A 115,343-nucleotide genomic window follows, 5' to 3' on the forward strand; every position below is an offset into this window, starting at 1 on the left:
GCCGGGGTCGAGGTGATCGTGGGCGCCGGCCTGATCACCGACCTGGCCGAGGAAGCGGGCCTCAAGCCCGTGTTCGTGTACTCGCTCGAATCGATCCGGCGCGCGTTCGACGACGCCCTCGAGATGGCGCGCCTGACCCGGCTCGAAAGCGGACGCGGACGGCGCGTGGCCGCCACCGACAGCCGGCGCGCGCGCCGCGGCCTCGCCGACCTGCGCGGCGACTCCTCCGCGATGGAACGGCTGCGCCAGACCGTCGTGCTGTACGCGCGCTCGCCGGCGACGGTGCTGATCCAGGGCGAGACGGGAAGCGGCAAGGAACTCGTCGCCCAGGCCATCCACCGCGAAAGCCCGCGGCGCGGCGCGAACCGGCCGTTCATCGCCGTCAACTGCGGCGCGATCGCCGAGTCGCTGCTGGAATCGGAACTGTTCGGCCACGAGGAAGGCGCGTTCACGGGCGCGCGCCGCGGCGGCCACGCGGGGCTGTTCGAGGCGGCGGACGGCGGCACCCTGTTCCTCGACGAGATCGGCGAAATGCCGCTCGCGCTGCAGACCCGATTGCTGCGCGTGCTCGAGGAGCGCGAAGTGATGCGCGTGGGCGGCACGCGGCCCGTGCCCATCGACGTGCGCGTGATCAGTGCGACCCATTGCGACCTGGAGGCGCGCGTGCGCGAGGGGCGCTTCCGCGCCGACCTGTTCTATCGGCTGGCCGTGCTGCGCCTTGCCCTGCCCCCGCTGCGCGCCCGCCCCGAGGACGTCGCGCAACTGGCCGAGTGGGCACTGAAGAACGCCCTCGCCGCGCTGAGCGCCCGGCCGCATCCGAACCTGGCGGCCGAGATCGCGGCGTGCGCACCGCTGTTGCAGGCGTACGCCTGGCCGGGCAACGTGCGCGAACTGCGCAACCTGATGGAACGCCTGGCGCTGTTCCTCGCCGCCGAGCCGCTGCAGGCGCTGACGCCCGCATTTTTATTGTCGGTGGCGCCCGAGCTGGGCGCCGGCCCTGGCCTGGCGGCCAATGCCGCGCCGGCGTCCGCAGCCCCGGCGCAGGAAACCGTGGCCGACGTCCTGGCGCGCTTCAACGGCCAGCGCGACGCGGCCGCGCGCCACCTGGGCATCAGCCGGACCACCTTGTGGCGCAGGTTAAAAGCCGGCAGCTAATCAGCCTGGGGCCGCCTTAATGCGCCCCAACGCACACGCCAATCGAAAGCCGTAGTATTATTTTTTTAATACGGCCTGGCGCCCGATCGGTGCCAGCTTTTGCACGCGTCGCCCATGAAGCGGCGCACCGCCCGTCCGCACGGAGGCAATATGCAAGACTTGTCGCAAGCTGCACTGTTTTCGCTGATCGGCAACACCCCCATGGTGGAAGTCACCCGCATGGACACGGGTCCCTGCCGCCTGTTCCTCAAGCTCGAATCCCAGAACCCCGGCGGCTCCATCAAGGACCGCGTCGGCCGCGCCATGATCGAGGCGGCGGAACGCGACGGCCGCCTGCGGCCCGGCGGCACCGTCGTCGAGGCCACGGCCGGCAACACGGGCCTCGGCCTCGCGCTCGTCGCCCGGATCAAGGGCTACCGCGTCGTGCTCGTCGTGCCCGACAAGATGGCGTCCGAAAAGATCCTGCACCTGAAAGCGCTCGGCGCCGAGATCCACCTGACGCGCTCCGACGTCGGCAAGGGTCACCCCGAGTACTACCAGGATTACGCGGCGCGGCTCGCGCGCGAGATCCCCGGCGCCTGGTTCGCCGACCAGTTCAACAATCCCGCCAACCCGACCGCGCACGAAACCACCACGGCACCCGAGATCTGGGACCAGATGCGCCACGAGCTGGATGCGATCGTCGTGGGCGTCGGTTCGTCCGGCACGTTGACGGGCCTGTCGCGCTTTTTCGCGCGCGTGCAGCCGGACCTGGAATTCGTGCTGGCCGATCCGCAGGGCTCGATCCTGGCCGACTACATCAAGACCGGCAAGGTCAGCGACGTCTCCGGCTCCTGGGCCGTCGAGGGCATCGGCGAAGACTTCATCCCGTCCATCGCCGACATGTCGCGCGTGAAGACGGCCTACTCCATCAGCGACGAGGAGAGCTTCAACACGGCGCGCGAACTGCTGCGCCAGGAAGGCATCCTGGCCGGTTCGTCGACGGGCACCCTGCTCGCGGCCGCGCTGCGTTACTGCCGCGCGCAGACGACGCCCAAGCGCGTCGTGACCTTCGTCTGCGACACGGGCACGCGCTATCTGACCAAGGTGTACAGCGACGGCTGGATGGTCGACCAGGGCCTGCTGCACCGCCCCCGCATGGGCGACCTGCGCGACCTGATCGGCCGCCGCTTCGACGACGGCGAAGTCATCACCGTGTCCCCGACCGACACCCTGCTCACCGCCTTCAACCGCATGCGCAGCGCCGACCTCGCGCAGATGCCCGTCGTCGACAAGGGCAAGCTCGTGGGCCTGATCGACGAATCCGACCTGCTGCTGCACGTGACGAGCGACAGGGAACACTTCAAGGCGCCGGTCTCCGGCACGATGACGTCCGACCTGCAAACGCTGGCCCCAAGCGCCGGCATGCAACAGCTGCGCGACATCCTCGACCGCGGCCTGACGGCCGTCATCGTCGACGGCGACCGGTTCTACGGGCTGATCACCCGCTTCGACCTTCTCAACCATCTGCGCAGGACTCTCACGTGAGCCATTCAAACGATACCCATCAGCGCCACATCGCCACGCGCGTCATCCACGGCGGCCAGGCGCCCGACCCCACGACGGGCGCCGTGATGCCGCCCATTTACGCGACGTCGACCTTTGCCCAGGAAAGCCCGGGCGTGCACAAGGGCCTGGACTACGGCCGCTCGCACAACCCGACGCGCTGGGCGCTGGAGCGCTGCGTGGCCGACATCGAAAGCGGCGGCGCCGCCTACGCGTTCGCGTCCGGCCTCGCGGCCATCGCGGCCGTGCTCGAACTGCTGCCGGCCGGCTCGCACATCGTGGCCGGCGACGACATGTATGGCGGCACCTACCGGCTGTTCGAGCGCGTGCGCCGCGCGAGCGCCGGCCACGAGTTCACGTACGTCGACCTGACGGACCCGCTCGCGCTCGCGAACGCGCTGCGCCCGGAAACGAAGATGGTGTGGGTCGAGACGCCGACGAACCCGATGCTCAAGCTCGCCGATCTACACGCGATCGCGCAACTGTGCCGCGAGCGCGGCGTGATGACGGTGTGCGACAACACGTTCGCGAGCCCCATCAACCAGCGCCCGCTGGAACTTGGCATCGACATCGTCGTGCACTCGACGACGAAGTACATGAACGGCCACTCGGACGTCATCGGCGGCATTGCCGTCGTGGGCGGCCATGCGCACCAGCAGGCATGGCGCGAGCGCCTCGGCTTCATCCAGAATGCCGTCGGTGCGATCCAGGGCCCGTTCGACAGTTTTCTCGTCCTTCGCGGCATCAAGACGCTGGCCTTGCGCGTGGAACGCAGCAACAGCAACGCGCTCGACCTGGCGCAGTGGCTGCAGGGCCAAGCCAGGGTGCGCCACGTCTACTATCCTGGCCTGACGTCGCACCCGCAGCATGGACTGGCGCGGCGCCAGATGCACGGCTACGGCGGCATCATCTCCATCGACCTCGACACGGACATCGCCGGCGCGCGCCGCTTCCTGGAGCAGTGCGAGATCTTCACGCTGGCCGAGAGCCTGGGCGGCGTCGAGAGCCTGATCGAGCATCCGGCCATCATGACGCATGCGACCATTCCGGCGGATCAGCGGGCCAGGTTGGGGATCGGCGACGGGTTGATCCGGCTGTCGGTCGGCATCGAGCACGTGGAGGACCAGCGGGCGGACCTGGCGCGGGCGCTGGCGGCGATTTAAGACGCGCACTACATGCGTCGTCCCCGCGCAGGGACGAGGCATGTAGAGGCCGCCGGCTATTCAGGCATATGCCGGTGCCGGCAGCGCAAGGCCCCACTCATCCTCGCCCTGCTCGACGGGCACGTGGCGCGACACCTCATTGCCGCGCACCCGGAACGTCGACACCACGTCCGTCAACTCCTCCGCCTGCGCCCGCATCGTGGCCGCCGCGGCCGCGGCCTGCTCGACCATCGCCGCATTCTGCTGCGTCGCCTCGTCCATCTCGGCGATGACGCCGCGCACGCGCGCGATGCCGGCCGCCTGCTCGGCGCTGGCGCCGTCGATCGCATGCAGCAGATCGGCCACCTGCTGCACGCGGTCGAGGATCTCGCGCATCGTGTCGCCCGCCGCGCTGGCGATGCCGGCCCCGGACGCGATGGCGAGCGTCGACTCGCCGATCAGGTGCTTGATTTCTTTCGCCGCCGCCGCGGAATGCTGGGCCAGGTTACGGACTTCTCCCGCGACGACCGCAAAACCGCGGCCCTGCTCGCCCGCACGCGCCGCTTCGACGGCCGCGTTCAGCGCGAGGATATTCGTCTGGAACGCGATCCCGTCGATCATCGCCGTGATGTCGCCGATGCGGGCGGCTGACTGGCGGATCGTCTCCATGCGCTCGACCATCTGCCCGACCGCGCCGGCACCGTCCTTCGCGACGCCGGACGCGGCCAGCGCGAGCTCGTTCGCATCGTGGGCATTCACGTGGTTCTGTTCGACGGCCTCGGTCAGGTCGGCCATCGCCTGCACGGTCGCATGCAGGCTGCGCGCCTGCGCTTCCGTGCGGTGCGACAGGTCGCTGTTGCCGGCCGCGATCTCGGCCGACGCGCCGTCGATCATGCGGGCGCTGTCCAGCACTTTCACGACGGTGGCCGACACGCCGTCCGTCATGTGGTTCAGCGCATCGAACAGGCGCCCGATCTCGTCGCCGCGCGCATGCTCGATGGTGGCGGACAGGTCGCCCGTCGCGACGCGCTCGGCCAGCACGACGGCATCCTGCAGCGGCGTCACGATGCTGCGCGTGAGCAGCCAGCCGGCGGCGCAGCCGACCAGCAACGCGGCCAGGCCGAATGCGGGCAGCAGGACGCGGCTGAGGGCGAATGCCTGTGCGGACGTGGCCGCCAGCGCGTGCGCTGCGCGGGTCTGCCATGCGAGCAGCGCGTCGAGGGCTTGCGTGTAAGCGTCGAAGGTCGTGGTCAGCTCGCCGGACGCCAGTTGCTCGACCTCCTGCGTCTTGCCGAAGTCCTTCGCCTGGAACACCTGCTTGCGGACGCTCACGTAGGCAGCCTTGCGCTGTGCAACGGCGTCGATCAGGGCGCGCTCGTCCGGTACGGCCGGCAGCGCGCCCAGCTTCGCCTCGAGCGCGGCCGCGTTCTTTTCGCCCTGCTGGAGCATGGCCTGGAAGTAGTCGCCCGCCTCCAGGCTGTCGCTGCGGGCGATGGCCACGGCGCGCACGCCGTTCAGGCGCGTGACGCCCAGCAGCTCGGCCGTCAGCTGTTGGCGGGCGAGCTTGTTATTGACGAGGTCGTTCGTGATGGCGTCGGCCGCATGCATGCGCCACAGCGCGACGATGGAAATGATGACGATGGCGAGGGACACCACGGCAAAGGCGCCGATGATCTTGGTGCCGGTGGAGAGCTGGGCGAGTCGCATGGGGTTATGTCCGGAAGGGAGGGATGCGACCGATGATACAAATGCCGTATGACAACAAAATGACGATGTGTGACACCCATGCATTCTTTTGTGACATGGGCATGACGAAAAAAAAGCCCGCACGAGGCGTAATGCCGTTCAGTTAAGCTAGCTTCTTGACCTTCCGGACGGCATAACGCTTTGGCGTTGCCTTGACGGCCCGGTCGCATTTGCGGCCGGGCCGTTCGTCTTTCAGGAGGCTAACCAGCCTTTCCCGCAAGTGTCTCATCGACGCGGGCAATTTTCCATACGATCTCGTGACGCCGGCCCAGTGTAGTTCGAATTGGATCAGGTGGAATGCCCGGATGAAGCTGACCTCGGTCGGCTCGCACTTCACCGCCAGCGCAGCCTTGGCGATCTCGAGCCGGATCAGGTTGTAGGCAATAAGCGTTCCCCAGATTTCCTGATATACGCCATCCGTTGTTTTCGAGCGCAGCGTCAGTGCCGTGCCGAGCATCGTTTGCTTGAGCTCCCGGTAGCTCGTTTCAATCCCCCAGCGCTTGTCGTAACAGGCGGCGATATCGCTTGGCTTGTAGCGACGACGGTCGCGCAGCGAGGTCAGCAGGATGCGTTTGCGGGCCTGTGCGTCGACGACGGTGATCGCGCGCGCTTCCCAGAACTCGGGCAATTCTGCGCACTTGGCCCTGGCCTGGGGCGACACACGCATGCGCACCAACATATCGTCGCTTTCGGCTTCGAGCGCTTCCCACTTGGTGTTCGATTTGGCTGGAATGATGTAGTGCCGTTCGGCGCCGCTGCCTGTCAGGCCGCACAAGATTTCGGCCGAGAGAAAGCCTCGATCGAAGACCGTCAGCGATTCATCCGGAATAGCCTCGATAAGCTGCTTTGCGTACAGCATTTCATTGGTCGAGTATGGGCCGAACGCGGCACTATGCACCAGGTGCGTGGGCAGCGACGTGAGGGTGACACCGCGCACTTGCGGATAGCTGGCGACCGTATCGCTGGCGTAGCTCTGGGCGCCAAAGTGGTTGCGATTTTCCGCAGTGTCGTGCGTGCGCAAGGTCGTCCCGTCCATGGCGAACAGCTGCAGTCCTTTGAACAGGTAAGCCATCCTGTCCTGCGTCACCCAATGCCTTGCCGAGCGCTCGAATAGCCACTTCAAGGGCTCAGGTCCGACGCGCTGGCGCGCTTGGGCCGCAGCGCTTTTGCTGACGAACGGCGTCTGCGCGTCCGGTAGCGCCAAACCAAGATCATCCAGCACTTCGCTGATCGATTTGTGCCGATACAAAGCCAGTGCCACCATCAGCCATACAACCTGCTCGGCAGGCAGGCGACGATGCCGGATACTCGTCGCTTCCGTGCTCATGACGGCCTGCTCGATCCATTCGTATGGCAAATGCTCCCCCAACCTTGCCCAGTCGGGAGCCTCAAGATGATTTGCCAGAAAATGCAGAGTGTCGTCGAACATGGCGACGAAGGTTAACAGCGATGCCCGGCGTTTACAACGATTAAATAAAAATGCCGTTCAGTCTTAACTGAACGGCATTACCGCACGAGGCGGGCTTTTCGTCAGAGCGATCGTTTATTCGATCTCGACGGTCTCGACGGGCTCCGGCGGCGGCGGGACGTCGCCTTCCGGGAACTCGAGGAACACGTCGTCCTTCTCGTTCAGGTCGACCGTGACACGGCCACCGTTCACGAGACGGCCGAACAGCAGTTCGTCGGCCAGCGCCTTGCGGATCATGTCCTGGATCAGGCGCGACATCGGACGGGCACCCATCAGCGGGTCGAAACCTTTCTTCGCGAGGAACTTGCGCAGTTTCTCGGTGAAGACGGCTTCCACCTTCTTCTCGTGCAGCTGCTCTTCCAGCTGCATCAGGAACTTGTCCACGACGCGCAGGATGATGTCCTCGTCCAGCGCGCGGAAGCTGATGATCGCATCCAGGCGGTTGCGGAACTCGGGCGTGAACATGCGCTTGATGTCGGCCATCTCGTCGCCCTGCGCCTTCGAATCCACGAAGCCCACCGAACGCTTGGTCAGGCTTTCCGCACCTGCATTCGTGGTCATGATGATGATCACGTTGCGGAAGTCCGCCTTGCGGCCGTTGTTGTCGGTCAAGGTGCCATGGTCCATCACCTGCAGCAGGATGTTGAAGATGTCCGGATGGGCCTTCTCGATTTCGTCCAGCAGCAGCACCGCATGCGGCTTCTTGGTGATGGCCTCGGTCAGCAGGCCCCCCTGGTCGAAGCCGACGTAGCCCGGCGGCGCACCGATCAGGCGCGACACGGCGTGGCGCTCCATGTACTCGGACATGTCGAAACGCACCAGCTCGATGCCGAGGATGAACGCCAGCTGCTTCGCGACTTCCGTCTTGCCGACGCCGGTCGGACCGGAGAACAGGAACGAACCGATCGGCTTGTCCTGCTTGCCGAGGCCGGCGCGGGCCATCTTGATCGCGGCCGACAACGCTTCGATGGCCGGGTCTTGCCCGAACACGACGTTGCGCAGGTCGCGGTCGATGGTCTGCAGCTTGCTGCGGTCGTCCTGGTTGACGGTCTGCGGAGGAATCCGCGCGATCTTCGCGATGATGTCCTCGATCTCGGTCTTGCCGATGGTCTTCTTCTGCTTCGACTTCGGCAGCACGCGCTGAGCCGCACCCGCTTCGTCGATCACGTCGATCGCCTTGTCCGGCAGGTGACGGTCGTTGATGAAGCGAGCAGCGAGCTCGGCCGCGGTCGACAGCGCCGACGCCGAATACTTCACGCCGTGGTGCTCTTCGAAGCGCGACTTGAGGCCGCGCAGGATCTGCACGGTCTGCTCGACCGACGGCTCGTTCACGTCCACTTTCTGGAAGCGGCGGGACAGCGCGTGATCCTTCTCGAACACGCCGCGGAATTCCGTGAACGTGGTCGCGCCGATGCACTTCAGCTGGCCGTTCGCGAGGGCCGGCTTGAGCAGGTTCGATGCGTCGAGCGTGCCGCCCGATGCGGAACCGGCGCCGATGATCGTGTGGATCTCGTCGATGAACAGGATGCCGTTCGGCGTGTCCTTGAGCTGCTTCAACACCGCCTTCAGGCGCTGCTCGAAGTCGCCGCGGTACTTGGTGCCGGCCAGCAGTGCGCCCATGTCCAGCGAATACACGACGGCATTCTGCAGGATCTCGGGCACGTCTTCCTGGACGATGCGCCATGCCAGGCCTTCGGCGATCGCGGTCTTGCCGACGCCGGCCTCGCCCACGAGCAGCGGATTGTTCTTGCGGCGGCGGCACAGGATCTGGATCACGCGATCCACTTCCTCTTCGCGCCCGATCAGCGGATCGATGCGGCCATCGGCGGCAGCCTTGTTCAGGTTCGTGGTGAACTGATCCAGCGGGCTTTCCTTGGCCTGGCCTTCGACCTGCGCTTCTTCCACGCCTTCCGACGCCTTCTGGCTATCGATCTGCTGGTCCTTGCGCACGCCGTGCGAGATGAAATTGACCACGTCGAGACGGGTCACGCCCTGCTGGTGCAGGTAGTAAACGGCATGCGAGTCCTTCTCGCCGAAGATCGCCACGAGCACGTTCGCGCCGGTGACTTCCTTCTTGCCGTTCGACGCCGACTGGACGTGCATGATCGCGCGCTGGATCACGCGCTGGAAGCCCAGCGTCGGTTGGGTGTCGACTTCGCCGGTACCCGGCACGGTCGGAGTGTTATCGCCGATGAAATTCGTCAAGGTCTTACGCAGGTCTTCGATATTGACCGCGCACGCACGCAGGACTTCAGCGGCCGACGGGTTGTCGAGCAGCGCCAGCAGCAGGTGTTCGACCGTGATGAACTCGTGCCGAGCCTGCCGCGCTTCGACAAAGGCCATGTGTAGAGATACTTCCAATTCCTGCGCAATCATACTTCCTCCATCACGCACTGCAGGGGATGGCCTGCCTTGCGCGCATGCGTTAATACAAACTCCACTTTGGTACACGCTATATCTTTGGAAAACACGCCGCACACCCCTTTACCATGGCGGTGTACAGAAAGCATGATCTGCGTCGCCGTCTCGCGATCCTTGTTGAAGTACTCCTGGATGATGGCGACCACGAACTCCATCGGCGTGTAGTCGTCATTGAGCAACGCCACCTGATACAAGGGAGGTGGCTTGACTGTCTGCCGCTCCAGCAGCTGTTCGGTATCGTGCTTGGTTGCCATAGGGGTATTCTAAATTGCTTTCGATCTTCGTGTGTGCGGAAACTAACGCTCAGGGTAATCCCATTTGCTTTCCATCTTACGCGTTTTCCAGTTGGAGTGCAGATGGCGGTTCCATTGCCAAAATCAAGAGGTTGATTTTCAGCCACTATGTTAATTTTTACAACGCGTGTTCAAAACCGCTTGACTTACAGGATTCTTGCGCCAACAATGCAGTTATTGACATGTACTTATGTACTTGTTGATAAGAAGTGAGCAGGCTGAGGAGGGGGCAAGAAGCTTCTTGCTTTTATGGCTCGTGTGATTTGTTTTTAATCGAAGGTTATTTTATGGCAACAGGTACTGTTAAGTGGTTCAATGATTCCAAAGGTTTTGGCTTCATCACCCCTGATGACGGCGGCGAAGATTTGTTCGCGCACTTCTCCGCGATCAATATGAACGGTTTTAAGACCCTCAAAGAAGGTCAAAAAGTCCAATTCGAAGTCACGCAAGGCCCGAAAGGCAAGCAAGCTTCTAACATCGTCGGCGCGTAAGCACCCTCCGGAAGCAAAGAACCCCGCTTCGGCGGGGTTTTTTTTATGGTCCCGCCGCCACGCATCATCCCTCTCCTGGAAACAAAAAAGCCCCGTACAAATACGGGGCTTGATCTGCGTCAATAAGACCGCGTTTACATATTCTCGATCATCACGTCGCCGAAGCCCGAGCACGACACCTGGGTCGCGCCTTCCATCAGGCGCGCGAAGTCGTAGGTAACGCGCTTGGACGCGATCGCCTTCGCCATCGAGCTGATGATGAGGTCGGCCGCTTCCGTCCAGCCCATGTGGCGCAGCATCATCTCGGCCGACAGGATCAGCGACCCCGGGTTCACGTAATCCTTGCCCGCATACTTGGGCGCCGTGCCGTGCGTCGCTTCGAACATCGCGACGGAGTCGGACATGTTCGCGCCCGGCGCGATGCCGATGCCGCCGACCTGGGCCGCCAGCGCGTCCGACACATAGTCGCCGTTCAGGTTCAGGGTGGCGATCACGCTGTACTCGGCCGGACGCAGCAGGATCTGCTGCAAGAACGCATCCGCGATCGAATCCTTGACGACGATGTCCTTGCCCGTGCGCGGGTTCTTGAACTTGCACCACGGGCCGCCGTCGATCAGCTCGGCACCGAATTCGCGTTGCGCCAGCGCATAGCCCCAGTCGCGGAAGCCGCCCTCCGTGTACTTCATGATATTGCCCTTGTGGACAATAGTGACGGACGGCTTGTCGTTGTCGATCGCGTACTGGAGCGCCTTGCGCACGAGGCGTTCGGTACCCTCGCGCGACACCGGCTTGATGCCGATCGCGGAGGTCTCCGGGAAGCGGATCTTGCGCACGCCCATCTCGCGGGTCAGGAACTCAATGACCTTTTTCCCTTCAGGCGACTCGGCCGCCCATTCGATGCCGGCATAGATGTCTTCCGAGTTTTCGCGGAAGATCACCATGTCCGTCTTGTGGGGCTCGCGCAGCGGCGACGGTACGCCGGTGAAATAGCGCACGGGGCGCAGGCAGACGTACAGGTCGAGTTCCTGGCGCAGCGCCACGTTCAGCGAGCGGATGCCGCCGCCGACCGGCGTCGTCAGCGGGCCCTTGATCGACACGACATACTCGCGCACGCAGTCCAGCGTTTCGGTCGGCAGCCAGACGTCCGGGCCATACACCTGCGTCGACTTCTCGCCGGCAAACACTTCCATCCACGCGATCCTGCGCTGGCCGCCGTATGCCTTCGCGACGGCCGCGTCGACGACCTTCAGCATCACCGGGGTGATGTCGACGCCGGTGCCATCGCCTTCGATATAGGGAATGACCGGCTGGTCGGGGACGTTCAGCGAGAAGTCCGCGTTGACGGTAATCTTTTGACCATCGGTAGGTACTTTGATATGTTGATACATCATGTTCTCCGAAGTGGGCACGCGGCGGCGGCGGACCGCCAGGTCTGCGATCTCCATTAGAATAGTGGGCTGGCCGTCGTCTTGTCTAAGACGCAACACTGGCACAACATTATGCACCAGTATTGATCGCGACGGGCCAGAGGCTCGCTATTTTGCTCCAAAATCCATCCTTCATGTCCCTCATCCTGTTCAATAAACCCTTCCAGGTGCTGTGCCAGTTCTCGCGCGAGGACGAGCGCGAAACCCTCGCCGACTACCTCGACATCCCGAACATTTATCCCGCCGGCCGGCTCGACGCCGACAGCGAAGGCCTGATGCTGCTGACCGACGACGGTCGCCTGCAGCACCAGATCGCCCATCCGGACCACAAGGAAGCGAAGACTTATCTAGTACAACTGGAGGGGATCGCCGACCGCGCCACCCTCGACCGCCTGCAGGCGCCGATCGACCTGGGCGACTTCATCACGAAGCCGTGCCGCGCCGCGCTGATCGCGGAGCCGGAGTGGCTGTGGCCGCGCAACCCGCCCATCCGCGTGCGCCAGGACAAGCCGACCAGCTGGATCGCGATCACGCTCGAAGAGGGGAAAAACCGCCAGGTGCGCCGGATGACGGCCGCCGTCGGCCTGCCCACGTTGCGCCTCGTGCGCTCGAGCATCGGGCCGTTTTCGCTGGCGACGCATCCGCTGCTGCCGGGCGAGTGGATGGAAGTGCCGGCCGCTGCCGTGGGCGGGAAGCGGTGACACGCTTGAGGCAGATCAACCTTTCCAAACGTTAATGTAGGATGGGCAGAAAACTGTCAACCGGCAATTCCTAGGCACCGTTAAGGGGACAGATTCACCGTTGTGGATCACCTTCTTCTTTAAAGGAACCCGAAATGTCCAAACTGATCGCTGGCCTGGTTGCTTCCCTGTTCGCCGTTTCCGCTTTCGCCGCCCAGGCCCCGGCCGCAGCCGCAGCCGCCCCGGCCGCATCGGCCACCGCCGAGCAGCCCGCCGCACCCGCGAAAAAAGTGAAGAAGCACCACAAGAAGGCCAAGAAGGCCGCCGCAGCCGACGCAGCCGCTCCGGCCGAATCGGCAGCCAAGTAAGCGAGCGCTCGACGCTCACCCAGGCAGCCTGCGGGCTGCCAAAAGGCAGCCAACCCGGGCTGCCAAAAGGCAGCCAACCCGGGCTGCCTTTTTTGTTGCCAAAGACCGGGGTCAGAGCCCGGTTTTTGGCAACAGCCTTTAGTCAACAGAGAATTCGGGCAACAAAAAACCCGCCGGACTTGCGTCGGGGCGGGTCGTCGTTATTGAGTCCCCCGGACTCAATAACTCCATGCGCAGCCGGGGCCGCGCGGGCGTTGCTGTCGGGTGTATTAAGCCGACAGGGCCTTGATGGCGGCAGCCAGGCGGCTCTTGTGGCGAGCGGCCTTGTTCTTGTGGATGATTTTCTTGTCAGCGATGCTGTCGATGGTCGACACGGACTGCTGGAAGATTTGCGAAGCAGCGGCCTTGTCGCCAGCCTGGATGGCCTTTTTGACGGCCTTGATTGCGGTACGCAGGGTCGAGCGCTGAGCCGAGTTGTGTGCGTTTTGCTTGACTGCTTGACGAGCGCGTTTGCGCGCCTGTGCGGTATTTGCCATGGAATTTCCTAATCGGGGTCAAGTTGCGTTTGCAAACATTCAAACCGGCCCATTCCAGTGCCTGCCAAACGAGTGTCTGCTAACAGAATTCAATACAGCCCTCGATTATAGCGAAGGTTTCATCGAAGGGCAAATCCTGGTTCGTTTTTGTGCAATAGCCCAGCTATAATCGCGGGCTATGAACCTACTCAAGACCCTGGCAGCCATCTCGAGCATGACGATGCTGTCCCGTATCACCGGCCTGTTGCGCGACTCCCTGTTTGCCCGCGCGTTCGGCGCCAGCGATTATACCGACGCCTTCAACATCGCCTTCCGCCTGCCCAACCTGCTGCGCCGCCTGTTCGGCGAGGGCGCGTTCTCGCAGGCGTTCGTGCCGATCCTGGCCGAGTACAAGAGCCAGAAAGGCGACGCCGCCACCCGCACCCTCGTCGACCACGTCGCCAATACGCTCGTGTGGGCGACGCTCGCGACGAGCCTCGTCGGCATCATCGGCGCACCCGTCGTCCTGTACGTCATCGCCAGCGGCCTCGAAGGCCCCGCGTTCGACGCCGGCGTCGTCATGACCCGGCTGATGTTCCCGTACATCCTGTGCATGTCGTTCGTCGTGCTGGCCGGCGCCGTGCTGAATACCTGGCGCGAATTCAAGATTCCCGCGTTCACGCCCGTGCTGTGGAACCTGTCGTCGATCTTCTTCTCGCTGTTCATGGTGAAGTATTTCGACGTGCCGATTTATTCGATGGCGGTGGCCGTGATGGTCGGCGGCGTGCTGCAGGTCGGTATCCAGATCCCCGCGCTGAAGCGCATCGGCATGCTGCCGCGCCTGTCGATCAATCCGTTCGCCGGCCTGTCCGACCCGGGTGTGCGCCGCATCCTCAAGAAGATGGGCCCGGCCGTGTTCGCCGTGTCGGCCGCGCAGATCAGCCTCCTCATCAACACGAACATCGCGTCGCGCCTGGGCGCCGGCAGCGTCTCCGTGCTGCAGTACGCGGACCGCCTGATGGAGTTCCCGACCGGCATGCTGGGCGTCGCACTGGGCACCGTACTGCTGCCCAGCCTGTCGAAGGCGAATGCCGACGGCGATCCCGCCGAATACTCCTCCCTGCTCGACTGGGGCCTGCGGTTGACGTTCCTGCTCGCGCTGCCGGCCGCCGTCGGCCTCGCGACCCTGGCCGAACCGCTGATCGCCACCTTGTTCAACTACGGCGCGTTCAACGCCCGCGCCGTCACGGCCGCCACGGCGCCGCTGATGGCCTATGCGGCCGGGCTGCTCGGCATCATCCTCGTCAAGATCCTGGCCCCGGCCTTCTATGCGCGCCAGGACATCCGCACGCCGGTCAAGATCGCCATCGGCGTGCTCGTCGCGACGCAGTTGATGAACCTCGTGTTCGTACCGGTACTGGGCGTCGCCGGCCTCGCGCTGTCGATCGGTCTCGGTGCGTGCATCAACGCGAGCTTCCTGTTCACGGGCCTGCGCCGGCGTGCGATCTACGTGCCGCATGCGGGCTGGCTGCCGTTCTTTTTCAAAGTCGTCGTGGCCGTCGCGCTGATGGGCGCCGTGGCCTGGTTCAGCCAGGCGCAGCTCGACTGGGCCGCACTGCGTGCCCATCCCCTGCTGCGCGCGGGCGCCCTGTTCCTCATCATCGGCGCCTCCGCCGTCGTGTATTTTGCCGTGCTGCTGGCGCTGGGCTTCCGGCCGCGCCACTTCATGCGCCGCGCTAAGTAGCCGGGGTAGCCTGGCGGTTCTCCGCCTCGGGCTCTTTCTCTTCCTTGTCAGGAGGCGGCGCATCGGCGCCCGGCGCATCCACGCCGGGCGCATCCACGCCGGGCGCCGATGGCGGCGGCGCGTCCCGCTCGGGAAACAGCGACGGCTGCTGCGGCGTGCCCGCGGGCGGGTCCTGGAACAGCGACGGCTGGCCGGGCATCTGCGGCTTGCCCTGCGCGAGGACCTGCCCCTGCATCAGCGCCTGTCCGGTCGCCGCGAACTTCCAGTCCGACACGTGCTGCTTGTTCTCGAAACCGGAAAAGCGCTTGTCGAAATTCGCCACCTTCAGCGGCTTCGCCTTCGACAGGCTGTACACCGCCAGCACGCCGCGCCGGTCGCCGGGATTGGCCCACACGATGCCCCACTCGGCCTTGCCCGTCAGCGGGTCGACGAAGATCTTGCGCAGATGCCGGCGCACGCCGGGAAAACGCGGATCCTTCAGCAGTTCCTGCAGCGACGGCGGCTGCGCCGGCTGGCCCTTCGGCGTCGCTTCGGCGTACGTGCGCAGCGCTTCGCCGAACGCGGCGCCGATGTCCAGCAGTTCTTCCTCGGCGGCCGCGCGCCGCAGCAGCGCGTCGACCTTCAGTGTGGCCGCGCCGACGAGGCCGATCACGGTCACGAGGATGATGAGGCCGAGGTAAGTAAAACCGCCCTCGCGCCGCGGCGTCCTACCATTCCGCATACGGCTTGCCGTTGCGGCCCGTGCCCGGCGCGCCGCTGTGGATGTCGTGGATGCCGCCCTTGTCGCCATCTTCGGGCGGGACGACCGTCCAGGCCGAATCGCTGTCCGCGATCGGATCGAACGGCAGCGCCGGCAGGTATTTTTTCTCGACGAGCTGCTGCAGCGAATCCGGGTAGCGCCCCGTGTCCTCGTAAAACTGGTCGATGACGGCACGCGTGTTGCGCAGGTTCTCGGCCAGGATGGTCTCCTTGGTGCTGTCGACCTTCGGGAAGAAACGCGGCGCCGCGAGCGTGAGCAGCAGCGCCACGATGCCCAGCACCACCAGCAGTTCGATCAGGGTAAAACCCCGTTGTCGTTCGAGGTTCATGTCTTCACCAGCGGTTGTAGGGGATGCCGTTCAGCCCGACCTTGCCCGAGGTCGAGTAGACGTCGTACACGTCGTCGCCCTCTTTCGGCTCGTCCGGCTCGCTGGCGTAGCTGCGCTTGCCCCACGTCTCGGCATCCTTCAGGTCGGGGTCGCCGTTGAACGGGTCGCGCGGCAGGCGGCGCAGAAAATAAATCTTCGCCTTCTTCGGGCTGCGCTGGTCCGGCACGCCCTCGACCAGCACTTCCAGCTTCGGCGGATAACCGCTGGCGCCGGCCTGGCGGGCCACGCGGCCTTCGTCGCCGGCCTTCTTGTAGGCGTCGAGGGCGGCGCGGATCTCGCGCAGCGCCACGCGCAATTCCTGTTCGTGGCGGCGCTGCAGCGCGATCTGCGCGGTCGGCACCACCAACGTGCCGAGCAGCGCCAGGATCGCGAGCGTGACGAGCAGCTCGATCAGGGTAAAGCCGCGCCGGCGCCGGGTGCTCATCGCACGCTTACTTCTGGTTCGGGAACGCGGCCTGCGACGCCGGCACGCGGTTGGCCGCCGGCTGCACGGGCCGCATTGGCGTCACCTCCGGCTGCGGCAGCGGCGTGATGTCGATCGCGGGCGCGGCCGGCAGTTCCGACGGCGAGCTGGAGGCCGGCGCGGGCGGCAGCGTGCCGGTCCTGCCGACGCTGGTGGCCGGCACCATGCCGGTTTCGCCAATCACGGGCAACGGCGTGGGCAACGGCGCCGGCGGCTGTGGATGCGACTGCGCGGCGGGCGGCTGCATGGCGCCGGCGGGCGGCACCGGCGCGCGCGCGGGCGCAGCGGCCGGCGCCGCGCGCGCACCCTGCGCCGGAATCTGCACCGGCGTGCGCACGTTCGTGTCGGGACGGCGCCGGAAGCTGGCCTCCGTGCCGGCGCTGAATTCGGAGCTCGATGCCGGCGGGCGTTGCAGGGTGCGGATCAGGTGCGGCGTGATCGACAGCACGACCTCGGTCTTGTTGCGCGTGTCCTGCTGGCTGCCGAACAGGCGGCCCAGTATCGGCAGGTCGCCGATGCCCGGCAGCTTCGTGCTGCTGGAGCGGTCTTCGTTCTTGATCAGGCCCGCCAGCACCTGGTTCTCGCCATCCTTCAGCTGCAGCATCGTGGAGGCCGAGCGCGTGCCGATGCGGTATGCCGTCGTGCCGCCCTTCGTCGTGACCGTGTCGACCAGGTTGCTGACTTCCAGCGAGATACGGATGCCCACTTCGTTGTTCAGGTAGATCGTGGGCTCGACATCCAGCTTCAGGCCCACGTCGACGTAGTTCACGGACTCCGACGCGAAGCCGCCCACGCCCGACGAGATGGTCGTCGTGATGGTCGGCAGCTTGTCGCCGATGACGACCTTGGCCTTTTCCTTGTTGCGCACGCGGATGCGGGGCGCGGCCAACGTGTCGGAATCGCCGTCCGTCTTGCTGGCCGTGATCGAACCGGCGACACCGGTCACGCCGATCGTCGTGCTGTCCAGGTGATGCAGCTGGTCGATCGTGATCGCGCCGCCGGCCGCCGTCGTCAGCGGCGCGAACGACAGGCTCGTGGGCCAGTCGATGCCCAGGTCGAGCAGGCGGTTGCGCTGCACTTCCAGCACCTCGACGTCCAGCATCACCTCGGCCTCCGGCACGTCCTGCAGCGCCACGAGCTGCGACGCCAGCTTCACGGCCTCCGGCGTGTCGCGCAGGATCACGAGGTTGAGCTTCTCGTCCACGACGACGTCCTTCGATTTCAGGATCGTCTTGAGCGTGTTGCCGATCGACTTCGCTTCCGCATTGGCCAGGTAGAAGGTCTTTACCGTCATCTCCTGGTATTCCTTCTGCTTGGCCGCGATGTTCGGGTAGATCAGGATCGTGTTGCCGTCCATGACCTGGCGCTCCAGCTGGTTCGTCATCAGGAGATAGTACACGGCCGCTTCCACCGTGCTGTTCTTCAGGAAGACCGACGCGCGCTGGTCCGTCTTGACGTCCTTGTCGAACAGGAAGTTCAGGCCCGAGTGGCGCGCGATGACTTCGAAGATCTGCTTGATCGGCGCGTCGCGGAATTCCAGGTTGATGGGCGTGCGGAACGCGGCCGCCAGCGCCGCCTCGGGGGAATTCGCCGCGATCTTGTCGTTCACCTCGGCCAGCAATTGACGCGCCGGTTCGTGCGTCGGGCGCTCCGTCAGGATGGCGGTCAGCTTCGTTTTCGCCGTGTCGTAATCCTTGCGCTCCAGCGCGGCGCGCGCTTCTCCCATCAACACACCGTGACGGCGGTCGGCATCCACCTGGCGCAGGCCGGCGCGGGCGCGGTCGTTGAGCGGATCGATCGCCAGCACGCGCCGGTAGTCTGCCACGGCCAGGTCGACCTTGCCGTCGGCCAGTTCACGGTCGGCCTGCGGCAGCAGGCGGTTCGTGGCGGCGTCGCGGGCGCGCAGGTACGCGGACTTGTACTGGACGTTGGTCGGATCGGCGGCCAGCGCTTCCTGGTATTTGGTAAGCCCGGCCTCGACCTTGTCCTGGGCCACGAGCTCGTTCCCTTCGCGGTAGGCCATTTGGGCCGCGCAGCCGGACAGCAGGATGGCGAGCAGCGCCGGGAGCAGGCGCCGGGCCAGAGTTGGGCGAGCGATCAATCGAATACTCCAATATTAAGCTGCTGAACCTGGTTCAGCGGCAGATAGGTCAGGGTCAGGACCGGCGGCGCGATGGACTCGACGCGATACGTCCCGTCGATCACGGCCCCCTTCTCGCGCACGACGTACGTGCGGTCGCCGCGCGCCAGGTAGACTTCCCAGGCGCCGTCGCCGACCGACTTGCCGATGAAGGTGAACGGCAGCGGCGGCGCGGTGGGCGGCGGTGGCGGTGGCGCGGGTTGCGGCGGCGGCGGCGGCGGGGGTGGCGGCGTCCAGTCATGGCGCCCGAACGGACCGGCGCCATTCTGCCCCTGGCCGAACGCGGCGTCGCCGTCCCCGATCAGCGTGTCGCGCGGCACCAGCGCGAGGATCGGCTGTCCCGCGGGCGCATCGCCGGCCTTGGCCGCGGGCACGACGGGCACCGGCGCCGGCACGGCCGTGCGCACGAGCGCCGCCTTCGCGACGGGACGCTCGACCGGCTCGGCGATGTCGCCTTGCGGCGCCCGGTCGCCGAACGCGGCCAGCAGCGCGGCGCCGACGAGGGCCAGCGCGAGGATCGCGTGGCGCGGCTTGATGTCGGCCTTCTTCATGACGGATCCGTCCCGTCGCGCAGGTACAAGGTCAGCTTCAGGCGTGCGTCCACCGTCGCGTCGCCGATGGCGTCGCGGTGGAAGGTGATCTCGTCCAGCGACGCGAACGGAATCGCGCGCAGCGCCGCCATCGCGAACTGCCAGATCGCCGCGTAGCTGCCTTTCACCGGCAGGTTGACCTGGTACGTGTACACCTTCGCATTACGGTCATAACCCGGCTTGTACTCGCCCTGGCGCAGCACGAGGCCCGACCTGGCCGCGAGGTCGAACAGCGTCTTGACCTGCTGCTCGGCGCTGCCGCGCACGCCCAGTGCGCCGTAGAAGGCGGCGAGGTTGTCCGGAGCCTGCGGGGGCACGGGTGCAGGCGCGGATGCAGGTGCGGTGGCCACCTGCGCCTTTTGCTTCGCCTGCGCGGCGCGTGCCTCCTGCGCCCGTTCCATCGCCCACACGGCATGCAGCGTCCACGCCAGCGCGCCGGCCATCACGAACACGAGGATGCCGGCCGCCGCCACGAGCGGATTCGCGCGCAGCAGCACCAGGCGCAGGCGCAGCAGGGGCGACGTCAAAGTCGTCTTCATCGCGGAGACCTCCACTGCGCATCGATCTGGAAGCGGATCGGCCGGTTCGCGTCCTGTTCGTTGATCTCGTGGCGCGCCAGCAGGACGGTCGTGAACCACTCGACGCGCTGCAGCGCCTCGACGTAGGCGATCATGTCGTCGCTGGTCTTCGCTTCCGCCGTGATACGCACGCTGCTCTTCCTGGCGTCCGGTTCCAGCGCCAGCAGCGCGATGGTGGCGGGCGTCGCCGCCTGGACGGCGTCGTGCAGGCCGCGCCACGGGAGGTTCAGCTGCTGCACGGACGCGTTCACGGCACCGGCCTGCGCGGGCGGCACCGTGCGCGCGGGCGCGGCGACGGGCGCGCGCGCGACGGCGCGTGCCTGCGCCTGCGCGACCTGCGCCGTCCGCTCCGCTGCCACGCGCTGCAGGCCGCGGTATTGCGCGACAGTGCTCGCGAGCGGCCCCGCCAGTGCCAGAGCGGCGATCAACAGGCTCCACGTCCCGCGCGGCGCCCGGTGCCACGTGCGCGCGAGGCTGGGCGGCGCGAAATCGATGCGGACCTTCTTCATGGCGCCCTCCCCGTCAGCGCGAGCCGGGCGCAATCGGGCCACAGCGGATCGGTTTCGTCCTCGAACAGCGTGCAGGCGAATTTCAGCCGGCCCGCGCTGCTCGCCCAGCCTTTCGGCGCCGGGCCGCAAATCTGCAGGCGCTCCGGCCGCGACAGGCCCACGCGCAGCGCCTCGCGCGCCACGTGGCCCTCGAGCCAGTCGCGGTCCGCGCCAGCCGGGATCGGCGCCGTGCGCACGGCCGCGAGCAGGTCGCCGTCGAACGCGGCAATACTCAACACGCCGCCGTGCACGACGCCGAACCACGCGCCCGCGCGGCGCACGCGGCGGTGCTGGTTCAGTGCGGCGACGAATTGCGGCACGATCTCGACCAGCCTGAAACGCTGGGAGATTGCTGCCGTCGTCAGTTGTTCGAGCAGGGACAGCGGCACCGCGGCCGCGAGGAACGGGCGCGCCGCATCCCAGTCCGCGCTGATGCTCCAACCGGACACGCCGCCGCCGAACAGCGCCTGGTAGCGCAGCATGGCCGCCGCTTCGAGGTCGGCGAGGCGCGTCGCGCCTTGCGGTGGCGTCACCTGCCACAGGCGCGCGAGGTCGTCGGCCAGCACCACCGTCACCGGCAGGCCGGCCACGTCATGCTCGCCCAGCAGCATGCCCAGCGCCGCGCCGAGCGACACCGGATCGGCGCCCGTCGCCGCCACCTGGCCGAGCAAGCGCGCGCGCTCGTGCGGCCAGATGCTGGTGCGCACGAGCGCCAGCGCGTCGGGCGCGATGCCGATGCGCAGCGACTGGCCGAAGCTCGACTTGAAACCATTAAGCATGCAGCGTGACCCTCCGGATTTCCTCGATGGTGGTGGCCCCGCGCTTCACGAGATCCAGCGCCGCGAGGCGCAGGCTGCGCGTGCCGTTGGCGGCGGCGGCGGCCTTGATGCGGCGAATCGGCTGCTTGTCGACGATCAGCTCGCGGATCTCGTCGTTCAAGGTCAGGATCTCGGCGATCGAGCGGCGGCCCTTGTAGCCGGTGCCGCGGCAATCGCCGCACCCCAGGCCGTGCATGAACTGGTAATCGTGGACGTCGGCGCGCGTCAGGTGCGCGGATGCCAGCTCGTCGTCGGACGGCGTGTACTGGACCAGGCAGCGCGGGCAGTTCATGCGGATCAGGCGCTGGGCCCAGATGCCGTTCAGCGCCGACACGAACGCGTACGGGTCGATGCCCATGTGCGTGAAGCGGCCGAACACGTCGAACACGTTGTTGGCATGGACCGTCGTCAGCACGAGGTGGCCCGTCAGCGCCGACTGCACCGCGATCTCCGCCGTCTCGCGGTCGCGGATCTCGCCGACCATGATCTTGTCCGGGTCGTGGCGCAGGATCGAGCGCAGGCCCTTCGCGAACGACAGGCCCTTCTTTTCGTTGACGGGAATCTGCAGGATGCCCGGCAGCTGGTATTCGACCGGATCCTCGATCGTGATGATCTTTTCGCGGCCGTTGTGGATCTCGGTCAGCGCCGCGTACAAGGTCGTCGTCTTGCCGGAGCCCGTCGGCCCCGTCACGAGCAGCATGCCGTACGCCTCCTGCGCGAGCATGCGCAGCGTCGCCAGCGACGGCGCGTCGAAGCCCAGCGCTTCCAGCGTGAGCGAGCCGTACGCTTCGATCATCGCGCGCTTGTCGAGGATACGGATGACGGCATCCTCGCCGTGGATGCTCGGCATGATCGACACGCGCAGGTCGATCTCGCGCCCGGCCGATTCGACGCGGAAGCTGCCGTCCTGCGGGATGCGGCGCTCGGCGATGTCCAGCTCCGCCAGCACTTTCAGACGCGAGATGATGTGCTCCGCCAGTTCGATGCCGCCGACGGACGCCGCGTGATCGAGCACGCCGTCCACGCGGTACTTGACGGCGAGACCGCCCGCGGTGCTTTCCAGGTGGATGTCGGAAGCACCGGCTTTCAAGGCGTCGTACAGGGTCGAGTTCACGAGCTTGACGGCGGGGCTCGCGGCTTCGGACACCGACGCGAACGACAGCACCGTCGCGCTCTTGCCGTCGCGGCGATCATGCAAATTCGCGCCGCTGTCGCCGGCGAGCGTGTCGACGGCGCGCGCGGATTCCTCCTGCTTGCCGAGGTACGCCTGGATGTCCGATTGCAGCGCGAGGCGCAGGTGCAGCGGCGCCGCCGCCGTCGCGCCGGCCTGCGCCTGCAGCCAGGTCTGCAGGTCGAGGTCGAACGGGTCCGCGATCACGCCCGTCAGGTGTTTCGCATCGTCGCGCAGCAGCACGCAGTGGCGCGCGAGCGCCTGCGCCAGCGGCAGCAGGTCGAACGCCGGCTGCTGGCCGAACATCTCCGGCGTTTCCATCGTGGCGAGGCCGAACGGCTCGGCGAGCAGGCGTACGATCTCGCGCGGCTCCAGGCCCGACAGGCCCTGCAGCTCTTCGACGAGGGAACGGCGCGATTGCCGGCTCTGGGCGCGGGCGCGCGCCAGCAATGCGGCATCCAGGATTGCTTCCGGCGCGTTCACGACATGTCTCCGGCGAGGTCGAAAATGGGCATGTACAACAGCACGACGATGGCGCCGACGACGAGGCCGATGGCCGCCATCAGCAGGGGTTCGAAAGTACGGGTGAAGCGGTCGATCCAGCGGCCGATCTCGCCGTCGTAGAACGCGGCCGAGCGCGTGAGCATCGTACCCATCGAGCCCGTGCGCTCGCCCACGCGCAGCATGCGCAGCGAGATCGGCGTCGTCAGGCCGTTCGCCTCGAACGCGTCGGACATCGGCCGTCCCGCCTCGATCGCGGCGCGCGCCGCTTTCAGGCCGCCGGCGATACCGGGCGACACCATGCCCTGCACGGTGTCGATCGCGTTCACGAGCGTGATGCCGCCTTCGTTGAGCATGCCCAGCGTGAGGTAGAGGCGCGAGAGTTCATAGATGCGGGCGCGCTCGCCGATGCCGGGCAGCTTCGCCAGCAGGCGCGCGGCGCCGCCCTGTTTCAGCGCGCGCCGGATGGCCCACGCGGCCAGTGCGACGAACGCCGCGAAGCCGATGAAGAGCCCCGCCGCATGCCGGCCCGCGAACTGGCCCCAGTCCAGCATCAGGCGCGACATCCACGGCAGGTTGCGGCCCGCGCCCTGGTACACCTCGGCGAAGCGCGGCACCACGTACGACATCAGGAAGATCGACACGCCGCCGCCCACGAGCAGCAGGATCGCGGGGTAGATCGACGCGCTGACGACCTTGGCGCGCACGGTGTCGATGCGCTGCTGGTATTCGATATAGCGTTCGAGCGCGCGCGGCAGGTCGCTGGTTCCCTCGGCCGCGCGCACGATGCCCACGTACAGCGGCGGGAACAGCGCGGGCTGCGCGGCCATCACGGTGGACAGGCGCTTGCCTTCGCGCAGGCCGGCCAGCAGCCGTTCCAGCACGCTGCGCGTGGCGGGACTGGCTTCCTTTTCCAGCAGCGCTTCCAGGCCTTCGACGATGCCCAGGCCCGCCGTCAGCAGCGCGAGCAGCTCCTGGCTGAACAGCACGAGCGACAGCTTGCCGCCGCGCTGGCGCCGCAGCAGCGGCGCCTGCACGGGTTCGATCGCGCTGACGAACAGCCCGCGCGCCTCGACCTGGCGGCGCGCGTCCGCCTCGTCGAGGGCGTCGACGAGCACGCTGGCGATGCGCATGTCGGGCGCAAGGGTGCGAACCGCGAACTGCATGGGAGCGACAGGCCGGAGCGTTATTGGGAGCTGATGTCGGCGTTCTCGCCTTCGCCGCCCGGCTGGCCGTCCTTGCCGAGCGAGAGTACTTCATACTCGCCCTTCGTGCCGGGCGCGCGGTACTGGTAGGCATGGCCCCACGGATCGAGCGGGACACCCTTCTTCAGGTACGGGCCGTTCCACTTGCCGGACGCCGTCGACGGCGCCGTGAGCAGCGCGGCCAGGCCCTCTTCCGTCGTCGGATAGCGGCCGACGTCGAGGCGGTACGTGTCCAGCGATTTTTCGAACGCTTCGATCTGGGCCTTGGCCACGGTGACCTCGGATTTGCCCAGTTGGGAGAAATATTTCGGGCCGACGTAAGCCGCCAGCAAACTGATGATAACGATAACTACCAAGAGTTCAAGCAGGGTAAAACCAGCCTGACGGACCCGCGCGGCGGTGTCCTGGTTCTGCGCACGATACATCCAACCGACTCCTCTATTGCTTTAGTGTAAAGCCATGCATGAAGGCTACCATGGCCCCGTCATGGCGACAAATCATTTTCCTGCATCGATCGTCGGTCGAATTCGCAAACGGATTTCTTTTTCGCAAAATTTTAACCTTCTTCTGCTCGCCTGAACACTGTTGCGCAATTGTTCCCCCATCCCTCGGGTCAGAGGTGACGGAATGCCTAGCATACCTCGTTATCTGTGTGAAATCCTTTATGTTTTTTCGTTAATGGCGGAAGGATTTGTGTCGTTTTCGCGCGAATTTTTCTCGCTTTCATTTAAAGTTTCCGTGCGGATATTTCCCAACATCATCGCTTATCTTCGCTTATTTCCGCACGAAAATCTTTCGAAATGACAATATTTGCACGAAATTAACAACAAAAATATTGAGCTACGGAAAAACTGCCGTTACAGTGACGCATCGATGAGTTTTGCGTTGCCTTGAATCATGAAAATCTCCGCTTTCCGTACCGCTATCGCCGTCACCCTCGCCGCCACGCTCGCCGCCTGCGGCAGTGGCGCCCAGATCGACCAGCCGGTCCAGACCGCCGCGATGACGGGCAGCGCCGCCCAGGTCGCCTCGGCCAATTCGCCCGCGCCGGATTGCGCGGCCGATGGCTGCAAGGGCCTGCGCATCATCGACGCGAACGCCGAAGCCTACCGCTACGAAGCCATGCGCCGCGCGGCGGCCGACGCACCGCAGTCCTGATCGTCCCCCAGCAGCCGTAGATCCATGCAGCGCGCCAGCGCGTGCGCCCGGTTGTTGACGCCGAGCGTGCGGTAGATCCGCTGCAAATGGTTCTTGACGGTCAGCGCGCTGATCCCCAGCAGCCTCCCCATCTCGTCATTGCTCTTCCCCGCCCGCAGCCAGCCGATGATCTCGGTCTCGCGCGCGGAGAGCGCACGTGCCGGCGCCCCGTCCACGGCCGTCCGCGCCGCCGGCAGGCGCCCCAGCGCCAGGTGCAGGTGCGGCAGCAGCAATTCCAGGAAATACGCGTGACGCGCCGTCGGCCGCACCGCCAGGCCGAACAGCAGAAACACGCTGCCCCCGGCGCTCGTCGGCCCCGTGCCGTGCGCGAGCACATTGTCGAAGCCCAGCCGCAGGATCTCGTCGCCCAGGCCGTCCGGCGCCGCGCGCGCATCGATCGCGACCGTTAGCCGCCCACCCCGCGCGATGCGCAGCGCCAGGTCCGTCAACGCCTGCTGCGCCCCCGGCGCCAGCACGGTGCCGTGCAGGCAGTCCACCCGTGTGAGGACACCGCCATGGCCGAATTGCAGGCACACGAGCACCCGGTGCGGCAGCAGCGCCTGCACCTGGCCCTGGGTCCACAGGAAGAACTGGTGCGGGCCGGCCACGCGCAGGCCGGACTCGATGGCGCACAGCAGGTATTCCTGCTCCTGGCGGCTGAGGATGACGACGGGGTCCACGGTCAGGCGACGAAGCGGTAGCCGGTGCCGCGCACCGTCTCGATATGCTCCTGGTGACCGCTCGGCTGCAGCGCGTGGCGCAGGCGGCCCACGTGGGCGTCGACCGTGCGCTCCTCCAGCACGGCGTGCCGGCCCCAGACCTTGTCCAGCAATTGCGAGCGCGTGTGCACCCGCTCCGGATGGTGCATGAGGAAGTTTAGTAAACGGAATTCGACGGGTCCCAGCGCGACGGGGCTCGCGCCGGCCACCACGCGCTGCGTGTACGGATCGAGGTGCAGGCCGGCCATCTGCACGGCATCGACGGACGCATGCGGCGCGCGCCGGCGCAGCACGGCCTGCATGCGGGCCAGCAGTTCGCGCGGGTTGAACGGTTTCGTCAGGTAATCGTCGGCGCCGGCTTCCAACGCGAGGATCTTGTCGTGCTCCCCTGCCCGCGCGGAGACCATGATGATGGCGATTCCGCGCGTGCGCGCCTGCGCGTGCAGGCGCCGGATCAGCGCTTCGCCCGACTGGCCGGGCAGGTCCCACTCCAGCAGCAGCATGTCGGGGACGGCATCGTCGAGCAGGACGAGCGCCGACTCGGCGTCCGCGCACAGGCGCACGTCGTGGCCGGCACGGGTCAGGTTCAGTTCGAGCAGCTGGCGGACGGCCGGGTCGGGGTCCGCCACGAGGACATGTGCGCGCATATAAGATCCTTGTCTCGGCGACAACAGGATCGAATATGCACTAAGCAAAGTCCTCTGAACAATATGATTTCTATTGGAAATTCATATGTTTATCGAATAAATCGACGCCCCGTCGTTCCCGCGGATGCGGGAACCCATGCCGGGCTGGCTTAACACGCTCAGCATGGATCCCCGCGTGCGCGGGGATGACGTTCAGGCCCGGCGCCGCTGCATCGCCCCCAGCAAGACGAGACCCGTCGCGACGATCAACCAATCCGCCGGCTCCGGCACCGGATTCACGGTCGCGAAGCCGGGATCGACGGCAATCGCCGCCGGCTCGCCCGCCACCAGGCTGATCTGCGCCGCCTGGAACGACAGGTAGTCGCCCACGCTGTCCAGCAGGCTGACGGACAGCCCGATGCTGCCGCCGTCCGTCGGCGCGCCGCCGAACGTCACGTCGAAGCCGAATTTTCCACCCAACGTGATCGACTGGAAGAACTCCGAGAACGCGTCGCTCGAGAACGTGTACGAGCCGCCCGACTGCACCACGTTGTCGAGCGACGGCGTGCCCGTGAAGGCGCCGTCCAGGCCGCTGATCGTCGCCGTCAGCACCGCGCTCGTGGCGAACGGCAGGAAGTCGATCTGCATGTAGCCGTCGCCGCTCGTACCCGTCGTGTCGAGGGCCACGTGATAGACCGGGGTCGCGCTCGCGGCGCCGGCCAGCAGGGACAGCGCCAGCAGCGCGCGGGAGAAAAAGGTTTTCAGGTTCATCATGTGCGGTCTCTCAATCAAAAGGTGCCGGAATACAGTTTGGACGTGAACGTGATGTTCGTCTTCGACGGGTTCGTGAACGTCAGCGCCACGGTCACGGTCGCGCCCGGTGCGAGGGTCGTCCCCGGCAGGGTCACGTAGGGCGCGCCATTGAAAGCGCCGCTCCTGTTGTCGAGCGTGACGCCGGCCGGCAGGCCCTGCAGCACGTATTGCAGCGGGCCGGACAGTGCGCCGCCGCTCGTGTTCGTGAACGTCACGTTGCCGCTGAATTTGCCGGTGACGCGGTTGTAGCCGAGCGTGCCCGGCACGATCTTCACGCTGGCCGTGACGTCGGCGTAGGCCGGCGCCAGGTTCAGGCTCACGACGACCGGATCGTGGTCGGACGCGCGGAACGGATTGTTCACGTACGGGTCGTCGGCCGTGTCGCCGAGGTTGTAGTCGATCGCGTCCGGCTCGTCCGCGTTGTTGTGCCACTCGGTCACGCCGGCCACCTGCGGGTCGAGGGCGCTGCTGGCCAGCGCGTGGTCGAGGTAGCCGCTCTGGCCGTCGAACACGTACGAATACGGCGTACCGTTCGGCCGCACGAAGCGCTCCAGTTCGTTGACCATGCCGTTGTCCGTCAGGTACGCGATCGGGTCCTCATGGCCGTATGCGTTGAAGTCGCCCACGGCCAGCACGTCCGGATCGCCCGCGGCCGCCACGACGGTCGGGATGAAGTCGGTGAACAACCGTTGGGCCTGCAGCACGCGGGTCGCGGTCCAGCAACCCTGGCCGTCGCCGCTGTCCGTGTCGCCGGCACCGGCGCCGCCGCAGCTGCCTTTCGACTTCAGGTGGTTGACGATCAGCGAGAACTTCGCGCCGTTCGCGTTGACCTTGAACGTCTGGGCCATCGGCGGACGATTGTTGACGGCGTCGCCGTCGGACAGCGCGCCACCCACCGGCGTCAGCACGGCCGGTTTGTAGATCATCGCCACGCGGATCGCGTCCGTGCCCGTCGCGGCCGGCTTCGCCACATAGGCGTACGTCGGCGTCGGCGCGCCGATCGCCTGGTTCAGCGCGTCGACAAGGTAGCTCACCGTGATGTCGCCGTTGTTCTGGATTTCCATCAGGCCGACGGCATCCGCGTTCATCGCCTTCAGCTCATTGACGATCTTGTCGCGCTGGCGGTTGAACTCGGCGAGATTGTCGGCGCCGCGGCAATTGCTCCTGGACGGTGCGGACGAGCCGATCGTGCAGCCCTGCCCCGTGCGGCCCCACGCGTCGGTGCCGTCCGTGAACGTCGTGAAGAAGTTCAGCACGTTGGCGCTGGCCACGCGGACATTGCCCGCGACGACGGTCGGCGCATCGTCGCGCGCGTTCGTGCGGCTGAACACGGGGGTCTCGGTCGGCTGCAGCTTGTACCAGCCCCCGCCACCGCCGATGGCGCCGAAGTCGAGCACACCGACGAGGTCCGTCACCGTGTCGCCCGCGCGCACGGTCTTGTCCGCCGCAAGATAAGGGATGTGCGGCGGCACGGTGAAGATGCCGTCGTCCAGGATCACCATGTTCTGCGCGTTGGCGGCGATCAGCGCGTTTGCCTCCGCCGTGCCGGCGCGGTAGCGGTTCGTCGGCGTCTCGCGGCGGCCGTTGGCCAGCACCAGCTCGCCGCGGTCGCCCAGATAGCTGTTGCCGTTGACGGTCAGCGGATTCGTGAAGCGCACGAGCATGCCTTCGTAGTGGCTCAGCTCGGTCGGCAGGTCGATGTTGACGGGGACTATCGTGTTGCCGCTGCCGAGGACCGTGGCGGCGCTGACGTCCTTCAGTTCCGTGTACGAGCGTTTCGCACCGTTCGGCGTGAACTCCGTCACGGTGCCCGTCACGCGCACGAGATCGCCTTCCTTGACGGCGGCTGCCGCGGTGGCCCCGAACACGAAGATCGCGTCGGACGTGTCCGGATCGCCGTCGCCCTGCGGGTCCTGGATGTAAAAGCCGCTGCCCAGTTTCTTCGTGACGACGCCGGACGTCGTCTGCACCGTGTTCACGTACGGGCTCGCCAGGCCGCGGCCCTGGATCTGCGGGATCTTGACGAGGCCGCTGACAGCCACGTTGACGGTGCAGCTCGCGCTCTGGCTCGCGTCGTTGGCGAACGTGATCTCGACCGGATACGTGCCGGCCGGCAGGCTCGCGGCGACGACGAGGTTCGCGGTCGCCGTGCGGTTGCCGGCAGTGGCCGGCGTGAAGCCCGTCAGGCTGATGCCGGCCACGGCGCCCTTGCTGATGACGGCGCTGTTGACGAGGCTGTCGGCGTCGCTCGCCTGCAGCGGCGCGGTCGTGCCGGTGCCGACTTCGATGCCGACGCTGCCCGGGCACGCCAGCACGATCGGCTGCGGCAGCGGCGCGCCGCTGCACGACACGCGGTCGCTGGACGTGTTGCGCGGGCTTGCTGCGCCGGTGACGAAGTCGCTGCTGTTGTCGTCCGAGTCCAGGCAGCCATTGTTCTTGCGCAACACGGCCAGCGTGTTCGACGGCGCCGGCGTCGCGCCCGAGCCTTCGTAATAGCCGGCGGTGGTGCCGAAGCCGACGAGGTCGACGACGTTGTCGACGGGCTTGCCGCCGGCCAGGGCCGTCACCGAGTTGACGAGCGCGACCTTGCCGGCCGTCGCACTCATCGTGATGGTGCCGGTGGCATCCGGCGTCAGCGCGTCCGTGCCGCCGCTGCCCAGCGCCTCATGCACGAGGTAGTACTGGCCGGCGGCCAGCGTGACGCTGGCGGGCAGCTTCGTCACCTGCCAGCTCGTTCCGGTGGCCGATGCGTATTGCACGCTCCAGTTCGTCAGGGTGACGGCCGTGTCGCCCGTGTTCAGCAGCTCGATGTAATCGTTCTTGTAGGTGGCGCCTGAATTGCCGCCGCCGCCGTAGACCTGGCTGATGACGACGCCGCCCGGCGCGGCGAACACGGGTGCCGACAAGCCGGCCAGCAGCGCGGCCAGCACGGTCATGCGTCCTGGAGAATGCAAATGTGTCATGGGTTATCCTGGAAATGATTTGTCAATGCAACACTTAACAAATGTATATTAAATGCACAAATTGACAACATCATGACCACGGATTAGTCCGAACGGACCAATTCAGCGCTTGCGGTAAGGCGCAGCCAACGGCTCCCCGATGAACAGCCCCTGCGTGGGCCAGGCGACGCTTTTCCAGTAGGCCTCGATTGCGCTATTGCCCTGCACATAGTGCTTGAGCAGCACCGCCGGATTCGGGAATTTCTGCCAGTGGTTGCAGGGCTCGCTGACGGTGCCATAGCTCGCGGTCGCGCCCGCCTCCAGCCAGCGCAGGCTGCTCATCTGCTCGCCGCCGAGCAGGTCGCCGCCCAGCGACGTCAGGTGATCGGCCAGCGCGCCGGGCAGGAAGTGCAGCGTGTCCAGTTTGGCGACCTCGGCCATGCCCGTCTCGTAGACCATGACGTCCTGCGCGCCCTCCAGCACGTCGGCCTGCATCGTCTTCGTCGCCAGCTTGCGCGCGGCGATCCTGCCGGCCGGCGGGAAGAACTGGGCGCGGGAATTGCGCACCTTTTCCGACGTCGCCAGGAAGTAGGCGGTGGCCGGCACGATCCGGAAGCCCGCACCGGCGCCGCGGTCGATCAGGGCCTTCGCCTGCTCCACGGATTCCGTCGGCAGCAGCATCGAGATGCGGATGTTCAGGTCGGTGTACGGACGGGGGGAACTGGAATTGAAGTACGGGCTCGGCCGCCCCGGCAAACACGTCTTGATGCACTGGTCGGGATCGAACCCGAGGCTGTACGCGCCCGTGATCGAATTGCACGCGACCTTGTACGGCGCGGTCCACACCATCAGCACCGCCTGCACCTCGGGCCGCAGGTGCGCGTCGATCTCTTCCTTCAGTTGCGCGAAGCGTTCCGGGCTGATCTCGTGCGGCTTGCCGGGTATGCGCACGTGCACGACATTGGCCGCCGGGATGCCGCGCCGCTTGCGGTAATACTCGCCGACCTTGACGCTGTTCGGTTCGGCATCATTGATGACGATCGCCAGTTGATCCGGCTGGAGGTGGGAGGCGCTGACGAACTGGGCATGAGAAGGTGCCGCAAGGAAGACAGCGAAAAACAGGGATAGGCAGAGTCTTGGGATCCAGATCATGAACACATCATGCCACAACTTGCAACGAAGACAACGGTGGGGTGGGGTAATTGATACCGGGGGCATCAAGTACGTGCCCACGCGTGACGCAGGTGACGTGTTGGCGTGACGCGTGGGCGGGGGCCGCCCACCCTACCGTGCGCGCCTGCGCACCGTGGTCCCCAGGATGCAGATGCCGGCCAGCAGCATCGCGACGTTCCCGGGCTCCGGCACCGGCGAAATCGCGAACACTTCCATTGCATTCAACTTGACGATCTCGCCGTGCAGGCTGCCGTCGATGATGCTGTAGCCTTCGTTTGCCGGATTTCCATAGCTCAGTTGCCACGACGTGGCCGCCGTCAACGCGTCGTTGACGTACAGGTCCGGTCCGGAACCGAAAATGGGACCGTAGCCGGCCTCGTTATAGGTCTGGCGCAAGCCCTGGCTCGGCAGCACGTAGTCCGTCAGGACCTGGCGGTACACGGCCGGGGTCGTCATGTTGAACAGGAAGGCCGTGCGCTGCCAGTCGCGCTGGGTCTCGTGCCAGCCTTCATCGGACGCCCAGCCCTGCGGGTTGTAGCCGCCCACGAGGTAGCTGGCGCCGGCGTCGTTCGTCACGTCGAACAGGGTGAAGGTCGCGCCCTTCCCGTCCGCGCCGGCGTGGAAGGCGTCCGACGTATCGCCGGGACGCAGGGTGTACACATTGTTGAGGTTGAATTCGCCGGCGCCGAGCCAGCGTTCGAGTTGGGCGTGGCTGTCCGCGTCCAGCAGAGCAGATCCGCCGATGATATCGCCTGCCGCCGCCGTGCCGCCGACGCCGGCGAGCGCGCATGCCGCGATGATCGTCTTCATCTTCATGATGTTCCCCCGATGGGTTTCGACGATGCATTGTATGCCGCATGCGCGCGGCCATACGCACTGTAGCGCTACGGAACTAAAGGAAAAGACGCGTCCGCACGAGAAATGCGGACGCGGGGATGTGGGCTTACGCCCGCTTGTAGATGTCCTCGAAGCGGACGATGTCGTCCTCGCCGAGGTAGCTGCCGGACTGCACTTCGATCAGGTGCAGCGGCAGCTTGCCCGGGTTTTCCAGGCGGTGCGTCATGCCGATCGGGATATACGTGGACTCGTTCTCGGACAGCAGGGTGACGTTGTCGCCGCACGTGACGCGGGCCGTGCCGGACACGACGATCCAGTGCTCGGCGCGGTGGTGGTGCATCTGCAGCGACAGCTTTTCGCCCGGCTTCACGCAGATGCGCTTGACCTGGAAGCGCTCGCCCGCGTCGATGCCTTCGTAATAGCCCCACGGACGGTACACCTTCGTGTGATACAGGTGTTCCGTGCGCTCGTTGCCCTTGAGGTGGTCGACGACGTTCTTCACGCGCTGGACCTGGTCCTTGTGCGCGACGAGCACGGCATCGTTCGTCTCGACGACGACGAGGTCCTTCACGCCCACGACGGCCACGATGCGGCTCTCGGCGCGCACGAGCGTGTTGCTCGTGCTGTCGAGGTAGACGTCGCCGCGGATCGCATTGCCGTTGGCATCCTTGTCCTGCACGTCGGCCAGCGCCGACCAGGAACCGACGTCGCTCCAGCCGATGTCGGCCGCGACGACGACGCCGTCGCGCGTATGTTCCATCACCGCGTAGTCGATCGAATCGGACGGGCTCGCGGCGAACGCGGCTTCGTCCAGGCGGCAGAAGTCCAGGTCGCGGTACGCCGACTGCACGGCGGCGCCGGCGGCCTCGGCGATCGTCGGCGCGTGCTTCCCGATCTCGGCCAGGAAGCGGTCGGCACGGAACATGAACATGCCGCTGTTCCAGTAAAAGCCGCCGTCGGCGACGAAGCCTTCGGCCGTGTTGCGGTCGGGCTTTTCGACGAAGCGCTCGATCTTGTAGCAATCGTCGCAGCCCGGCAGCGGTTCGCCGCGGCGGATGTAGCCATAGCCCGTTTCCGGGGCGCTCGGCACGATGCCGAACGTGGCCAGCGCGCCCTGCTCCACCTGGACCGCGGCACGTTCCACCGCGAGGCGGAACGCTTCGTTCTTTTCGATCACGTGGTCGGCCGGCAGCACGAGCATCACGGCGTCCGGATCCTGCGCTTTCAGGAAGGCGGCCGCAGCTGCCACGGCCGGGGCCGTGTTGCGGCCCGCCGGCTCGAGCAGGATGCCGTGCGGCGTGATGCCGACGCCGCGCAGCTGCTCGGCCACGAGGAAGCGGTGCTCATTGCCGCAAACCACCAGCGGCGCCATCAACCCCGGCCAGCCGCGGACCCGCAGCGCGGTTTCCTGCAGCATCGTCTTGTCCGTCACCAGCGGCAGCAGCTGCTTGGGCATCACTGCCCGCGACAGCGGCCACAAACGGGTACCGGCACCGCCGGAGAGGATGACTGGGTAAATTTTCATGCGTTGGCTTTCTCTAATGTCTTGTCTGTTTCTTCGGCCTGCTCTTTGCGCCGGCTGCGGCGACGGTCGCGCGCGTTCAGCCACTCCGACGAGCTGTACTCGGAGGAATGCTTCATCTCCCCGGCACGGTCGATGCTGTAGTCTTTGAAAACGATCATTTCATGTAAAGTCACGTCGTTCAGCACGCGAGTGTACTCGAAAAGCACACTACGGACGACCTCGGCACCCTCGCAGATGTGGCTGCCATGGCCGATCCACGTGGGGCCGATGATCGTGGCGCCGGCCTCGATCTTGACGCCGGAACCGATGTAGACGGGGCCCTTGATCGTCGTGCCCCGCCAGTCGATGCTCGTGTTCAGGCCGGTCCACAGGCCCGGCTCGATCTGGATGCCCGGCACATCCATATGGTTGACCTCACCAGTCAGCACGTTCTGCAGCACTTCCCAGTAATCGCTCACGCTGCCGATGTCCAGCCAGTTGAACGGACGGCCCTGGGCATAGAACGGCATGCCCTTTTCGGCCAGCAGCGGGAACAGCTGGGAACCGATGTCGAACTCCACGCCCGACGGGATCAGGTCGATCACTTCCGGCTCGAAGATGTAGATGCCGGTGCTGATGAAGTTCGACAGCGCCTCTTCCTGCTTCGGCTTTTCCTGGAACTGGGTGATGCGGCCATTCTGGTCGGTCACGACGACGCCATAGCTCGACACCTTGTCCCACGGGACTTCCTTCGTGATGACGGACGCCACGGCGCCCTTGCGGCGATGCTCCGCCAGGGCAGCCTTGAGGTCCAGGTCGATCAGCGCGTCGCCGCACAGGACGATGGTCGTGTCGTCGAAGAAGCCGCCGAATTCCTGGATCTTCTTCATGCCGCCGGCCGAACCGATCGGCACGGCGACGACTTCGCCATCTTCCTTCGTGTAGCCTTCGAAGGAATAGCCGATCTGGACGCCGTACTGCTCGCCCTCGCCGAAGTATTCCTCGATCTTTTCGTGCAGGTGGCTGACGTTCACCATGATCTCGGTCACGCCGTGCTTGCGCAGGTGCTCGATCAGGTAGGCCATCACGGGCTTGCCCAGCACGGGGATCATCGGTTTCGGCAGGTCATAGGTCAACGGACGTACACGCGTACCTTTGCCTGCTGCAAGAATCATCGCTTTCATGGTTCGGTCCTCATACGTTTATTTTGGAGTAGTCTGGTAGCGCCAGGAATCAGCGCACATCTGAGCGATGTCACGCTGCGCGGTCCAACCGAGTTCCTCGCGCGCTTTCGTCGGGTCGGCGTAGCACTTGGCAATGTCGCCGGGGCGACGGTCAACGATCTGGTAGGCAATCGGTTTGCCGCAGGCCTTCTCGAAGGCATGCACCATTTCCAGCACGCTATTGCCGTTGCCGGTGCCGAGGTTGTACGTGTGCAGGCCGGCACCCTGTGCCAGCTTGTCCAGGGTCTTGACGTGGCCGATGGCCAGGTCGACGACGTGGATGTAGTCGCGCATGCCGGTGCCGTCCGGCGTCGGGTAGTCGCCGCCGAACACGGACAGTTTTTCGCGCTGGCCGTTGGCGACCTGGGCGATGTACGGCACCAGGTTGTTGGGGATGCCGTTCGGCTCCTCGCCGATCAGGCCGCTTTCATGGGCGCCCACCGGGTTGAAATAGCGCAGCAGGGCGATGCGCCAGTCCGGCTCGGCCTTGAACACGTCGCGCAGGATGTCTTCGATCATCAGCTTGCTGCGGCCATACGGATTGGTGGCCGACAGCGGGAAGTCCTCCTTGATCGGCACCGAGGCCGGATCGCCGTACACGGTGGCCGACGACGAGAACACGAGCGTCTTGCAGCCGAACTTGGCCATCGTCTCGAACAGCGCGACGCTGCCGTAGACGTTGTTGTCGTAGTAGCGCAGCGGCTGCGCCACCGATTCGCCGACCGCCTTCAGGCCGGCGAAGTGGATCACGGCATCGATCTTGTGGGCACCGAACACGGCTTCCATGGCCGCGCGGTCGCGGATGTCGCCTTCGACGAAGACGAACGGCTTGCCGGTGATCTTTTGCACGCGGTCTTGCACGGAACGCACCGCGTTGTACAGGTTGTCGTACACGACCACGTCGTGGCCGGCGTTCTGCAGTTCCACGACGGTGTGCGAACCGATGTAACCCATGCCGCCAGTAACGAGAATCTTCATGAATGCTCTTCTTTCGTAAAAGTGTTGCTGCCGCCGTGCTCTTGCTGGAGCCGGCGCGCATCGTTATGTTGTCGGCGCGGAAAGAGTCCCCCGCGCCATCCCTGTCTGGTGTTTTGGTGTACTACAACCTCGTGGACGCTATCGTGCGCCCTTCAACTTCAACTCCTTGAGGAACAGCCAGATGAAGGCCATGTCCTCGATAAAATATCTACGGAACATACGGCGCGGCTCCTGCAGGAAACGGTAGAACCATTCCAGCCCGGATTTCTGCATCCAGAGCGGCGCGCGCTTCACGTGTCCGATCGCCACGTCGAAGGTACCACCGACGCCCATGGCGAACGGCACCTTCATCTCGGCCTGCCAGCGGCCGAGGAACTGCTCTTTTTTCGGCGAACTGATCGCCACGAACAACAGGTCGGGGCGCGCGGCGCGGATCTGTTCGACCACGTCCGCCTCTTCCGCCTCGCCCTTCCAGTAACCGTTGCGGTAGCCGGCCAGCACCAGGTTCGGATATCTGTGCCGGTACGTGGACGCCACCTTGCCCACCACGTCTTCCCTGGCGCCGAGCAGGAACACGCGCCAGCCCTTCTCGCCCGCGCGCCGCATCAGCGCCTCGAACAGGTCGCAGCCCGCGACCCGTTCCTTCAGCGGCCGGCCCAGCAGGCGCGACGCCCACACGACCGGCATGCCATCGACATTCACGAGCGCGCAATCGTTGATGATCCGGCGCAGTTCCGGATCGCGGCTGGCCTTGACCAGCTTGTCGACGTTGACCACCACGTGTTGATGGGGCCGTCCTGTATGGATGAACCCCTCGACCGTCTGCAATGTCTCTTCCATCGTCAGGTTGTCGATGGAGCACCCCATCAGCGTGATGCGCTCGTTCATGTCTACCTCATGATTAACTTTGCCCGCGGATTTCCTTCGTCAGGACGTCCACGATGCGTTCCGCCGCACGGCCGTCCCACAGATGCGGCCGGCGGCCCTGCTTGCCCTCGCCGCGCAGGATCTTGCGCGCCTCGAGGAGGATCGCGGCCGGGTCGGTGCCGGCCAGCACGTTCGAACCTTCGTCCACGGTCACGGGACGTTCCGTGTTCTCGCGGATCGTGACGCAGGGCACGCCCAGCGCCGTCGTTTCTTCCTGCAGGCCGCCGCTGTCCGTCAGCACGACGGCCGCGTCCTTCCACAGGTTCAGGAAGGCCATGTACGCCTGCGGGCCCGCCAGCGTGACGTTCGGGCCCAGGTCGATGCCGAATTTCTCGAGGTTCGCGCGGGTGCGCGGGTGCACGGGGAAGATCAGCGGCAGGTCGGCCGCGATCTCCTTCAGCGCGCCGGCGATGCGCGTGAACGTGGCCGCATCGTCGACGTTGCTCGGACGATGCAGGGTCACCACGCCGTAGCGCTCGCCTGCGCCGTTGCCCCCTTTTTTGCGTTCGGCCTTCCACTTGCTCGTCTCGAATGCGGACGTGTCCGCGCTGCTCAATTTCTCGGCCTGGTACAGCACGTTGTCGACCATCACGTGGCCGACGTAGTGGATCGCGCCGTCCTTCTTGCCTTCGCGGCGCAGGTGTTCCACGGCCGACGGTTCCGTGACGAAGAACCAGTCGGAGATGCTGTCGGTGACGAGACGGTTGATTTCCTCCGGCATCGCCATGTCGCCGCTGCGCAGGCCGGCCTCGACGTGGGCGACCGGGATATTGAGTTTCTTGGCGACGATCGAGCACGCGAGCGTCGAGTTCACGTCGCCCACGACGAGCACGGCGTCCGGGCGCTCGCCCTGGCACAGCTCTTCGAAGCCGATCATGATCTTGGCCGTCTGCTGGGCGTGGCTGCCGCCGCCTGCCGCCATGAACACGTCCGGCTGCGGGATGCCCAGTTCTTCGAAGAACACGTCGTTCATCTCGCGGTCGTAGTGCTGCCCCGTGTGGATGATCTTGAACGCCGGCGCATCCGCGCGTGCCTGCAGCGCGCGCACGATCGGCGCGATTTTCATGAAGTTCGGGCGGGCACCTGCGACCAGATAGATGAGCATTTGAAACAATCCCTTTAGTTATGGAAATTATGGAAAAACGCTGTTAGAAAAACGTTATTGTAAACTTGCACTCGACCGGAACGGCGGACGATACGGTGCTGACCTTCAGAACGTCGCATGGCTGCCTGCTTTCATAGCAGCGCGAGTACCAGCCGAGCGGCGGGTTTTCGTTGCCGCGCACCAGTTCCAGCTTCAGGTCCGCGCCGTGCGCATGCATCTGCAGCGCGAAGCGCTTGCCCCGCACGTGCAGGCCGGCGCTGTTCAGGCGCACGTCCAGGCCGGGCGCGAAATGCCAGAACAGCTCGACCTGGTGATGTTTCTTGGCGGCGATCTCGTCGCGCACCACCAGAGTTGCGCTCGCCGCGTCGAACCGGACGCTGCGCATGTGCCGGACGGGATCCGCGAGGCGCTCGTAACCGTCGTGCGAACCGCGGAAATCGAATTCGTGCGGCGATTGCGGCATGCGCTCGATCGAGGCCCGCGCCTTTTTCAGCCACATGAAGCGTCCGCCCGAGACCGACTGGTCGAGCCCGTCGATCCGCACCGTGTTGTGCGCCGACGTGCCGCGGAAGTAATCGCGCCACTTGGGTTCCTGCCAGTACGAATACGTGCCGGGATCGACGAGGCACTCTTCGCCGCCGATGGACAGGGTCAGCGCCAGCGCGTCCGCGTGGCCGTGCGCGGCGATGCCGAGATAGCCCAGCGGGCCGCAATCGACCATGCCCTTGATTTCGTTCGGCTCGCCGAAGTGCGACCCGAACAGCAAATAACCCCCGTCCGGGAACGCCCAGCCCGTCTCCGATTCGTGCGGATCCGCTTCCGGCCGCTTGCCGGGCAAGGTGTGCAGCAGCCAGCGCACGCCCGGATGCGTGGGCGGCATGCGGCGCAGCACAGCGTCGCCCAGCGCGAGCAATTGTTCGGCGCGGTCGTTGGCGGGAGAATCCAGCCGGAACACGATGCCGTCGTCCGCATCGCCGACCATCGGCACGTTGCCTTTCAGGTCGCGCACGGAGCGCAGGAAACGCAGCGCGCGCAGCAAGGCGGTCCAGTAGGCGCGCGAGAACGGGTGGTCGCAGGCCTGGCCGACGAGGCCCGCCACGAACAGGAATTCGGAGGAAAAGATGTGGTACGCGAACGCCTGCTCGCGGTTCACACCGTCGCGCGAGAACTGCGCCTGCGCTTCGTGCTCCAGTTCGCGCCGCGCCTGTTCCAGCCACGCGCCCGACGACTTCCAGCACGGCCAGATCGACGCGCCCACGTACAGGCCGGCCAGTTCGCCGATCAAATGATTGTTCGCCGACGAATGGCGGGACAGGTGCCGCGCGATCGCGCTGCAATGGGCGTGAATGCTGTCCAGCCAGTCGGCGCGCAGGCGCTGGCCCTCCTCGCCTGCGAACAGGCCGCTTCCCTCGCCGCCGATCATTTGCCACACGAGGCCCCAGTTGATGAGGCGGATGCCCAGTTCCAGCGAGCTCGTCCAGTTGGGGCCGACGAGCGGCGGGCACTGGTCGAGCCAGCTGCGCAGCTGCGTCTGCAGCGCGTGCAGCCAGGCGACGTCGTTCGTCACGGCCCACGCCTGCGCGAGGCGCACGAGGTGCAGGTGGCGGTTCAGTTCCCACACGTGCTTGATGTCGCCGACCTGTTCGCGGTTCGTGATCGTGATGTCGCCCGCGTAGATGCCCGGCCCCACGACGCCGGTGTCCGGATCGCGGTTCCACACGGGCGGCATGCCGACGTCGAACCGGCGGTTGGCGAACAGGACGACGTGGCCGGCGCAGATGCTGTCGGCGTCCGCCAGCAGCGCGTCGCGCTCGGCCTGGGACAGGGTCGGGGCACCGTGGACGCTGAACGTGCGGGCCCGGGGCAGCGGCGGCGCGGCGCGGGCGCGCATGCGTTTCGCCACGCGCGTGAGCGCCGCCTGCTGGATCCGATAGCCGACCTCGGCCACGGACATGCAGCGCAATCGGTTGACCAGCCAGACCATCCCTGTCGCTTCGCTCATCATCGTGTCCCCGCCAGTTCACGGTAGATAGCGGACAATTGCCCGCACACCACCTCGGTTGAGTATTGTTGTTCGATGGTTGCGCGCGCACGTTCGGCCAGCCGGTCGCGCAGGGCGGTATCGCCCAGGAGTCGTGCCAGCGCCCTGGCGAGCGCCCGTTCGTCGCGCGGCGGCACCAGCAGGCCGTTGTCACCGTCGCGCAGGGTTTCGGGAATGCCGCCGACGTGCGTCGCCACGACGGCCTTGCGTGCCGCCATCGCTTCCAGCATCGACATCGGCAAGCCTTCCGCGTGGGAAGGCAGACAGAACACGCTGGCCTTCGCCAGCTCGGCGTCGCGCGCCTCCGGGCCGACCCAGCCCAGCAGCTCGATGCGTTCGGCGATGCCCAGCTCGGCCGCGCGCCGGCGCACCCCTTGCGCATCGCCTTCGCCGCCGAACACGAGACGCAGCGGCGTCGGACCGGACGCCTCGCGCACGATACGGGCGCCCGCTTCCAGCAATTCATGGACGCCCTTCGCGGTTTCCAGCCGGCCGAGGAACAGGATGCGGCCGGGCACGGCGGCGTCGCGGGATGGCAGCACCGGCAGCGGCACGGCATTCGGCACGACGGCCACGCGGGCGCGCGGCGCGAACGCGTGCACGAACTGGGCCCAGCCTTCGGACAGGGTGATCACGAGCGAGCTCGCTTCCAGCGTGTGGCGGATCCAGCGCCGCAGCAGCGTGCCCGACTCTTCGGTGGCAAAGGTGCGGAAGCCGCCACCGTGCAGGTGGAAAATGGTCTTGCAACCGGCCAGGCGCGCGATCAGCAGCACGACCGACTTGCGCAGGAAGCTCGCGTGCGACGCCGCGTGCACGTGGACGACGGCCGGATGCCGCACCAGGCAGGCGACGAGCGTCTGCCAGAACCCGGCCAGCGCGCCCTGCGCCTTCACCAGGGGCGAACCGTCGCGGTGGGTCGCCACGTAGCGCACCGCTTCGCGCTCGAACAGGCCATGACGGCGCAGCACGGACACCACCGCCGCCACCCCGCCCCTGCCTTCGAGCGCGGTGCCGACCATCAGGACCCGTGGCGGGGCCTTCGTCCGCATCTGTGCTGGTCGTTCCAACGCTCAAGCCCTTATAAAATGGACAATATTTCGATAGTACATCATGATTTTTCGGCCGTGCGCACGCTTCAACTCTCGATCGCGATGAACTCGAACTTGCCGTTCGGCCCACGCGGAATCGCCGCCACCCGCTCGACGCGCACCTTCACGCCGGGCACGCGCAGCAGGAACTTGTCGGCCAGCGCCCGCTCGTCCGCATCGGAAAAACCGTCGGCCGTCACGACGCGCAGCACGAACTCGCCGTCGCCGCGGTACAGCACCTGCCCTTCGACGAGGTGCCGGTCATGGCCCTGGAAAACGCGGTCGAGCCGGGCGATGATGCGGCCGTCCGGCAGGGTCACGATCCTTTCCTGGCGCCCGATCACGGCCTTGATCGTCGGGAACACCCGGCCGCACGGGCAAGGCGCTCCGTCCGGGATCACGGTGTCGCCCGTGCGGTAGCGCACGAGCGGCATCGCGGCATTGTTCAGCGACGTGCCGACCAGTTCGCAGGCACCGCCCTCGGTCTCGAGCAGGGCGACGCCGGAATAATCCGTGAGCACGTGGTAACGGCCCTCTTCGCACGTGCCGATGGCGGCCACGCGCTCGGCCTGGCCGTACCAGTCGAACACCTTCACGCCGAACGCCTGCTCGACGGCCGCGCGCACACCTGGTTCCAGCGTCTCGGACGACGTCATCACGCCGCGCAACGCGCGTCCGCGATAGCTTCTACCGGCCGCGTTGAGCCACGCGGCCAGCGCCGCGATCGACGACGGGTACGCGTGGATCACGACGGGATCGAAGCGTTCCAGTTCGGCGATGTAGCGGCCGATCGTCTCGTTCGACAAATGGTACGACGACATCATGAGCATATTGCCCACCCAGTCGCGGCACCAGTAGCGGCCGTCCGTGGGATGGTCGGGGCAGACGATGTCGCCGCGGATCCACGCGCGCGGCTGGCCCTTGCGCCAGCCTATCCATTGCAGCTGGCGGTGCACGAAACCCTCTTCGCGCACGAGGTTGCCGAGCGACTGCACGATGGTCAGCGGCGAGCCGGACGTGCCGCTCGTCTTGATGGTCGTGCGGACCCAGGAGCCGGGGCCGCGCGGTCGCACGAGCTGTTCCGGGTGCTGGCGCACGTCGGCCTTCGTCAGCATGGCGCTGCCGGGAGACAGCCGCGGCAGCGACGTGCCGTCGCCGTCCAGCGGCACGCCGACCTGGCGGGCGCGCCGCGCGACGTATGCGGCGAGCGCCTCGCGCGACCGTTCGTTCGCGGCGAGGCCAGGATAGACGAACGCCCTGCCCCAGACGTTGCGGACCACTTCGCGCACGAGCGAACGCAGCGAGCACTTCAGCGAGTAGGTCCACATCGACATGGTCTAGGTCGACTCCGCCAGGATTTTCCTATAAATTTTTGCAACATTGTTACCGAGAATATCATAGGTCCGATGGCTTGTTACGTACGGTGGCCCACGTAATGCGAACTCGGCAGCAAGCGTCGCGTCATTTAACAATTGCAGCACAGCATCGGCGAACGGCACCGGCTCCATCGTCACGCACAGGCCGGCACCGCTCTCGTCGATGACAAGTTTCTGGTCGGGAATATCGTTGGCGACGCTGGGGATGCCGAGCGCCAGGTATTCGACGAGCTTCGTGGGCGATGACACGTCGAACAAGGTGCCGCGCGGAATCGGCGACAGGCCCACCTCGGCCCGCACGGCATAGCCGAGCGCCGTGCGCTGCGGCAGCCAGCCCGTCAGCAACACATGGTCGTCGAGGCGGCGCCGCTTGATTTCGCGGCGCATCCACGCCATCTCGTCGTCGGAGGGGGCGTCGCCGGCGATCACGAGCAGCACGTCGGGTTTTTTCTCGCGCAACTTGTCCGCCACGTCGAGCAGGAAGTCGGACCGGCGCGAACGGGCGATGCGGCCCAGGTACAGCACGACGCGGCGGTTATCCAGGCGCGGATCGTCGACCGGGTCGACATTGGCGCGGTCGAACAACTGGGCGTCCACGCCCATCGGCACGGCCGTCATGGTCGACCGGTCGAAACCTTTCGCGGCGAGCCAGTCGGCCATCGCATCGCTCTGCACGAACACGTGGCGCGCGCCGGGCAGCACGAAGCGGTAGATGGCCACGCGCGATGCCCAGGCGCGCAGCGCATGCCCCATCCATGTCAAACCGCGGCCCGAGCGGCCGATATCGTCGCGCCGGACCTCGAAGCCTTCGACGATGGGAAACGACATCCAGTAAAGGAACGGCACGCGCAGCAGCGCGGCCACGATGCGGCCCAGCACGCCGCTGGCGATCTTGTCGCGCACCTGGATGCAGTCGGGCCGGCCGTGACGCAGCGCACGCACGAGGCCCAGCAGGTCCCACAGCGGCGCGCACACGCTGGCGAAGCGGCTGCGCAGCGAGCCGACGACGTGCATGCCGCCGGCCGGCCACGGCGACGCGTCGCCGCTGCCGCCCTGCCCCACCAGCTCCGTCGCCACGCCGTAGCGGGGCATCTCGGTGCCGAACAGGGTGCGCACGTCGGCGCGGATGGGGGGCAATGGATCGCGGACGACAAAGAGGATGGAGCGCATGGATTCCTTGCCTTATGAACAACGCATGGAATCCGATTCTAGCTTACTCGTCACTGCGCACAATTGCGCGAGTCTTAAGGCATGCTGGTACGCGTGGCTGGAACTTGTCGAGCATCCGTCATCGGTCGGAAACGGACGACTGCGGGACGCGTTTCTGTTCGCGGCGCAGTACGACATTCTGGACGATGCTGACACCGGACGATGCTACCCAGTACAGGCCCAGGCCGGCCGACATCTTCCACAGAAAGATGGCCGTGATGGCGATTTGCACCGCAACCATCACGGTCGACGGGGCGTTCGAGCCGGACGGCAGGTAGTACGCTGCGATGCCGGTGAGCACCAGCACGACAGCTGTCAGCACCGCGTCAAACGACGCCAGGTTCCTCATCCAGAGAAAGGATCCGCCTGCCGCGCTTGCGTTGCTGACCGTTTTGTAGAGCAAGCCGAAGACTGGCAACTGCACGAATGCGCCGAGGATGCTGGAGCGGTCGATCACGTGCGCGCCGTTCTGCCTGTACAGCTTTGAAACCGCGGCGAACATCGCCTGCGGATCGTGCTTCATGCGTTCCCTGATCGCGTCGACCTGGGGCTGGAGGTCGCGGATTTTTCGTTGGTTGACGAGCATTTTGCGGGACAGGTGCAGCGTCAGAGGCAGCAAGGCCAACCGTACCGTAAGGGCGAGCAGCAAAATAGCCCATCCCATATTGCCCTCGAAGAGTGAAGCAAGCGCGGACATCAGCCCGTCAAGAAATTTATCCATATACGTCCTCAATAAGCCGAAACCAATAATCGTTCGAAATCTGGCCAGAATTATAAAGATCAAAACGATCCGTATTCTCAGGATTTCTGGAACGTTGAGTTCAGTTTTTCCGCAGCATGGCAGAGGTCGGAAAGAACGCGTGACACTGCGACGCGGGCCATGTTCAGGCGGCAGGCGGGCCGCGCCACGAGCGAGGAGTCGACGATGTGCCCGCCACGCAGGCCCGGGCCAGACATCGCTTGGACGCGTTCGATGCGGCGCTGGCGCTGGCCGGGATGCGCCCCCCGCGCATCGTTGGAGTGTCGGGTCGGTGACCCGTGGATATCAAGCCGCGCGGAGCGCGATCAGGCGCGGCAGCAGCGCCGCGCTGGCCTCGCTGTCGATCTTGCGGCAGAAGTGGGCGCGCGACGCGGCGATGCGCTCGAAGTCGGCTTCGTCGAGGATTTTCGGGTTGCGGGCGCCGTGTTCGGGCCACTGGACGTAGCGGAAGTTCTGGCCCAGCACGCGGGATGCGAACGGCGAATTCATCACGAGAGTCTGGAAGAACATCTCGTCCGGACACGCGCAGCGGCGGAAGAAGCGCACGAGGCCGGGGTCGCGCGCGACGCGCGCGAGGATGTCCTGCACGCAGGCGCGCGACAGCGCCCACCACGACGAGCCGCCGTACGGCCGCATGCCGCCCGGCAGGCGGCGCACGATGCCCGTCGCGCGCATCGCGCGGTTGGCGATGCGGCAGGCGGTGCGCAGCAGGCGCGGGCCGTCGTCGCAGTAAAAATACTGGTAGCGGAAGCCGGCCGCCCACTGGCCCGGTCCGGTGCCGATGGCGACGGTGTCCAGCAGTTCCTGGTGGGCGTGGCGCGCGAGCGCTTCTTTCAGGCGCGCATTCGACAGCAACGGGAAGTCCTGGGCGGACAGGAAGACGACCTTGTCGAAATCGGGCACCTCGGCCACGATCTGTACAAGGGCGTTGAGCACCGCCTGCACCTGGCTGAACGTGCCCCAGTGGACGTCGACGCGGTCGCGCACGAGCCGCGCGAACGGGTGCACGGCGGACGGGTCGAGCGCGCACTTGCGGTCGAGGTTCACGACCACGCGAAACTCGTCGTCGCGCAGTTGCTCGACCAGCGCATTGAGCTGGTCCAGGTCCTTGTGTGCCTGGATCAGGAATACCTGTGTCGTCATCGCGTCGAGTCTAGCACGGCGCGTTACGACACCACGTGACGCCTGAGTTTGGAACGTCGATAAACCTGCTGCGCGTTGCAACGTCGTCCTGCGATGCTCACTGTACTCGCGTACAGCTCCGCTTCTCAGACGCCATTGCTGCCGCTCGCGACGGTTTCTCGAGGTTCCAATTAGTTCAGGTTCACCGACTGCGTACCGACCGTCAGCGTGCGGGTCGTGCCCGACGTGGCGACCTTGGTGGTGGGACGCTTGCAGCCGACGTCGATCAGGACGAGGAACTCGGCCGCCGACTTGCCGTCGTTCTTCAGGTAGAACGCGCCGTGGTCTTCCGTCACGCCGGACTTGGGCGCCGGGCCGCTCCACTTGGCGAACGGCGCATTGCCGTTCAGGTCGCGCAGGCACACCGACTGGCCGCCCGCCGCGATCTTGACGCTCGACGGGCTTTCGACCGTCATCGCCACCGGCGCGTGGAAGTTCCACTCGTACGTGTGGGCGACGACCGCCTGCATCCTGTCGCGCACGACCATCGCGTTCTGGCCGTGCAGGTACCAGATCTGGCGCTTGGCCATCGTCAATTGGCCGCCGTACGACGGGGTCGCGTCGCCTTCGGCGTAGTCGTAGGTCGACTGGGCCGAGAAGCCGGTGACGCGGCCGTTGCGCTGCAGCTGTTCGCGGTAGCCGGTGACCACCTGGCCCTTGCCGCCGTCGAACGTGACCGCATTCTGCGACCTGGTCTGGTGGTACCAGTCGGTCCACAGCGGCGAACCATACCAGTCGTACCAGCCGGCCTTCACCAGCAGCGGCTGGCCGGCGACCGACAGCAGCAGGCCGTTCTGGTCGCCGTGGCTGTGGTTGAACGAGCCGTACGGGCTGGATTTGAAATAGAACGACGTGCGGCCCGTCGAGCCGATGTCACTGTGCATCGCCACCCAGCCGGTGCTCGGGTAGTAGGCCGAGTTCGACGGCGGGATCTTCAGCGTCGTGCCGGTCACCGGCATCGGATACGGCGCTTCGACCACGGACAGCGAATCCTCGAGGCCCGGCAGGTTCGCCACGTACCAGGCGGCGCGCGGCGACACCATGCGGTTGGCGAAGGCGCGGAACACGCGCGGGTCCGGCTTCGTCTCGGAACCGTCGCCGAAGGCGTGGACTTTCGAGCCCGGCGGCGTGAACTGCGTCGCGAAATCGAGGAAGCCCAAGGTCCACGGCTTGGCGTACAGGTTCACGCCGGTCGCCTGGACGATCGGGTCCCACAGCGCCGTCATGTAGCCCGCCGCGTACTCGGCGTAGGCGGTGCCGTTGGCGTAGCCGCCTTCCGCGCCCGACCACGGCGACGGGGTGTTCACGTACGAGCGGAACGTGAAGTCGAACCACGTCTGCGCTTCCGGGATGTCGCCCAGCGCCAGGGTCGAGATCAGTGCCATGTAGATCATCAGCGTGTTGCCGTGCGAATCGAACGGGTACTGGTCGAGGCGGCCGTTGTCGCCTGCGATGTTGCCGTACATTTCCGTCACGCGCGTCTTGACGACGGCGAGCCACCTGGCCTTGCGGGTCGCGTCCAGGTCACCGGCCAGCAGGTCCATGCCCTTCAGCAGCGACAGCGCGATCTGGCGCGTGGCCTGGTCCTGGTTGGCGTAGCTGGTGGGGCCGGCCGGATTCAGCGCGGCCAGCTGGTCGCCGCGCTTGAGCGCTTCGGCCAGGTGGACCGGGTCCTTCTTCAGGCGCCACAGCACCGCGGCCGCTTCCAGCTGGCGCGACGATTCGTTGATGCGGTTGCGCACGTCGGTCTGCTGCGACGCCATCTGCGCCGTCAGCGGCGACGCGATCACGATCGGCCAGCGCGAATCCGACAGCTCGGGCAGCGCCGTCATCTGCAGCTTGACTTCGTTGATCAGGCGGCTCACGTACGGATCCAGGTCGGCCTTCTTGGCCGAGCTCCACGTCGAGTACGCGGTGAAGGACGGGGCCAGCGAACGGGGGCGCGCCTTGTTCAGGATGCGCGAACGCAGCGTGGCGTTGTCGGGCACTTCGAACACGGTCGACTTGCTCGTGATCGCGAACGCGCGCGGGGTCGACCATTCCGTCGAACCGGCCGCGCGCACGCGCCACGTGTAATTGCCCAGTGCCAGCGCCTTGGTCGGCAGGTACCAGTTGCGCTCGACCGTCGCCTTCACCGGCGAGCCGCCCGACGGGGTGATCTCGATCTCGTAGCTGGCCGGGCCGGTCGGATGACGCGCCCAGGCGAAACCCGGCGGGTTCTGTGCCTGCACGGCGCCATTGGCCGGCGCGGGCTGGACGACCAGGGGATCGGTGGATTGGGCCCAGTCGGCGCGCGCGCTGAACGACATCAACAGCGACGACAGTGCGGCGACGGCGACAACGCCCTTCCGGTGAAATTTCATGTGCTTGCTCCGAGAAATATTAACTGGACGACTAGAGGGTCAGCCCGTCGGCAGGAAGCCAGGGCCCGATTTGCTTGAAGCGCTCTGCTGATGCAAATGAGCGCTGTTCGATACGAGAAATAGTACCGCAAATAAATTTTCTCGCGGAAAAATTCCCTTAGAAATCAAAGATTTTTCTCGTATACCCCACAAATCGGACGACCCTGTAGACCCCTTATTAACGGTAATATTTCCAGGCAGCTAAAAGCCGTTTTTTTACAGAAAAGACTTTTTGAAAACTGTGCGGCTATTTCGGCAAAGTTTATGAATTCGCCATCGATTTAATCACTTCGACAATCATGTTATTTATCTGATCTGGAACAGACATTACGATTGCATTACCGGTACGCCGGCATGCGCCTCGGCGCGCAGAGCGCGCATGCGCCTGGCGTAGCGCAGGCAATAGATGCCGAACGCGAGCGGCGCCTCCTTCAGGTAGCGGCGCCGGACCTGGAACTCCTCCTGGCGCGCCTTGATCTTGTTGGCGGACGAGACGCTGCCCGCATGGTCGCGGAACACGGTCAAGGGCCGGGCTATCGTGGCCGGCCGCGCCACCTTGCCCAGGCGCAGCCAGAGGTCGATGTCCATCGCGTATTTCAGCGTTTCGTCGAACATGCCCACGCGGCCGAACGCGCTGCGGCGGATGAAGACGGCCGGATGCGGCACGGACGCGCGGCCCGCCGCGAACGCGTGGTAGCTGAACGGCACCATGCGGTACGGCGGAATCAGCTGCCCATCCTTCAACACCTGCACGGTGCCGAACACCCAGTCCACGCGCTCGCTGGCGAAGCGCTCGGCGACGAGTTCCAGCACGTCGTCGCTGGCGTAGTAATCGTCCGAATGCAGGTGCGCCACGTACTCGCCGGTGGCCGCCTCGATGCCCTGGTTCATGGCGCGGCTGATGCCGCCGCCCACGTCGCGCAGCACGCGCTTGCGGCCCGGGTACGCCGCGATCATCTCCAGCGTGCCGTCGGTGGAACCGCCGTCGACGAAGATGTGCTCGACGTCCTGGCAGGTCTGCCGCTGGACGGATGCGAGGGTGTCGGCCAGGGTGGCGGCGCTGTTCCAGGTGCACGTGACGATCGAAAAGGTCGGTTTGTTCATGGGATCACTCGTGATAGAAGTCCAGGATCTGGGGGACGGCGTGGAACACGTCCATCGGGAAGGCATCGGGCAGCGGCACCGTCACCGGCGCACGGCCCAGGATGTGGGCCAGCCGCTCCACGAGCCGCGGCATGGTCTCGGCCAGTTGCAGCTGGCCGTCGTAATACTGGTACGCGGCCAGCTCCGGCGTGCCGCCGCGTGCCAGCGCGAGACACTGCTTGCCGAGGGCCAGCGCTTCCAGCACGGTGGTGCCGCACGGTTCTTCCCACACGGACGGGATCACGAGCACGTGGCTGCGCGCCGACATGCGGATCACCTCGTCGTAGGGCAGCCAGCCGAGGAAGCGCACCTGCCCGTTCGCATGGCGGCGCTCCAGCTGGCCCCGCAGCGGACCGTCGCCGATGATGGTGACGCGCGCATGCTTCGGCAGCCAGCCCTGCACCTGCGCGAGGAATTCGCCGAAGCCCTTGCCGGCATCGATGCGGCCGACGAGCAGGACCTCCCCCGCCCTCACCTCGTCGGGCCGCGCCGCGCGCTCGCGCAGGTACGGGTAGCGGATGAAGTTGTGGATCACGCGCGCGCGCGACAGGTCCGCGTCCGGCACGGCGCGCAGGAATGCCTGGCGCAGGAAGTCGGACACGAAGATCGTCTTGTGGCGCGAGAACGCTTCCGCCGTCTCCGACCGGTAGCGGCGCACGGCCAGCCCGGACATCTCGCGCCGCACCGCGTTCGGCGCCGGGTGGATGCAGGCTGCGCAGTCGCGCGCGTCGAGCGTCGTGCACACGTGTTCCTGCCTGAAGCGCAAATGGATCACGCATTCGCTGCCCTGGTCGTGGCGCGTCTGCACGAAGTTGACGCTGCGCGGCACGTAGCGCCCCGCCATCGGCAAGTGGCCGTGGTAGTGCACGACGTCGTACTTGCCCGCCTCGCGCAAGAGCGCGCGCGCGATGCTGCGCGCAAACCATGGCCGCTTGACGGGATTGAAGAAGCCCAGCTGCGACTCTTTCCACCCCGGCCGGGAAAAATCGAAGCCGGGCAGCACGCGTCCCTTGAAGCCGATCTCGGCCGCGCTGCCACCGTGGAACCGGTCGCTGCGTCCCATGATGTCGACCTCGTGCCCCAGCTCGAGCAGCGCGTTCGACAACGTCACAACATGCTTGCCCAGGCCGCCCACCTGCGTGCCCGGCAAGTCTTCCGACACCATCAAGACTTTCAAGCCGCTTTCCTCATCGATAACAACCCCTTCACCCGCGTCCATGCCAGGTTCTTGTCGTCGCGGTCGATCACGAACAGGCTGCCGTACGCGAGCAGCAGGCCCGCCGTCAGCAGCACGAGCAGGAGCAGATCGACCGGGCCGCCGTCGAACAGGCGGTTGCCCGCGCTGGCGACGGCCGCGACGACGGCCACGCCCGCCACGCTGGGCAGATAGGCTTTACGGACGAGCTCGCCAAGCCGCGCGGGCACCGTGCGGCCGTGCACGGCGACGAGGAAGGCGCACGTCAGCAGCACCGACGCGATCAGATGGCCCCACGCGGCGCCGTCGATGCCCCAGCCCGCGACGCCCACGTAGACGACCAGCAGGCCGAACAGGGCGCGCGCCAGCGCGAACATGCCGGAAAAGCGCGGATGGCCCATGCCGTCGTTCACCAGTGAGGGCAGGCTCGTCAGCGAATCGATGAATTGCGACAGCGCCATCACGGCCAGCACGACCTGCCCCGCGCGGGCGAACTGCGGGTTCATCCAGTAGAACAGGATCTGGTACGAAAACACGGCGACGAGCACGAGCACGGACGCGTTGATGAACACGACGTAGCGGCTCGCCTTCAGGTACAACTGGTTCAAACGCTCGAGCTCGCCACGGGCCGCCAGCGCGCTCGCGGCCGGGAAGAACACGCCGGACAGGCGGTACGTGAGGCTGAGGATACGGTTCGCGAGCGTGGACGCGACGGTGAAGTAGGCGAGCCCGGTCACGCCGACCAGCGCGCCGATGATGAGCTTGTCGGCATATGCGTAGGACAAGGTCGCGAAGCGGCTCAGGAACGAGTACGCGGAAAAGCCCAGCAATTCCTTGCGGATCGCCGCACCCGGCTTACGGTAGCGCAGGTCCGGCAGCAGGCGGCGGATGCTGCGCCACAGTACGGCGCAATTAATCGCGCTCATGATGACGCGCAGCAGGATCACTTCAAACAAGCCATAGCCCAGCATCAGCACGGCCACCGTCAACAGCGGCACGCCGGTGCCGAACAGCATTTCGATGCGGCTCGCGATGTCGTAGCGCATCAGCGCTTGGGGCACGCTTTGCAGATAGCTCTGCAACTGGCCGAGGAAGAAGCCGAGCGCGGCCAGCTGGAGTGTCGCGACCGCTTCGTGCTCCAGCGCCGCCGGCACGGAAAACACGCGGGTGACGAAGAAGTGGGCGCCGAAGAACAGGCCCAGCCCGCCGACGAGGCCCAGCAGCGAGTACACGGACAGGCCGAAGAAAAGGGTCTCGGCTATGCGTTCCTGATCCTTGTGGGCGTTGAATTCCGCGATGTATTTCACGGAGCCGGCCGTGACATTGATGTCGATGACGGCGAAATAGCCGACGATCGCCGTCACGAGCGAGTACACGCCATAGTTCGCGTCGCCCAGCCCTTGCACGACGAGCGGCACGGTGCCCAGCGCCACCAGCGCGGGGATCACGGCGCCCAGCAGGTTCGAGAAGGCGTTGCGGACGAGGCTGAGGTTCATACGTGCGCCGGCACCAGGTTGACGTGGCGGCGCTTGCGGGACTCGACGGGCTGCACGGCCGGTTGCGCGCTGGCCACGGCCATCGCCACGTAAGGCAGCGCGAGGCAGATCGCCAGCATCTGCGTCGTACGCACCTGCGGGAACGGCGTGCCGACGAGCAGGTCGGGCAGCATGAACGCGAGGCCCGCGGCGCCGGCCGTCGCCAGGCCCAGCAGGTCGGGCGGCAACGTGCGCAGGGCGCGGCGCGCGAGTCGGGTGAACGCCCAGATCGTGCCGCCCAGCAGGATCAGGCCGGGCAGCCCGGCCTTCAGGGCGATGTGCAGCACGCCGCTGTGCAGGAACAGGCCGCCGTCCTGCCCCGCCTGCCACGAGATGTGCTGGTAGCCCGTGTAGCGCCCCCACGTGCCGATGCCGGTGAGCGGGTGCGAGATGAAATCGGCCAGCGCGAATTTCAATTCCAGCACCCGCTCGCTTTCGGCGCCGAAGCGCTTCGATTCCATGTCGTAGAACAGGCTCGAGAATCCGCCGCCCGCGCCCTTCGTATGGCCCAGGCGCTTGAACGCCGCATACAGCAGGCCGGCGCCGAGGACGGGCGCGCCGAGCGCCATCATGTGGATGCGGCGCTGCAGCGGGAAACGCATCATGATGATCAGGAAGGCCAGCACGAAGCCGATCCACGCGCTGCGGCGGTACGACAGCACGATGCACGCGGCCGTCGCGAGCAGGGTCGACCAGTCGATCGCGGTCCAGAACAGCGAGCGCCTGTTTTTCACCACCTGGAACAGGTTGACGGCGGCGATGGCGAACGCGATCGTGCACAGCAGGCTGTCGTTGATGTCGAAGAACGTCAGCTTGATCTTGATGGCGTTCATGTTCGCATACACGTTGTTCGGGTCGCCGCCGAGGAAGGCCCAGCGCGCAAGGCCGAACAGGGCGCGCCCGAGGCCCGCCAGCATGATGAAGCGCGACAGTTCGATCGCGTGCTCGCGGGTGCGAAACGCCAGCAGCATCAGCGAAACGAGCGGCGCCATCCAGATGATGTTGGAAAAGCCGGACGGGGCCAGCGCTTCCGCCAGGGTCACGTTGGAGAACAGCGCCACCGCGACGTGGCCACCCAGCAGCAAGCTCCAGGCGAGGAACCACGGCCGCAGGTTGCACGGCGGGGCCGGATAGCGCTGAAAGCCGGCCGACACGCGCGCGCAGCACCACGCCCCCGCCATGCACCACAGCAGCAGCGGGAAGAACAGTACCCCGGAGCCACGGCTGTAGATGCCTGGCGCGGCGGCGGTCGCCAGCGAACCGTAGCTCGTCGAATTCTTGAAGAAGAACACGGCGATGTACACGTACGCGAGGAAGCGCGGCCACACCATTCCGACGCCCATCCCGGCCACGGCCATGATGGCCAGCACCACGACGGCGATGAACGGCAGCGAGGTATAGAAGACCAGGAGGAAGTTCTGCATGTCCCGTCAGCCCTTGTTGGTGGCCGCGCCCAGCAGCTTGGTGCGGTCGTGCGGGGACATGGCATCCAGCATCTGGTTCACGAAGCGGTCCTGCACGCGGTAGGCGCTGTGTTCGTCGGCCTCGATGGTCGACACGCGCACCAGCATGCCGTCGGGAATCTTGCCCGTCAGGCCGTACAGGAAGCGCTGGTATTTCTGGCCCAGGCCGGACATCACGGCCTTGTCGCCGACCGTCACCCAGTACGTGATCGGTTCGTTGCGCGCGTTCTGGCGCGCGACGAGGCGTTTCACGGGGACGCTGCCGTAGTGCGTGGCGAGCTCGGCCTTGTGATCCTGCACCATGTCGAAGCCCTGCGCCACGTAGCAGACTTCGGGCAGGTGCAGCTGCAGCTGCTTGCTCTGGTCGCCGCCGTATGCGATCGACAGCATCACGCGCTGGCCCGCATCGTTGACGTAGGTGCGCGCCAGGGTCTGGTCATACAGCGTGGCGATGAGTTCCTTCTGCGTCTCGTCGGGCGTGAGCGGCACGACGGTGTTGTCGACCGTCCAGTTGCCGAACCGTTTCGGGATCATCGCCTCGAGGTCGAACCGCTCCTGCACGGCGGCCACCTTCTGCTTCGGCGTGAGTGCGCCCGTCAGCGCGGACGTGCCCGCCATTGCCACGCCCAGGACCACGCTGGCCATGAATCTGCGGTTCATGCCACCTCCCTGCGCCGCGCCCACCATTGCAGGGCGGAGTCGATGGACAGGATCAGCACGAGCGCCGTGACGAACAGGACCATGCCGGCGAACCCATGCAGGAAACCCTGCCCCGCCGCGTCGCCGAAGTAATACGTGATCAATGTGAGCACGACGACGCGGATGACGTTGGCGGAAAACGAGATCGGGACGATGAACAGGGCGAGGCCGATGTTGCGGAACGCGGACGGGTGGCGCATCAGGTTCAGGTAGAACAGGCCCAGCGCTTCCAGGGTCAGCAGGGTCTGCAGGCCGGCGCACGCGTCCGCCACGAGCAGCTGGTACTGGCCGATCTGCAGGATCACGCCGGAGCGGCTGATCGGGTAGCCGAACGCGAACAGCAGGTGTTCCGTCGCCCACGACACGGCCATCTTCATCGGCATCGTCACCGCGGCGACGAATTCGCTGGGCAGCGGCACCATGAACAGCATGAAGAAGAACGGGAACCACAGCACCCGGAGGGCGCGGCCGCCCCGCTTGACGAGCAGCACGGCCGCCATCACGAGGATGATCGCGACGATCTGCAGCATCAGGATGTTCTGCGACCGGCCCAGCAGGTGGGCGACCAGGCCGATGGCGAGGATGGGCCAGCCGGCCCAGCTGGCGCGCGGGGGTGTCGTCGCCGCGAGCACGTCCGGCCATTTGCGGTAGATGAGCCACAGCGCGAGGCCGAAGATGATCGGCCCGTGGCCCTGCTCCTCGCCGACCCAGGCGCCGGTGAACAGGTCGTAGAACGTGGGGACGAACAGGATGGCCAGGCCCAGGAAGACCGGCCACCATTCGGGCAGGACGCCGCGCAGCGCACGCAGGTCCGGTGCATGCTGCCGCACGGTGCTGGCGCGTGCTCCGGTGTCCATGTCAGAACTCCATCACCACGGAGCCGAGGACTTCGCAGCCGGCGTCGACGAGTTGCTCGGCGGCGCGGCCGATGTGCGAGATCCGCGTGTAGTTCTTGCGCGTGACGAGCAGCGCGCCGCCCGCGCGGCTCGCCACCGCGACGGAATCCATGCCGAGCTGGAATGGCGGCACGTCGTACAGCACGACGTCGTAGCGGCTTTCCAGCTGCGTGTTGAGGTTGCGGAAGCCTTCGCGCGCCAGCAGTTCGCCCGGGTTCGGCGGGAGCGTCCCGGCCGGCATGATCGACAGGTCGATGAACGCCGGCACCCGCGCGATCACGTCGAGGTCGGCGCGGCCGGCCAGCAGGTCGGACAGGCCCTGGCGCGGCTTGAGCGCGAACGCGTCCTGCTGGCGCGGGGCGCGCAGGTTCGCGTCCACGAGCAGGGTCTGCTCGCCCAGCTGGGAAAACACGATCGCCAGGTTCGACGCGAACAACGCGGAGCCGTCTTCCGGATCCACGCCGACGATGGCCAGCGCGCGGCGCCCGCGCGCGAACCAGCGCAGCATCAGCTGGCTGCGGATCGCGCGCAGCGATTCGACCTGCGGGCAGAACGGATCGTACGCGGCGAGCAGCTTCGGCGACAGGCCGGCCTGGCCCTTCTGCAGATACGGGTACGAGAACTGGCGCGCCAGCACCTGCTGGATGTCGTCCTCGCTGACCAGGCCCAGCCGCACGGCCGCTTCGCCGAAGCGGATGCCGGTCTCCTTTTGCATGCGCAGCACGCGTTCGGCGTCTTCAGGCTTGAGCTTGCCCGAGTCGAGCAGCAAGGCACCCATGCTGGTCTCGGGACCCGAGACGTTCAAGCCCATGATCGGCGGGCAGCGTGTTGAATATCGGAGAGTTCATGGTGGAATCCAGGATCAGTTAAGACGGAGCAGGCGGCGCGGCGTCATCAGCGAGCGGATGCCCCCCGTCCGCCCACGCGGCGACTTCCATTCGATCGTGCCCAGCACGGGGATGCCCAGCATGTCCTTGACGTCGCTGGCCGAACGCACCGGACGGTTCAGCAGTTCCAGCAGCAGCGCCAGGCCGACACCGAGGATCGTGCCCAGCAGGAACGCGATCAGCGTGTTCAGCAGCACGCGCGGGCCCGACGGCTGCGTCGGCGCCACGGCCGGGTTCAGCAGGGAGATATCGGATTGCTCGGACTGCGCCTCGATGCGCGTCTGCGAGAAGCGCTGCGACGCGGAATCGAACGCGCGCTGGGCGCTGTCGAGGTCTTTCAGCAGCACGCCCAGTTCGTCGCGGGCGCGGTTCATTTCCAGCACCTTCGCTTTTTGCTGGGCCACCGCTTCACGCAGTTCCGCCTCGCGCTGGCGCAGCACCTGGGCATTCGCGCCCACGCTGCGCGAGACGGTGCCCAACGCGGCATTCAGCTCGGCCTGGACTTTGTCGAGCTCGGCCTTGGCGGCCTGGTATTGCGGGTGGTTCTTGCCGTAGCGCTGCGACGTGTCGGCGAACTTGCCGCGCGCCTGGGCGACGTTGGCGCGCATCGTCTGGATCAGGGCGTTGTTGGCGACGTCCGGCGACGTCAGCGCGGAGCCGGCGGCGCCCTGCCGCGCTGTGCCTTCCATCGCGGCCGTCTGCGCCGCCACCAACTGCGCGGACAGGTCGTTCAGGCGCGCCAGTTCGACGTCGACGCGGTTGTTGTCGAGGCTGACGATGCCCTTTTCCTGCTGGTACTTGGACAGGCGGGCCTGCGCGGCCTCGACGTTGTCGCGCAACTGCTTGGTCTGTTCGTTGAAGTACGAGGCCGTTTTCTTGGCCGGATCGGTCTTCAGCTGGACGGTGATCTTCTGGTACTCGTCGGCGAACGCATTCGCCACCGCGGCCGCGAACGCGGGGTCCGCGCCCTTGAAGCTGATCTCGACGACGGACGATTCGCGCGACGGGACGATCTCCAGTTTCTTCAGCAGCAGGTCGGCCAGCCAGTCGCGCACCGAACCCTTGCCCTCGGTCGCATCCTTGAACTGTTCGACGACGGCCGGGCTATTCGCCAGGTGCAGCGCGTCGACGACCCGCAGCGCCACGTTCTTGCTGCTGATGATGTCGATTTGCGTCGCCATATAGCCCGGCAGCAGTTGCCCCGGCATCGTCAGCCCGGTCAATGGATCCACGCCTTTGTAGTTCAACAGAACGGATGCCGTTGCCTTGTACGTCTTGGCCTGGATCAGGCTGAACCCGAGGGCCAGCGCGACCGTGACCAGCAGGGTCGTCAGGATGATCTTCTTCCGTGCAAGCAAGATCAGCAGGAATTGATGAACGTTCATGATGAACCTTTAAAACGGAGTGGAACAAAGAACCGGGCGCTACCCCTGCGTTAGAACCAGCTTTCCTTGACCGTGATGACGTCGTCGACCTGGACCAGGTCGTCGGCCTTCGCTTCGATCGTGTGCGCCGCGCCGTTCGCGTCGCGGCGCGTGATGCGCAGGCCGCGCTGCGTGCCGCGCTGGGTCAGGCCGCCGCCGGCCGACAGCGCCTGCTGGACGGTCATCGCGCGTTCCAGGCGGAACGGTCCCGGACGCTGCACTTCGCCCGTGATGTAGGCACGCGGCGCACGCTCGACGAAGATGATGTCGCCGCCGGCGACTTCGTAATCGCGGTTCAGTTCACCCTTGCGCACCATGTCGACGACGTCGATGGTTTCGCGCGTGGTGACGCCGTTGCGGGTGCGCACGAGGCTGACCATGTCGCCGCCTTCCGGGCCGATGCCGCCGGCCAGCGCCAGCAGATCGAGCACCTTGCGCGGGCCGTCGACCGGGTAGCGGCCCGGACGGTTGACCTGGCCCAGCACCGACACCTGCTGGCTCGCGAGCGTGGTGATCAGGAGGTTGACCTGGGCCTTCTTGAGGTAGCCGCCCTTTTCGAGCAGGCCGCCGATTTTCTTTTCCGCCTGTTGCGTCGTCAGGCCACCGACCTGCACTTCGCCCAGCAGCGGGAACGTCATGGTGCCGCCTTCCGAGACGCGCGTCTCGATTGCAAGGTCGGGGCTGCCGTAGACCGATGCCTTGACCACGTCGCCCGGGCCCAGCAGGATTTCCGCCGCACCCGCCACGCCCGCGCCGAGCATGAGGACTGCCGCAACCATCCAGTGTACGAGTCGTTTCATCTTCTTCACTCCTTATGGGTCGTCAATGTTGGGATTACTTCAGTCCGGCGACGCCGCGGTCCAGCGCTGCCTTGTCGGCGCCGGATGCGTTGTCGGCTGGTGCGTTGTCGGCCGCGGGCATGGCGGCGGGTGCCGCCGCGGCGGGATCGGCATTCGCCACTGCGCTCGCCGGCGCGGCCTTGGGATCGGGCACCATCGATTTGTTCAGGTACTCGATCTTTGCGGTGGAACGCAGGCGCTGCAGCTCGGCCGCGGCCAGTTCCTTGTTCTTGCGGTTCACGAGAAATTGCTCGATCTGGTTCGAGGCGACCTGCAGCGAGACCGGTGCATCCTTGACTTCGGCGACGGAAATGAACATCGCGCGCGGCCCTTCCTTGACGACGAACAGCTGCCCCTTGGGCATGCCCAGCAACTTCGAGGACAGCTGCGGCGGCACGTCGGCCGTCGAGCGCGTGACCTGGTTGCGGCCGTACTTGATCTTGTGCGTGTCCAGCCACACGGCGACCTCTTCCAGCGACTTGGCGCTGTCGGCCGCGCTGCGCACCTCGGGCGTCAGGTCGTTGGCGGAGATCACGAGTTCGTTCATGCTGAACTGCTTACGGTTGGAAAAGAATTCGGGATGCTTGTTGTAGTAGTCCTCGACTTCCGCCGGCGTCGGCTTCGCCACGTTGCCGACGCGCTTTTGCAGATAGGCCTGAGCGACGATCAGCGATTTGGCGCGGTCGATCGCCTGCATGACCTTGGGATCGCGGTCGAGGTTTTCCTTGGCGGCCGCTTCCTGCAGTAGCTGGCGGTCGATGAGAACCTGCAGCAACTGCTTGCTGGCGGCATCCTGCTGGGCGGCGGAGACGCCTGCGCGCTGCAGCTCCTCGTTGAGCTGGAGTACCGTAACCTCTTCCCCATTCACGCTCGCCAGCGCCTGGCCGGGTTTCTTTTCTTTCGCCTTGTCGCCGCACGCGCTCAAGGTTGCCGCAACCAGGATCAGCGCGGCGCACAGCACGCGCTTCGGAGTCGTAGGAGAGGATGTGTTCATGTTGGCAGCCACGTGGTTGTTGTTCAATGGGTTTCCTTGGGGATGGGGTGGAACTCTTGTTATAGCCTGCTCATTCTGGGAGCCGCACGACTCGGACTCTGTTCGTCAATTAACACTCTGCCGTACGGCTCCCGCCGCGACCGCTCAGGCGGCGGCCCGCTTTTCCTGGTCCGCCACCAGGTCGACGAAGGCCGCGTAAGCGCGCCGCAATCCTTCCGGCAACGGCGTGCGCGCCTGCCAGCCGAGGGATTTCAGCTTGGACACGTCGAGCAGCTTGCGCGGCGTGCCGTCCGGCTTGGTGGGATCGAACGCGATGCGGCCGCGGTAGCCGACGGTCTCGCCGACGAGCCGCGCGAGCTCCGCGATCGTGACGTCCTCGCCCGTGCCCACGTTGATGTGCGAATGCATCGGGTCGGTGTACGACGCATACGTGGCATGGTCGAGGTTCATCACGTACACGCTCGCTTCCGCCATGTCGTCGACATACAGGAATTCGCGCATCGGCTTGCCGCTGCCCCAGATCACGACTTCGGGCGCGCCGGCGAGCTTCGCTTCGTGGAAGCGCCGCATCAGCGCGGGGATCACGTGGCTGTTTTCCGGGTGATAGTTGTCGCCGGGACCGTACAGATTCGTCGGCATCACGCTGCGGTAATCCGTCCCGTACTGGCGGTTATAGCTTTCGCACAGTTTGATACCGGCAATCTTTGCCATCGCATACGGCTCGTTCGTCGGCTCCAGCATACCGCTCATCAAGTACTCTTCCTTGATCGGCTGCTGGGCCAGGCGCGGGTAGATGCACGAGGAGCCGAGGAACAGCAGCTTGTTCACCCCGTTGCGCCACGCTTCGTGCACGACGTTCGCCTGCACCATCATGTTGTCGTAGATGAAGTCGGCCGGATACGTGTTGTTCGCATGGATGCCGCCGACCTTGGCGGCGGCCAGGTAGACCTGGTCGATGCGCTCGTTGCGGAAGAACTCGCGGACCTGGGCCTGGTCGGTCAGTTCGAGTTCCGCGTGGCTGCGCGTGACGATGTTCGTGTGACCTTGCGCGCGCAACACGCGCACGATGGCCGAGCCGACCAGCCCGTTATGGCCGGCCACATAGATGCGGGGTTGTGTATTCAACGTTCACTCCAATGAAATTGCAACGTTGTAGCCATGCGAGGCGAGAAGCTTGTGGCGACGCGCCGTCTCGAGGTCGTGCGCCACCATCTCCTGCACCATCGCTTCGAAAGAGGTCCGCGGCTCCCAGCCCAGCCGGCGGCGCGCCTTGCCCGGGTCGCCGAGCAGCGTATCGACTTCCGTCGGACGGAAGTATTGCGGGTCGACGGCGACGATCGGTTGGCCCACCACGACGCCGGGCGCCTTGTCGCCATGGATCGCGGCGATCACGCCGCGTTCGTGCACACCCTCGCCCTGCCACGCGATCTCGATGCCCAGCTCGCGTGCCGCAACTTCGACGAAATGCCGCACGGAATACTGGCGGCCCGTCGCGATGACGTAATCCTCGGGCGTGTCCTGCTGCAGCATCAGCCATTGCATCTCGACATAGTCGCGCGCATGCCCCCAGTCGCGCAGCGCGTCGAGGTTACCCAGGAACAGTTGCTGCTCCAGGCCTTGCGAGATGTTCGCGAGGCCGCGCGTGATCTTGCGCGTGACAAAGGTCTCGCCGCGGCGCGGCGACTCGTGGTTGAACAGGATGCCGTTGCACGCGTACATGCCATACGCCTCACGGTAATTCACCGTGATCCAGTAGGCGTACAGCTTCGCGACGGCATACGGGCTGCGCGGGTAGAACGGGGTCGTCTCGCGCTGCGGGGTTTCCTGGACGAGGCCGTACAGTTCGGACGTCGACGCCTGATAGAAGCGCGTCGTCTTTTCCATGCCGAGGAAACGGATCGCTTCCAGCAGGCGCAGGGTGCCGAGGCCGTCGACGTCGGCCGTATATTCCGGCGATTCGAACGACACGGCCACGTGGCTCATCGCACCGAGGTTGTAGACTTCGTCCGGCCGGACTTCGCACAGGATGCGGTTGAGGTTCGACGTGTCGGACAGGTCGCCGTAATGCAGGTGGAAGTGATTATCCTCGACGTGCGGATCCTGGTAGATGTGATCGATCCGCTCGGTATTGAAGAGCGAGGCGCGCCGCTTGATGCCATGCACTTCGTAACCCTTGGCCAGCAGCAGTTCCGCGAGATAGGAACCGTCCTGGCCGGTGACACCCGTGATCAACGCTTTCTTCATTGGCAGTTGTCCTGGCGAATGTTATGCAAAATCAATAAAAAATTGCAATCTCAGCAATTATTTTCACGCAGCCCATCGGGCGCCGCAAGCGCCGATCCGATTGAATCGGCGTCTTTAAGCGGAAGCTAAGCGACCCCACATGTGCGCGCGTTTCAAAACGCGTTCTCGCGCGTGAGCACCACTTTCACGGTCTTGAGAACGATCCACAGGTCCAGCCACAGCGACCAGTTGCGCAGGTAATCGAGGTCGTACTGGATGCGCGCTTCCATCTTGTCCAGCGTGGCAGTTTCACCACGCAGCCCGTTGACCTGCGCCCAACCGGTGATGCCCGGTTTGACCTTATGGCGCAGCATGTATCCCTTGATCAGCTTGCGATATTGCTCGTTGTGCGCGACCGCGTGCGGACGCGGCCCGACGATGCTCATCCTGCCCTGCAGCACGTTGACGAACTGCGGCAACTCGTCGAGCGACGTGCGGCGCAGGAAGCGGCCGATGGGCGTCACGCGGTCGTCTTCCTTGCGCGCCTGCACGACGGCATCGCCGTTCTCCATCACCTTCATCGAACGGAACTTGTAGACGATGATCTCTTCGCCATACAGGCCGTAGCGGCGCTGGCGGAAGATCACGGGGCCAGGCGAACTCATCCTGACGACCGCGGCGATCACGAGCATCAGCGGCGCCAGCAACAGCAGGATCAGGCTCGACAGCACGATGTCGGAACCGCGCTTGATGGTGCTGTTCAGGCCCATGAACGGGGTCTCGCAGATCGCGATCACGGGCATGCCGCCCACGTTGTCGAAGCGCGCCTGCATCAGGTCGAAGATGTAGACGTCCGGCAGGAAATAGACGGACGCGGTCGTGTCCTGCAACTCGTCGATGAGTTTGCGGATGCGCGGCTGCGCGGAGATCGGCTGGCTGATGAAGATCATCTTGATGCCGTTGTCGCGCACGTACTGCACCAGCTCGCTCGTCTTGCCCAGCATCGGATGCGGCAGCTCGGCCGGGTGCCGTTCGCCGTCGCGGTCGTCGAAGAAGCCGCGCACCTGCATGAACAGGTTCGGATGGCGGTCGCAGATGCCGGCGAATTTCAGGCCCACGTCGTTGACGCCGACCACGACGACCGAGCGCACTTCCTTGCTCTTGCCGGGCCGGTTCGCAATGCGTACGGCAATGTGGCTGCCCAGCAGGATGAGCGGCGTGGCGACGGCCCAGGCCAGCAGCACGCGCTCGTCGTAATAGTATTTGAGGCCGCTGGACGAGCCGAGGAACATCAGCACGGCGATCGTCACGCACCAGCCGAACACGGTGTCGCGCGCATAGGCCCACATGCGCCCGCTGCGCCACGTGCGGTACGGATCGACGTGCTGGTACACGGCCGACGAAATGAAGAAGGCCAGCACCATCAATACCAGCAGGTAGCCCGAGAACGGTTCATGGAACAGCACCGCCGACAGGTACAGCGTGCCCATGATGATCAGGGGATCGAGTACGCGCTGGAAGAACGAGATCAGCGGTATGTCGTTGACCGTCATAAAAGCATTCAGAACTGCGCATTGGCCGACAGCGACACGCTGTTCGACTTGAAGCTGCCCGTACCGAGCACGGGCGATCCGCTGCGCGCCTGATGCGCCAGCCCCGCCGACACCTGGATGGTCGGCCGCGGCGTCCACGTCGCGGACAGGCTCTGCGTGCGGATGGAATCGCGGATGTCGCCCGCGCTGGCGAACGAGGCGCGCGCGTTGTAGTTGCGCCGTTCGTAGACGGCGTCGGCATTCACCTTGATCTTGGCCGTCGCATCCCATTGCGCACCGACGCTGGCGCCCTTGTTCAGCGTATAGCTCACGACCGTGCTTTCCAGCGGCGCGAAGTCGCGCCAGACGGCGGCCCGGTACGTCATCTTGCCGCGCGGCTGGTACGTGGCCTTGATCTTGCCGGCCACGCCGCTCGTCTTGCCCGTGCCGAACGACGGCTGGTCGCGCCGCGTGTAGCCGACCAGTGCATCGAACGTCGTGGAACCCGTCGCTATCCACAGTACGCGCGCCTTCAGTTCGTCCTGCGTGAAGTTGTCGTTGAGAAGATTCGGACCGACGGGGCGCGGATACGGATACTTGCCCTTGACCCGCCGCGCCACGAGGCCGACCGTGCTGCCGCTGCTGGGCAGGTAATCGAGTTCGACCTCGCTCGAATCTTCCGTGCGGTTGTTGTAGCGCTGGGCGAACAGCTCGTAGTCGTACTTGTCGCGCTGGAAGCCCGTGCGCACGCGCCAGGACGAGTGGAAGCGCCACGCGCCTTCCGCGAAGTGGCTGCGGCTGCGGCGCAGGTTGCGCTCGTTGCTCTGGAAATCGGTGTACGGCGCCAGCACTTGTTGATAGGTGGTGCCGACCTTGCCTTCGAGGTGATTGCCGAGTTGCCAGAACCAGGTTGCCTGCAAGTCCTTGCCATCGTAATTCAGCTGTTTGAAGTGGTCGAAGTCGTACTTCGACAGCTTGGCCACGATGGAAATCCGCTGGCGGCTATAGGTCTTATCGAAGATCAATCCGCCCTCCCGCATCCACCATGAGTCGGCCCGGGTGCCGTCGAACGCGGGCTGGCCCTCCGGCACGCGCAGCAGGTTGTCGTCGTGGCCGTAGCCGACGCCGGCATACAGGTGGAGCGCATCGCTGGGGCCGGCGCCGGCCGGCAGCGTGAACAGGGTGCAGAGCAACAGGGCAAGGGGACGCACGCGGAAATTCAGCATGATGGTTTGTCTTTTTCTTGAAGTTAATGGCGGACGGCTTACCAGTAAGACCAGCTGCCGGTCCGAACCACCCACACGCCCAGCAGGCCGTTGGTGACGGCATGTGCCAGGATCGGCGACCACAGGGTGCGGTGACGCATGTACAGCAGGCTGTAGGCCGCGCCCGCAACGATCCCCGCAAGCCAGAGGTTATGTTCGACACCGAACAGCACGACAGTGATGACGAAGCTTTTGATGGAGAGTTGAGAAGGCTCAACCGACTCGAAGTCGGGCGCATCCACCCACCGCATCAGGAAAGAGCGCCAGAACAACTCTTCCATGACGGGCACGACGAGTGCGGCGCCGGCGATGCGGATCGCCACGAGCAGCCAGTCGACACGGCCGCCGACGCGCGGATCGAAGCCGGACGGGGAACCGAACACCATCCAGCCGGCGTCCAGGCTGATCCATAGGACGAACACGAGCACGCCCGTCGCAAGCGCGGTCAACGCGTGCAACGGTGTGAGATGAAAGCGGGAAAGTTCTTCGTACTGGCGCCAGGACAGCGCCAGCAACAGGGCCACGAGGGCGATCTTGGCGGGGTACAGCCAGCGCAGGGCGTCCTGCGGGACACCCAGGCGTTGCAGCACGTCGCCGATGACGATGAAGGCCAGGTAGGCGGCGAAGGGCAGGATGCGGAGCCAGGCCGCGCGGTTGAACATGGGAGCGTCGGCGGGGATGGCTGCCGTGGCGGGCACGGCGTAGCGGTCGTCATGCTCAGTCATGTCTCTCCGTCAGCGGGCGCCTGGCCCGCGCTCAGCGATGCGCTAACGCATGGGCTATTCTCCCCGCGAGCGCGCTTCGAGGACTTCCCAACGCTCCAGGGCGTCGAGCAGAAGCTCCTCGATTTCCGCGTAACGCGCATTGATCCGGCGCGCGTCAGCGGGATTGGTCTTGTAGAAGTCGGGCGCATTCAGCTGTGCCGTGATGGCCGACTGCTCGTCTTCAAGGCTGGCGATAAGCTGCGGCAACTCCTCCAGCTCTCGCTGTTCCTTGTAGCTCAACTTTACCTTCTTGCCCGACGCGTTCTGTGCGTTGGATGACATATCCTGCGCTTTCGCCGGCGCGGCCTTTTGTGCTACCGCGGGCGCGGGCGCCGCTTTCACGCGCTCCCAGTCGCTGTAGCCGCCGACGTATTCGCGCCACGTCCCCTGCCCTTCGGAAACGATGACCTGGGTAACGACGTTGTCGAGGAACGTGCGGTCGTGGCTGACGAGGAACACGGTGCCCGAGTAATCCGTCAGCAGTTCTTCGAGCAGTTCGAGCGTCTCGATGTCGAGGTCGTTGGTCGGCTCGTCGAGCACGAGGCAGTTGGCCGGCTTGGCGAACAGGCGCGCCAGCAGCAGGCGGTTGCGCTCGCCGCCGGACAGCGATTTCACGGGCGAGCGCGCGCGCTCGGGCGCGAACAGGAAGTCGCCCAGGTAGCTCATCACGTGCTTGCGCTGGCCGTTGATCTCGACCCAGTCGCTGCCCGGCGCGATCGTGTCGGCCAGCGTCGCTTCTTCGTTCAGTTGCGCGCGCATCTGGTCGAAGTACGCGACGTTCAAGCGCGTGCCCAGCTTGACGTTGCCGCTGTCCACCGTCTCTTCGCCAAGAATGATTTTCAGCAGCGTCGTCTTGCCGGCGCCGTTCGACCCGATCAGGCCGACCTTGTCGCCACGCATGATCGTGCCGGTGAAGTCCTGCACGATCACCTTGTCGCCATACGACTTCGAAATGTTTTCCAGTTCCGCGACGATCTTGCCCGAGCGCTCGCCGGTCGCGACGTCGATGCGGACCTGGCCCTGCTGGTCGCGGCGCGCGGAACGCTGCAGGCGCAGGTCTTCCAGACGGCGCACGCGGCCTTCGTTGCGGGTGCGGCGCGCTTCCACGCCCTTGCGGATCCACACTTCTTCCTGTGCGAGCACCTTGTCGAACTTGGCGTTCTCGACCTCTTCGATCGCGAGCAGTTCTTTCTTGCGTTCCTGGTACTTGCTGAAATTGCCGGGGAACGAGAGCAGGCGGCCGCGGTCCAGTTCGACGATGCGCGTGGCGACGTTGTCGAGGAAGCGGCGGTCGTGGGTGATGAACAGCACGGAGCCGCGGAATTCGCGCAGCAGGCCTTCCAGCCACTGGATCGACGTGAAGTCCAGGTGGTTCGTCGGTTCGTCCAGCAGCAGCACGTCGGGGCCGGACACGAGCGCGACAGCCAGCGCCACGCGCTTCTGCATACCGCCCGACAACGTGCCCATCTTCGCAGCGCCCGCGAGGCCCAGGCGGCCCAGCGTGGTCTCGACCCGGTTGCCGAGGTTCCAGGCATCCGTCGCATCGAGTTTCACTTGCAGATCGTGCATGCGCTCCATGATCGCGTCATCGTTGCCGTGACCAAATTGCCCGGTCAGGGATTCGTACTCGGCCAGCATCGCCTGCTGGTCGCCCATGCCGGCGGCGACCGCGTCGAACACGGTCATCTCCGGATCGAACACGGGCTCCTGCTCGACGTACGCGATCTTGACGCTCTGCTGCATCACGAGCAGGCCGTCGTCCAGCTTCGAGCGGCCGGAAATGATTTTCAGCAGCGAGGATTTGCCGGTGCCGTTACGGCCGATGAGGCCGACGCGTTCGCCGGCTTCCAGCGAGAAATCGGCATGGTCGAGCAGCGCGACGTGGCCGAAAGCCAGTTGCGCGGAAGAGAGGGAAATGACAGCCATGGTGTGAGCGGCCGCGACGCTTGTCGGCGCGGATATCGGTAAGAGTGTGAGAAAGCAGGCATTGTACCGAAGGGGGACGGCCTGATGCGGCTGGGGGATGGTGAAACTGGTGTCGCCAGCAGGAATCGAACCTGCATCTAAGTCTTAGGAGGACCTTGTACTATCCATTGTACTATGGCGACACTCTGCGTACTGCAGCCAGCTATTCTACAGGACGCGAGCTCCTCCCACAATGTTCGGCGCCGCCGGACGTCTATACGACCTCATCCGCACGTTTATCAGATTCGTAATTCGGTGTTATTCAAGGCAATAAAAATAACCCGATTAAAACCGCTTTTATTCAAATCTATTTCGCGCAAAAGAATTGTAACGGTTGACCGTGCATGCTGGACGCATTTGCAAACTGCATGTTATATTTTTTCCCCGTCGCTTTAACAATCGACGCTCCTGAAAATGCATCGAAACGGTGCATTGCACCGTTTTGGTTCAATCCAAATCAAACGTTCATGAATCCGGTTCATCGGCTATCAACCGATGTAAATCGTTATATCGCCATGCGCAAAATAAACAAGCGCATTCTGACTGACAACCATCGTTCTTCCGTGAGATTCCCATGCATACGAATACCCTCAAGTACGATTTGCCGGCCGGCATAGTAGTGTTTCTTGTCGCCTTGCCCCTGTGTCTCGGTATTGCCCTCGCCTCCGGCGCGCCTTTGTTTTCAGGGATTATTTCCGGAATTATCGGCGGCATCGTCGTGGGTGCCATCAGCGGTTCCCATACGAGCGTCAGCGGCCCCGCCGCCGGGCTGGCGGCCGTCGTCCTCGCCTCGATCACGAAACTCGGCGCCTTCGAAATCCTGCTCGCGGCCATATTGATTGCCGGCGTAATGCAATTGGCCATGGGTGTCGCCCGTGGCGGCTTTATCGCCAATTACATTCCCTCGAACGTCATCAAGGGATTACTCGCCGCGATCGGCATTCTGCTGATTCTCAAACAGATTCCCCATGCGATCGGTTATGACGCCAATCCGGCCGATGATACGTCGTTCATCCAGGCCAATGGAGAAAATACGTTTTCCGCCATTGCGCATGCATTCAATGCGATCACGCCCGGCGCCATGATCATTGGTCTCCTGTCGATGCTGATTCTCGTGTATTGGGACAGGACGCCATTCAAGAACATCAAATTGCTGCCGGCGCCATTGTTCGTCGTGGCATTGGGTGTTGCACTGAATGTGACATTCGATCGTTTCTTTCCCGCACTGAGTATCGATCCGGAACATCTCGTCGATATTCCGCCCCTCGATATCGGTAACCTCGGTGCTTACCTGAATGTCCCGGATCTCGCCCATTTCACGAACCACGACGTCTGGATCGTCGGCTTCACGATCGCCATCGTCGCGTCGCTGGAAACGCTGCTGAACGTGGAAGCGGTCGACAAGCTCGATCCGCACAAGCGCGAAACGCCCATGAACCGCGAACTCGTCGCGCAGGGCGTCGGCAACATCTGCGCCGGCCTGCTGGGCGGCCTGCCCGTCACGTCCGTCATCGTGCGCAGCTCGGTCAACATCCAGAACGACAACCGGACCAAGGCCTCGACCATTCTCCACGGCGTGCTGCTGCTGGCCAGCGTGCTCGTGCTGGCGCCCATGCTGAACCTGATTCCGCTGGCCGCGCTGGCCGCGATCCTCATCGTGACGGGCTACAAGCTGGCCAAGGTCTCGCTGTTCCGCGACATGTACCAGAAGGGCTGGTCGCAATTCGTGCCGTTCGCCGTCACCGTGGCCGCCATCGTGCTGACGGACCTGCTGACCGGCGTACTGATCGGCCTGGCCGCCAGCCTGTTCTACCTGATGCGCAGCCACTTCAAGAATCCGTTCTCGATGGAACAGTACCGCCTGCACATCGGCGAGGTCGTCAAGATGGAATTGCCGAATCAGGTGTCGTTCCTGAACAAGGCCACGATCAAGAGCGCGCTGTGGGAAATCCCGGAGAACGCGAACGTGCTGATCGACGCGGCCAACTCGGACTACATCGACCACGACGTGCTGGAAGTCATCAACGACTACCGCGTCGTCGCGGCGGAACGCAACGTCAAGCTGAACGTCGTGGGCCTGCGCGACAAGTACAGCCTGCACGATCCGATCCAGTTCGTCCCCGCCCTCGACAAGGACACGCAGACGAGGCTGGCTCCGGAAGACGTGCTGCAGTTGCTGCGCGACGGCAACGAGCGCTTCCGTGCCGGCCGCACGACGAAGAAATACTATCTGCACCAGGTGGAAGCGACGGCGGGCGGGCAGCATCCGATGGCCGTCGTCGTCAACTGCATCGACTCGCGCACGTCGCCGGAAATCATCTTCGATGCCGGCCTGGGCGACCTGCTGACGATCCGCATCGCGGGCAACGTGATCAGCCGCGAGATCATCGGCAGTTTGGAGATCGCCCATAAATTGGGCGCGAAACTGATCGTCGTGAAAGGCCACTCGAGTTGCGGCGCGATCGGCCTCGCGCTGCAGAACGAAGGCGCGCACAGCATGGGGGCGATCACGGGCAAGATCCGCAAGGCGGTCGACCAGTGCAAGTGCGGCGCCCATCATCCGCCCGAGGGCAAGGCAATGCTCGAGGCGGTCACGCGCCGCAACATCGAGAACTCGCTGGACGAGATCATCGCCGGCAGCGCCTTCCTGCGCGAGCGCATCGCGCGCGGCGAGATGGGACTCGTGGGCGCGTACCACGACATCGCCACGCGCACCGTGCACTTCGGGGAACTGGTCACGCCGGACGACGGCCGGAACGACCTGGCCGCCTGATGGCTGGTAACGCCGACATATCGCAAATATCACGCGTGGGCACGCCGTGCCCACACCCTACGCGGCTTCGGCCCCCGTCTCCGCATTCGCGCCCAGCGCCAGCATGCACCCGACCTTGTCCACCAGCGCGTTCATGGCAAAAGGCTTGGTCAGGATCTCCATCTGCGCGGGCAGCTTCTCGTTCTTCATGACCGTGCTTTCCGCATAGCCCGTCACCATCAGCACGGGCAGCTGCGGCCATTGCACGCGCACGTGGTCGGCCAGCTGGCGGCCGTTCATGCCGTTGGGCAGGCCGACGTCCGTGACGAGCATGTCCGGCCGCGTGTCCTTCAACAGGCGCAGGGCCTGCGGCGCATCGCAGGCGACGAGCACCGTGTAGCCCTGCAATTCGAGCACCTCGGCCATCACGGCGCGGATGTCCGCCTCGTCGTCGACGACCATCACGACACCCTTGCGCGTGCCCGCTTCCAGCGGCGGTTCGACGTCCGGGCCCGCGGCCGGCTGCGTCTCCACGAGGTGGCGCGGCAGCAGCAGGCGCACTTCGGTCCCCTGTCCCGGCCGCGATTCGATGCGCACGTTGCCGCCCGACTGGTGCGCGAAGCCGTACACCATCGACAGGCCCAGGCCGGTCCCCTGCCCCATCGGCTTCGTCGTGAAGAACGGGTCGAACGCGCGCGCGACGACGTCGGGCGCCATGCCGGCGCCGTTGTCGCGCACGCTCACCTGCACATATTCTCCGGCCCGCAGGTCGCCGTGGCGGCGCGCCTGGGCGGCGGTCAGCGTGACGTTCTCCGTCTCGATGACGAGCAGGCCGCCTTCCGGCATCGCGTCGCGCGCATTGTTCGCGAGGTTCAACAGCGCGCTTTCCAGCTGGTTCGGGTCGCACAGGGTGGTCCACAGCGCGGCCGCGAGACGCGTGCGCACGGCGATCGACGGGCCGGCCGCGCGCTCGATCAGGTCCGTCATCGACATCACGAGCGCGTTGACGCTGGTCGGCTTCGGATCGAGGGCCTGGCGGCGCGAGAACGCGAGCAGGCGGTGCGTCAGGGCGGCCGCGCGCTGGGTCACGCCGAGGGCCGCGTCGATGCGCGTCAGCAGGTCGCCGCTCTGGCCCATGCGCAGGCGCAGCTTCATCAGTTCCAGGTGGCCCGTGACGCCCGCCAGCATGTTGTTGAAATCGTGCGCGAGGCCACCCGTGAGCTGGCCCACGGCTTCCATCTTCTGCGACTGGCGCAGCGCTTCCTCGGCCTGCCGCAGCGCGTCGGCCTGGTGTTTTTCCGCCGTGATGTCGCGCGCGACGCCGTACAGCAGCTCGCCTTCCGGGGAGATCGTCCACGACACCCAGCGGTACGAACCGTCCTTGTGCAGCACGCGCGTCTCGTAGCCGACGAGCGGCGTGCCCTCGGCCAGGATCTGCATTTTCCGCAGCACGTCCTCGCGGTCGTCCGGGTACACCATGTCCATGAACGGGCGCGTGGTCGCTTCCTCGGCACTCCAGCCGAAGCACGCGGTGAACGCGGGGTTCACGGTCAGGAAGCGCCCCGTCGCCAGCGACGCCGCGGCCATCACGTCGGGCGAGATGCGCCACAGGCGTTCGCGGTCGCTCGCGTGCGACGCCACCTGGTGCGTCAGCGCCCCGTTCAGGCGGCGCAGGGACTCCAGCGCGCGCATCTTGTCCGTCGTCTCGACGGCCGTGCACAGGATGCCGCCGACGGTGCCGTCGTCGTCGCGCACGGGGCTGTACGAAAACGTGAACCAGGCCTGTTCCGGATAGCCGTGGCGCGCCATCGGCACGGGCATGTCTTCGTGGTGGCAGGCTTCGCCCGCATAGGCTTTCGTCGCGATCGGCCCGATGGTGTCCCACACGTCCGGCCAGACCGTGCGCAACGGCCGGCCCAGCGCGGCCTTGTCGCCGAGCAACGGCATGCAGGCGTCGTTGGGAAAGCTGATCAGGTCGGCGCCCCAGCACAGCAAGGTGGGGAACCGGGAATTCAGCGCCAGGCTCAGTGCCGTGCGCAGTGCGGCGGGCCAGTCCTCGACGGGGCCGAGGGGCGTGATGTGCCAGTCATGGGCGGCGATACGCGCGGCCATCTGGCCGCCGCCGGTAAGGAAGGTCAGGCTGGGGGAAACCGTGGTCTTCATAGTCCTCGCTCATGCAATCCCTGGTCAAAGCTCCGTCCCAGCAGTCTGCGCTGCCGTGAAAGGGTACCTCGCAAACCGTCACGAGCGGCCGCAGATTTGGCCGAGACGCGCAGCTGTACGAGAGTACAGCGAGCATCGCAGGCCTCGGCGTCCCCGCCGAAGCTGCAACGCGCAGCAGGTTTGCGACGTGCCCGAAAAAGTCGACTATTTTAATGACAAGCTCATGACGGACGGCGCGCGCTTGGCGCGGTCCGTACGGGGCAAAAAAGACGCCCGACAAGTTGCCGTTCGGCCTGGGAGGTGCTGCATGCCGGCCACGGCAAAGGATCAGTATGCCGGATTCCGCTGCCGTGTGGAGGGGTGATTTACAACATTTTCGACAACAATTTTTCGCGTTTTCCAGCAGGAATTTAACGTTGCGGACAGGCGCGCAACCTTACATCGCCAGGTGCCGGGTGGCGTCGGTCTGGCGCAGCACGGCGCGGTGTGCGGCTTCCAGTTCGCGCGCCAGGGCGGCGCCGTCGGGGGCGGAGCGCAAGGCGTCGAAGCCGTTCGCGGCACCGTACAGGCCCAGCGTGCGGCACCCTTCGCACAGGCGCGCGAGGTGGGCGCGGGCGGCGTCGAACTGGCTCGTGGCCAGCAGCGCGGCCAGGTCGGTGCCCGCGCTGACGAGCTGGCGCTGCAGGCCGCCGAGATACAGCAGCAGGCGCGTGGCGTCGATGCCGAGGCGGCGCAGGGTGGCGTCGGGCTGCTCGTCCGGCGCACGCATCAGGGGTTGCAGGTGGTGCGCGACGCGCGCGGCGTCGAACGGCTTGACGATGTAACCGGCGGCGCCCAGCGACAGCGCCTGCTCCATCGTCGCGCCGTCGGCCGCGGCCGAGACGAGGACGAACGGCAGGCCGGCGAAACGGGCGTCCGCTTTCACGCGCGCCAGCAATTCCATGCCGGACAGGCGCGGCATGCGCAGGTCGCAGAACAGCAGCGCGGGGTTCGCGCCGGCATCCAGCTGCGCCCAGGCGTCTGCGCCATCCTCCGCTTCCAACACGTCGAACACGCCGCTCGCGGTGCTGTCGATCATGTGCATCAGCATCATGCGCGACACCACGTCATCGTCGACTATCAAAACCTTCATCCCTGCCCCATTGTGTCGCAATTGTTAAATGGCAATTATACAGCGGTGAGACGCGCGCACGATTCAGGCAGTCGCCGCCTCGAAGCGGGCCAGCAGGTCCCACAGGCGCGGCAGGCCGGCGCGCACGGCGTCGAGCTGGCCCGCGTCCGCCAGGGCCTCGAGTTCGGCGCACAGCGCGCGCAGCCCATCCTCGCCCAGGTAGCCGGCGCTGCCCTTCATGCCGTGCAGGACGCGTCCGGCCGTGTCGCGGTCGCCCGTCGCCAACGCCTTGTCCAGTTCGATGCGGCGGCGCGGCAGGTCGGCCAGGAAGGCGCCGCGCAGGCGGTCCTTCAGGTCGCTCGCGCGCAGGATCGGCGGCGGCGGCGTGGCGGGAGCAACGGCGTCGCCCGGCACGTCGAACATCGCGTCCAGCTCGGCCGTCGACGGCGCGCGCGCGGCCGGCTCCGGCATCGGTGCGAGTTCGATGCCGCGCTGCAGCTGGCGCTCGATGGCGCGCGTGAGGTGGTAGTGCAGCTGCGAGTCGTCGATGGGCTTGGTGATGAAGGCATCCATGCCGCAGGCCAGGTAGCGCGTCCGGTCTTCCTCGCTGACGTTGGCGGTGAGCGCGACGATCATCAGGTGCTGGTCCAGCACGGGCGCTTCCAGCGGACCGCCGGCGCGGATCAGGCGCGTGGCCGAGGCGCCGTCCATCTCGGGCATGCGGCCGTCCATCAGGATCAGGTCGTAGCGCGTGCGCGCGCAGGCCGCCACGGCCAGCACGCCGTTCTCGACGACGTCGACCTGGTGGCCCAGTTCCTCCAGCATCATGCGCACGATGATCTGGTTGGTCGGATAGTCTTCCGCGCACAGCACGCGCAGGCGGTGCGTGTGCGGCGCGCGCGGCTGGTCGACGACGGAGTGCGGCTGCACGCCGTCCGCCAGCGGCAGCACGAAGCTGAACGTGGAGCCCACGCCGGGCGTGCTGGCGACGCCGATCGTGCCGCCCATCAGTTCGACGAGCTGGCGGCAGATCGCCAGGCCCAGGCCAGTGCCGCCGTAGCGGCGCGTCGTCGTCGCGTCGGCCTGCTCGAATTTCTGGAACAGGCGCGGCAAGGCGTCCGGCGCGATGCCGATGCCCGTGTCTTCGACCGAAAAGCGGATCATGTTGCGGCCCGCGCGGTCGTGCTGGTCTTCCGGACGGCGCTCGACGCGCACGGTGATGGAACCGCTCTCGGTGAACTTGAAGGCGTTGCCGACGAGGTTCACGAGGATCTGGCGCAGCCGGGTCGGGTCGCCCACGACGAAGCGCGGCAGGTCCGGATCGAGGCGCACGGCGAAGCCCACGCTGTGCGCGCCGGCCTGCTCCTCGAACAGCGTGCCGACATGCGAAATCGATTCGTCGAGCGCGAAGTCGATGTTCTCGATGGTCAGCTTGCCCGCCTCGATCTTGGAAAAGTCGAGCAGGTCGTTGATGATCGCCAGCAGCGACTGGGCATTCGCCTGGCCGCGCAGGATCTGCTCGCGCGTGCAGTCGCGCAGCGCCGTGTCGCGCAGCGCGAAGCCCAGCATGCCGATCACGCCGGCCAGCGGCGTGCGCATCTCGTGGCTCATGTTGGCGAGGAATTCGGACTTCTGGCGCGTCGCGTCTTCCGCGCGCTGCTTGGCCTGGTACAGCCGTTCCTCGTTTTCCTGCAGCGCGCCGTTGGCGAGCGCCAGCTCGTTCGTGCGGCGCCGCACCTGCCGTTCCTGCTCGCGCAGTTCCTCGGTCTGGCGTTCCAGCAGGCGGTTCTGCTGCTCGATGCGTTCCGTGCGCGCGCTGACCTGCTGTTCCAGCATGGCCTTCTGGCGGCGCAGGACGTCCACGCGGATCCGGTAGGCGCCGTAGCCGCAGCCGATCACCACCAGCGCGCACAGGGTGCGGAACCACCATGTCTTCCAGTACGGCGGCAGCACGGTCACTTCCAGCGTGGCGGCGGCATCGCTCCACACGCCGTCCTTGTTCGCCGCGCGCACCTGGAACGTGTAGCTGCCCGGATCGAGGTTCGTGTAGGTGGCGAAGCGCTTGCTGGCGTCGACGCCGATCCAGTCCTGGTCGAAGCCGACGAGGCGGTAGGCGAAGCGGTTGCGGCCCGGCGCGGCGAAGTGCAGCGCCGAGAACTCCAGCGAGAACACGGAATCCTGCGGCGTGAGCGTGATGCCGGACAGCCGTTCGATGGGCCCCGGCAGCATGCCCGGCCGGACGTCCTGCCACGGCTGGCCGAAGATCTGCAGGCCCGTGATGACGGCGCGCGGCGCGATCAGGTTGTCGTGCAGCGCGCGCGGATTGAATGCGGTGATGCCGTTGTTGCCACCGAAGTAGAGCGTGCCGTCGGCCACGCGCAGCGCGGAGGCGTCGAAGTACGCCCCTTCGATCGTGCCGTCGGTCGCGTTGTAATTGCGCCAGGCGCCGCTGGTCGGGTCGAGCCGGTGCAGGCCGCTCGAGCTGGAGACCCAAATGAAGCCGTCGAGGTCTTCCTGCATCGCGGCCACGACGTCGTCCGCCATGCCGTCGCGCACCGTGTAGCGCTGGAAGCGCGGCGTGCCGTCGCTGCCGATCACCATGCGGTTCAGGCCCACGGCCGTGCCGACCCACAGGTCGCCGCGCCGGTCTTCCAGCAGGTAATGCACCTCGTCGTGCGACAGGCTCGTGGGATCGTCGGGATCGTGGCGGAAGTGGCGGAACTTGCCGGTGGCGCGGTCGAGCAGGTCCAGGCCGTCGAACGTGCCGACCCAGAACCGGCCGTGGCGGTCTTCCAGCATCGGCCGCACGATGTTGTCGGCCAGGCTCGCGGCCGCGGTCGGATCGTGCTGGTACGTCGTCTGCTTGCCGTCCGGGTCGATGCGGTGCAGGCCGCCGCGGGTCGCGGCCCACAAGGTGCCGTCGCGCGTGACGTGCACGTTGCGCACGTAGTTGGCGTCGACGTCGTCGGTGGACAGCGGACGCCGCGTGATGCGCCCGGTCTTCGGATCGAAGTGCGCGAGGCCGTTGCGCGTGCCGAGCCACACGGTGCCGTCGCGGCCGCGCGCCACCGACGTCGCCATCGCGTCGCCCGTCAGCCCTGCTTCGACGGGCGCGAGGCGCCATGCCTGGTCCGCGCCGGTCGCCGGATCGAACAGGTGCAGGCCGCCGTTCGTGGCGAGCCACAGCTTCCCGCCGCCGTCGCCGGCGATGCCGCGCACCTTGTTGTCTTCCAGCGCGAGCGGCGTGTCGTCGCCGCGCACGATGCGCGCGAAGCCGCCGCTGCCCATGTCCGCGCGCGACACGCCGCCGTACCACGTGCCGACCCAGAATGTGCCCACGCGGTCGCCGTACAGCGCCGTGACCTGGTTGTCGCCGAGGCTGTAGCTGTCGGTGATGCGGTGCGGATGGCGCTCGAAGCGGCCCAGCGCGGGCAGCCAGCGGTACAGGCCGCGGTCGTGCGAGCCGACCCAGACCTGGCGCTCGGCGTCCTCGTACAACACGCTGATCTCGCCGGGCGGCATGCCGTCGTCAAGCCCGAACGTGCGCACGTCGCCCTTCGGCCCGAGCGACAGGCGTTCCAGGCCGCCCATGCTGCCGACCCACAGGCCCTGGCCCGCGTCGACCATCAGCGTCTGCACGAAGTCGTACTTGCCGCCGCGCGGCGACGGGTGGTGGCGGAAGTGCATCCGCTCCGGGTCGAGGCTGTCGAGGCCCGCCGCGGTGCCGATCCACAGGCGGCCGTCGCGCCCGCGCGCGAGGGCCGTCAGCTTGTCGGACGCGAGGCTGTCCGGCACGCCCGGCACGTGGTGCCACGTGTCGAAGCGGCCGGTCGGGATGTCGAAGTGCTGCAGGCCGTCGGCCGTCGCGAGCCACAGGCCTTCCTTGCCGTCGTCGAGGATGGCGCGGATGTGGCGGTTGCCGTTGCCCCGCTTGGCCGGTTCGTCGGGCACGAAATGGCTGAACGTGCCGGTCTTCGGTTCGTAGCGATCGAGCCCGCCGTCCGTGCCGATCCACAGCCGGCCCTTGCGGTCGGCGTACAGCACGCGCACCCAGTTGTTGGCGAGCGTCTTCGGATCGCCGACGACGTTGCGGAAATTCGTGAAGCGGTAGCCGTCGTAGCGCGACAGGCCGGACTGGGTGCCGAACCACATGAAGCCGTCCGGGTCCTGGACGATGGACAGCACGGATTCCTGCGCGAGGCCGTCGTCCACCGACAGGTGCTCGAAGCGCAGGGTCGGGGTCGGCGCCGCATGGGCGACAACGGCCCACAACAGCGCGAGGACCAGGAACAGGCATCGTTTCATGCTTCGAAAAACTCCAGTACGTCGCGGCGCCGGGCATAGGTGTCGCGCTGGCCCAGCGCCATCAGTTCGCGCGTATAGCCGCCTTCGAACAGCAAATAGGACGCCAGCGAGGCGCCGCGCGCCTCGATCGCCCCGATCCCGCCCAGCAGCGTGCGCACGGGCCCCGGCAGGTTGACCGCGTGGCGGGCCGCGATGTCGTCCAGGCGTTCCGACGGCACGATCGCGAGCAGGTCGATGCGGCGCAGCGGCGTCTTCGCCAGCGCCTCCTCCGGCAGCATGGACAGCGTCTCGTTGACGCGCTGCAGGCGCTCGATATCCATCGCGAGGCCGTCCAGGAAGATCGACGACAGCGCGTGGCCGGCGATCTGCGCCAGGCTCGGATAGCGCACGTGCGCCGGCAGGTGGTTCACGGTCTCGTTCATGCGCCCCGCCCCCACGACGAGCACGCGGCGCGCGCCCAGGTGGATCGCGGGCGCGATCGGCGCCAGCTGGCGCATCGAACCGTCGCCGCAGTATTCCAGATGGCCGTCGAAATACAACGGCACGGCCGGGAAGATGAACGGCAAGGCGCTCGACGCGAGCAGGTGTTCGACGCCGATCTGTCCCTGCAGGGCGAGGCGCTGGTGCCGCTTCCACGGTGCGATCTCGCGTTCGCTCTGGTAGAACGTGACGTGCTGGCCGCCGCTGTACGACGACGCGGTGACCGCGAAGGCGTCCAGGCAGCCGCTGGCCAGCGCCGCGTCCAGGCGCGGCAGGTCGAGCATGCGGTGCAGCAGGCCCACGAGCGGCGTGTTGTCGAGCAGCGACGTCGGCGGCGCGGCGTGCCACTGGCGCAGCATCCAGCCGAACGACAGCAGCGACAGCCAGCGCGCGCCGGAGCGCAGCACGCCCAGCGAATCGGCGCGGTAGACCTGCGTGACATCGATGCCCTCCCACACGTCCGCCAACTGGTCGACGGCGTCGCCGAAGTCGTCGGCGCGGCAGGCCAGGCCGGCCGCGTTGAGCGCGCCGGCGGACGTGCCGCAGATGATCGCAAACGGATTGCGCGCAGCGGGCCACCCCGCCTCCCCCAGGATGCGGGAGATCGCCTGCAGGACCCCCGCCTGGTAGGCCGCACGCGCGCCGCCACCGCTGAGGATCAAACCCGTTTTACATTCAATATCCACAGAGCAAGATTAGCAAACTCTGCTTAACTTGCGTTGAATAAATAGCACTTCGACAAACACTTCGTTGTTTTGCGGCCTCGACAAACAATCAAAACGTTCCACAACCTGCTAGCGCTCGCTGCTGGCGCTCGCGTGGGCACGGGGTGCCCACCCTACGGCAACGCAATCATCGTAGTTCGCGTGGACACGGGTGCCCACCCCACGGCAAACGCAATCATCGTAGTTCGCGTGGACCCGGGTACCCGCCCCACGGCAAACGCAATCATCGTAGTTCGCGTGGACACGGGTGCCCACCCCACGGCAAACGCAATCATCGTAGTTCGCGTGGACCCGGGTACCCGCCCCACGGCAAACGCAATCATCGTAGTTCGCGTGGACACGGGTGCCCACCCCACGGCAAACGCAATCATCGTAGTTCGCGCGGACACGGGTGCCCACACCCCACGGCAAACGCAACCGTCGTAGGGTGGGCGGCCCCCGCCCACGCGAACGTTCAATCGCCTTTTGCCACACCTTCCCTGCGTGGGTCGGCACCGCCGAACCACAAGGGAACGCCGTGGATCTCCATGCGTGCAATGCCCTGCAGGCCGGACGTCTGCTCGAACACGCGCACGTCATGGCCGCGCGCTTGAAGGGCCTTCACCTCGGACAGCGGGAAGCGCCCGGCCTCCAGCTCGGTCGGGCCGTTGCGGCTGCCGAAGTTCGGCAGCGAGATCGCCTGCTGCATGTCGAGGCCCCAGTCGAGCGTGCCGACGAGGACCTTGGCCACGTAATTGATGATCAGCGGACCGCCCGGCGAACCGACCGCCTCGACGAATCTGCCCGTCTTCTTGTCGAACACGATCGTGGGGCTCATCGCGCTGCGCGGGCGCTTGCCAGGTTCCACGCGGTTGGCGATCGGCCCGTTCGCGTCGCGCGAATCGAACGAGAAATCGGTGAGCTGGTTGTTGAGGATGAAGCCGTCGACCATCTGGCGCGAGCCGAACGCGTCCTCGACGCTCGTCGTCATCGACAGGCCCGCGCCATACGGATCGACGGCGACGATGTGCGACGTCGAATGCGCCTCGATCGAATTGTCCAGGCCCCAGTGCCACGCCGTCTCCACGCCCGGCGGATGGCCGGCTTGCGCCTTGCCCATCGACCGCTGCTTGACGAGGCTCGCGCGCTGCGACAGATAGGCCTTGTCGAGCAGCGCGGGGATGCCGCGGCCCGGCAGCGGGACGAAATCCGTGTCGGCGGCGTAGCGGTCGCGATCCGCATACGCGAGGCGGCCCACTTCCGAGAACACGTGCACGGCGTCCGCGCCCGGGATGCCGTTCGCGGGCGCCAGCGCCTTCATGTCGCGCGTCTCGAACATGCCGAGCATCTGCGCGACGGCGATCCCGCCCGACGACGGCGGCGGCATGCCGCACACCGTGTACGCGCGGTAGTCGTTGCAGACCGGCTCGCGCAGCTTGGGCTGATACGCGGCGATGTCGGCCGCGGTCAGCAGGCCGGGATTAGTCGGGTGGCTCTTGACCTTCGCCTCGATGTCGCGCGCGATACGGCCCGTATAAAACACCTCGGCGCCGCCGGCGGCCAGTTCGCGCAGGGTGCGCGCCAGCTCGGGATTCTTCAGCACGTGGCCGACGGGCCAGGGCTTGCCGTCCGGCGCGTAGAAGTAGGCGCGCGCGGTCGGGTCCTTGCGCAGATAGCGGTCCTCGGCCAGCAGGCTGTTCAGGCGCGGGCTCACCGCGAAGCCTTGCTCGGACAGGCGGATCGCAGGCTGGAACAGCGTCTTCCACGCCAGCTTGCCGTGCTGGCGATGGGCCAGCGCCAGCATGCGCAGCACGCCCGGCGCGCCCGTCGAACGGCCGCCCACGATGCCTTCGGCCCGCGACATCGGCGTGCCGTCCGCATGCTGGAACAGATGCTCGTCCGCCTTCGACGGCGCCGTCTCGCGGCCGTCGAACGCCTGCATCTTCTTGCCGTCGTAATACATCAGGAACGCGCCGCCGCCGATGCCGGACGATTGCGGCTCGACGAGCGTGAGCACCAGCTGCGTCGCGATGGCAGCGTCGATCGCCGTGCCGCCCTGTTTCAGCATCTCGTAGCCCGCTTCGACGGCCAGCGGATTCGCCGCCGCCACCATGTACTTGCGGGCGGTCCAGCCGGCCTTCTCGGTATAGCCGCTGGCGGCCTCGGGGGACCGCTGCAGCGCCGAAGCATCCTGGGCGAATGCAGCGACGGGGTTCAGGGCGGCGCTCAACACACCGCCCAGAAGGAGAGCTATTAACTTCGGGGCGAGCAACTTCTTGGTCATACGATTTCTCCGGGAATACCAGAGGGCATCGTACCCGAAATCGCTCAAGGGCTCACTTCGGCTGCATGCGGATGGCGCCGTCCAGGCGGATCGTCTCGCCGTTCAGCATGACGTTCTCGATGATGGTCTTCGCCAGATGGGCGTACTCGCGCGGCATGCCGAGGCGCGGCGGGAACGGCACCATCTTGCCCAGCGAATCGCGCACTTCCTGCGGCATGCCCATCAGCATCGGCGTCTCGAAGATGCCCGGTGCGATCGTCATCACGCGGATGCCGCTGCGCGACAGGTCGCGCGCCATCGGCAAGGTCATGCCGGCCACACCCGCCTTCGATGCGCCGTATGCCGCCTGGCCGATCTGGCCGTCGAACGCGGCGACGGACGCCGTGTTGACGATCACGCCGCGCTCGCCGTGTTCCAGCCCCTCTTCCTTGCCCATCGCATCGGCCGCCAGGCGGCACATGTTGAAGGTGCCGACGAGGTTGATGTTGATGGCGCGCTGGAACGCGTCCAGCGGATGCGGGCCGTCCTTGCCGACCGTCTTGATGGCCGGTGCGACGCCGGCGCAGTTGACGAGGCCGCGCAGGCTGCCCAGTTCGAGCGCCGCCGCCACGACGGCCTGGCCGTCCGCTTCCGACGTCACGTCGCATGCCACGAAACGTGCAGAACCGGGAAACCGAGCACCGAGCTCGGCGGCCAGCGCCGCGCCGGCTTCCTGTTGCACGTCGGCCAGCACGACCTTGCCGCCCGCCTCGACGATGGTGCGCGCGGTGGCCGCGCCCAGGCCCGAGGCGCCGCCCGTCACGATGAACACGTTATTCTGGATTTGCATCTGTCTCCCTTTCGATATGTTCCGCGTTAATTTCCGCTTATTTTTCGCTTATTTCCGTTTACGTAAACGTCAACCAGCGGATTCTAGCGGGGTTGGGCAAACACGTCAAAAACATGTGACGGTGGTCCCGTTCCGCGCACAAGCGCGGCCCGTGCTGCTGACGCCGGCATTGCCGCCCGCGTTGAAGGTATTGCCGGCCCCATCCGTGCAAACGATGCCTTGGCAGCCGCGGATGACGCTGGTGCTGGGCACGGTGGGCTGCGGCGCCGTCGCGGGAGGAGGAATCGGTACGGCGGCCGTCGCGGGCGGTGTCGCGCCGGACCGCAGCGGCCGCGGCGCCATCGCGCCTTCTCCCTGCCAGGCCGGATGGCGGCGCGCGGCGCGGCGGCGCAATTCCTCGATCTGCTTGTCGGTGAGTTGCTTGTCTTGCGGCTGGGCCTGGCGGGCCAGCGTATCCGCTTCGTCGTGCACCTCGGCCGGGTCCTTGCGGACGGCGTCGGCGCCCTGCTGCGCGCGCGGATTCAGCACGGGGCCATAGCTCAGCGGCGCCGGCGGCGGCGTGCGCGCCGGCCTGGCCGTGCTCGCTTCATCGGCCACGGCGGCGTCGCGGTTGGCCTGCTCCGTACGCTGGACCTGGTTCTGCGCGTGCGCCATGCACGACCACGCCAGCAGCATGCATGCAGTCAGTACATATCGTTTCGGTTCCATGATGGGTCGCTCCTCGCGTTCCATTATCGGCCGCACGGCGCCTTGCCGGCGCGCTGCTGTGCGTCGGATGGGTGTCAGGTGAGCGTCAGTTTCCTGCGCCACGCTGTCAAGCTGCCACGATGCATGTTTTTCAAACAAAAACGACACAGGAGACGACCATGCAGACCCTGCAGGAGATGTATCGCGCCAAACGCGGCAGCGCCTTCGATGCCCTCAACCACGTCCGTGACGGCGACATGATCGTCGTCCCGACCGGTGTCGGCGAACCGCCCACCCTGCTGCACGCGCTGTCGCAGGAATGCAGGGGCTTCCACGACGTCCAGGTGGCGCAGATCCTCGCGATGCGCAAATACGGCTACTTCGCGCCCGAATGCCGGCCGCACGTGCGCCACGCCGCGCTGTTCTTCGGCGGCGCGTCGCGCGCGGGCGGCCAGGGCGGCTGGTGCGACTTCATCCCGAATTATTTTTCCGAGATCCCGATGCTGATCGAACGGGGCCTGATGCCGTCCGACGTCGTGTTCGCGATGGCATCGCCGATGAGCGCCTCCGGCCACTTCGCCCTTAGTCTCGGCACGGATTACACGATAGCGGCCGTCGCCAAGGCGCGCGCCGTCGTGCTGGAAGTGAATCCGCACGTCCCGTTCACGCACGGCCAGTGCCACGTGCACATCTCGCAGGTGACGGCGCTGGTCGAAAGCGAAGACCCGATCATGGAAGTGGGCCTGCCCCACATCGGTCCCGTGCAGGAAGCGATCGGCCGTCTCGTGGCCGAGCACATCGAAGACGGTTCCACCCTGCAGATCGGCTACGGCGGCATTCCGGACGCCGTCGTCATGCAGTTGACGGACAAGCGCGACCTCGGCATCCACACGGAGATGATCGGCGACGGCATTTTACGGCTCGTGGAAGCGGGCGCGGTCAACAACCGCCGCAAGACCCTGTTGCCGGGCAAGATGGTAGCGACGTTCGCGCTCGGCTCGCGCCGCCTGTACGAATTCATGCACCACAATCCGATGCTGGAGATGCATCCGTCGAACTTCACGAACGATCCGTATGTCGCGGGGCAGAACGACAAGCTCGTGTCGATCAACGCCAGCCTGCAGGTCGACCTGCTCGGCCAGTGCGGCAGCGAAAGCATCGGGCACCTGCCCTATTCCGGCACGGGCGGCCAGGTCGATTTCGTGCGCGCCGCGAACCGTTCGCGCGGCGGCAAGTCGTTCATCGTGCTGCCGTCCACGGCGAAGGACGGCACGGTCTCGCGCATCGTGCCGACCCTGTCGCCCGGCACGCACGCCACCACCAGCAAGAACGACGTCAACTATGTCGTCACGGAATGGGGCGTGGCGCAATTGCGCGGCAAGTCGGCGAAGCAGCGCGCGCAGGCGCTGATCGGGATCGCCCATCCGGACTTCCGGCCGTGGCTGCGCGAGGAAGCGGACCGCATGTGCGTGTTCTGAAATGAAAAACGGGACCGCGCGGGTCCCGTTCGTGTGACCGGCGTTACCGGTCAGTTGGGCAGTTCGCCGATGGCGCCGCGGGCCTGCCCGGCGCCGAGCGCGCCGGCCATGCCGTAGACCAGCAGCGCGCGCTGCAGTTCGGCGCGTTCGGCAACGTCGGCCTGCTGCATGCTGTCCTGGCGCGGTGCGTCGGTGGGTTCAAGGCCGAGGGCGTCGGTTACGCCCTTTCCTCGCAGATTGGTCGTCATGGTTTTCTCCATTTGGTTAGTAAGCTGGCGCGGCTTGTTCAATAAACAAAACCGCTGATGACGCTACTGTACCGCAACGGAGGCTAACTCGTCGCCATCTGTTTTGTTTTTACACCTATCTTCTTGCCGGGTGAAAATTTACTACACAATCCCCCATGCCGTGGCATCATGTCGCCTCGACGCGACCAGGAGACATGTATGAAACGAGTTGACGAGATCGGCAACGACGAACACGTGCGCGGCCCGGCGGATGCGGCGCTGACGGTGATCGAATACGCGGACTTCCAGTGCCCGTACAGCGCGCGCGCCCACGTCGCGCTGCGCGAGCTGGACGAGCGGTTCGGCGGCATCCGCCTGGTCTACCGCCACCTGCCGCTGGCGCACCTGCACCCGCTCGCCGAACTGGCGGCGGAAGCGGCCGAGGCCGCCAGCAGCCAGGACCGGTTCTGGGACATGCACGACGCGCTGTACGAACAGCAGCGCCAAGTGTTCGACAAGCAGGATCTCGCCGTGCTGGCGGAAAGCCTCGATCTCGACATCGAGCGCTTCCGCACCGAGGTCCTGGAGCGCCGCCACCGCGCACGCGTGCAAGCGGATGCCGAACGCGCCCACCACGACGGCGCGACCGGCACCCCGACCTTGTTCATCAACGGCGTACGCTACCGCGGCGATTCGGACCGCGCATCGCTGGAAAGTGCGCTCAGCGAAGCACTCGGGCGCTGAACCGCTGCTTTCGAGGCTGCCCCTGCGGGTGCCTGCACGGTCGCGGCGGGTTTGCCGTACAGCGCCTGCGGTTCCGACACGGCCAGCCAGCCGCCGGCCGGCAACAGCGGCACGAGCAGCAGTGCCACGATGTTGATGATCTTGATGAGCGGATTCACGGCCGGCCCGGCCGTGTCCTTATACGGATCGCCCACCGTGTCGCCCGTGACGGCCGCCTTGTGCGCATCGGAGCCCTTGCCGCCGTAGTGGTTGTCCTCGATATATTTCTTGGCGTTGTCCCAGGCACCGCCGCCCGTCGTCATCGAGATCGCGACAAAGAGTCCGGTCACGATCGTCCCCATCAGCATGCCGCCCAGCGCCGTGGGCCCCAGCAGCATGCCGACGAGGATCGGCACGATCACGGGCAGCAGGGACGGCAGCACCATTTCGCGGATCGCGGACGCCGTCAGCATGTCGACGGCCTTGTCGTATTCCGGCTTGCCTGCGCCCGTCATGATGCCGACGATGTCGCGGAACTGGCGCCGCACCTCGATCACGACGGCACCCGCCGCCCGCCCCACCGCTTCCATCGCCAGCGCGCCGAACAGATAGGGCACGAGGCCGCCGATGAACAGGCCCACGATCACCATCGGATTCGACAGCTCGAACGCGATATGTGTGCCGTGCGCCTCCAGCGCATGCGTGTAGTCGGCGAACAGCACGAGGGCCGCCAGCCCCGCGGAGCCGATGGCGTACCCCTTGGTGACGGCCTTCGTCGTGTTGCCCACGGCGTCCAGCGGGTCGGTCACGGCGCGCACCTGGTCCGGCATGCCGCTCATCTCGGCGATGCCGCCGGCGTTGTCGGTGATCGGGCCGTAGGCATCCAGCGCGACGATGATGCCGGCCATCGACAGCATGGCGGTGGCCGCGATCGCGATGCCGTACAGGCCGCCCAGCTGGAACGCGACGAGGATGGCGATGCACACGACCAGCACGGGATACGCGGTGGACTTCATCGACACGCCCAGCCCCGCGATGATGTTGGTGCCGTGGCCCGTCGTCGACGCTTCCGCGATGTGCCGCACGGGGGCGAACTCCGTGGCCGTGTAGTACTCGGTGATGTAGACCATCAGGCCCGTGAGCGCGATGCCGACCGTGGCGCAGCCCAGCATGCGCCAGCGCATCGCATCGTCCGGCCACACGAGCCACGTGACGGCGGCGAACCCGATCAGCGACAGCGCGGCCGACCACCACAGCCCCGTGTACAGCGCGTACATGATCTTGTGGCCCGGATGGTTCTTCACGAGCGAGCAGCCGACGATGGACGCGAGGATGGAGATCCCGCCCAGCAGCAGCGGATACACGGTGCCGGTGCCGCCCATCCCGGGGATCACCAGCGCACCGAGCAGCATCGTGGCGACCAGCGTGACGACGTACGTTTCGAACAGGTCGGCCGCCATGCCGGCGCAATCGCCGACGTTGTCGCCCACGTTGTCGGCGATGACGGCGGGATTGCGCGGATCGTCCTCGGGAATGCCGGCCTCGACCTTGCCGACGAGGTCGGCGCCGACGTCCGCGCCCTTCGTGAAAATGCCGCCGCCCAGGCGTGCGAAAATCGAAATGAGCGACGCGCCGAATGCGAGGCCCACGAGCGGCTGGATGACCTCATGCTGCGTGAGGGCAGCGTCGGCGCGCAGCATCAGGATCCAATAGAACAGCGCCACACCCAGCAGGCCCAGCCCGACCACGAGCATGCCCGTGATCGCACCGCCGCGGAAGGCGACGTTCAGCGCCTGGTCGAGCCCGGTCGCCGCCGCCTGCGCCGTGCGCACGTTGGCGCGGACGGACACGTTCATGCCAATGAAGCCGCAGGCCCCGGACAGCACCGCGCCGGCCAGGAAGCCGCCCGCGGTGGCCGCGCCGAGCAGGAAGTAGATGGCGATCAGCAGGACGACGCCCACGATGCCGATGGTGCGGTACTGGCGCGCCAGGTAGGCCGACGCCCCCTGCTGGATGGCCAGCGAGATTTCCTGCATGCGGCCGTTGCCGGGATCCTGGTGCAGGACCCAACTGCGCGACCACAAGCCGTAGAATACCGCGATGACGCCGCACGCGACGGCGAAGATGAGCTGCGCGGATGCCATGTCGTCCCCCTCGTTCTTCGATCAAACCACCACAGAGTCGAAAGGCCGCGTGCGCTTAGTTGAGCTACGTTGAGCTACGTTGAGCTTCGCGAGCTGATCTGCGGTACGGCCAACCTTGCTGCATTCGCCGCACAAGCGTGCGACAAAACTTTGATCTAAAAACCTGGACGGATGGCATTAGTCATCCGGAGCCAAAAAGAGCGGCTTGCGCCGCCCTGGCGCTCAGCCTGCGAGTGCCGCGAATGCGGCGTCGCGCACCTGTTCGACCGGGCCGACGCCCGAGATCTTGCGGTACTTCGGCGCGCCCGGCAGGCCCGATTCGGCCCACTTGTTGTAATAGCCGAGCAGGACTTCGGTCTGGTTGTGGTACACGGCCAGGCGTTTCTTGACCGTTTCTTCCGTGTCGTCGTCGCGCTGGACCAGCGGTTCGCCCGTCACGTCGTCCTTGCCTTCGACCTTCGGCGGGTTGAACTTCACGTGGTAGACGCGGCCCGATGCCGGGTGGCTGCGGCGACCGCTCATGCGTTCGACGATCAGTTCGTCGGGCACGTCGATTTCCAGCACGTAGTCGATCTTCACACCGCTGTCCTTCATGGCGTCGGCCTGCGCGATCGTGCGCGGGAAGCCGTCGAACAGGTAGCCGTTGGCGCAGTCGGATTCCTTCAGGCGCTCCTTCACCAGGCCGATGATGATGTCGTCCGACACCAGCTGGCCCGCATCCATCACTTTTTTCGCAGCCAGACCCAACTCGGTGCCGGCCTTGATGGCCGCACGCAGCATGTCGCCGGTAGAGATTTGGGGGATGTTGTATTTTTCTTTGATGAAGTTCGCCTGGGTGCCTTTACCGGCGCCGGGGGCTCCTAACAAAATGAGACGCATGAAGGGATTCCTAAAGGTATTTAATAATTCTTGTAGATGCGGTTAGTTTGGGAACAGATAACCGCATTGATGCATGTCTGACTAGCTGATACGAAACTTACCACAAAAGCAGCATCAAACGCCACTGACGGCGGCCGATCTCTCAGCCGTTTGACCTGGCGCAAGCAGCCTGAAGAGTAGTTTCTACGCGGATCAAGACGTGTAGAAAAGTCGCACGCGCTCCAGGTCGGCCGGCGTGTCGACGCCCGCATGGGGCGCCTCGGCCGTCACGTGCACGGCGATCGGCACGCCGTGCCACAGCACGCGCAATTGTTCCAGGGCTTCGATGGATTCGAGCGGCGACGGTTCCAGCTGTGGGTAGCGTTGCAGGAACGCATTGCTGTACGCATACAGGCCGATGTGGCGCAGGGGTACGTAGCCAGCAGGCAGTTGCTCGCGGGTGGCGGCAAAGCCGTCGCGATGCCAGGGGATCGTGGCGCGCGAGAAGTACAGCGCGCGCCCGAGCTTGTCCAGCACGACCTTCACCACGTTCGGGTTGAAGGCGTCGGCGATGTCGGAGAGCGGATGGGCGCAGGTGGCCATCGGCACGCTTGCTTCGATGCGCGCGGCGCAGGCGGCCAGCAGCGCGGGGTCGATCAGCGGTTCGTCGCCCTGCAGGTTGACGACGACGGCATCCGGCGCGAGGCCGAGCAGGTGCGCCACTTCCGCGATGCGGTCCGTGCCGGACGGGTGATCCGAACGCGTCATGCAGGCTTCCACGCCATGCGCGGCGCAGGCGGCGGCGATGTCGGCGTGGTCGGTGGCGACGATGATGCGGGACGCGCCCGACTGCTGTGCGCGTTCGGCCACGCGCACGACCATCGGCTTGCCGCCCAGGTCCGCGAGCGGCTTGTTCGGCAGCCGCGTCGACGCCAGGCGTGCCGGGATGATGACAACGAAACTCACGGGAATAGCCAATGCGTCAAAGCGCGGGCTCGACCTTGCGCGCCTCTTCGGCCCACATGATCGGAATGCCGTCGCGGATCGGATACGCGAGGCGGTCCGGGCGGCAGATCAGTTCCTGCGCTTTCTTGTCATATTCGAGCGGTCCCTTGCACAGCGGGCAGACCAGGATATCAAGCAGTCGGGCGTCCACGACATTTCTCCACGATTTGGGCAGCCAGCGCGGCATCGATCTGCGCGCCGACCGGCACGACCCACACGCGCGGGTCGTTGTTGATTGTTTCAAGTTGCCGACATTTTACTGCATCCTTCTCCGTCACCAGGATGACGTCGGCGTCGATGGCGCGGAACGGGTCGTCGAGGAAGTCGTGATGGTCGGGCAGCGGCAGCTCGGCGACGTCCAGGCCGGCGGCGCGCAGCAGCGCGAAAAAGCGCCCCGGATTGCCGATGCCGGCCGCCGCCAGCACACGTTTCCCGCGCAGCGCAGCCAGCGGCACGCGCTCACCGGCGTTCATCAGGCGCTCGGCGTGGTCGCCCGCGAGGCGCATCTGCCAGGGATCGCCGCCCACCGCGGCGGCCAGCGCCGGCGTGATCTCAGGCGCGTTGACGACCGTGACATCGCGCCGGCGCGACGGCGGTTCGCGCAGCGGGCCGGCCGGCAGGGTCCAGCCGTTGCCGGTGCCGCGGCCGTCGAACAGGATGATTTCCACGTCGCGCGCGAGCGCATAGTGTTGCAGGCCGTCGTCGGTGATCAGCACGTCCACGTCGGGGTGCAGGTCCAGCAGACGGCGCCCCGCTTCCACGCGCTTGCGGCCGACGACGACCGGGCAGCCGGCACGCGCCGCGATCAGCAGGGGCTCGTCGCCGACATCCTGCGCACGCGACGCCGCCAGCACTTCACGGGGTGCCTCTTCGGCTCCGCCGTGGCCGCGCGAGATCACGCCGGGCCGCATACCGGCCGCGCGCAGTTGCTGCGCCAGCCAGATCGTCAGCGGGGTCTTGCCCGTGCCGCCGATGAAGATATTGCCGACGACGATGACGGGCACGCGCAGGCGTCCGGCCTTCAGCACGCCGATGCGGTACAGGGCGACGCGCAACGCAACCAGCACGCGCAGCAGCAGCGCGAGCGGCAACAGGGCGATGGCGAGCGGCCCGCGCCGGAGCCAGGCGCGGGTGAGTGTCGATTCGAGGGAAGATGCCATATGATGATCCGTCGTCCCCGCGAAGGCGGGGACCCAAGTTCTGCATGCGCTGTCGATACGCCGGCAAAATTAGGCCCGCGCCTGCGCGGGGGCGACGCTGCTTTCTGCTTACTTCTGCCCGCCCGTCTGCGCCGCAAACGTCAGCTTGTCGTACCCCGCCATGCGCGCCGCTTCCAGCACGTTGATGACCATCTGGTGCATCGCGAACTGGTCGGCGTTGACGATGATGACGGGATCCTTCACGGGCGCCGCCAGCGGCTGGCCGTTCGGACCGGTGCTGGCCGCACGTTTCAGGTCGTCGGCGAGGCTCGCCACGCCGTGGAACGCGACCGGCACGTTGTTCACCGTGTAGTTGCCCTTGGCGTCGACCGTGACGTTGATCTCGAACGGCTTCTCGATCGCCTTCTCGGCATCGGCCGTCGGCAGCGTGATCTGCAGTTCGGTGAACTTGCTGTACGTGGTCGTCACCATCAGGAAGATCAGCACGACCAGCAGCACGTCGATGAACGGGATCAGGTTGATTTCCGGATCCTCGCGTTTGCGGCCGCGGCGGAATTCGATCATTTGCGGGCACCGTGGACGACGTCGACGAATTTCACGGCCTGCAGTTCCATGTCGATGATGAAGCTGTCGACCAGCGCGCGGAAGTGGCGGTAGAACACGAGGGCCGGCATCGCGATCGCCAGGCCGAACCCCGTGTTGTACAGCGCCACCGAAATACCGTGCGCCAGCTGGGCGGGATTCGTGCCGCTCGCGTTCTGCGCGCCGAAGATCTCGATCATGCCGACCACGGTGCCGAACAGGCCCATCAGCGGTGCCAGCGACGCGATCGTGCCGAGTGTCGTCAGGAAGCGTTCCAGCACGTGGGCCACGCCCCTGCCCGCTTCCTCGATCGATTCCTTCATCACGTCGCGCGGCGCGTCGACATTGCGCAGCGCGGCGGCCAGCACCGTGCCGAGCGGGGAATTCGTTTGTAGCTTGTCGACGATATCCGGAGTGACCTTGCCGCTGCGATAGACCTGGATGACTTCATCGAGCAGCTGGCGCGGCAGGATCTTTTCGCGGCGCAGGTAGATCAGGCGCTCGATGATCAGGGCCAGGGCAATGATCGAGGCGATCAGCAACAGCCAGATGGGCCAGCCGGCGGCTTGAAGAATGGCGAGCAAGGGAACTCCTGGATAAGTAAAAAACAATGAAACAAGTTAGTTGCGCAATGTAACGTGTTGCCCGGATTGCGGCAAGTAGAGTTCTGCACACTTTCTGTGGATAAAAGTGTGCGCAAGACCGTCCAGTGACGCTAAGTGGCTTGATTCTTAAGGGATATTTTTCCGTGCGTAAAAACTTGGCAGGGTCGGAGCGCGTTTCCCGGAAGGAACTTGGCAGACCTGGGAGGAGTCTGTACGCATGTAGTTGCCCACAATTTCTGTGGATAAATTTGTGAGGAATCAGCTTTCCCAACGGTAAGTATTTGATTTTACTCAGAGAAATTCCCGAGTCCAAAAAATAGGCACGGTTGTGCTTGACTACAGGTCTAGCTCTACCCTGCCGTTCTGCACATTTTTTGTGGACAAAATTGTGCGCAAGCGCACAGACCGAACCTTAAGCCTTTGATTCTTAAACGAAAAGAACTTTCGCCCGCTTTTTAAGCAGGTGCTTGTCCACATGCCACGACCGCCAACCGCAGGATTTTTCACACAAACTGTGGAAAAAGATGTGAGCAAGCGCATCGATCGGTTATTAACTATTTGATTTTTCTCATCATTCTTAGCCAAGCCCAATTTTTAGGCATCTTCGACTTGTGCACAGCAAACCGCTTCGACGGCCGGCTATTCCCTGCGCGCAGCCACCAGGTTATCGTCGCGTCCAGGCGCAACCGGTCTTCTTCACACATTTTGTGGAAAAGATTGTGAGCAAGATCCTTGATCGCAAACAAAGTCCTTGAATTTAAACAGTATTTTTGCCGTGCAGATTTTTTAAGCAGTGGAAAACCGGTCCCGCGACGCGCCGCGAAGGGCGGCTGTTCACATAAACTGTGGAAAACGGTGTGAGCAAGGCCTCGGACAGCGCCCTAAGTGTTTGATTGCTTTGGAAAAATGTATCCAAGCTGAATATTTAAGCACCGCCGACTTGTCCACTTTCACACATAAACTGTGGATAAGATTGTGGCCAAGTATCCCAAGATGCACCCAAGCCATTGATCCGTAAGGTAATTTGGTTGCTGCATCGAAATCAGGCAGCATCGTTTTACTATAAAAATCAGGTGTTTACAAAAACTACCTGTTGTTTTACAGCAGATGTGTCTTACACTTCGCGCAGCCATGTTTTTGTGGACAGTTCAAACGAGCCCAACCCTATGTTCCCCACCGAAGACGCCGATCCCGCCTACGCCGCCCCGCCCGTACTGACCGTCACGGCCCTCAACCAGCAGGTGGCACGCCTGCTGGAGCGCACCTTTCCCCTCGTCTGGATCGGCGGCGAGATCTCGAATTTCACGCGCGCGGCCAGCGGCCACTGGTATTTCACCTTGAAGGACGACGCGGCCCAGGTGCGCGCCGTCATGTTCCGCGGCCGTGCCCAGTACGCGGGCTTCACCCCGCGCGAAGGCGACAAGGTCGAGGTGCGCGCCCTCGTCACGCTGTACGGCGCGCGCGGCGATTACCAGATCAACGTGGAGGCGATCCGCCGCGCGGGCGTGGGCGCGCTGTACGAAGCATTCATGCGTCTGAAGGAAAAGCTGGGGGCCGAGGGCCTGTTCGACGAAGGCCGCAAGCGTCCGCTGCCGCTGTTCGCGCGCACGGTGGGCATCGTCACGAGCCCGCAGGCGGCCGCGCTGCGCGACGTGCTGACGGCCCTCAGGCGGCGCGTGCCGCACGTGCGCATCGTGCTGTATCCGGCGCCCGTGCAGGGCCAGCTGGCGGCGCAGAAGATCGCGGAAGCCATCGCGGTCGCGTCGCACCGGCGCGAAGTGGACGTGCTGATCGTGTGCCGCGGCGGCGGCTCGATCGAAGACCTGTGGAGCTTCAACGAGGAAGCGGTCGCGCGCGCGATCGCGGCGTGCAGCATGCCCGTGATCTCGGGCGTGGGCCACGAGACGGATTTCACCATCGCCGACTTCGCCGCCGACCTGCGCGCCGCCACGCCGACGGCCGCCGCCGAGCTCGCCGCCACCGCGCGCGCGGACTGGGTCGCATCGCTGCAGGCGGACGCGGGCGACCTACGCCGCGCGATGGACCGCGTCCTGTCCGACGCCAGCCAGGGCCTCGACAACCTGTCGCGCCGCCTGTTGAGCCCATCGAGCCAGATCCAGCACCAGCGCCTGAAACTTCTCGGCATGGCCAGCAGTCTCACGCATGCCGTCCGCGCGCCGGTGAACCGTCACGGCGTGCTGCTGGCGCAGCTGCAGCAGCGCTGGGCCCGCCATCGCCCCGACTGGAGCGGCCTGCGCACGCGGCTGGAATCCGACCGGCGCCATCTCGTGGCCAGCGTCGGCAACCAGTTGCGCGCGCGGCGCGAGGCATTGAACGCCCTGGCGGCGCAACTGGAACTGCTGAACCCGCAGCGGACGCTGGAGCGCGGCTATGCGATCGTCAGCAACGCGAAAGGTAAAGTCCTACATGCGCCGGGCCAGATCAAGCCGCGCGACGTGTTGCATATCCGCCTGGCGGAAGGCAGTGCCGAGGTCAGTGTCGCCGGCGTACAGGCCTTACTCGAATGACAATCTGGTGTATTCGCAAAGTCATATCTGCAACGTTTAGCTAACCGGTTTAGAATAAGCGCCCGAATTGCAGCAAAACCGAGACCTCGAGAAACCGTAGTGAGCGGCAGCAGTGTTGGCCGAGAAGCGCAGCTGTACGTGATGTACAGCAAGCATCGCAGGCCAACAATGCAACGCGCAGCAGGTTTATCGAGCTCTCCCGTCAACTTACCAAGGAACAAGACATGGAACATACCCTGCCCCCACTGCCGTACGCTAAGGACGCCCTGCAGCCGCACATCTCGGCCGAGACGCTGGAATACCACTACGGCAAGCACCATCAGGCTTACGTCACGAACCTGAACAACCTGATCAAGGGCACCGAGTTCGAAAACCTGTCGCTGGAAGAGATCATCAAGAAATCCCAAGGCGGCGTGTTCAACAACTCGGCCCAGGTGTGGAACCACACCTTCTTCTGGAACTGCATGACCCCGAACGGCGGCGGCGCCCCGACCGGCCCGGTCGCCGATGCGATCAACGCCAAGTGGGGTTCGTTCGACAAGTTCAAGGAAGAATTCCAGAAGTCGGCCGTCGGCAACTTCGGTTCGGGCTGGACCTGGCTGGTCAAGAAAACCGACGGCACCGTCGACATCGTCAACACCTCGAACGCCGGCACCCCGCTGACCACCGAGAACGTGGCCCTGCTGACCTGCGACGTCTGGGAACACGCCTATTACATCGACTACCGCAATGCCCGTCCGAAGTTCGTCGAGGCATGGTGGAACGTCGTCAACTGGGACTTCGTGAACAAGAACTTCGCGTAATGTCCTGCTTGGCGGAGCCTGCTCCGCCATGCGCGCAAGGATCCGCTGCGGCGGATCTTTTTTTGCCTGTCGCCGACAGCTTTGTCGCGAAACTGTACGTTTTTGTCATGACGACCCACCAAACATGCTCCAACCTTGCCCACTCTTATAAAATGTCGGGCTCAAGGAGAACATCATGTATCGCGTACTGTTGGTGGAAGACGATCCGCGCCTCGCGGAACTGGTGACGGAATACCTGTCCGGCTATGAATTCTCGGTCGACCTCGTCACGCGGGGCGACGCCGCGCTGGAACATTTCAAGACGGCCGCGCCGGACATCGTCGTGCTCGACCTCATGCTCCCCGGCATGGATGGCATGGTCGTGTGCCGCCAGATCCGGGACGTATCGGACGTGCCGATCCTGATCCTCACGGCGCGCGAAGATACCTATGATGAAGTCTCGGGCCTGGAACAGGGTGCGGACGACTTCGTCAACAAGCCTGTGCAGCCGCGCGTGCTGCTGGCGCGCCTGCGCGCCTTGCTGCGCCGTACGCAGACGAAGACGACGACGGATTCCCGCGTGCTCGAGTTCGGCGCGCTGCGCATCATGACGAGCGACCGCAGCGTCACGTGGCGCGGCCAGCCGTGCGTGCTCAGCAACACCGAATACAAGCTGCTGCTCGTGCTGGCCGAGGCCGCCGGGCGCGTGCTGTCGCGCGACGAACTGCTCAAGAAGATGCGCGGCATCGAATTCGACGGCCTCGACCGCAGCATCGACAACTGCATCTCCAAGCTGCGCCGCAAGTTCGACGACAACCTGTCCGAGAAAATCAAGACGGTATGGGGCGAAGGTTACCTGTTCTCGCCCTCGGCCTGGAACTGAACGTCGTCCCCGCGGAGGCGGAGACCCACTTTACGCGTTAACGCGACGCATGCAGCACTTGGATTCCCGCCTTCGCGGGAATGACGGTCAATGCAAGCCCAACCGGCGTCTCAGCGGCCGCCCGACACGTCGATGAACGTGCCGGTCGCATACGACGCCTCGTCCGACAGCAGCCACAGCACGGCAGCCGCCACCTCGTCCGCCGTGCCGCCCCGCGCCATCGGCACGGACGATTGCAGGCGCTGGATGCGCCCCGGCTCGCCGCCGCTGGCATGCATGTCCGTGTCGATCAGCCCCGGCCGCACGCCGTTCACGCGGATGCCCTCCTGCGCCACTTCCTTGGCCAACCCGATCGTCAGCGCATCCACGGCCGCCTTCGACGCGGCGTAATCGACGTACTCGTTGGCCGATCCGAGCACGGCCGCGCGCGACGACAGATTCACGATCGCCCCGCCGTTGCCGCCGTGCTTCGTGGACATGCGCCGCACGGCTTCGCGCGCGCACAGGAAGCTGCCCGTGACGTTGGTGGCGAGGATGCGGTTGATGCGGGCGGCGTCCATGTGTTCGACCCGCGACTGGCGCGCGAGGATGCCGGCATTGTTGACGAGGGCGTCGAGCCGGCCGCAGCGCGCATCGATGGCGGCGAACAGGCGCGCCACGTCGCCTTCGTCTGCCACGTCGGCCGCTACCGCGAACGCGTGGCCGCCGGCCGCTTCGATGGCCTGCACGACAGCGTTTGCCGCCGCGTCGTTGTCCCGGTAATTCACGCAGACCGTATAGCCGCGCCGTGCGGCCAGCAGCGCGCAGGCGGCGCCGATGCCGCGGCTGGCGCCCGTGATCAGGATTGTCTTGTCCATGCTCGTCCTCGTGGTATGCAACCGGACGAGCATACCAAGTTATTCGAAGATCGGGACGATCGCGAGCGGCGCATTGTAGGTGACGACCTGGGCCCGTCCGGGCGCCGTGGCGAAGCGCCAGGTCACGATGGGGAAGCCTTCGTCGGGATCGCCCGCGAAGGCGGCGCCGGACGTGACAGGCAACGCCTGCTCGCCGCCGTCCGCGTGGCGCAGGCGGGCACCGGCCGTTTCGGGCGATCCCTTCCGTGGGAACACGAAGCGCACGCCGGCACACTGGCGCGCGCGCTGCGACGCATCCACGTAGCGCACGAAGCCGAGCGCCTGGGCGCAGGCCGTGCGCAGGTCGGCGGCATCGTACTGGCCGTCGGCGCGCGGCGCGATCGTCACCTGCGGGCGCAGCACGAAGGGCATGCCCTTGCGGTTCAGGACGAGCGCCGCGTTCTCGTCGTACGCCGCCTTCGTCAGCGGAAACACCGTGCGGCCGAGGGCGTCCAGCGGCAGGTTCAGCTGCGTCGTCTTGCCCGTCAGCGTGAGCTGGGCGCCCTCGCCCAGTCCGGCGTGGTCGCGCGCCTGCACCTGCAGCTGGCTTTGCAGCAGGTTCTTCGGACCGCCGTATTTCTCGAACTGGACCATCGCCCGGTACGCATCCCGGTAGCTCACCCATTCGCCGGCCTGTGCCTGCGCCTGCACGACGGCTGGAGCGGCCGCGAGCAGCGCGACAAAGGCAGCGATGAGGTGGCGGGATGCGCGCATCGTCAGAACCGGTAGGCGAAGGCGGTCGAAACCGTCAGGTTGGTGGACCGCTCGACGAGCGGGCTCTTGGCGGCATTGCCCAGCAGGCCCTTGGCCTGCAGGTTCGACGTCAGCATCCACGAGGGCGACAGGGCCCAGTTCCAGCGCACGCCGACGTGCGCCTCCTGCAGGCCGCCGCCCGCGTCGTAATACGAAAAGCGGCTACGCGACGCTTCTTCCCGCGAGATGCCGAAATACGTCTGGTTATAGTTGCGGTTGACGATGGACACGCCCGCCGACACCGACACGCGGTGCTGGCTGCCCAGCTCGAACGCGAGCCGCTGCACGCCCAGGTCCAGGCGCGCGCCGTCGTGGTCGTTGCCGGCGCCGTACAGCACGCTGCTCGTCAGGCGCCATTGCGGCGTCAGGTAATAGTTCGCGAAGACGCCGCCCTGCAAGCGGGCGCCGATCTTGTCCATGCCCTCGAGACGCGTGGCGACCATGTGGCGCTTGTCGATCGGATCCGGGACCGGGCCAATCAGGGTCGTACCCCATGCGCTGGCGCCGTCGACGGTCTGGCCGGTGCCGGACTCGTCGCGGCCGGGCTGCACGGCCACCAGCGGGCCGTATTCGAACGTCGGGCTGTCCGTCAGGTGCATGCCGGCGCTCATGCCGGAAATAAAAAGGCCGTTGCTCCATTGAACCTGGAGCACCGGCAACGCTGATACCTTGCGGCTTCCCGTCCCGTCCCAGCGCGGCGCCGACTGCACGCCGAGGCCCACGTACATGTCGCGGCTGCCGTCGGGCATGGGGTTGGTCGCCGGCGTCTGGGCCCACGCCGTACCGCAGGCAGCGCCCAGCGCGAGGAAGAGAAGCTTGTTCATGTTCGGGGTTGAAAGATTCGGGAAGACAACATTCTACGTCCTTGTCTTCCTTCCTCCCATATCCTTTCCTGCTTTAATGCCTCGTTGCCACTTCAGTCGAAAATACCACCGGCAGATCGCTGCGCGGGATCACGGCCAGGTGCGCGGGGGTCGTCACGTGCATGGCGCACATGATGTCCGGTCCCGGCACCGAGCGCACCTCACGCACGAGGATCCTGTCGCCCGCACGCAGGATGCCGTCGATGGCAGTCGAGTAGCAGCTGTTGGCGCCGCTGCCCATGAAGACGCCGACGACCATCTGCGACGCGAAATCGACGGCGGGCCTGGCGCGGCCCGGCGCGTGTTCGTTCCACAGGCGGGTCCAGGCAGCCTCGTCCTTGACGACGACCGTGCGTTCGTCGTGGACGCCCGACAGGCTCGTCGCATCCGCGGTCTGGAAGAAGATGTCCGCGGCGGCCACCTTGTTGAACGCGACGTCGGCATCCACGCGATCCACGGCCACGACCTGCATCGGCTGGGTCACGACCGGCAGGCAGATGGCGACCGTGGTCACGTCGCGCTCGTCGATCTCGACTTCGAGCTTGCTGGCGCCCGCCGCCACGCGGCCGACGACCATGCTGCGGCAACCGCTGGCGTATTCGCCCGCGAACACGGCGAGGAGCATCTTGCGCGTGAAATCCACTTTCGGCTGGGCCGGGACCGAGGTGCGGCCGGCGGTGTGCTGGGCCCACAGCTTGTCCCAGGCCGCCTGGTCCTTGATGACGACGGTTTGCGGCGCCGTCACGCCCGAGAACGTGTCCTTCGCGACGGTTTCGAACGTGACCGCCGTGCCGGCCGCCGGCAGGAAGGCCAGTTGTTCGACCTTGTGGCTGCTGCCCAGGCCCAGGTCCGGCTGGTCGGCATGCTTGACGATCGTCTCGAACAGCGCGCGGGCGCTCTCGTCCTGGCAATAGGTCTTCGGTCCGGCGATCGTGTCGCCGTACGAGCACAGGCGGGCTTCCGGCTTGTTGCCGAACAGGACTTGCTCATAGGACGCGTCCGCGCAGCGACCGGCATGGTCCCAGAACACTTGCTTGCCGTCGATGACGAACAAACGGTTCTTCGTCTCGCTGCAGGCGGCAGTGCGCGCCATCTCGACGAACGGGGCGGTGGCCAGGACGGCCGGGTGCGGCTCGCCGACCGCGATTCCCGGGCTGGCTTGCTGGTCATGCATCGTGCTTCCTCCACCGCAGGCGGCCAGTGCCGCGCCGACGATCATGGCGCCCAGCGGCGTCATCACGCGTCCAAACATGCTCATACTCTCCCTCTCCTGGAAACGATGGCGCCGTGTGCCCGGCACGCATCCCGAATAAAAAAAGGGTCCGCCTTCTCTCGCGCATCGGACGGACCCAAACGGAAAACCCAATGAGGACAGGTCGAAAACCTGCTGCGCGTTGCATTGCCGTCCTGCGATGCTCACTGTACTCACGCACAGCAGCGCCTCTCGAACGGCACCGCTGCCGCTCGCGACGGTTTTCGACGTGTCCTGACGTGTAGACATCGTACGCAGTCCGGTCAAGAACTTCATCCGCGGACTGTCCAGCATTTGTCCTCAATTTGTAAGGGATGGTTTTTTAGATCATTGCTCCTATACAATTTCGAGATGTGTAAGACAAATTCAGCCCCAGACAGTGCCCACGACCGGAGGACGGCGGCGTGAATCGCCTGTTTTTCCGCTTCTTCGTGCTCGTGATGCTGTCGATCACGGCGGCGACGTTCGTCATCTATTTCGTGTTCGCCCGGCTGTTCGGCGATCCGCTGGACGACATCGCGCGGCGCCAGGCGTCGGCGCAGATCTTCCTGCTCGAACAATATGTCGACCGGGCGCCGGCCGACGAGTGGCTCGGCCGCCTGAACAAGGTGCGCGAGGTGTCCGAAGCCCATTTCGACCTGATCCCGCTGGACCAGGCGCGCGCCGCCCTGCCTGCCCGCCAGCATGAGGCGCTGGAGCGGGGCGACGTCGTGCTGGATCCGCAGCACAAGGCATTCTTCCGGCGCGTCGACCTGCAAGGCGACCGCTACATCGGCAGCAACGAGGAAGTGATCCGCGCGTACAACCTGCCGATCGACCTCGGCCAGGCGCTCGCGATGGAGGTGGTGCGCTACGTCGTCGTGGCGCTGGCGCTGCTCGTGCCGATCGCGCTGTGGTCGCGCTCGCACTGGCAGGCATTGCAGACGCTGTCGCGCGTGGCGGATGAATTCGGTGCCGGGCAGCTGACCGCACGGGCGCACCTGAAACCGGCGGACGCCGTGTTTCCGCTGGCCGAACGCATCAATGCGATGGCCGAGCGCATCCAGGGCTTGCTGGAAGCGCAGAAGAACCTGCTCCACTCCGTGTCGCACGAACTCCGCACGCCGATCGCGCGGCTCGAATTCGCGCTGGAACTGCTGGCCGAGCGCGCGGGCGACCCCGCGCTGACCAAGCGCATCGCGGCGATGGAAGGCGACCTGACCGAGTTGAACGATCTCGTCAACGAACTGCTGTCGATGAGCAAGCTGGACAACGCGCAGGGTCCGCAGCGCGCCCTGTTCGAGCTGGAGCCGCTGCTGCGCGAATGCACGGACGGCCTGCATCCGCGGCCTCAGCGCCTGCACGTGGACCTGGGCGAGCGCCTGGGCAGCGTGGACGGCGACCGCCGCCTGCTCGGCCGCGCCATCGGCAACCTGCTGCGGAATGCGCAGAAGTACGCGGCGCACGAGGTCGCGCTGCGCGTGCGGCGCGACGATTGCCGCATCGAGATCGCCGTCGAGGACGACGGCCCCGGCATTCCCGAAGAAGAACGGGAACGCATCTTCGAGCCGTTCTACCGCCTCGACCGCAGCCGCGACCGCGCCACCGGCGGCTTCGGCCTCGGCCTGTCGATCGCGCACAAGGCGATCGCCCTGCATGGCGGCAACCTGAAAGTCGAGCAGTCGACGCTGGGCGGCGCCCGCTTCGTGATCAGCCTGCCGGACGGCGTGCTGTCGGCCTGATTACTTCGCCTGCGCGGCCTTGTCGACGAGCTTGTCCGCCACCTGCAGCGTGGCCTTGAACACGTCGGCGCGGTCGGCGCCTTCCATCTGGCGCGACAGCAGGCCGGGGTTCGTCAGGAAGCGGCCGCCGACGATGAGCGTGGGTGCGGAATCGACCTGGTAGTTGGCCGCGACCTTGTCGAGCTGGCGCAGGCGCGTCGTCACGCCGAACGAATTCCACGCGTCGAGGAAGGCCGCGCGGTCGATGCCGTTCTTCGCCGCCCAGTCGATGATGACGTCGTCTTTATTCAAACGGATATGGTCCGTGTGCACCGCCTTGAACACTTTCGCGTGCATGTCGCCCAGCCGGCCCAGTGCTTCGAGCGTCAGGAACAAATGCGCTTCCGGATCGGCCCGTCCCGTCGACGGGTAATGGATGCGGCGCACCGTGATGCGGTCGCCTTCCTTCCTGACCCACTCCTCCAGTAACGGTTCCAGTGCATTGCACACCGGGCAGTGGTACATGAAGAATTCGATGACCTCGACCTTGTCGCCGTTCGCCTGCACGGGCTGCGAACGGGCAAGCGTGGCATAGTCGACGCCATTCTGCGGAACAGCGGGCGACGCATGCGCGAGAGACAGCGACAGGGACAGCAGCAGGCCGAGGGCGGCGGCACGCAGGAGCGGCATGGACAATCCTTCAGGTCGTGGAAAACCTGAAGGTTACCATTTCCTTAAGGAATTATCGACGTCCGACCGGCGCCGGGCGTTCCGGCTTCACGTGGCGCATGGCATAGAACAGGTGGTCCCACCAGTGCTCGCGCGAATGCACGGTCAGCAGGCATTGCCGGTCGATCTCGCCCTTGAACACGGGGTCCGCGCATTGATTCGTCACCAGCGCATTGCGCTGGTTTTCGGCGTTCACGAGCGCAATGGCGAGCCAGAATGCAAGACCTGCGAGCACGATCACGAGGATCCAGGCCGCGTGATTCCAGTTACTCGAATCGAACAGATGCTCCTCGTCCGGCTTGGACTTGTCGTACATCTTCAGGATCTTGCCTTCGGCATCACTCATTGCGCTGTTTCTACCTTTTTATTTCGACTTGGCGGCTTTCGCGACCAGGGCATCCATTACTTGCAGCGTGGCTCCGAACAGGGCCGGCTCGTTCTGGGTCTTGACCGAATTGTAGACCAATGCCGGCGACGTCTGGTACTTGCCGTCGATGACGATGGTCGGCACGCTGTCGACCTTGTAGTCGCTGGTGATCTGCGGCAGGCGGCGCAGCTTGGTCGTCACGCCGAACGAGTTCCACGCGTCCAGGAACTTGTTACGGTCGAGACCATTCTTCGAGGCCCAGTCGATGATGGCCGCGTCCGTGTTCAGGCGCAGGCGATCGACGTGCCAGGCCTTGAAGACCTTCGGCTGGAACTCTTCGGCCTTGCCCAGCGCTTCCAGCGTCAGGCGCAGGTGCGCTTCCGGATCGTTCGGCCCCGACGACGGCAGGTGGACGCGCTTGAACATGATGTTGTCGCCCTGCTTTTTGACCCACTGTTCGAGCTGCGGTTCCAGCGCGTTGCAGTGCGGGCAGTGGTACATGAAGAACTCGATCACCTCGACCTTTTTACCCGTGGCCTGCACCGGTTGCGGCTGAGCGAGCGTCACGTACTCGACACCGCTCTTCGGGTCGGTCGGCGACGCGAACGCGGTGCTGGCGGCGAGGACGGTGGCGAGCAGGGCAAAACGCAGGGAACGCATAGTTTTCCTTCTAGGGTTGGTTAAGCAAACGACGCGAGATTACCACTTTTTCGGTCGCGAACCTTAGCCAGGGCTTATTTCTTGCAATTGGTTACCGCCGTAACCAACACCGGGGTCAGAGCCCGATTTTGGGCAATTTCCAAATTAAGGGCTCTGACCCCGGTTTGTCAGAAGTCGTACCGGGCCGACAATTTCAGTTGACGTCCGTCGCTCGGGTAGATGCCGCCCTTGCACGAGAACGCATTGCTGAAGTAACGACGGTCCGCCAGGTTCAGCCCCGTCGCGGCGACGTCCCATGCGCCCACCTTGATGCTGTAGCGCGCGTCGAGCGTCGTGTAAGACGGGATCCGTGCGCCGCAGGTGTTGCTGAAGTCGCCGCCGTAGCGCTGGCGGTCGACCCATTGCACGCCCACGTCGGCCGACTGGCCGTTGGCCGGCACCCATGCCAGGCGCGCCGTCACGACGTTCTTCGGCACGAGCGCCAGTTCGCGGCCGGTGTTCGGGCCATCCGTGAAGTGCGCGATCACGTGCTGCAGATGCGCACTCGCACGCCAGCCTGCGGCCAGCGCCGCCTCGGCGTCGATCTCGAAGCCCTTGCGCTCGGTCGGATCGAGGTTCGTGTTCGCACCCCAACCGCCGTTCAGCGTCGGATCATAAAAAATCTCGTTGTCCAGGCGATGGCGGAACACGCGCGCCGTCAACGTGCGGCTGTCGTCGCCCGGCGCACGGCGCAGGGTCGTACCGAGTTCCAGGTCGTGCGACGTCTGCGCCTTCAGGATGTCTCTGCTTGCACGGTAGCCGTTCTCGTCGACGTTGGCCACGCGGTAGCTCTGCCCCGCCTTCGCGTACACCTCGACGAGCGGGTGCACGCGGTAGCTGGCCTGCGCTTCCCACGCGTTCTGCGATTGCGAACGGTCTTCCGGCGCGACGCCACCCACGACGTCCACGACGCTCTTGTCGAAGTTCTCGTGGCGCGCGCCCAGGGCGATGCGGCCGTCGTGGGCCGAATCGAAGCGCAGCTCGTCGCGCAGGTACACGGCTTTCGACGACTGGCTCGCGTCGGCGCTCGAGAACGAGGCCGTCGTCTTGCGCTTCCAGCGCGTGAGGTCAACGCCGCCCACCAGTTCATTGAGCATGCCGCCGACGTCGGACAGCCAGCGGGCGCGCGGCGAGAACTGGTCCTGGCGGCCGTCGTACGCATTGTTCGAGCCGAAGGACAGGTAGTTCGAGCGCACGTTGCGCTCGCGGTGCGACAGGTCGGCCGCCAGGTCGACTGTGCCCAGGCGGTATTCGGCGAAGACGTTCGCGCGGTCCGTGTTCAGCGAGCCGAAGTCGTTCGGCGTCGCGGCCAGGCGCGGGTCCGCGTCGAACTGGGCCAGCGACAGCGCGCCGGGAAGGCGCGAGTCCTGGCGCGCGCTTTCGACGTGGATGCCGGCGCGGCCGCCCGTGAAGCGGGTCTGCAGGTTCAGCGAGGCGGTCGTCTGGTCGAAATCGCTGTTGCGGCGGTAGTTATTCGAACCCTGGCGCGCGACGGCGATGTCGGCGCTGACGTTGCCCGCCGTCTGCGACAGCTGCGCGCGCACATCGTGCTCGTGGAACGAGCCGCCTTCCGCAAACACGGAGCCGTGCAGGCCGCCGGCCACGTTGCGGCGCGTCGTGATCTGGATGATGCCGCCGGTGGCGCCTTCGCCATACAGCACGCTGCCGCCGCCACGGGTGATCTCGATGCGTTCGACCGTGTCGATCGGGATCGTCGACAGCACGGTGTTCGCCAGTTCGTTCTCGTTCAGGCGCACGCCGTCGACCATGATCACCATGTTCTGCGCGCTGTTGGTGCCGAAGCCCCGCAGGTCGAGCGCGAAGTCGGGCGACGAATCCAGGCTCTGGCGGCCGAACACGCCGCCGATCTTGCGGATCGCGCTATTGACGTCGTTGACGCCAGCGCGGCGGATGTCGTCCTGCGTGATGACGGTGGCGCCGATCGGACGCAGGGTTTCCACGCTCGGGAAACGGGCCCCGGTGATGACGACGGTCGATGGGTTGCCGTCCTGGGCGCGCACGGCGCCGGTGGAGAACGACAGGACGATGGCACAGGCCAGCGCGAGCGGCTTGATAGCCGGCGCGCCGCGGGTGGAGGCGGCAGTATGCATTGGATGTTCAGTGTTCGTTTGGCGCCGGCAAGCGTCCCCGCACGCCGGCGTACACAAAAGCGCGGCGTAACGCCGGCTTCCCCTGTCTGGCCGGTCTCCGGGCTCCAAGACGGACCGTCCCACCTTCCTATGCAAGCACAGTGGCTGTCGGGGCGGCCTGTCGCCATGCGGCGACGCTTGTTTACCGTTGCGGGGGCAGCACACGTTGGCACGCCGCCGTAGGCGACGCCGCTTCGTGTTTCCCGTTTAACTGCACGCGCAGACGCGCGTGCGGGCACCAGAACCCCGAGATTATAACCTGTATAGTGTAGGCACAAAAATAACAGCCACGCCGGGATCCCGCATGCTTCCTCGTTTCCGATTTCACCTCGCCCTCGCCGCGCTGCTGCTGGCGGGCGCGGTGGTCGCCGCACCTGCATCCGACGGCATCGCCCTCGCCCCGCCGGATGCCGCCGCCGTGCGCGTGCCCAGCAGCGCGGATGCCTGGGGCGGCCCGCGCACGGGCCGCGAATCCACGCTGTCGGACCGCGTCGTCCATTACGACATCGCCGCCACGCTCGACCCGGTCAAACACACGGTCACGGGCCGCGAGCGGATCACGTGGCGCAACCGCAGCACCGTCGCCGTCAGCAGGGTCTACCTGCACCTGTACATGAACGCGTTCGAGAGCGCGGGCAGCACGTATTTCACCGAGCGGCGCGAGCGCGACGGCACCTTCCGCTCCGGCGTCGACATCAAGGATGCGTGGGGCCACATCGCCCTGCGCCGCGTCGCGCAAGGCGGCGCCAACGTGCCGTGGACGTTCGTCCATCCGGACAACGGCCCGGCGACGGACCATACGGTCGTGCGCTTCGACCTGCCGCAGGCCGTGGCGCCGGGCGCATCGACGACGCTCGACATCGACTTCCTCACGCAGTTGCCGCGCGTCGTCGCCCGCGCCGGCTACTTCGGCACGTTCCACCTCGTCGCCCAGTGGTTCCCGAAGATCGGCGTGCTGGAACTGCCGGGCGAACGGGGGGCGACGTCCCCGCGCTGGAACGTGCACGAGTACCACCTGAATTCCGAGTTCTATGCGGACTTCGGCAGCTACGACGTGAAGCTCACCGTCCCGCGCGACTACACGGTGGGCGCGACGGGCGAACCGCAAGGCGCCCCCGTCGACAAGGACGGCATGCGCACGTGGCGCTTCGTGCAGGGCGACGTCCACGACTTCGCCTGGACGGCGGACAACCAGACAGCCAGGCCGCTCGTCGACACGTGGACCGGCCCGGGCAGCCCGACCGTGACGGTGACCGTGCTGTACCCGCCCGAATTCGCCGCCAGCGCGGCGCCCGCGCTGAAGGCGGCAAAAGCATCGCTGACGTACTTCTCGAACACGCTGGGTCCGTACCCGTACCGGACGCTAACCATCGTGATCCCGCCCTACAACGCGGAGGAAGCGGGCGGCATGGAATACCCGACGTTCTTCACGGCCGAAGCCTACCGGACCGTCGAACCGCGCACCGCGAACCAGTTCGCCCTCGCCTTCGTCACGATCCACGAATTCGGCCACGGCTATTTCTACGGCCTGCTCGCGTCGAACGAATTCGAGGAACCGCTGCTGGACGAAGGCCTCAACGAATACTGGGACAACCGCATGATGCGCGACCAGGGCCAGCTCGCGTACATCGCGCCCCCGCTGCTCGCCCGTCTCGGCTTCGCGCCGGGCTATCCGACCTTCGACGCCGAACGCACCGCGACGCCGCGCCACGACCCGGCCGACCCGCCCGGCGCCAACGCGTGGCACCGCCTGCAGGACATCGGCCCCGTCTACACGCGCACGGCGATCCTGATGCGCGACCTGGAAGCGCGCATCGGCCGCGCACCGATGGAGCGCGCGTTCAAGGAATACTACCGGCGCTGGAAATTCCGCCACCCGAGCACCGCCGACCTGCGCGCAACGCTCGCCGAGGTGACGGGCCAGCGCGCCGTCATCGAGGACGCGTTCGAGCGCCAGGTCTACGCCGTCTCCCGCGTCGACGACGGCATCGCCGACCTCACGAGCACGGAACTGGTGCCGCTCCCCGGCGCGCACGCCAGCCAGTCCGCCGTCGACAAGCGCATCGACGCGGCGCGCGCGGCATGGCGCAAGACGCATCCGGGCGACACCGGGCCGTACCCGTACCGCACCGATGTCACGGTCCGCCGCCACGGCGCGCCCGTGCCGCAGACGCTCGTCGTGAAATTCGCCGACGGCAGCACCGAGACCGCGCGCTGGGATGCCGACGAACGTTGGCACAAGTTCACCTGGACGAAGCCGGCGAAGGCCGTCTCCGCCGAACTCGATCCGCAGCGCCTGCACTACCTGGACGTGAACAAGCTCGATGACAGCCGCACGCTCGCACCGGATGCGCGCGCCTCGCACCGCTGGGGCTTCGAGTTCGCGGCCGTCGTCAACTACCTCCTTGCCCTGATCGCCACCTTATGACGACCGAAACGCTCACGCCCCCTTCGCTCGCGCCGCGCGCGGCCGGCCCGCATGGCGTGCTGCACGCGGCGCGCGCCGCGCTGCAATGGCGTTTGCTGCTGTGGTGGGCCGTGCTCCTGCTGCTGCCGACCGTCGTCGCCGCGCTGCCGGTGTGGGAGCTGCTGGCCGCCAGCCTCGATCACTCCGTGTACGCGGGACGTTTGGCGGAACGCCTCGACATGATCGCGTACGCCGACATCCTGCACGCCGCGCGCGACCAGTACGCGCCGGCGCTGGGCGCGGGCAGCCTCGTCGCACTGGCGCTGACGTTGCTGCTGTCGCCGCTGCTGGCCGGCATGGCGCTCGCCGCCGCGCGCGCGCCGGAACCGCTGGCGTCGGGCGCGTTGCTGGCCGCCGGCGCGCAGTGCTACCCGCGCCTCGCGCGCATGCTCGCGTGGTCGGTCGTCCCGCTGGGCGTGGCGGGACTGATCGGCAGCTCGGCCCACCATCTGGCCGGTCGGATCGCCGAGACGGCGCGGCTGGAAACCGACGCCGAACGCGCGGCGCACCTGGCCACGCTCGCGACCGTCGTGCTGCTCGTGCTGGCCCACGCGACGGTCGACATCGGCCGCGCCATGCTGGCCGCCGACCGCCGCCGTACGTCCGCCATCGGCGCGTGGTGGCGCGGCTGCGGGCAGCTGGCACGCCGGCCGCTCGCGCTGCTGGGCACCTATCTGGGCATCACCGCGGCCGGTCTCGCGCTCGCGGCCGTGCTCGCGTTCGCGCGCGTGCACGTGCCCGCGCTGGGGACGGCCGGCACCATCGGCGCCGTCGTGCTGGCCCAGCTCGTCGTGCTCGTGCTCGGGTGGATGCGGATGGCGCGCCTGTTCGCGCTGGTGGCGCTGCTGCGCTGATCCACGCAATCACTGTGGATCGGCTACCATGAACGCTTCGATTGCCGTCTGAAGGAGCCGCCATGACCCGTTTGCCCACTTATTTCGTCTCGCACGGAGGCGGCCCGTGGCCGTGGATGAAGGACCAGTACGGCCCCACATATGCCGAGCTGGAAGCGTCGCTGGTCGACATCAAGCGCCAGGTCGGCGTGCGTCCGAAGGCCGTGCTCGTCGTGACGAGCCACTGGGAGACGGACGATTTCACCGTATCGTCCGGCACGGCCCCGGGCATGATCTACGACTACGGCGGCTTCCCGCCGCACACGTACCAGATCCGCTATCCGGCGCCGGGCGAACCGCGGCTGGCGGCGCGCGTCGCGCAACTGCTGAACGATGCCGGCCAGCCTGCCCGCCTGGATGCGGAACGCGGCTTCGACCACGGCACGTTCTCGATGCTCGCGCCGATCTATCCCGAGGCCGACATGCCGGTCGTACAGCTGTCGATCCGCCACGGCTACGACCCGGCCGTGCACCTGGCGGCCGGCCGCGCGCTGGCCCCGCTGCGCGACGAGGGCGTGCTGATCCTGGGCAGCGGCCTGTCGTTCCACAACCTGCGCCAGTTCGGCCCGGGCGGCGCGCTGGCGTCGAACGCGTTCGATACGTGGCTGCAGCACGTGCTGCTGGAGTTATCTCCCGCCGACCGCGAGCAGGCGCTGCTGCACTGGAGCGAGGCACCGTATGCGCGCATGGCGCATCCGCGCGAGGATCACCTCGTGCCGCTGTGGGTGGCGCTGGGTGCGGCCGAGCAGGAGGCGGCCGCGTGCGTGTATCACGAGGAGAGTTTCTTTGGGGCGTTGACGGTGTCGAGTTTCAGGTTTGGCGGGCCAAACGTCTCATGATGGTGCCCGGAGCCGGCGTCGAACCGGCACCGGTTGCCAGCACTCGATTTTAAGAACGCAAGTCGATCTTCATTAACGTATTTCGTTCCTCCCTCACGACCTGGCAGACGAAAGGTGACCTGATGGCTTCATTACTTGAGCAGTTCGCCAAGGAGGAGGCGACACCTTATGTTCGCGGGCTTATTCTGGAAGCGGTACGTGAGCGCGAATCAAATCCCGCGCGGGAGCAAACTTATTTCAATTTCAACCGCTTTGATATTACCCTTGATTTCGTCAGCGATACCGTCCTGATCGAAGACGAGCTGAATTTCGATCCTGTCGCCAACGAGGTCCGGCTTTCACTCACTGAGTTTATGCGCTACTTGTCGTCCGAGCCAGCGCCGCGCAGTGAATAGCTTGCCCCTCGTCACCAGCGATTGTCCCAGGTCGAAAGCCGCCCAAGCTGAAGGACAGGAGCCGGCCAGAAGCGGACCCAGCGAACGTTTGTGCGCTCCACTTATCGCGGACTGCGATGCATCCGGCATGAGCGACGAGCAGACATTCATCAGGCGTTCCGCCGCCTGCCTGCCCACTCATCTTTTTGTCAGGCGCCCTAACAAGGTGTAGACGATTTTGTCTACACTCACTAAGACCCGCGCTTCCCGCGCGCCGCCTCTTCCGCCTTGCGCGCCGCCTTCTCGGCCGCGATGCGCGCCTTTTCTTCCATCTCGATGCGGTGGCGCTCCAACGCCTCGGCGCGGGTCTGCGGGGTTTCCAGGCTGATGCGGCCCAGCGCGCCCTGGCGGTAATCCTGCAGCAGCACGTGGGCCGCCTTTTCGTAGTCGTAGTCGCCGCCGCGCACGCGGAACGCGCGGCGCTGGGCGACGCCTTCGATCACGCCGAAGCCGTCCAGCCCGTCCGTCTTGATGCCGTAGCGCGCCGTCAACAGTTGCGGATAGCGCTGCAGCAGCAGGCCGCCCAGATATTCCGCCACTTCTTCCTCGATGACGGCGTTCGTGCCGATCGCGTGGCTGGCGGCCAGCATCAGGCCGTCGCTTTCCATCGCGATCTTCGGCCACAGCATGCCCGGGGTGTCGACCAGCACCGTGAATTTGTCCAGGTAGAGCTTTTGCTGGGACTTCGTGACGGCCGGTTCGTCGCCGACCTTGGCCACGCGCTTTTTCAGCAGCGCGTTCATCAGCGTCGACTTGCCCACGTTCGGGATGCCCATGATCATGATGCGCAGCGGCTTCGTCGGCACGCCGCGGTGCGGGGCCAGCGCCTTGCACAGGTCGGGGATCCGCGCCACGTCCGACGGCTTCTTGGTCGTCATCGGGTACGCGGTCACGCCCTCCTGGGCGTCATACCACGCGGCCCAGGCCGCGGTGGCGGCGGGGTCGGCGAGGTCGGTCTTGTTCAGCACCTTCAGGCAGGGACGCTGGCGGAACTTGCGCAACTCTTCGACCATCGGGTTGCTGCTCGCCTGCGGCAGGCGGGCGTCCAGGACCTCGATGACCACATCGGTGTTTTCCATCTGCTCCGCGGCCTGCTTGCGGGCGGCGGCCATGTGGCCCGGGAACCATTGAATCGACATGCTCTACCTTCAAAAATTTGCGTGCAACCGGCTATTTTACCCTAGTCCACGCAAATCGACGACAGCCAGGACGGTGCCGCAGAGCCGTCCGGGTCGACTGGCCTCCTGTCGACGGCGCTTCAGTCGAGTTCCGCGAGGGCCTTGACGTGGGCCACGACACTGCGTCCCAGCGCCGACAGCGCGTAGCCGCCCTCCAGGCAGCTGACGATGCGCCCGCCCGCGTACCGGCGGGCGATGTCGGCGACCTGGTGCGTGATCCAGGCGTAATCCGCCTCGACGAGGGCCATGCCGCCCATGTCGTCTTCCTTGTGGGCGTCGAAGCCGGCCGAGATGAAGATCATCTGCGGGCGGAACGCGTGCAGCGCGGGCAGCCATTGTTCGGCGACGAGCTTGCGCACGACGTCGCCGCCCGAGTACGCGGGGACCGGTACGTTGACGCAGGTCGGCGTGATCGGTTCCGGCTCCGTGTACGGATAGAACGGATGCTGGAAGAAGCTGGCCATCAATACGCGCGGGTCGTCCTTGAACGACTCCGCCGTGCCGTTGCCGTGGTGGACGTCGAAGTCGACGATGGCGACGCGCTCCAGCCCATGCACGTCGAGCGCGCGGCGCGCGGCGATGGCCACGTTGTTGAAGAGGCAGAAGCCCATGGGCACCGTCGGCCGCGCGTGATGGCCCGGCGGGCGGACGGCGCAGAAGGCATTGTCGACGGTGCCGGCGATGACGGCATCCGTCGCGGCCACGGCGGCGCCGGCCGCGCGCAGGGCGGCGCGGTAGCTGTCCTTGCACAGCAGGGTGTCGCCGTCGAGCGGATAGAACTCGCCTGCTGCCTGCGGCAGGTTGTCGCGCACGAGGTCGAGCGCACCCTGCGTGTGGTTGCGCAGGATGTCGGCTTCGTCGGCCAGCGGGGCGCTCACCTGCTCGACGAGCCCCTCCAGGCGCGCGAGGATCAGCTGGTCCTCGATGGCACGCAGGCGCTCGGGGGCTTCGGGATGCCAGCTGCCCATCTGGTGCAAGGTGCAGTCCGGGTGGCTGTAAATGGCTGTACTCATGATTCCTGGTTGATGCTCATCGATACCGCAAGTCCCTCCGTTCTCGCATAGAATCGATGCGAAAGGCAACCGCAGGCATATCAGGATTGCTAACAGCGTTAATCTACCACGCCCGGGAGCCCCGCCGCCCGGAACGACCATCGGAAGCCATCCATGTTCAATCAATTGCACGCCGCCGCCCGCCAGGTCAACCAGATCGTGGTCGGCAAGGACCAGCAGGTCCGCCTCGCGCTGACCTGCCTGCTGGCCGGCGGCCACCTGCTCATCGACGACGTGCCCGGCGTCGGCAAGACGACCCTCGCCCATGCGCTCGCGCTGGCGCTGGGCCTGAAGTTCAACCGCGTCCAGTTCACGAGCGACCTGCTGCCGGCCGACGTCGCCGGCATCTCCGTCTACGAGCGCGAAAAGAACGGCTTCGTCTTCCACCCCGGCCCGATCTTCACCCAGGTGCTGCTCGCGGACGAGATCAACCGCGCCACGCCCAAGACGCAGTCGGGCCTGCTGGAAGCGATGGAAGAGCGCCAGGTCACGGCCGATGGCGTCACCCGCGCGCTGCCGGAACCCTTCTTCGTCATCGCGACGCAGAATCCCGCGCACCAGGTCGGCACGTTCCCCCTGCCGGAATCCCAGCTCGACCGCTTCCTGATGTGCCTGTCGCTCGGTTATCCGGACGCCGCCGCCGAGCGCGCCCTGCTGATGGGCGAGGACCGGCGCGCGATGCTGAAAACCATCGAGCCCGTGATGCGGCCGGAAGATCTGCTCGACGCCCAGCGCTCGCTGCGCGCGATCCACGCCTCCGACAAGCTCATCGACTACCTGCAGGCGCTCGCGCTGGCATCGCGCTCCGGCAAGCTGTTCGCGGAAGGCCTGTCGCCGCGCGCCACGCTCGCGCTGCTGCAGGCCGCGCGCGCGTGGGCCGCGCTGGAAGGCCGCGACCACGTGATCCCGGAAGACGTGCAGGCCCTGCTCGTGCCCGTATGCGCGCACCGGTTGCGGCCGCTGCGTTCCGCGCAGGGCGTGGCGATGGCCAGCCGCGACCTCGTTCTGCAGTTGCAGAAATCGGTCCCGGTCTGATGCCCCCGGCAGCCGATCCAGCGATGGCACGACCCGATGGCTGGCTGAACCGCAAGCGCGCACAGTGGCGCACGAAGACGACGGCCCGCGACACGGGCAGCGTGCTGCTGAACCAGCGGCGCGTCTACATCCTGCCCACGCGCGCGGGCCTCGCGTTTTGCGCGCTGCTGCTCGTCCTCCTGATCGGTTCGATCAACTACAACCTGGGCCTCGGCTTCGGCCTCACGTTCGTCGCCGGCGCCTGCGCCATCGTCGACATGGTGCAGACGACGCGCAACCTGGCCGGCCTCGTGCTCAGCCCCGGCCGCGCGCCGGACGTGCACGCGGGCGAGGACGCGCCGTTCGAGCTGCGCGTCGAGAACCCGACGCGCCTGGCCCGCTACGCCGTCTGGATCGATTTCGAGCACATGCCCGAACCGCGGCAGGCCATCGACGTGCCGGCCGGCGGCAGCACGGCGCTCGCGCTGCGCACGGCCACGCGCACGCGCGGGTGGATGCGTCCGCCGCGCGTGCGCCTGGCCACGCACTTCCCGCTCGGCCTGTTCCGCGCGTGGAGCTGGTGGCAGCCGGACAGCCGCGCCCTCGTCTACCCGTTCCCCGAGCAGGACGCGCCGCCGCTGCCGATGCTGGGCCGTCCCAGCCCCGACGGCGCGGGCAGCACGGGCAGCGATGATTTCGCCGGCGTGCGCAGCTACCAGCCGGGCGACCCGCTGCGCCACCTCGCGTGGCGCCAGATCGCGCGCCTCGATCCGGAACTGGGCGGCCAGCTCGTCACCAAGCATTTCGAGGGCGGCACGGTCGACAAACTCGTGCTCGACTTCGGCGCGCTGCCCGCCCAACTCGACGTCGAAGTGCGCCTCGCGCGCATGGCCCGCTGGGTGCTGGAAGCGGAGCAGCGCGCCCTGCCCTATGGCTTTATCCTCGGCCACATCCGTTACCCCGTGGCGCTCGGCACGGCGCACCAGGCGGCGTGCCTGCGCGCGCTGGCGCTGTACGGCTTGCCGGAGGAGCCGGCGTGAAGATCCTCCTGTCACGGGACAAGCAGGATACATTGCTGCTGATCGCCAGCAGCCTGCTCGTGCTGGTACCGCACGCGGCCCACCTGCCCGTGTGGGTGAGCCTGCTGTGCGGCGCCACGCTGGCATGGCGCGCCGCGGTCACGCTGCTGGGCCGGCGCATGCCGTCGAACGCGCTCCTCGTGCCGATCGCGGCGGCCGCGATGTTCGGCGTGCTGCAGAGCTATCACACCCTGCTGGGGCGCGATGCGGGCGTCGCCATGCTCGTCCTCCTCGTCGCCTTCAAGATGCTGGAGATGCATGCGCGGCGCGACCTGTTCGTCGTCGTGTTCCTGTGCTACTTCCTGGTGCTCACCAATTTCTTTTATTCGCAGACGATCCCGACGGCCCTGCTGATGCTGGCCTCGCTCGTCGCGCTGCTGGCCACGCAGTTGTCGTTCCAGCTGACGGGCGCCGTGCCCCCGCTGCGCACGCGCCTGTGGATGGGCGCGAAACTGCTCGGGCTGGCGCTGCCGCTGGCGGGCGCCGCGTTCGTCCTGTTCCCGCGCGTCGAAGGACCGCTGTGGGGCATGCCGGACGCGTCGCACAGCGCGCAGAGCGGCCTGTCCGACACGATGGCGCCCGGCCAGATGTCGAACCTGGCGCAGTCGGAAGACGTCGCGTTCCGCGTGAAATTCGACGGCCCCGTGCCCGCGCAGCCGCAACTGTACTGGCGCGGCCCCGTGCTGGGCAGCTACGACGGCCGCACCTGGACGCGCGTGCACCCCTCCCGCCACACGCGCCCGCAGGCGCTGTCGCTGTCCGTGGGCGGCACACCGGTCGGCTACCAGGTCACGCTGGAACCGTCGAACACGCGCTGGCTGTTCGCCCTCGAGATGCCGCGCGCCATCCCCGAGCTGCCGGGGCATGGCGTGACGCTGTCCGGCGAACTGGAATTCCGGTCGCTCGACCCGATCGGCGAGCGCGTGCGCTACGACCTCGTCTCCTTCGTGCACTACAGCCTGCAGACGGATGCGTCGCCCGTCGACGGGCAATGGCTGATGCTGCCCTACGGCCTGAATCCGCGCACGCGCGCGGCCGGCCAGGCGCTGGCGTCCGAGCCCGATCCGGCGCGCCGCGTGGCGGCCGTGCTGCGCCTGTTTGCGGAAGGCGGTTTCGTCTACACGCTGCAGCCGCCGCTGCTGCCCGGCCGCGATTCGATCGACGATTTCCTGTACGGCACGCGCGCGGGCTTTTGCGAGCATTACGCGGGCGCCTTCGTGTTCCTGATGCGCGCGGCGGGCGTGCCGGCGCGCGTCGTCACGGGCTACCAGGGCGGAGAAATGAACCCGATCGACGGCTACCTCACCGTGCGCCAATCGGACGCGCATGCGTGGGCCGAGGTGTGGCTGCCGCGGCGCGGCTGGGTACGTATCGACCCGACGGCCGCCGTGGCGCCGGAGCGCGTGCAGCGCAGCCTGGCGCGCGCGCTGCCGCCGCCGGCGCCGTTCGGCCTCGAGGGCCTGGGCCGGCTGCTGCAGCCCGATCCGGATTCGCTCCCCGGCCGCATCCGGTACATGTTCGGCGCCGTCAACAATGGCTGGAACCAGTGGGTGCTGAATTACACGCCGCAACGCCAGCGGCATCTCGTGCAACGCTTACAAGAAG

Annotated in this window: 98 protein-coding genes, 1 tRNA gene and 1 riboswitch (2 of these 100 only partly in view); of the genes, 22 read left to right on the top strand and 77 right to left on the bottom strand. The window is 66.1% G+C overall.

The window, feature by feature from the left end:
- The 3 genes from prpR to ACL58G_RS27315 all read left to right on the top strand — a co-directional run.
- Positions 1-1,155, top strand: the 3' portion of a protein-coding gene (gene prpR / locus ACL58G_RS27305) for a propionate catabolism operon regulatory protein PrpR (RefSeq protein WP_440963775.1). It extends 468 nt beyond the left edge of the window; the window shows 1,155 of its 1,623 coding nt (coding positions 469-1,623); the start codon falls outside the window, past its left edge; its stop codon occupies positions 1,153-1,155.
- 150 nt (positions 1,156-1,305) lie between these two features.
- Positions 1,306-2,682, top strand: a complete 1,377-nt coding sequence (locus tag ACL58G_RS27310) for a pyridoxal-phosphate dependent enzyme (protein WP_440963776.1) — start codon at positions 1,306-1,308, stop codon at positions 2,680-2,682.
- Positions 2,679-3,863 (top strand): trans-sulfuration enzyme family protein, encoded by a 1,185-nt coding sequence (locus ACL58G_RS27315; protein WP_440963777.1) that lies wholly within the window; start codon positions 2,679-2,681, stop codon positions 3,861-3,863. The genes ACL58G_RS27310 and ACL58G_RS27315 overlap by 4 nt, the downstream gene beginning before the upstream one ends.
- Positions 3,864-3,923: 60 nt before the next feature.
- Here the strand turns inward: ACL58G_RS27315 and ACL58G_RS27320 are convergent, their stop codons facing one another.
- The 4 genes from ACL58G_RS27320 to clpS form a co-directional block, all read right to left on the bottom strand.
- Positions 3,924-5,549 carry a methyl-accepting chemotaxis protein gene (locus ACL58G_RS27320; RefSeq protein WP_440963778.1) on the bottom strand — a complete coding sequence of 542 codons (1,626 nt, stop codon included), beginning with the start codon at positions 5,547-5,549 and terminating at the stop codon, positions 3,924-3,926.
- Between the two features lie 142 nt (positions 5,550-5,691).
- Positions 5,692-7,017, bottom strand: a complete 1,326-nt coding sequence (locus ACL58G_RS27325) for an IS4 family transposase (protein WP_440963779.1) — start codon at positions 7,015-7,017, stop codon at positions 5,692-5,694.
- Between the two features lie 114 nt (positions 7,018-7,131).
- On the bottom strand, positions 7,132-9,432 hold the full coding sequence (gene clpA / locus ACL58G_RS27330; protein ID WP_056127106.1) for an ATP-dependent Clp protease ATP-binding subunit ClpA: 2,301 nt from the start codon (positions 9,430-9,432) through the stop codon (positions 7,132-7,134).
- Positions 9,429-9,731 (bottom strand): ATP-dependent Clp protease adapter ClpS, encoded by a 303-nt coding sequence (gene clpS / locus ACL58G_RS27335; RefSeq protein ID WP_027864722.1) that lies wholly within the window; start codon positions 9,729-9,731, stop codon positions 9,429-9,431. The genes clpA and clpS overlap by 4 nt, the downstream gene beginning before the upstream one ends.
- A gap of 326 nt (positions 9,732-10,057) precedes the next feature.
- Here clpS and cspE point away from each other — a divergent pair, with 326 nt between their 5' ends.
- On the top strand, positions 10,058-10,261 hold the full coding sequence (cspE, locus tag ACL58G_RS27340) for a transcription antiterminator/RNA stability regulator CspE (protein ID WP_036165387.1): 204 nt from the start codon (positions 10,058-10,060) through the stop codon (positions 10,259-10,261).
- Positions 10,262-10,395: 134 nt separating this feature from the next.
- On the opposite strand, the gene icd is transcribed toward cspE, so the two are convergent.
- A complete protein-coding gene (icd, locus tag ACL58G_RS27345; protein ID WP_413389074.1) occupies positions 10,396-11,649 on the bottom strand; it encodes an NADP-dependent isocitrate dehydrogenase in 1,254 nt (417 codons plus the stop codon).
- Between the two features lie 173 nt (positions 11,650-11,822).
- Here icd and ACL58G_RS27350 point away from each other — a divergent pair, with 173 nt between their 5' ends.
- Positions 11,823-12,389, top strand: coding sequence for a pseudouridine synthase (locus ACL58G_RS27350; protein ID WP_413387409.1), 567 nt, complete (start codon positions 11,823-11,825; stop codon positions 12,387-12,389).
- Positions 12,390-12,523: 134 nt separating this feature from the next.
- On the top strand, positions 12,524-12,736 hold the full coding sequence (locus tag ACL58G_RS27355) for a hypothetical protein (protein WP_440963780.1): 213 nt from the start codon (positions 12,524-12,526) through the stop codon (positions 12,734-12,736).
- Positions 12,737-13,005: 269 nt separating this feature from the next.
- On the opposite strand, the gene rpsT is transcribed toward ACL58G_RS27355, so the two are convergent.
- Positions 13,006-13,272, bottom strand: a complete 267-nt coding sequence (gene rpsT, locus ACL58G_RS27360; protein WP_036237481.1) for a 30S ribosomal protein S20 — start codon at positions 13,270-13,272, stop codon at positions 13,006-13,008.
- A 178-nt stretch (positions 13,273-13,450) separates the two neighbouring features.
- Between rpsT and murJ the strand changes: the two genes are divergently transcribed.
- Positions 13,451-14,995, top strand: a complete 1,545-nt coding sequence (gene murJ, locus ACL58G_RS27365; protein WP_440963781.1) for a murein biosynthesis integral membrane protein MurJ — start codon at positions 13,451-13,453, stop codon at positions 14,993-14,995.
- On the opposite strand, the gene ACL58G_RS27370 is transcribed toward murJ, so the two are convergent.
- Genes ACL58G_RS27370 through gspG form a run of 11 tightly spaced genes read right to left on the bottom strand, consistent with a single transcriptional unit; the run spans position 14,988 to position 24,582 of the window.
- A complete protein-coding gene (locus ACL58G_RS27370; RefSeq protein WP_440963782.1) occupies positions 14,988-15,716 on the bottom strand; it encodes a type II secretion system protein in 729 nt (242 codons plus the stop codon). The genes murJ and ACL58G_RS27370 overlap by 8 nt on opposite strands.
- The gene (locus ACL58G_RS27375) at positions 15,703-16,083 is read right to left on the bottom strand and encodes a type II secretion system protein (RefSeq protein WP_413346053.1); all 381 of its coding nucleotides are present in this window, start codon (positions 16,081-16,083) and stop codon (positions 15,703-15,705) included. The genes ACL58G_RS27370 and ACL58G_RS27375 overlap by 14 nt, the downstream gene beginning before the upstream one ends.
- A gap of 4 nt (positions 16,084-16,087) precedes the next feature.
- On the bottom strand, positions 16,088-16,567 hold the full coding sequence (locus ACL58G_RS27380; RefSeq protein ID WP_413387405.1) for a type II secretion system protein: 480 nt from the start codon (positions 16,565-16,567) through the stop codon (positions 16,088-16,090).
- A 7-nt stretch (positions 16,568-16,574) separates the two neighbouring features.
- Positions 16,575-18,707 carry a secretin N-terminal domain-containing protein gene (locus tag ACL58G_RS27385; RefSeq protein ID WP_440963783.1) on the bottom strand — a complete coding sequence of 711 codons (2,133 nt, stop codon included), beginning with the start codon at positions 18,705-18,707 and terminating at the stop codon, positions 16,575-16,577.
- Positions 18,704-19,297 carry a hypothetical protein gene (locus ACL58G_RS27390; protein ID WP_440963784.1) on the bottom strand — a complete coding sequence of 198 codons (594 nt, stop codon included), beginning with the start codon at positions 19,295-19,297 and terminating at the stop codon, positions 18,704-18,706. The genes ACL58G_RS27385 and ACL58G_RS27390 overlap by 4 nt, the downstream gene beginning before the upstream one ends.
- The gene (locus tag ACL58G_RS27395) at positions 19,294-19,875 is read right to left on the bottom strand and encodes a hypothetical protein (RefSeq protein WP_413387399.1); all 582 of its coding nucleotides are present in this window, start codon (positions 19,873-19,875) and stop codon (positions 19,294-19,296) included. Before ACL58G_RS27395 ends, ACL58G_RS27390 begins: the two co-directional genes overlap by 4 nt.
- On the bottom strand, positions 19,872-20,423 hold the full coding sequence (locus tag ACL58G_RS27400) for a PilN domain-containing protein (RefSeq protein WP_440963785.1): 552 nt from the start codon (positions 20,421-20,423) through the stop codon (positions 19,872-19,874). Before ACL58G_RS27400 ends, ACL58G_RS27395 begins: the two co-directional genes overlap by 4 nt.
- Positions 20,420-21,241, bottom strand: coding sequence for a hypothetical protein (locus tag ACL58G_RS27405; protein ID WP_440963786.1), 822 nt, complete (start codon positions 21,239-21,241; stop codon positions 20,420-20,422). The genes ACL58G_RS27400 and ACL58G_RS27405 overlap by 4 nt, the downstream gene beginning before the upstream one ends.
- Complete coding sequence (locus ACL58G_RS27410) at positions 21,234-22,934, bottom strand: GspE/PulE family protein (protein ID WP_440963787.1); 1,701 nt, start codon at positions 22,932-22,934, stop codon at positions 21,234-21,236. The genes ACL58G_RS27405 and ACL58G_RS27410 overlap by 8 nt, the downstream gene beginning before the upstream one ends.
- Positions 22,931-24,118, bottom strand: coding sequence for a type II secretion system F family protein (locus tag ACL58G_RS27415; RefSeq protein WP_440963788.1), 1,188 nt, complete (start codon positions 24,116-24,118; stop codon positions 22,931-22,933). The genes ACL58G_RS27410 and ACL58G_RS27415 overlap by 4 nt, the downstream gene beginning before the upstream one ends.
- A gap of 20 nt (positions 24,119-24,138) precedes the next feature.
- A complete protein-coding gene (gene gspG, locus ACL58G_RS27420) occupies positions 24,139-24,582 on the bottom strand; it encodes a type II secretion system major pseudopilin GspG (protein ID WP_440963789.1) in 444 nt (147 codons plus the stop codon).
- A 472-nt stretch (positions 24,583-25,054) separates the two neighbouring features.
- On the opposite strand from gspG, the gene ACL58G_RS27425 reads away from it, so the two are divergent.
- The gene (locus ACL58G_RS27425) at positions 25,055-25,315 is read left to right on the top strand and encodes a hypothetical protein (RefSeq protein ID WP_440963790.1); all 261 of its coding nucleotides are present in this window, start codon (positions 25,055-25,057) and stop codon (positions 25,313-25,315) included.
- Here the strand turns inward: ACL58G_RS27425 and ACL58G_RS27430 are convergent.
- The 35 genes from ACL58G_RS27430 to ACL58G_RS27600 all read right to left on the bottom strand — a co-directional run bounded on the left by ACL58G_RS27430 (position 25,270) and on the right by ACL58G_RS27600 (position 67,226).
- Positions 25,270-26,034, bottom strand: a complete 765-nt coding sequence (locus tag ACL58G_RS27430; RefSeq protein ID WP_440963791.1) for a LuxR C-terminal-related transcriptional regulator — start codon at positions 26,032-26,034, stop codon at positions 25,270-25,272. The two genes, ACL58G_RS27425 and ACL58G_RS27430, sit on opposite strands and share 46 nt — an antisense overlap.
- Before the next feature lie 2 nt (positions 26,035-26,036).
- Positions 26,037-26,720 carry a winged helix-turn-helix domain-containing protein gene (locus ACL58G_RS27435; protein WP_413344154.1) on the bottom strand — a complete coding sequence of 228 codons (684 nt, stop codon included), beginning with the start codon at positions 26,718-26,720 and terminating at the stop codon, positions 26,037-26,039.
- Between the two features lie 192 nt (positions 26,721-26,912).
- Complete coding sequence (locus tag ACL58G_RS27440) at positions 26,913-27,473, bottom strand: NF038129 family PEP-CTERM protein (protein ID WP_440963792.1); 561 nt, start codon at positions 27,471-27,473, stop codon at positions 26,913-26,915.
- A gap of 14 nt (positions 27,474-27,487) precedes the next feature.
- Positions 27,488-30,475 carry an ExeM/NucH family extracellular endonuclease gene (locus ACL58G_RS27445; RefSeq protein ID WP_440963793.1) on the bottom strand — a complete coding sequence of 996 codons (2,988 nt, stop codon included), beginning with the start codon at positions 30,473-30,475 and terminating at the stop codon, positions 27,488-27,490.
- Between the two features lie 102 nt (positions 30,476-30,577).
- Entirely contained in the window at positions 30,578-31,606 is a 1,029-nt protein-coding gene (locus ACL58G_RS27450) for a TIGR03790 family protein (protein WP_413387388.1), read from the bottom strand.
- A 132-nt stretch (positions 31,607-31,738) separates the two neighbouring features.
- Entirely contained in the window at positions 31,739-32,443 is a 705-nt protein-coding gene (locus ACL58G_RS27455) for a PEP_CTERM-anchored TLD domain-containing protein (RefSeq protein WP_413387387.1), read from the bottom strand.
- Positions 32,444-32,570: 127 nt separating this feature from the next.
- On the bottom strand, positions 32,571-33,989 hold the full coding sequence (locus ACL58G_RS27460) for a mannose-1-phosphate guanylyltransferase/mannose-6-phosphate isomerase (protein ID WP_413387386.1): 1,419 nt from the start codon (positions 33,987-33,989) through the stop codon (positions 32,571-32,573).
- A complete protein-coding gene (locus ACL58G_RS27465; protein ID WP_413337489.1) occupies positions 33,986-35,152 on the bottom strand; it encodes a sugar phosphate nucleotidyltransferase in 1,167 nt (388 codons plus the stop codon). Before ACL58G_RS27465 ends, ACL58G_RS27460 begins: the two co-directional genes overlap by 4 nt.
- Before the next feature lie 18 nt (positions 35,153-35,170).
- On the bottom strand, positions 35,171-36,169 hold the full coding sequence (gene galE / locus ACL58G_RS27470) for a UDP-glucose 4-epimerase GalE (RefSeq protein ID WP_413337488.1): 999 nt from the start codon (positions 36,167-36,169) through the stop codon (positions 35,171-35,173).
- Between the two features lie 138 nt (positions 36,170-36,307).
- The gene (locus ACL58G_RS27475; protein WP_413337487.1) at positions 36,308-37,057 is read right to left on the bottom strand and encodes a WecB/TagA/CpsF family glycosyltransferase; all 750 of its coding nucleotides are present in this window, start codon (positions 37,055-37,057) and stop codon (positions 36,308-36,310) included.
- Between the two features lie 13 nt (positions 37,058-37,070).
- The gene (gene wecB, locus ACL58G_RS27480) at positions 37,071-38,201 is read right to left on the bottom strand and encodes a non-hydrolyzing UDP-N-acetylglucosamine 2-epimerase (RefSeq protein WP_413387385.1); all 1,131 of its coding nucleotides are present in this window, start codon (positions 38,199-38,201) and stop codon (positions 37,071-37,073) included.
- Between the two features lie 43 nt (positions 38,202-38,244).
- Positions 38,245-40,203: an alginate lyase family protein gene (locus ACL58G_RS27485; protein ID WP_440963794.1), complete on the bottom strand. Its 1,959-nt coding sequence runs from the start codon at positions 40,201-40,203 to the stop codon at positions 38,245-38,247.
- Positions 40,203-41,291, bottom strand: coding sequence for a glycosyltransferase family 4 protein (locus ACL58G_RS27490; RefSeq protein ID WP_440963795.1), 1,089 nt, complete (start codon positions 41,289-41,291; stop codon positions 40,203-40,205). The genes ACL58G_RS27485 and ACL58G_RS27490 overlap by 1 nt, the downstream gene beginning before the upstream one ends.
- 86 nt (positions 41,292-41,377) lie before the next feature.
- Positions 41,378-42,664 (bottom strand): phenylacetate--CoA ligase family protein, encoded by a 1,287-nt coding sequence (locus ACL58G_RS27495; protein ID WP_440963796.1) that lies wholly within the window; start codon positions 42,662-42,664, stop codon positions 41,378-41,380.
- Positions 42,665-42,667: 3 nt separating this feature from the next.
- On the bottom strand, positions 42,668-43,876 hold the full coding sequence (locus ACL58G_RS27500; RefSeq protein ID WP_440963797.1) for a glycosyltransferase: 1,209 nt from the start codon (positions 43,874-43,876) through the stop codon (positions 42,668-42,670).
- A gap of 118 nt (positions 43,877-43,994) precedes the next feature.
- Complete coding sequence (locus tag ACL58G_RS27505; RefSeq protein WP_440963798.1) at positions 43,995-44,636, bottom strand: YidC/Oxa1 family membrane protein insertase; 642 nt, start codon at positions 44,634-44,636, stop codon at positions 43,995-43,997.
- A gap of 324 nt (positions 44,637-44,960) precedes the next feature.
- On the bottom strand, positions 44,961-45,818 hold the full coding sequence (locus tag ACL58G_RS27510) for a beta-1,6-N-acetylglucosaminyltransferase (protein ID WP_440963799.1): 858 nt from the start codon (positions 45,816-45,818) through the stop codon (positions 44,961-44,963).
- Positions 45,819-45,988: 170 nt separating this feature from the next.
- Positions 45,989-48,220, bottom strand: coding sequence for a heparinase II/III domain-containing protein (locus tag ACL58G_RS27515; RefSeq protein WP_413387378.1), 2,232 nt, complete (start codon positions 48,218-48,220; stop codon positions 45,989-45,991).
- Between the two features lie 366 nt (positions 48,221-48,586).
- Positions 48,587-49,363 (bottom strand): glycosyltransferase family 2 protein, encoded by a 777-nt coding sequence (locus ACL58G_RS27520; protein WP_413387377.1) that lies wholly within the window; start codon positions 49,361-49,363, stop codon positions 48,587-48,589.
- A 4-nt stretch (positions 49,364-49,367) separates the two neighbouring features.
- Positions 49,368-50,579, bottom strand: a complete 1,212-nt coding sequence (locus ACL58G_RS27525) for a glycosyltransferase family 4 protein (protein WP_413387376.1) — start codon at positions 50,577-50,579, stop codon at positions 49,368-49,370.
- Entirely contained in the window at positions 50,576-52,093 is a 1,518-nt protein-coding gene (locus ACL58G_RS27530; RefSeq protein WP_440963800.1) for an oligosaccharide flippase family protein, read from the bottom strand. The genes ACL58G_RS27525 and ACL58G_RS27530 overlap by 4 nt, the downstream gene beginning before the upstream one ends.
- Positions 52,090-53,556: an O-antigen ligase family protein gene (locus tag ACL58G_RS27535; RefSeq protein ID WP_413387374.1), complete on the bottom strand. Its 1,467-nt coding sequence runs from the start codon at positions 53,554-53,556 to the stop codon at positions 52,090-52,092. Before ACL58G_RS27535 ends, ACL58G_RS27530 begins: the two co-directional genes overlap by 4 nt.
- A 6-nt stretch (positions 53,557-53,562) precedes the next feature.
- Entirely contained in the window at positions 53,563-54,255 is a 693-nt protein-coding gene (gene epsI / locus ACL58G_RS27540) for an exosortase-associated protein EpsI, B-type (RefSeq protein WP_413387373.1), read from the bottom strand.
- Positions 54,252-55,151 (bottom strand): exosortase B, encoded by a 900-nt coding sequence (gene xrtB, locus ACL58G_RS27545; protein WP_440963801.1) that lies wholly within the window; start codon positions 55,149-55,151, stop codon positions 54,252-54,254. The genes epsI and xrtB overlap by 4 nt, the downstream gene beginning before the upstream one ends.
- A gap of 1 nt (position 55,152) precedes the next feature.
- The gene (epsG, locus tag ACL58G_RS27550) at positions 55,153-55,968 is read right to left on the bottom strand and encodes a chain length determinant protein tyrosine kinase EpsG (RefSeq protein WP_440963802.1); all 816 of its coding nucleotides are present in this window, start codon (positions 55,966-55,968) and stop codon (positions 55,153-55,155) included.
- 84 nt (positions 55,969-56,052) lie between these two features.
- Entirely contained in the window at positions 56,053-57,462 is a 1,410-nt protein-coding gene (epsF, locus tag ACL58G_RS27555) for a chain length determinant protein EpsF (RefSeq protein ID WP_440963803.1), read from the bottom strand.
- A 50-nt stretch (positions 57,463-57,512) separates the two neighbouring features.
- Positions 57,513-58,301, bottom strand: coding sequence for a polysaccharide export protein EpsE (gene epsE / locus ACL58G_RS27560; protein WP_413387369.1), 789 nt, complete (start codon positions 58,299-58,301; stop codon positions 57,513-57,515).
- A gap of 34 nt (positions 58,302-58,335) precedes the next feature.
- Positions 58,336-59,361 carry an EpsD family peptidyl-prolyl cis-trans isomerase gene (locus ACL58G_RS27565; RefSeq protein ID WP_413387368.1) on the bottom strand — a complete coding sequence of 342 codons (1,026 nt, stop codon included), beginning with the start codon at positions 59,359-59,361 and terminating at the stop codon, positions 58,336-58,338.
- Positions 59,362-59,478: 117 nt separating this feature from the next.
- Positions 59,479-60,459 carry a GDP-L-fucose synthase gene (fcl, locus tag ACL58G_RS27570; protein ID WP_413387367.1) on the bottom strand — a complete coding sequence of 327 codons (981 nt, stop codon included), beginning with the start codon at positions 60,457-60,459 and terminating at the stop codon, positions 59,479-59,481.
- Positions 60,460-60,462: 3 nt separating this feature from the next.
- Positions 60,463-61,578: a GDP-mannose 4,6-dehydratase gene (gmd, locus tag ACL58G_RS27575; RefSeq protein ID WP_413337533.1), complete on the bottom strand. Its 1,116-nt coding sequence runs from the start codon at positions 61,576-61,578 to the stop codon at positions 60,463-60,465.
- A gap of 152 nt (positions 61,579-61,730) precedes the next feature.
- Positions 61,731-63,110, bottom strand: coding sequence for an undecaprenyl-phosphate glucose phosphotransferase (locus tag ACL58G_RS27580; protein WP_413387366.1), 1,380 nt, complete (start codon positions 63,108-63,110; stop codon positions 61,731-61,733).
- 8 nt (positions 63,111-63,118) lie between these two features.
- Complete coding sequence (gene epsL / locus ACL58G_RS27585; protein ID WP_440963804.1) at positions 63,119-64,315, bottom strand: XrtB/PEP-CTERM-associated polysaccharide biosynthesis outer membrane protein EpsL; 1,197 nt, start codon at positions 64,313-64,315, stop codon at positions 63,119-63,121.
- Between the two features lie 38 nt (positions 64,316-64,353).
- A complete protein-coding gene (locus tag ACL58G_RS27590; RefSeq protein WP_440963805.1) occupies positions 64,354-65,079 on the bottom strand; it encodes a CAAX prenyl protease-related protein in 726 nt (241 codons plus the stop codon).
- Positions 65,080-65,133: 54 nt separating this feature from the next.
- The gene (locus ACL58G_RS27595) at positions 65,134-67,044 is read right to left on the bottom strand and encodes an ATP-binding cassette domain-containing protein (RefSeq protein WP_440963806.1); all 1,911 of its coding nucleotides are present in this window, start codon (positions 67,042-67,044) and stop codon (positions 65,134-65,136) included.
- 107 nt (positions 67,045-67,151) lie between these two features.
- Positions 67,152-67,226 (bottom strand) — tRNA-Arg (locus ACL58G_RS27600).
- Positions 67,227-67,657: 431 nt separating this feature from the next.
- Between ACL58G_RS27600 and ACL58G_RS27605 the strand changes: the two genes are divergently transcribed.
- On the top strand, positions 67,658-69,856 hold the full coding sequence (locus ACL58G_RS27605) for a bifunctional SulP family inorganic anion transporter/carbonic anhydrase (RefSeq protein WP_440963807.1): 2,199 nt from the start codon (positions 67,658-67,660) through the stop codon (positions 69,854-69,856).
- A gap of 57 nt (positions 69,857-69,913) precedes the next feature.
- On the opposite strand, the gene ACL58G_RS27610 is transcribed toward ACL58G_RS27605, so the two are convergent.
- From ACL58G_RS27610 to ACL58G_RS27640, 7 genes are all read right to left on the bottom strand, one after another.
- A complete protein-coding gene (locus ACL58G_RS27610) occupies positions 69,914-71,998 on the bottom strand; it encodes an ATP-binding protein (protein WP_440963808.1) in 2,085 nt (694 codons plus the stop codon).
- Positions 71,999-72,434: 436 nt separating this feature from the next.
- Positions 72,435-73,130 (bottom strand): response regulator transcription factor, encoded by a 696-nt coding sequence (locus ACL58G_RS27615; protein ID WP_440963809.1) that lies wholly within the window; start codon positions 73,128-73,130, stop codon positions 72,435-72,437.
- Positions 73,131-73,193: 63 nt separating this feature from the next.
- Positions 73,194-77,414, bottom strand: coding sequence for a two-component regulator propeller domain-containing protein (locus ACL58G_RS27620; RefSeq protein ID WP_440963810.1), 4,221 nt, complete (start codon positions 77,412-77,414; stop codon positions 73,194-73,196).
- Positions 77,411-78,556, bottom strand: coding sequence for a patatin-like phospholipase family protein (locus ACL58G_RS27625; RefSeq protein WP_413387358.1), 1,146 nt, complete (start codon positions 78,554-78,556; stop codon positions 77,411-77,413). The genes ACL58G_RS27620 and ACL58G_RS27625 overlap by 4 nt, the downstream gene beginning before the upstream one ends.
- 517 nt (positions 78,557-79,073) lie before the next feature.
- Positions 79,074-80,882, bottom strand: a complete 1,809-nt coding sequence (gene ggt / locus ACL58G_RS27630; RefSeq protein ID WP_440963811.1) for a gamma-glutamyltransferase — start codon at positions 80,880-80,882, stop codon at positions 79,074-79,076.
- 52 nt (positions 80,883-80,934) lie between these two features.
- Positions 80,935-81,711: a 3-hydroxyacyl-CoA dehydrogenase gene (locus ACL58G_RS27635; RefSeq protein WP_413387356.1), complete on the bottom strand. Its 777-nt coding sequence runs from the start codon at positions 81,709-81,711 to the stop codon at positions 80,935-80,937.
- 105 nt (positions 81,712-81,816) lie between these two features.
- Positions 81,817-82,419, bottom strand: a complete 603-nt coding sequence (locus ACL58G_RS27640; RefSeq protein ID WP_440963812.1) for a hypothetical protein — start codon at positions 82,417-82,419, stop codon at positions 81,817-81,819.
- A 158-nt stretch (positions 82,420-82,577) separates the two neighbouring features.
- On the opposite strand from ACL58G_RS27640, the gene ACL58G_RS27645 reads away from it, so the two are divergent.
- Positions 82,578-83,876: an acetyl-CoA hydrolase/transferase family protein gene (locus ACL58G_RS27645; RefSeq protein WP_440963813.1), complete on the top strand. Its 1,299-nt coding sequence runs from the start codon at positions 82,578-82,580 to the stop codon at positions 83,874-83,876.
- Between the two features lie 50 nt (positions 83,877-83,926).
- Here ACL58G_RS27645 and ACL58G_RS27650 read toward each other — a convergent pair whose 3' ends face one another.
- Positions 83,927-84,124 (bottom strand): hypothetical protein, encoded by a 198-nt coding sequence (locus ACL58G_RS27650; protein ID WP_413338446.1) that lies wholly within the window; start codon positions 84,122-84,124, stop codon positions 83,927-83,929.
- Positions 84,125-84,322: 198 nt separating this feature from the next.
- Here ACL58G_RS27650 and ACL58G_RS27655 point away from each other — a divergent pair, with 198 nt between their 5' ends.
- Positions 84,323-84,847: a DsbA family protein gene (locus tag ACL58G_RS27655; RefSeq protein ID WP_440963814.1), complete on the top strand. Its 525-nt coding sequence runs from the start codon at positions 84,323-84,325 to the stop codon at positions 84,845-84,847.
- On the opposite strand, the gene ACL58G_RS27660 is transcribed toward ACL58G_RS27655, so the two are convergent.
- From ACL58G_RS27660 to ACL58G_RS27690, 7 genes are all read right to left on the bottom strand, one after another.
- On the bottom strand, positions 84,784-86,970 hold the full coding sequence (locus ACL58G_RS27660; RefSeq protein WP_440963815.1) for a sodium-translocating pyrophosphatase: 2,187 nt from the start codon (positions 86,968-86,970) through the stop codon (positions 84,784-84,786). The two genes, ACL58G_RS27655 and ACL58G_RS27660, sit on opposite strands and share 64 nt — an antisense overlap.
- A gap of 222 nt (positions 86,971-87,192) precedes the next feature.
- Entirely contained in the window at positions 87,193-87,849 is a 657-nt protein-coding gene (gene adk, locus ACL58G_RS27665; RefSeq protein WP_371758608.1) for an adenylate kinase, read from the bottom strand.
- A gap of 192 nt (positions 87,850-88,041) precedes the next feature.
- Entirely contained in the window at positions 88,042-88,794 is a 753-nt protein-coding gene (gene kdsB / locus ACL58G_RS27670) for a 3-deoxy-manno-octulosonate cytidylyltransferase (protein ID WP_413387351.1), read from the bottom strand.
- A gap of 16 nt (positions 88,795-88,810) precedes the next feature.
- Positions 88,811-88,984, bottom strand: a complete 174-nt coding sequence (locus tag ACL58G_RS27675; protein WP_081984107.1) for a Trm112 family protein — start codon at positions 88,982-88,984, stop codon at positions 88,811-88,813.
- Positions 88,965-89,993, bottom strand: a complete 1,029-nt coding sequence (gene lpxK / locus ACL58G_RS27680) for a tetraacyldisaccharide 4'-kinase (RefSeq protein ID WP_440963816.1) — start codon at positions 89,991-89,993, stop codon at positions 88,965-88,967. Before lpxK ends, ACL58G_RS27675 begins: the two co-directional genes overlap by 20 nt.
- A 108-nt stretch (positions 89,994-90,101) precedes the next feature.
- On the bottom strand, positions 90,102-90,554 hold the full coding sequence (locus tag ACL58G_RS27685) for an ExbD/TolR family protein (protein WP_440968141.1): 453 nt from the start codon (positions 90,552-90,554) through the stop codon (positions 90,102-90,104).
- On the bottom strand, positions 90,554-91,159 hold the full coding sequence (locus ACL58G_RS27690) for a MotA/TolQ/ExbB proton channel family protein (protein ID WP_056127000.1): 606 nt from the start codon (positions 91,157-91,159) through the stop codon (positions 90,554-90,556). Before ACL58G_RS27690 ends, ACL58G_RS27685 begins: the two co-directional genes overlap by 1 nt.
- 1,187 nt (positions 91,160-92,346) lie before the next feature.
- Here ACL58G_RS27690 and xseA point away from each other — a divergent pair.
- From xseA to ACL58G_RS27705, 3 genes are all read left to right on the top strand, one after another.
- Positions 92,347-93,708, top strand: a complete 1,362-nt coding sequence (gene xseA / locus ACL58G_RS27695) for an exodeoxyribonuclease VII large subunit (protein ID WP_440963817.1) — start codon at positions 92,347-92,349, stop codon at positions 93,706-93,708.
- Between the two features lie 224 nt (positions 93,709-93,932).
- Positions 93,933-94,511: a superoxide dismutase gene (locus ACL58G_RS27700; RefSeq protein WP_036237288.1), complete on the top strand. Its 579-nt coding sequence runs from the start codon at positions 93,933-93,935 to the stop codon at positions 94,509-94,511.
- A gap of 175 nt (positions 94,512-94,686) precedes the next feature.
- Positions 94,687-95,373 carry a response regulator gene (locus ACL58G_RS27705; RefSeq protein ID WP_413339682.1) on the top strand — a complete coding sequence of 229 codons (687 nt, stop codon included), beginning with the start codon at positions 94,687-94,689 and terminating at the stop codon, positions 95,371-95,373.
- A gap of 110 nt (positions 95,374-95,483) precedes the next feature.
- On the opposite strand, the gene ACL58G_RS27710 is transcribed toward ACL58G_RS27705, so the two are convergent.
- The 4 genes from ACL58G_RS27710 to ACL58G_RS27725 form a co-directional block, all read right to left on the bottom strand.
- On the bottom strand, positions 95,484-96,230 hold the full coding sequence (locus ACL58G_RS27710; RefSeq protein ID WP_440963818.1) for an SDR family oxidoreductase: 747 nt from the start codon (positions 96,228-96,230) through the stop codon (positions 95,484-95,486).
- A gap of 39 nt (positions 96,231-96,269) precedes the next feature.
- The gene (locus ACL58G_RS27715) at positions 96,270-96,983 is read right to left on the bottom strand and encodes a hypothetical protein (protein ID WP_413387345.1); all 714 of its coding nucleotides are present in this window, start codon (positions 96,981-96,983) and stop codon (positions 96,270-96,272) included.
- Between the two features lie 2 nt (positions 96,984-96,985).
- Positions 96,986-97,846: a MipA/OmpV family protein gene (locus tag ACL58G_RS27720; protein ID WP_413387344.1), complete on the bottom strand. Its 861-nt coding sequence runs from the start codon at positions 97,844-97,846 to the stop codon at positions 96,986-96,988.
- 73 nt (positions 97,847-97,919) lie between these two features.
- Positions 97,920-99,143 carry a hypothetical protein gene (locus ACL58G_RS27725; RefSeq protein ID WP_413387343.1) on the bottom strand — a complete coding sequence of 408 codons (1,224 nt, stop codon included), beginning with the start codon at positions 99,141-99,143 and terminating at the stop codon, positions 97,920-97,922.
- A gap of 398 nt (positions 99,144-99,541) precedes the next feature.
- On the opposite strand from ACL58G_RS27725, the gene ACL58G_RS27730 reads away from it, so the two are divergent.
- Complete coding sequence (locus ACL58G_RS27730; RefSeq protein WP_413387342.1) at positions 99,542-100,858, top strand: ATP-binding protein; 1,317 nt, start codon at positions 99,542-99,544, stop codon at positions 100,856-100,858.
- On the opposite strand, the gene ACL58G_RS27735 is transcribed toward ACL58G_RS27730, so the two are convergent.
- The 4 genes from ACL58G_RS27735 to ACL58G_RS27750 all read right to left on the bottom strand — a co-directional run bounded on the left by ACL58G_RS27735 (position 100,859) and on the right by ACL58G_RS27750 (position 104,743).
- Complete coding sequence (locus tag ACL58G_RS27735; RefSeq protein ID WP_413387341.1) at positions 100,859-101,527, bottom strand: thiol:disulfide interchange protein DsbA/DsbL; 669 nt, start codon at positions 101,525-101,527, stop codon at positions 100,859-100,861.
- Between the two features lie 52 nt (positions 101,528-101,579).
- On the bottom strand, positions 101,580-101,912 hold the full coding sequence (locus ACL58G_RS27740; protein ID WP_413387340.1) for a hypothetical protein: 333 nt from the start codon (positions 101,910-101,912) through the stop codon (positions 101,580-101,582).
- Between the two features lie 18 nt (positions 101,913-101,930).
- Positions 101,931-102,593, bottom strand: coding sequence for a thiol:disulfide interchange protein DsbA/DsbL (locus tag ACL58G_RS27745; protein ID WP_440963819.1), 663 nt, complete (start codon positions 102,591-102,593; stop codon positions 101,931-101,933).
- A 167-nt stretch (positions 102,594-102,760) separates the two neighbouring features.
- Positions 102,761-104,743: a TonB-dependent receptor gene (locus tag ACL58G_RS27750; protein ID WP_440963820.1), complete on the bottom strand. Its 1,983-nt coding sequence runs from the start codon at positions 104,741-104,743 to the stop codon at positions 102,761-102,763.
- A gap of 71 nt (positions 104,744-104,814) precedes the next feature.
- Positions 104,815-105,040: riboswitch (cobalamin riboswitch) on the bottom strand.
- Between the two features lie 46 nt (positions 105,041-105,086).
- Between ACL58G_RS27750 and ACL58G_RS27755 the strand changes: the two genes are divergently transcribed.
- The 4 genes from ACL58G_RS27755 (at position 105,087) to ACL58G_RS27770 (ending at position 109,376) form a co-directional block, all read left to right on the top strand.
- Entirely contained in the window at positions 105,087-107,210 is a 2,124-nt protein-coding gene (locus ACL58G_RS27755; RefSeq protein ID WP_440963821.1) for a M1 family metallopeptidase, read from the top strand.
- Complete coding sequence (locus ACL58G_RS27760; RefSeq protein WP_440963822.1) at positions 107,207-108,103, top strand: hypothetical protein; 897 nt, start codon at positions 107,207-107,209, stop codon at positions 108,101-108,103. Before ACL58G_RS27755 ends, ACL58G_RS27760 begins: the two co-directional genes overlap by 4 nt.
- Before the next feature lie 62 nt (positions 108,104-108,165).
- Positions 108,166-108,981 (top strand): DODA-type extradiol aromatic ring-opening family dioxygenase, encoded by an 816-nt coding sequence (locus tag ACL58G_RS27765; RefSeq protein WP_440963823.1) that lies wholly within the window; start codon positions 108,166-108,168, stop codon positions 108,979-108,981.
- A gap of 122 nt (positions 108,982-109,103) precedes the next feature.
- Positions 109,104-109,376, top strand: coding sequence for a hypothetical protein (locus ACL58G_RS27770; RefSeq protein WP_440963824.1), 273 nt, complete (start codon positions 109,104-109,106; stop codon positions 109,374-109,376).
- A 230-nt stretch (positions 109,377-109,606) separates the two neighbouring features.
- Here ACL58G_RS27770 and ylqF read toward each other — a convergent pair whose 3' ends face one another.
- Together ylqF and ACL58G_RS27780 are read right to left on the bottom strand one after the other, a co-directional pair.
- On the bottom strand, positions 109,607-110,554 hold the full coding sequence (gene ylqF / locus ACL58G_RS27775; RefSeq protein ID WP_413344120.1) for a ribosome biogenesis GTPase YlqF: 948 nt from the start codon (positions 110,552-110,554) through the stop codon (positions 109,607-109,609).
- Between the two features lie 119 nt (positions 110,555-110,673).
- On the bottom strand, positions 110,674-111,606 hold the full coding sequence (locus ACL58G_RS27780) for a histone deacetylase family protein (protein ID WP_413387333.1): 933 nt from the start codon (positions 111,604-111,606) through the stop codon (positions 110,674-110,676).
- 153 nt (positions 111,607-111,759) lie between these two features.
- Between ACL58G_RS27780 and ACL58G_RS27785 the strand changes: the two genes are divergently transcribed.
- The 3 genes in view from ACL58G_RS27785 to ACL58G_RS27795 are tightly spaced (at most 23 nt apart) and all read left to right on the top strand, a layout consistent with a single transcriptional unit that may run on beyond the window.
- Positions 111,760-112,680, top strand: coding sequence for an AAA family ATPase (locus tag ACL58G_RS27785; RefSeq protein ID WP_413387332.1), 921 nt, complete (start codon positions 111,760-111,762; stop codon positions 112,678-112,680).
- Between the two features lie 23 nt (positions 112,681-112,703).
- Positions 112,704-113,699 carry a DUF58 domain-containing protein gene (locus ACL58G_RS27790; RefSeq protein WP_413387331.1) on the top strand — a complete coding sequence of 332 codons (996 nt, stop codon included), beginning with the start codon at positions 112,704-112,706 and terminating at the stop codon, positions 113,697-113,699.
- On the top strand, positions 113,696-115,343 hold the 5' portion of the coding sequence (locus ACL58G_RS27795; RefSeq protein ID WP_413387330.1) for a transglutaminase TgpA family protein. 332 nt of this gene lie beyond the right edge of the window; only the first 1,648 of its 1,980 coding nucleotides appear in the window; its start codon is at positions 113,696-113,698; the stop codon falls past the right edge of the window. The genes ACL58G_RS27790 and ACL58G_RS27795 overlap by 4 nt, the downstream gene beginning before the upstream one ends.

This window comes from Massilia sp. GER05, assembly GCF_052056005.1.
Taxonomy (GTDB): Bacteria; Pseudomonadota; Gammaproteobacteria; order Burkholderiales; family Burkholderiaceae_D; genus Telluria; species Telluria orientalis.

What these genes read in the sequence shown, in the direction of transcription:
- ACL58G_RS27310 (WP_440963776.1), top strand. Translation starts at nt 1,306, where the DNA reads ATGCAAGACTTGTCGCAAGCTGCACTGTTTTCGCTGATCGGCAACACC.
- ACL58G_RS27320 (WP_440963778.1), bottom strand. Translation starts at nt 5,549, where the DNA reads ATGCGACTCGCCCAGCTCTCCACCGGCACCAAGATCATCGGCGCCTTT.
- ACL58G_RS27325 (WP_440963779.1), bottom strand. Translation starts at nt 7,017, where the DNA reads ATGTTCGACGACACTCTGCATTTTCTGGCAAATCATCTTGAGGCTCCC.
- clpA (WP_056127106.1), bottom strand. Translation starts at nt 9,432, where the DNA reads ATGATTGCGCAGGAATTGGAAGTATCTCTACACATGGCCTTTGTCGAA.
- clpS (WP_027864722.1), bottom strand. Translation starts at nt 9,731, where the DNA reads ATGGCAACCAAGCACGATACCGAACAGCTGCTGGAGCGGCAGACAGTC.
- cspE (WP_036165387.1), top strand. Translation starts at nt 10,058, where the DNA reads ATGGCAACAGGTACTGTTAAGTGGTTCAATGATTCCAAAGGTTTTGGC.
- icd (WP_413389074.1), bottom strand. Translation starts at nt 11,649, where the DNA reads ATGTATCAACATATCAAAGTACCTACCGATGGTCAAAAGATTACCGTC.
- ACL58G_RS27350 (WP_413387409.1), top strand. Translation starts at nt 11,823, where the DNA reads ATGTCCCTCATCCTGTTCAATAAACCCTTCCAGGTGCTGTGCCAGTTC.
- ACL58G_RS27355 (WP_440963780.1), top strand. Translation starts at nt 12,524, where the DNA reads ATGTCCAAACTGATCGCTGGCCTGGTTGCTTCCCTGTTCGCCGTTTCC.
- rpsT (WP_036237481.1), bottom strand. Translation starts at nt 13,272, where the DNA reads ATGGCAAATACCGCACAGGCGCGCAAACGCGCTCGTCAAGCAGTCAAG.
- murJ (WP_440963781.1), top strand. Translation starts at nt 13,451, where the DNA reads ATGAACCTACTCAAGACCCTGGCAGCCATCTCGAGCATGACGATGCTG.
- ACL58G_RS27370 (WP_440963782.1), bottom strand. Translation starts at nt 15,716, where the DNA reads ATGCGGAATGGTAGGACGCCGCGGCGCGAGGGCGGTTTTACTTACCTC.
- ACL58G_RS27375 (WP_413346053.1), bottom strand. Translation starts at nt 16,083, where the DNA reads ATGAACCTCGAACGACAACGGGGTTTTACCCTGATCGAACTGCTGGTG.
- ACL58G_RS27380 (WP_413387405.1), bottom strand. Translation starts at nt 16,567, where the DNA reads ATGAGCACCCGGCGCCGGCGCGGCTTTACCCTGATCGAGCTGCTCGTC.
- ACL58G_RS27390 (WP_440963784.1), bottom strand. Translation starts at nt 19,297, where the DNA reads ATGAAGAAGGCCGACATCAAGCCGCGCCACGCGATCCTCGCGCTGGCC.
- ACL58G_RS27395 (WP_413387399.1), bottom strand. Translation starts at nt 19,875, where the DNA reads ATGAAGACGACTTTGACGTCGCCCCTGCTGCGCCTGCGCCTGGTGCTG.
- ACL58G_RS27400 (WP_440963785.1), bottom strand. Translation starts at nt 20,423, where the DNA reads ATGAAGAAGGTCCGCATCGATTTCGCGCCGCCCAGCCTCGCGCGCACG.
- ACL58G_RS27405 (WP_440963786.1), bottom strand. Translation starts at nt 21,241, where the DNA reads ATGCTTAATGGTTTCAAGTCGAGCTTCGGCCAGTCGCTGCGCATCGGC.
- ACL58G_RS27415 (WP_440963788.1), bottom strand. Translation starts at nt 24,118, where the DNA reads ATGCAGTTCGCGGTTCGCACCCTTGCGCCCGACATGCGCATCGCCAGC.
- gspG (WP_440963789.1), bottom strand. Translation starts at nt 24,582, where the DNA reads ATGTATCGTGCGCAGAACCAGGACACCGCCGCGCGGGTCCGTCAGGCT.
- ACL58G_RS27425 (WP_440963790.1), top strand. Translation starts at nt 25,055, where the DNA reads ATGAAAATCTCCGCTTTCCGTACCGCTATCGCCGTCACCCTCGCCGCC.
- ACL58G_RS27435 (WP_413344154.1), bottom strand. Translation starts at nt 26,720, where the DNA reads ATGCGCGCACATGTCCTCGTGGCGGACCCCGACCCGGCCGTCCGCCAG.
- ACL58G_RS27440 (WP_440963792.1), bottom strand. Translation starts at nt 27,473, where the DNA reads ATGATGAACCTGAAAACCTTTTTCTCCCGCGCGCTGCTGGCGCTGTCC.
- ACL58G_RS27445 (WP_440963793.1), bottom strand. Translation starts at nt 30,475, where the DNA reads ATGACACATTTGCATTCTCCAGGACGCATGACCGTGCTGGCCGCGCTG.
- ACL58G_RS27450 (WP_413387388.1), bottom strand. Translation starts at nt 31,606, where the DNA reads ATGATCTGGATCCCAAGACTCTGCCTATCCCTGTTTTTCGCTGTCTTC.
- ACL58G_RS27455 (WP_413387387.1), bottom strand. Translation starts at nt 32,443, where the DNA reads ATGAAGATGAAGACGATCATCGCGGCATGCGCGCTCGCCGGCGTCGGC.
- ACL58G_RS27460 (WP_413387386.1), bottom strand. Translation starts at nt 33,989, where the DNA reads ATGAAAATTTACCCAGTCATCCTCTCCGGCGGTGCCGGTACCCGTTTG.
- ACL58G_RS27465 (WP_413337489.1), bottom strand. Translation starts at nt 35,152, where the DNA reads ATGAAAGCGATGATTCTTGCAGCAGGCAAAGGTACGCGTGTACGTCCG.
- galE (WP_413337488.1), bottom strand. Translation starts at nt 36,169, where the DNA reads ATGAAGATTCTCGTTACTGGCGGCATGGGTTACATCGGTTCGCACACC.
- ACL58G_RS27475 (WP_413337487.1), bottom strand. Translation starts at nt 37,057, where the DNA reads ATGAACGAGCGCATCACGCTGATGGGGTGCTCCATCGACAACCTGACG.
- wecB (WP_413387385.1), bottom strand. Translation starts at nt 38,201, where the DNA reads ATGCTCATCTATCTGGTCGCAGGTGCCCGCCCGAACTTCATGAAAATC.
- ACL58G_RS27485 (WP_440963794.1), bottom strand. Translation starts at nt 40,203, where the DNA reads ATGAGCGAAGCGACAGGGATGGTCTGGCTGGTCAACCGATTGCGCTGC.
- ACL58G_RS27490 (WP_440963795.1), bottom strand. Translation starts at nt 41,291, where the DNA reads ATGCGGACGAAGGCCCCGCCACGGGTCCTGATGGTCGGCACCGCGCTC.
- ACL58G_RS27495 (WP_440963796.1), bottom strand. Translation starts at nt 42,664, where the DNA reads ATGTCGATGTGGACCTACTCGCTGAAGTGCTCGCTGCGTTCGCTCGTG.
- ACL58G_RS27500 (WP_440963797.1), bottom strand. Translation starts at nt 43,876, where the DNA reads ATGCGCTCCATCCTCTTTGTCGTCCGCGATCCATTGCCCCCCATCCGC.
- ACL58G_RS27505 (WP_440963798.1), bottom strand. Translation starts at nt 44,636, where the DNA reads ATGGATAAATTTCTTGACGGGCTGATGTCCGCGCTTGCTTCACTCTTC.
- ACL58G_RS27510 (WP_440963799.1), bottom strand. Translation starts at nt 45,818, where the DNA reads ATGACGACACAGGTATTCCTGATCCAGGCACACAAGGACCTGGACCAG.
- ACL58G_RS27515 (WP_413387378.1), bottom strand. Translation starts at nt 48,220, where the DNA reads ATGAAATTTCACCGGAAGGGCGTTGTCGCCGTCGCCGCACTGTCGTCG.
- ACL58G_RS27520 (WP_413387377.1), bottom strand. Translation starts at nt 49,363, where the DNA reads ATGAACAAACCGACCTTTTCGATCGTCACGTGCACCTGGAACAGCGCC.
- ACL58G_RS27530 (WP_440963800.1), bottom strand. Translation starts at nt 52,093, where the DNA reads ATGAACCTCAGCCTCGTCCGCAACGCCTTCTCGAACCTGCTGGGCGCC.
- ACL58G_RS27535 (WP_413387374.1), bottom strand. Translation starts at nt 53,556, where the DNA reads ATGCAGAACTTCCTCCTGGTCTTCTATACCTCGCTGCCGTTCATCGCC.
- epsI (WP_413387373.1), bottom strand. Translation starts at nt 54,255, where the DNA reads ATGAACCGCAGATTCATGGCCAGCGTGGTCCTGGGCGTGGCAATGGCG.
- xrtB (WP_440963801.1), bottom strand. Translation starts at nt 55,151, where the DNA reads ATGGACACCGGAGCACGCGCCAGCACCGTGCGGCAGCATGCACCGGAC.
- epsG (WP_440963802.1), bottom strand. Translation starts at nt 55,968, where the DNA reads ATGGGTGCCTTGCTGCTCGACTCGGGCAAGCTCAAGCCTGAAGACGCC.
- epsF (WP_440963803.1), bottom strand. Translation starts at nt 57,462, where the DNA reads ATGAACGTTCATCAATTCCTGCTGATCTTGCTTGCACGGAAGAAGATC.
- epsE (WP_413387369.1), bottom strand. Translation starts at nt 58,301, where the DNA reads ATGAAACGACTCGTACACTGGATGGTTGCGGCAGTCCTCATGCTCGGC.
- gmd (WP_413337533.1), bottom strand. Translation starts at nt 61,578, where the DNA reads ATGAAGAAAGCGTTGATCACGGGTGTCACCGGCCAGGACGGTTCCTAT.
- ACL58G_RS27580 (WP_413387366.1), bottom strand. Translation starts at nt 63,110, where the DNA reads ATGACGGTCAACGACATACCGCTGATCTCGTTCTTCCAGCGCGTACTC.
- epsL (WP_440963804.1), bottom strand. Translation starts at nt 64,315, where the DNA reads ATGCTGAATTTCCGCGTGCGTCCCCTTGCCCTGTTGCTCTGCACCCTG.
- ACL58G_RS27590 (WP_440963805.1), bottom strand. Translation starts at nt 65,079, where the DNA reads ATGACTGAGCATGACGACCGCTACGCCGTGCCCGCCACGGCAGCCATC.
- ACL58G_RS27595 (WP_440963806.1), bottom strand. Translation starts at nt 67,044, where the DNA reads ATGGCTGTCATTTCCCTCTCTTCCGCGCAACTGGCTTTCGGCCACGTC.
- ACL58G_RS27605 (WP_440963807.1), top strand. Translation starts at nt 67,658, where the DNA reads ATGCATACGAATACCCTCAAGTACGATTTGCCGGCCGGCATAGTAGTG.
- ACL58G_RS27610 (WP_440963808.1), bottom strand. Translation starts at nt 71,998, where the DNA reads ATGAAGACCACGGTTTCCCCCAGCCTGACCTTCCTTACCGGCGGCGGC.
- ACL58G_RS27615 (WP_440963809.1), bottom strand. Translation starts at nt 73,130, where the DNA reads ATGAAGGTTTTGATAGTCGACGATGACGTGGTGTCGCGCATGATGCTG.
- ACL58G_RS27620 (WP_440963810.1), bottom strand. Translation starts at nt 77,414, where the DNA reads ATGAAACGATGCCTGTTCCTGGTCCTCGCGCTGTTGTGGGCCGTTGTC.
- ggt (WP_440963811.1), bottom strand. Translation starts at nt 80,882, where the DNA reads ATGACCAAGAAGTTGCTCGCCCCGAAGTTAATAGCTCTCCTTCTGGGC.
- ACL58G_RS27635 (WP_413387356.1), bottom strand. Translation starts at nt 81,711, where the DNA reads ATGCAAATCCAGAATAACGTGTTCATCGTGACGGGCGGCGCCTCGGGC.
- ACL58G_RS27640 (WP_440963812.1), bottom strand. Translation starts at nt 82,419, where the DNA reads ATGGAACCGAAACGATATGTACTGACTGCATGCATGCTGCTGGCGTGG.
- ACL58G_RS27645 (WP_440963813.1), top strand. Translation starts at nt 82,578, where the DNA reads ATGCAGACCCTGCAGGAGATGTATCGCGCCAAACGCGGCAGCGCCTTC.
- ACL58G_RS27650 (WP_413338446.1), bottom strand. Translation starts at nt 84,124, where the DNA reads ATGACGACCAATCTGCGAGGAAAGGGCGTAACCGACGCCCTCGGCCTT.
- ACL58G_RS27655 (WP_440963814.1), top strand. Translation starts at nt 84,323, where the DNA reads ATGAAACGAGTTGACGAGATCGGCAACGACGAACACGTGCGCGGCCCG.
- ACL58G_RS27660 (WP_440963815.1), bottom strand. Translation starts at nt 86,970, where the DNA reads ATGGCATCCGCGCAGCTCATCTTCGCCGTCGCGTGCGGCGTCATCGCG.
- adk (WP_371758608.1), bottom strand. Translation starts at nt 87,849, where the DNA reads ATGCGTCTCATTTTGTTAGGAGCCCCCGGCGCCGGTAAAGGCACCCAG.
- lpxK (WP_440963816.1), bottom strand. Translation starts at nt 89,993, where the DNA reads ATGGCATCTTCCCTCGAATCGACACTCACCCGCGCCTGGCTCCGGCGC.
- xseA (WP_440963817.1), top strand. Translation starts at nt 92,347, where the DNA reads ATGTTCCCCACCGAAGACGCCGATCCCGCCTACGCCGCCCCGCCCGTA.
- ACL58G_RS27700 (WP_036237288.1), top strand. Translation starts at nt 93,933, where the DNA reads ATGGAACATACCCTGCCCCCACTGCCGTACGCTAAGGACGCCCTGCAG.
- ACL58G_RS27705 (WP_413339682.1), top strand. Translation starts at nt 94,687, where the DNA reads ATGTATCGCGTACTGTTGGTGGAAGACGATCCGCGCCTCGCGGAACTG.
- ACL58G_RS27710 (WP_440963818.1), bottom strand. Translation starts at nt 96,230, where the DNA reads ATGGACAAGACAATCCTGATCACGGGCGCCAGCCGCGGCATCGGCGCC.
- ACL58G_RS27715 (WP_413387345.1), bottom strand. Translation starts at nt 96,983, where the DNA reads ATGCGCGCATCCCGCCACCTCATCGCTGCCTTTGTCGCGCTGCTCGCG.
- ACL58G_RS27720 (WP_413387344.1), bottom strand. Translation starts at nt 97,846, where the DNA reads ATGAACAAGCTTCTCTTCCTCGCGCTGGGCGCTGCCTGCGGTACGGCG.
- ACL58G_RS27725 (WP_413387343.1), bottom strand. Translation starts at nt 99,143, where the DNA reads ATGAGCATGTTTGGACGCGTGATGACGCCGCTGGGCGCCATGATCGTC.
- ACL58G_RS27735 (WP_413387341.1), bottom strand. Translation starts at nt 101,527, where the DNA reads ATGCCGCTCCTGCGTGCCGCCGCCCTCGGCCTGCTGCTGTCCCTGTCG.
- ACL58G_RS27740 (WP_413387340.1), bottom strand. Translation starts at nt 101,912, where the DNA reads ATGAGTGATGCCGAAGGCAAGATCCTGAAGATGTACGACAAGTCCAAG.
- ACL58G_RS27745 (WP_440963819.1), bottom strand. Translation starts at nt 102,593, where the DNA reads ATGCGTTCCCTGCGTTTTGCCCTGCTCGCCACCGTCCTCGCCGCCAGC.
- ACL58G_RS27750 (WP_440963820.1), bottom strand. Translation starts at nt 104,743, where the DNA reads ATGCATACTGCCGCCTCCACCCGCGGCGCGCCGGCTATCAAGCCGCTC.
- ACL58G_RS27755 (WP_440963821.1), top strand. Translation starts at nt 105,087, where the DNA reads ATGCTTCCTCGTTTCCGATTTCACCTCGCCCTCGCCGCGCTGCTGCTG.
- ACL58G_RS27760 (WP_440963822.1), top strand. Translation starts at nt 107,207, where the DNA reads ATGACGACCGAAACGCTCACGCCCCCTTCGCTCGCGCCGCGCGCGGCC.
- ACL58G_RS27765 (WP_440963823.1), top strand. Translation starts at nt 108,166, where the DNA reads ATGACCCGTTTGCCCACTTATTTCGTCTCGCACGGAGGCGGCCCGTGG.
- ACL58G_RS27770 (WP_440963824.1), top strand. Translation starts at nt 109,104, where the DNA reads ATGGCTTCATTACTTGAGCAGTTCGCCAAGGAGGAGGCGACACCTTAT.
- ylqF (WP_413344120.1), bottom strand. Translation starts at nt 110,554, where the DNA reads ATGTCGATTCAATGGTTCCCGGGCCACATGGCCGCCGCCCGCAAGCAG.
- ACL58G_RS27780 (WP_413387333.1), bottom strand. Translation starts at nt 111,606, where the DNA reads ATGAGTACAGCCATTTACAGCCACCCGGACTGCACCTTGCACCAGATG.
- ACL58G_RS27785 (WP_413387332.1), top strand. Translation starts at nt 111,760, where the DNA reads ATGTTCAATCAATTGCACGCCGCCGCCCGCCAGGTCAACCAGATCGTG.
- ACL58G_RS27790 (WP_413387331.1), top strand. Translation starts at nt 112,704, where the DNA reads ATGGCACGACCCGATGGCTGGCTGAACCGCAAGCGCGCACAGTGGCGC.